General features: G+C 31.0%; 108 protein-coding genes, 2 tRNA genes and 1 pseudogene (2 of these 111 running past the window's edge). 64 read left to right on the top strand and 47 right to left on the bottom strand.

Going from position 1 to position 115,343, the window contains the following annotated elements:
- From QWY99_RS18995 to QWY99_RS18950, 10 genes are all read left to right on the top strand, one after another.
- Positions 1-767, top strand: the 3' portion of a protein-coding gene (locus QWY99_RS18995) for a hypothetical protein (protein ID WP_290267284.1). Its footprint begins 238 nt before the window's first position; 767 of the gene's 1,005 nt are visible here — the last part of the coding sequence; the start codon falls outside the window, past its left edge; the stop codon is at positions 765-767.
- Positions 727-3,081, top strand: a complete 2,355-nt coding sequence (locus QWY99_RS18990; RefSeq protein WP_290267283.1) for a hypothetical protein — start codon at positions 727-729, stop codon at positions 3,079-3,081. Before QWY99_RS18995 ends, QWY99_RS18990 begins: the two co-directional genes overlap by 41 nt.
- Before the next feature lie 22 nt (positions 3,082-3,103).
- On the top strand, positions 3,104-3,505 hold the full coding sequence (gene mce / locus QWY99_RS18985; RefSeq protein ID WP_290268260.1) for a methylmalonyl-CoA epimerase: 402 nt from the start codon (positions 3,104-3,106) through the stop codon (positions 3,503-3,505).
- Between the two features lie 144 nt (positions 3,506-3,649).
- Positions 3,650-3,723 (top strand) — tRNA-Ile (locus QWY99_RS18980).
- Positions 3,724-3,889: 166 nt separating this feature from the next.
- Positions 3,890-4,618 (top strand): hypothetical protein, encoded by a 729-nt coding sequence (locus QWY99_RS18975; RefSeq protein ID WP_290267282.1) that lies wholly within the window; start codon positions 3,890-3,892, stop codon positions 4,616-4,618.
- 92 nt (positions 4,619-4,710) lie between these two features.
- A complete protein-coding gene (locus QWY99_RS18970) occupies positions 4,711-4,998 on the top strand; it encodes a helix-turn-helix transcriptional regulator (protein WP_143376224.1) in 288 nt (95 codons plus the stop codon).
- Positions 4,999-5,086: 88 nt separating this feature from the next.
- Positions 5,087-6,295: a primase-helicase family protein gene (locus QWY99_RS18965; RefSeq protein WP_290267281.1), complete on the top strand. Its 1,209-nt coding sequence runs from the start codon at positions 5,087-5,089 to the stop codon at positions 6,293-6,295.
- Between the two features lie 204 nt (positions 6,296-6,499).
- Complete coding sequence (locus QWY99_RS18960) at positions 6,500-7,348, top strand: DUF8464 domain-containing protein (RefSeq protein WP_290267280.1); 849 nt, start codon at positions 6,500-6,502, stop codon at positions 7,346-7,348.
- 209 nt (positions 7,349-7,557) lie between these two features.
- The gene (locus tag QWY99_RS18955; RefSeq protein ID WP_229989620.1) at positions 7,558-8,076 is read left to right on the top strand and encodes a BfmA/BtgA family mobilization protein; all 519 of its coding nucleotides are present in this window, start codon (positions 7,558-7,560) and stop codon (positions 8,074-8,076) included.
- The gene (locus tag QWY99_RS18950; RefSeq protein WP_290267279.1) at positions 8,076-9,332 is read left to right on the top strand and encodes a DUF5712 family protein; all 1,257 of its coding nucleotides are present in this window, start codon (positions 8,076-8,078) and stop codon (positions 9,330-9,332) included. The genes QWY99_RS18955 and QWY99_RS18950 overlap by 1 nt, the downstream gene beginning before the upstream one ends.
- A gap of 56 nt (positions 9,333-9,388) precedes the next feature.
- Here QWY99_RS18950 and QWY99_RS18945 read toward each other — a convergent pair whose 3' ends face one another.
- Entirely contained in the window at positions 9,389-9,793 is a 405-nt protein-coding gene (locus QWY99_RS18945) for a helix-turn-helix domain-containing protein (protein ID WP_290267278.1), read from the bottom strand.
- A 179-nt stretch (positions 9,794-9,972) separates the two neighbouring features.
- Here QWY99_RS18945 and QWY99_RS18940 point away from each other — a divergent pair, with 179 nt between their 5' ends.
- The 9 genes from QWY99_RS18940 (at position 9,973) to QWY99_RS18900 (ending at position 23,512) form a co-directional block, all read left to right on the top strand.
- On the top strand, positions 9,973-10,533 hold the full coding sequence (locus QWY99_RS18940; protein ID WP_290267277.1) for a hypothetical protein: 561 nt from the start codon (positions 9,973-9,975) through the stop codon (positions 10,531-10,533).
- A 35-nt stretch (positions 10,534-10,568) separates the two neighbouring features.
- A complete protein-coding gene (locus tag QWY99_RS18935) occupies positions 10,569-12,182 on the top strand; it encodes a hypothetical protein (RefSeq protein ID WP_290267276.1) in 1,614 nt (537 codons plus the stop codon).
- Positions 12,183-12,213: 31 nt separating this feature from the next.
- Positions 12,214-12,567, top strand: a complete 354-nt coding sequence (locus QWY99_RS18930) for a hypothetical protein (protein WP_290267275.1) — start codon at positions 12,214-12,216, stop codon at positions 12,565-12,567.
- Positions 12,568-13,455: 888 nt separating this feature from the next.
- A complete protein-coding gene (locus QWY99_RS18925; protein WP_290267274.1) occupies positions 13,456-14,277 on the top strand; it encodes a type IV toxin-antitoxin system AbiEi family antitoxin domain-containing protein in 822 nt (273 codons plus the stop codon).
- The gene (locus QWY99_RS18920; RefSeq protein ID WP_290267273.1) at positions 14,274-15,077 is read left to right on the top strand and encodes a nucleotidyl transferase AbiEii/AbiGii toxin family protein; all 804 of its coding nucleotides are present in this window, start codon (positions 14,274-14,276) and stop codon (positions 15,075-15,077) included. The genes QWY99_RS18925 and QWY99_RS18920 overlap by 4 nt, the downstream gene beginning before the upstream one ends.
- Before the next feature lie 65 nt (positions 15,078-15,142).
- Positions 15,143-17,227 carry an HsdM family class I SAM-dependent methyltransferase gene (locus QWY99_RS18915; protein WP_290267272.1) on the top strand — a complete coding sequence of 695 codons (2,085 nt, stop codon included), beginning with the start codon at positions 15,143-15,145 and terminating at the stop codon, positions 17,225-17,227.
- Positions 17,224-18,486, top strand: a complete 1,263-nt coding sequence (locus QWY99_RS18910; RefSeq protein ID WP_290267271.1) for a restriction endonuclease subunit S — start codon at positions 17,224-17,226, stop codon at positions 18,484-18,486. Before QWY99_RS18915 ends, QWY99_RS18910 begins: the two co-directional genes overlap by 4 nt.
- Positions 18,487-18,488: 2 nt before the next feature.
- A complete protein-coding gene (locus QWY99_RS18905; protein WP_290267270.1) occupies positions 18,489-20,189 on the top strand; it encodes a GmrSD restriction endonuclease domain-containing protein in 1,701 nt (566 codons plus the stop codon).
- 47 nt (positions 20,190-20,236) lie between these two features.
- The gene (locus tag QWY99_RS18900) at positions 20,237-23,512 is read left to right on the top strand and encodes a DEAD/DEAH box helicase family protein (RefSeq protein ID WP_290267269.1); all 3,276 of its coding nucleotides are present in this window, start codon (positions 20,237-20,239) and stop codon (positions 23,510-23,512) included.
- Positions 23,513-23,575: 63 nt separating this feature from the next.
- Here the strand turns inward: QWY99_RS18900 and QWY99_RS18895 are convergent, their stop codons facing one another.
- The 3 genes from QWY99_RS18895 to QWY99_RS18885 are packed head-to-tail and all read right to left on the bottom strand — an operon-like array spanning position 23,576 to position 25,758.
- The gene (locus QWY99_RS18895) at positions 23,576-23,929 is read right to left on the bottom strand and encodes a ubiquitination-like system serine protease family protein (protein WP_290267268.1); all 354 of its coding nucleotides are present in this window, start codon (positions 23,927-23,929) and stop codon (positions 23,576-23,578) included.
- On the bottom strand, positions 23,913-25,088 hold the full coding sequence (locus QWY99_RS18890; protein ID WP_290267267.1) for a ThiF family adenylyltransferase: 1,176 nt from the start codon (positions 25,086-25,088) through the stop codon (positions 23,913-23,915). Before QWY99_RS18890 ends, QWY99_RS18895 begins: the two co-directional genes overlap by 17 nt.
- The gene (locus QWY99_RS18885; protein ID WP_290267266.1) at positions 25,063-25,758 is read right to left on the bottom strand and encodes a multiubiquitin domain-containing protein; all 696 of its coding nucleotides are present in this window, start codon (positions 25,756-25,758) and stop codon (positions 25,063-25,065) included. The genes QWY99_RS18890 and QWY99_RS18885 overlap by 26 nt, the downstream gene beginning before the upstream one ends.
- A gap of 393 nt (positions 25,759-26,151) precedes the next feature.
- Between QWY99_RS18885 and QWY99_RS18880 the strand changes: the two genes are divergently transcribed.
- Together QWY99_RS18880 and QWY99_RS18875 are read left to right on the top strand one after the other, a co-directional pair.
- Positions 26,152-26,517: a helix-turn-helix domain-containing protein gene (locus QWY99_RS18880; RefSeq protein ID WP_290267265.1), complete on the top strand. Its 366-nt coding sequence runs from the start codon at positions 26,152-26,154 to the stop codon at positions 26,515-26,517.
- Positions 26,501-27,382: an ImmA/IrrE family metallo-endopeptidase gene (locus QWY99_RS18875; protein WP_290267264.1), complete on the top strand. Its 882-nt coding sequence runs from the start codon at positions 26,501-26,503 to the stop codon at positions 27,380-27,382. Before QWY99_RS18880 ends, QWY99_RS18875 begins: the two co-directional genes overlap by 17 nt.
- Positions 27,383-28,258: 876 nt before the next feature.
- Here the strand turns inward: QWY99_RS18875 and QWY99_RS18870 are convergent.
- On the bottom strand, positions 28,259-29,485 hold the full coding sequence (locus QWY99_RS18870) for a site-specific integrase (protein ID WP_290267263.1): 1,227 nt from the start codon (positions 29,483-29,485) through the stop codon (positions 28,259-28,261).
- A gap of 365 nt (positions 29,486-29,850) precedes the next feature.
- On the bottom strand, positions 29,851-30,000 hold the full coding sequence (locus QWY99_RS18865) for a transposase (RefSeq protein WP_290267262.1): 150 nt from the start codon (positions 29,998-30,000) through the stop codon (positions 29,851-29,853).
- 912 nt (positions 30,001-30,912) lie between these two features.
- On the opposite strand from QWY99_RS18865, the gene QWY99_RS18860 reads away from it, so the two are divergent.
- Together QWY99_RS18860 and QWY99_RS18855 are read left to right on the top strand one after the other, a co-directional pair.
- Positions 30,913-32,007 (top strand): Ppx/GppA phosphatase family protein, encoded by a 1,095-nt coding sequence (locus QWY99_RS18860; protein ID WP_290267261.1) that lies wholly within the window; start codon positions 30,913-30,915, stop codon positions 32,005-32,007.
- A 110-nt stretch (positions 32,008-32,117) separates the two neighbouring features.
- On the top strand, positions 32,118-32,492 hold the full coding sequence (locus QWY99_RS18855; RefSeq protein ID WP_290267260.1) for a hypothetical protein: 375 nt from the start codon (positions 32,118-32,120) through the stop codon (positions 32,490-32,492).
- A gap of 914 nt (positions 32,493-33,406) precedes the next feature.
- On the opposite strand, the gene QWY99_RS18850 is transcribed toward QWY99_RS18855, so the two are convergent.
- Together QWY99_RS18850 and QWY99_RS18845 are read right to left on the bottom strand one after the other, a co-directional pair.
- Positions 33,407-34,666 carry an MFS transporter gene (locus tag QWY99_RS18850; RefSeq protein WP_290267259.1) on the bottom strand — a complete coding sequence of 420 codons (1,260 nt, stop codon included), beginning with the start codon at positions 34,664-34,666 and terminating at the stop codon, positions 33,407-33,409.
- A gap of 71 nt (positions 34,667-34,737) precedes the next feature.
- Positions 34,738-35,208 (bottom strand): GNAT family N-acetyltransferase, encoded by a 471-nt coding sequence (locus tag QWY99_RS18845; RefSeq protein WP_290267258.1) that lies wholly within the window; start codon positions 35,206-35,208, stop codon positions 34,738-34,740.
- 608 nt (positions 35,209-35,816) lie between these two features.
- Between QWY99_RS18845 and QWY99_RS18840 the strand changes: the two genes are divergently transcribed.
- From QWY99_RS18840 to QWY99_RS18800, 9 genes and pseudogenes are all read left to right on the top strand, one after another.
- Positions 35,817-36,194 (top strand): hypothetical protein, encoded by a 378-nt coding sequence (locus tag QWY99_RS18840; RefSeq protein ID WP_290267257.1) that lies wholly within the window; start codon positions 35,817-35,819, stop codon positions 36,192-36,194.
- A 204-nt stretch (positions 36,195-36,398) separates the two neighbouring features.
- Positions 36,399-36,821 (top strand): annotated as a pseudogene (locus QWY99_RS18835) (transposase family protein); the annotation flags it as partial.
- 414 nt (positions 36,822-37,235) lie between these two features.
- Positions 37,236-37,754 carry a hypothetical protein gene (locus QWY99_RS18830; protein WP_290267256.1) on the top strand — a complete coding sequence of 173 codons (519 nt, stop codon included), beginning with the start codon at positions 37,236-37,238 and terminating at the stop codon, positions 37,752-37,754.
- A 178-nt stretch (positions 37,755-37,932) separates the two neighbouring features.
- Positions 37,933-38,268 carry a helix-turn-helix domain-containing protein gene (locus QWY99_RS18825; protein ID WP_290267255.1) on the top strand — a complete coding sequence of 112 codons (336 nt, stop codon included), beginning with the start codon at positions 37,933-37,935 and terminating at the stop codon, positions 38,266-38,268.
- 93 nt (positions 38,269-38,361) lie between these two features.
- Entirely contained in the window at positions 38,362-39,594 is a 1,233-nt protein-coding gene (locus tag QWY99_RS18820) for a DUF5906 domain-containing protein (protein ID WP_290267254.1), read from the top strand.
- Positions 39,595-39,862: 268 nt separating this feature from the next.
- Positions 39,863-40,795, top strand: a complete 933-nt coding sequence (locus QWY99_RS18815; RefSeq protein ID WP_290267253.1) for a DUF8464 domain-containing protein — start codon at positions 39,863-39,865, stop codon at positions 40,793-40,795.
- Between the two features lie 123 nt (positions 40,796-40,918).
- Positions 40,919-41,296, top strand: a complete 378-nt coding sequence (locus tag QWY99_RS18810; protein ID WP_290267252.1) for a plasmid mobilization protein — start codon at positions 40,919-40,921, stop codon at positions 41,294-41,296.
- Complete coding sequence (locus tag QWY99_RS18805) at positions 41,293-42,312, top strand: relaxase/mobilization nuclease domain-containing protein (protein ID WP_290267251.1); 1,020 nt, start codon at positions 41,293-41,295, stop codon at positions 42,310-42,312. Before QWY99_RS18810 ends, QWY99_RS18805 begins: the two co-directional genes overlap by 4 nt.
- Before the next feature lie 18 nt (positions 42,313-42,330).
- A complete protein-coding gene (locus tag QWY99_RS18800; RefSeq protein WP_290267250.1) occupies positions 42,331-42,891 on the top strand; it encodes a hypothetical protein in 561 nt (186 codons plus the stop codon).
- A 395-nt stretch (positions 42,892-43,286) separates the two neighbouring features.
- On the opposite strand, the gene QWY99_RS18795 is transcribed toward QWY99_RS18800, so the two are convergent.
- From QWY99_RS18795 to QWY99_RS18775, 5 genes are all read right to left on the bottom strand, one after another.
- Positions 43,287-44,498: a site-specific integrase gene (locus QWY99_RS18795; protein WP_290267249.1), complete on the bottom strand. Its 1,212-nt coding sequence runs from the start codon at positions 44,496-44,498 to the stop codon at positions 43,287-43,289.
- Between the two features lie 530 nt (positions 44,499-45,028).
- Positions 45,029-46,165, bottom strand: coding sequence for a reverse transcriptase family protein (locus QWY99_RS18790; protein WP_290267248.1), 1,137 nt, complete (start codon positions 46,163-46,165; stop codon positions 45,029-45,031).
- A gap of 235 nt (positions 46,166-46,400) precedes the next feature.
- A complete protein-coding gene (locus QWY99_RS18785; RefSeq protein WP_290267247.1) occupies positions 46,401-47,654 on the bottom strand; it encodes a phosphoribosyltransferase-like protein in 1,254 nt (417 codons plus the stop codon).
- Between the two features lie 3 nt (positions 47,655-47,657).
- Positions 47,658-49,760: a UvrD-helicase domain-containing protein gene (locus tag QWY99_RS18780; protein WP_290267246.1), complete on the bottom strand. Its 2,103-nt coding sequence runs from the start codon at positions 49,758-49,760 to the stop codon at positions 47,658-47,660.
- Entirely contained in the window at positions 49,738-51,546 is a 1,809-nt protein-coding gene (locus QWY99_RS18775) for an ATP-dependent nuclease (protein ID WP_290267245.1), read from the bottom strand. The genes QWY99_RS18780 and QWY99_RS18775 overlap by 23 nt, the downstream gene beginning before the upstream one ends.
- Positions 51,547-52,037: 491 nt before the next feature.
- Here QWY99_RS18775 and QWY99_RS18770 point away from each other — a divergent pair, with 491 nt between their 5' ends.
- From QWY99_RS18770 to QWY99_RS18760, 3 genes are all read left to right on the top strand, one after another.
- Positions 52,038-52,442 (top strand): helix-turn-helix domain-containing protein, encoded by a 405-nt coding sequence (locus tag QWY99_RS18770; RefSeq protein WP_290267244.1) that lies wholly within the window; start codon positions 52,038-52,040, stop codon positions 52,440-52,442.
- Between the two features lie 142 nt (positions 52,443-52,584).
- A complete protein-coding gene (locus tag QWY99_RS18765) occupies positions 52,585-53,127 on the top strand; it encodes a hypothetical protein (RefSeq protein WP_290267243.1) in 543 nt (180 codons plus the stop codon).
- Positions 53,128-53,313: 186 nt separating this feature from the next.
- A complete protein-coding gene (locus QWY99_RS18760; protein ID WP_290267242.1) occupies positions 53,314-54,552 on the top strand; it encodes a DNA cytosine methyltransferase in 1,239 nt (412 codons plus the stop codon).
- 369 nt (positions 54,553-54,921) lie between these two features.
- On the opposite strand, the gene QWY99_RS18755 is transcribed toward QWY99_RS18760, so the two are convergent.
- The 3 genes from QWY99_RS18755 to QWY99_RS18745 form a co-directional block, all read right to left on the bottom strand.
- Positions 54,922-56,130, bottom strand: coding sequence for a restriction endonuclease (locus tag QWY99_RS18755; protein ID WP_290267241.1), 1,209 nt, complete (start codon positions 56,128-56,130; stop codon positions 54,922-54,924).
- Between the two features lie 348 nt (positions 56,131-56,478).
- The gene (locus tag QWY99_RS18750; RefSeq protein ID WP_290267240.1) at positions 56,479-56,643 is read right to left on the bottom strand and encodes a hypothetical protein; all 165 of its coding nucleotides are present in this window, start codon (positions 56,641-56,643) and stop codon (positions 56,479-56,481) included.
- Between the two features lie 125 nt (positions 56,644-56,768).
- The gene (locus QWY99_RS18745; RefSeq protein WP_290267239.1) at positions 56,769-57,356 is read right to left on the bottom strand and encodes a riboflavin synthase; all 588 of its coding nucleotides are present in this window, start codon (positions 57,354-57,356) and stop codon (positions 56,769-56,771) included.
- 58 nt (positions 57,357-57,414) lie between these two features.
- Between QWY99_RS18745 and pdxA the strand changes: the two genes are divergently transcribed.
- The 12 genes from pdxA (at position 57,415) to QWY99_RS18685 (ending at position 65,836) form a co-directional block, all read left to right on the top strand.
- The gene (pdxA, locus tag QWY99_RS18740) at positions 57,415-58,464 is read left to right on the top strand and encodes a 4-hydroxythreonine-4-phosphate dehydrogenase PdxA (protein WP_290267238.1); all 1,050 of its coding nucleotides are present in this window, start codon (positions 57,415-57,417) and stop codon (positions 58,462-58,464) included.
- Between the two features lie 107 nt (positions 58,465-58,571).
- On the top strand, positions 58,572-59,114 hold the full coding sequence (locus QWY99_RS18735; protein ID WP_290267237.1) for a YceD family protein: 543 nt from the start codon (positions 58,572-58,574) through the stop codon (positions 59,112-59,114).
- A 9-nt stretch (positions 59,115-59,123) separates the two neighbouring features.
- A complete protein-coding gene (rpmF, locus tag QWY99_RS18730) occupies positions 59,124-59,318 on the top strand; it encodes a 50S ribosomal protein L32 (RefSeq protein ID WP_007137315.1) in 195 nt (64 codons plus the stop codon).
- 172 nt (positions 59,319-59,490) lie between these two features.
- Entirely contained in the window at positions 59,491-60,489 is a 999-nt protein-coding gene (locus QWY99_RS18725; RefSeq protein WP_290267236.1) for a beta-ketoacyl-ACP synthase III, read from the top strand.
- 22 nt (positions 60,490-60,511) lie between these two features.
- Positions 60,512-60,991: an acetyl-CoA carboxylase biotin carboxyl carrier protein gene (gene accB / locus QWY99_RS18720; RefSeq protein ID WP_290267235.1), complete on the top strand. Its 480-nt coding sequence runs from the start codon at positions 60,512-60,514 to the stop codon at positions 60,989-60,991.
- 91 nt (positions 60,992-61,082) lie between these two features.
- Positions 61,083-62,429: an acetyl-CoA carboxylase biotin carboxylase subunit gene (gene accC / locus QWY99_RS18715; RefSeq protein ID WP_290267234.1), complete on the top strand. Its 1,347-nt coding sequence runs from the start codon at positions 61,083-61,085 to the stop codon at positions 62,427-62,429.
- A 264-nt stretch (positions 62,430-62,693) separates the two neighbouring features.
- Positions 62,694-62,990 (top strand): hypothetical protein, encoded by a 297-nt coding sequence (locus QWY99_RS18710; RefSeq protein ID WP_290267233.1) that lies wholly within the window; start codon positions 62,694-62,696, stop codon positions 62,988-62,990.
- A gap of 59 nt (positions 62,991-63,049) precedes the next feature.
- Positions 63,050-63,346: a hypothetical protein gene (locus tag QWY99_RS18705; protein WP_290267232.1), complete on the top strand. Its 297-nt coding sequence runs from the start codon at positions 63,050-63,052 to the stop codon at positions 63,344-63,346.
- 59 nt (positions 63,347-63,405) lie between these two features.
- Positions 63,406-63,702: a hypothetical protein gene (locus tag QWY99_RS18700; protein ID WP_290267231.1), complete on the top strand. Its 297-nt coding sequence runs from the start codon at positions 63,406-63,408 to the stop codon at positions 63,700-63,702.
- 44 nt (positions 63,703-63,746) lie between these two features.
- A complete protein-coding gene (locus QWY99_RS18695; RefSeq protein ID WP_290267230.1) occupies positions 63,747-64,043 on the top strand; it encodes a hypothetical protein in 297 nt (98 codons plus the stop codon).
- Positions 64,044-64,083: 40 nt separating this feature from the next.
- Positions 64,084-64,380, top strand: a complete 297-nt coding sequence (locus QWY99_RS18690; protein ID WP_290267229.1) for a hypothetical protein — start codon at positions 64,084-64,086, stop codon at positions 64,378-64,380.
- A gap of 124 nt (positions 64,381-64,504) precedes the next feature.
- A complete protein-coding gene (locus tag QWY99_RS18685) occupies positions 64,505-65,836 on the top strand; it encodes a sigma-54-dependent transcriptional regulator (protein ID WP_290267228.1) in 1,332 nt (443 codons plus the stop codon).
- A 95-nt stretch (positions 65,837-65,931) separates the two neighbouring features.
- On the opposite strand, the gene QWY99_RS18680 is transcribed toward QWY99_RS18685, so the two are convergent.
- Together QWY99_RS18680 and QWY99_RS18675 are read right to left on the bottom strand one after the other, a co-directional pair.
- Positions 65,932-68,382 carry a hybrid sensor histidine kinase/response regulator gene (locus QWY99_RS18680; RefSeq protein ID WP_290267227.1) on the bottom strand — a complete coding sequence of 817 codons (2,451 nt, stop codon included), beginning with the start codon at positions 68,380-68,382 and terminating at the stop codon, positions 65,932-65,934.
- Between the two features lie 193 nt (positions 68,383-68,575).
- Positions 68,576-70,477 (bottom strand): S9 family peptidase, encoded by a 1,902-nt coding sequence (locus QWY99_RS18675; RefSeq protein WP_290267226.1) that lies wholly within the window; start codon positions 70,475-70,477, stop codon positions 68,576-68,578.
- Positions 70,478-70,755: 278 nt separating this feature from the next.
- Here QWY99_RS18675 and QWY99_RS18670 point away from each other — a divergent pair, with 278 nt between their 5' ends.
- Genes QWY99_RS18670 through QWY99_RS18660 form a run of 3 tightly spaced genes read left to right on the top strand, consistent with a single transcriptional unit; the run spans position 70,756 to position 73,570 of the window.
- On the top strand, positions 70,756-71,868 hold the full coding sequence (locus tag QWY99_RS18670; RefSeq protein WP_290267225.1) for an NAD(P)/FAD-dependent oxidoreductase: 1,113 nt from the start codon (positions 70,756-70,758) through the stop codon (positions 71,866-71,868).
- Complete coding sequence (mtgA, locus tag QWY99_RS18665) at positions 71,868-72,626, top strand: monofunctional biosynthetic peptidoglycan transglycosylase (protein WP_290267224.1); 759 nt, start codon at positions 71,868-71,870, stop codon at positions 72,624-72,626. The genes QWY99_RS18670 and mtgA overlap by 1 nt, the downstream gene beginning before the upstream one ends.
- The gene (locus QWY99_RS18660; protein WP_290267223.1) at positions 72,626-73,570 is read left to right on the top strand and encodes a lipid A deacylase LpxR family protein; all 945 of its coding nucleotides are present in this window, start codon (positions 72,626-72,628) and stop codon (positions 73,568-73,570) included. The genes mtgA and QWY99_RS18660 overlap by 1 nt, the downstream gene beginning before the upstream one ends.
- A 205-nt stretch (positions 73,571-73,775) precedes the next feature.
- Here the strand turns inward: QWY99_RS18660 and QWY99_RS18655 are convergent, their stop codons facing one another.
- From QWY99_RS18655 to QWY99_RS18610, 10 genes are all read right to left on the bottom strand, one after another.
- On the bottom strand, positions 73,776-74,180 hold the full coding sequence (locus tag QWY99_RS18655) for a hypothetical protein (RefSeq protein WP_290267222.1): 405 nt from the start codon (positions 74,178-74,180) through the stop codon (positions 73,776-73,778).
- Positions 74,181-74,592: 412 nt separating this feature from the next.
- On the bottom strand, positions 74,593-74,946 hold the full coding sequence (locus QWY99_RS18650; RefSeq protein WP_039117922.1) for a hypothetical protein: 354 nt from the start codon (positions 74,944-74,946) through the stop codon (positions 74,593-74,595).
- A gap of 12 nt (positions 74,947-74,958) precedes the next feature.
- Positions 74,959-75,828, bottom strand: a complete 870-nt coding sequence (locus QWY99_RS18645) for a hypothetical protein (RefSeq protein WP_290267221.1) — start codon at positions 75,826-75,828, stop codon at positions 74,959-74,961.
- Positions 75,829-75,868: 40 nt separating this feature from the next.
- On the bottom strand, positions 75,869-76,069 hold the full coding sequence (locus QWY99_RS18640; protein WP_290267220.1) for a hypothetical protein: 201 nt from the start codon (positions 76,067-76,069) through the stop codon (positions 75,869-75,871).
- Positions 76,066-76,455 (bottom strand): hypothetical protein, encoded by a 390-nt coding sequence (locus QWY99_RS18635; protein WP_290267219.1) that lies wholly within the window; start codon positions 76,453-76,455, stop codon positions 76,066-76,068. The genes QWY99_RS18640 and QWY99_RS18635 overlap by 4 nt, the downstream gene beginning before the upstream one ends.
- A 727-nt stretch (positions 76,456-77,182) precedes the next feature.
- Positions 77,183-77,587, bottom strand: a complete 405-nt coding sequence (locus QWY99_RS18630) for a hypothetical protein (protein ID WP_290267218.1) — start codon at positions 77,585-77,587, stop codon at positions 77,183-77,185.
- 63 nt (positions 77,588-77,650) lie between these two features.
- Positions 77,651-78,454, bottom strand: a complete 804-nt coding sequence (locus QWY99_RS18625; protein ID WP_290267217.1) for a hypothetical protein — start codon at positions 78,452-78,454, stop codon at positions 77,651-77,653.
- 76 nt (positions 78,455-78,530) lie between these two features.
- Positions 78,531-79,670 (bottom strand): hypothetical protein, encoded by a 1,140-nt coding sequence (locus QWY99_RS18620; protein WP_290267216.1) that lies wholly within the window; start codon positions 79,668-79,670, stop codon positions 78,531-78,533.
- A 442-nt stretch (positions 79,671-80,112) separates the two neighbouring features.
- Positions 80,113-80,586 (bottom strand): hypothetical protein, encoded by a 474-nt coding sequence (locus QWY99_RS18615; protein WP_290267215.1) that lies wholly within the window; start codon positions 80,584-80,586, stop codon positions 80,113-80,115.
- A gap of 2 nt (positions 80,587-80,588) precedes the next feature.
- Positions 80,589-82,028 carry a hypothetical protein gene (locus QWY99_RS18610; RefSeq protein ID WP_290267214.1) on the bottom strand — a complete coding sequence of 480 codons (1,440 nt, stop codon included), beginning with the start codon at positions 82,026-82,028 and terminating at the stop codon, positions 80,589-80,591.
- Between the two features lie 342 nt (positions 82,029-82,370).
- On the opposite strand from QWY99_RS18610, the gene QWY99_RS18605 reads away from it, so the two are divergent.
- On the top strand, positions 82,371-82,658 hold the full coding sequence (locus tag QWY99_RS18605; RefSeq protein ID WP_290267213.1) for a hypothetical protein: 288 nt from the start codon (positions 82,371-82,373) through the stop codon (positions 82,656-82,658).
- 567 nt (positions 82,659-83,225) lie between these two features.
- Here QWY99_RS18605 and QWY99_RS18600 read toward each other — a convergent pair.
- From QWY99_RS18600 to QWY99_RS18590, 3 genes are all read right to left on the bottom strand, one after another.
- The gene (locus QWY99_RS18600; protein ID WP_290267212.1) at positions 83,226-84,734 is read right to left on the bottom strand and encodes a flotillin family protein; all 1,509 of its coding nucleotides are present in this window, start codon (positions 84,732-84,734) and stop codon (positions 83,226-83,228) included.
- Positions 84,735-84,744: 10 nt separating this feature from the next.
- Positions 84,745-85,296, bottom strand: coding sequence for an NfeD family protein (locus QWY99_RS18595; protein ID WP_290267211.1), 552 nt, complete (start codon positions 85,294-85,296; stop codon positions 84,745-84,747).
- Between the two features lie 281 nt (positions 85,297-85,577).
- Positions 85,578-85,651 (bottom strand) — tRNA-Ala (locus QWY99_RS18590).
- A 106-nt stretch (positions 85,652-85,757) separates the two neighbouring features.
- On the opposite strand from QWY99_RS18590, the gene QWY99_RS18585 reads away from it, so the two are divergent.
- From QWY99_RS18585 to QWY99_RS18570, 4 genes are read left to right on the top strand one after another with little or no spacing between them, the layout of a single operon-like run.
- Complete coding sequence (locus tag QWY99_RS18585) at positions 85,758-86,525, top strand: enoyl-CoA hydratase/isomerase family protein (protein ID WP_290267210.1); 768 nt, start codon at positions 85,758-85,760, stop codon at positions 86,523-86,525.
- Positions 86,526-86,530: 5 nt separating this feature from the next.
- Positions 86,531-86,707, top strand: a complete 177-nt coding sequence (locus QWY99_RS18580; RefSeq protein WP_290267208.1) for a hypothetical protein — start codon at positions 86,531-86,533, stop codon at positions 86,705-86,707.
- 32 nt (positions 86,708-86,739) lie between these two features.
- Complete coding sequence (locus QWY99_RS18575; protein WP_290267207.1) at positions 86,740-87,192, top strand: 6-pyruvoyl trahydropterin synthase family protein; 453 nt, start codon at positions 86,740-86,742, stop codon at positions 87,190-87,192.
- A gap of 15 nt (positions 87,193-87,207) precedes the next feature.
- Positions 87,208-87,966 (top strand): UDP-2,3-diacylglucosamine diphosphatase, encoded by a 759-nt coding sequence (locus QWY99_RS18570; protein ID WP_290267206.1) that lies wholly within the window; start codon positions 87,208-87,210, stop codon positions 87,964-87,966.
- An 89-nt stretch (positions 87,967-88,055) separates the two neighbouring features.
- Here QWY99_RS18570 and QWY99_RS18565 read toward each other — a convergent pair whose 3' ends face one another.
- The 7 genes from QWY99_RS18565 to QWY99_RS18535 form a co-directional block, all read right to left on the bottom strand.
- Complete coding sequence (locus QWY99_RS18565; protein WP_290267205.1) at positions 88,056-88,412, bottom strand: PH domain-containing protein; 357 nt, start codon at positions 88,410-88,412, stop codon at positions 88,056-88,058.
- 175 nt (positions 88,413-88,587) lie between these two features.
- Positions 88,588-89,514 carry an alpha/beta hydrolase gene (locus tag QWY99_RS18560; RefSeq protein ID WP_290267204.1) on the bottom strand — a complete coding sequence of 309 codons (927 nt, stop codon included), beginning with the start codon at positions 89,512-89,514 and terminating at the stop codon, positions 88,588-88,590.
- Between the two features lie 3 nt (positions 89,515-89,517).
- Positions 89,518-90,798, bottom strand: a complete 1,281-nt coding sequence (locus QWY99_RS18555) for an MFS transporter (protein ID WP_290267203.1) — start codon at positions 90,796-90,798, stop codon at positions 89,518-89,520.
- 1 nt (position 90,799) lies between these two features.
- Positions 90,800-92,488 carry a single-stranded-DNA-specific exonuclease RecJ gene (gene recJ, locus QWY99_RS18550; protein ID WP_290268258.1) on the bottom strand — a complete coding sequence of 563 codons (1,689 nt, stop codon included), beginning with the start codon at positions 92,486-92,488 and terminating at the stop codon, positions 90,800-90,802.
- Positions 92,489-92,747: 259 nt separating this feature from the next.
- Complete coding sequence (locus QWY99_RS18545) at positions 92,748-93,092, bottom strand: HopJ type III effector protein (protein ID WP_290267202.1); 345 nt, start codon at positions 93,090-93,092, stop codon at positions 92,748-92,750.
- Positions 93,093-93,202: 110 nt separating this feature from the next.
- Positions 93,203-93,940: a 16S rRNA (cytidine(1402)-2'-O)-methyltransferase gene (rsmI, locus tag QWY99_RS18540; protein ID WP_290267201.1), complete on the bottom strand. Its 738-nt coding sequence runs from the start codon at positions 93,938-93,940 to the stop codon at positions 93,203-93,205.
- Between the two features lie 43 nt (positions 93,941-93,983).
- The gene (locus tag QWY99_RS18535; protein WP_290267200.1) at positions 93,984-95,126 is read right to left on the bottom strand and encodes a DUF8457 domain-containing protein; all 1,143 of its coding nucleotides are present in this window, start codon (positions 95,124-95,126) and stop codon (positions 93,984-93,986) included.
- A 244-nt stretch (positions 95,127-95,370) separates the two neighbouring features.
- Between QWY99_RS18535 and QWY99_RS18530 the strand changes: the two genes are divergently transcribed.
- Positions 95,371-95,961 carry a thymidine kinase gene (locus tag QWY99_RS18530; RefSeq protein WP_290268256.1) on the top strand — a complete coding sequence of 197 codons (591 nt, stop codon included), beginning with the start codon at positions 95,371-95,373 and terminating at the stop codon, positions 95,959-95,961.
- A 51-nt stretch (positions 95,962-96,012) separates the two neighbouring features.
- Complete coding sequence (locus QWY99_RS18525; protein ID WP_290267199.1) at positions 96,013-96,450, top strand: DUF8479 domain-containing protein; 438 nt, start codon at positions 96,013-96,015, stop codon at positions 96,448-96,450.
- 285 nt (positions 96,451-96,735) lie between these two features.
- Here the strand turns inward: QWY99_RS18525 and rpoN are convergent, their stop codons facing one another.
- From rpoN to QWY99_RS18490, 7 genes are all read right to left on the bottom strand, one after another.
- The gene (gene rpoN / locus QWY99_RS18520) at positions 96,736-98,199 is read right to left on the bottom strand and encodes an RNA polymerase factor sigma-54 (protein WP_290267198.1); all 1,464 of its coding nucleotides are present in this window, start codon (positions 98,197-98,199) and stop codon (positions 96,736-96,738) included.
- Positions 98,200-98,338: 139 nt separating this feature from the next.
- Complete coding sequence (asnS, locus tag QWY99_RS18515) at positions 98,339-99,775, bottom strand: asparagine--tRNA ligase (RefSeq protein WP_290267195.1); 1,437 nt, start codon at positions 99,773-99,775, stop codon at positions 98,339-98,341.
- A gap of 338 nt (positions 99,776-100,113) precedes the next feature.
- Positions 100,114-100,800: a zinc metallopeptidase gene (locus QWY99_RS18510; protein WP_290267194.1), complete on the bottom strand. Its 687-nt coding sequence runs from the start codon at positions 100,798-100,800 to the stop codon at positions 100,114-100,116.
- 118 nt (positions 100,801-100,918) lie between these two features.
- The gene (locus tag QWY99_RS18505; protein WP_290267193.1) at positions 100,919-101,515 is read right to left on the bottom strand and encodes a hypothetical protein; all 597 of its coding nucleotides are present in this window, start codon (positions 101,513-101,515) and stop codon (positions 100,919-100,921) included.
- Positions 101,505-101,975: an RNA polymerase sigma factor gene (locus QWY99_RS18500; protein ID WP_290267192.1), complete on the bottom strand. Its 471-nt coding sequence runs from the start codon at positions 101,973-101,975 to the stop codon at positions 101,505-101,507. Before QWY99_RS18500 ends, QWY99_RS18505 begins: the two co-directional genes overlap by 11 nt.
- Complete coding sequence (locus QWY99_RS18495) at positions 101,975-102,826, bottom strand: alpha/beta fold hydrolase (protein ID WP_290267191.1); 852 nt, start codon at positions 102,824-102,826, stop codon at positions 101,975-101,977. Before QWY99_RS18495 ends, QWY99_RS18500 begins: the two co-directional genes overlap by 1 nt.
- Positions 102,827-103,027: 201 nt before the next feature.
- The gene (locus tag QWY99_RS18490; protein ID WP_290267190.1) at positions 103,028-106,303 is read right to left on the bottom strand and encodes a leucine--tRNA ligase; all 3,276 of its coding nucleotides are present in this window, start codon (positions 106,301-106,303) and stop codon (positions 103,028-103,030) included.
- A 164-nt stretch (positions 106,304-106,467) separates the two neighbouring features.
- Between QWY99_RS18490 and QWY99_RS18485 the strand changes: the two genes are divergently transcribed.
- From QWY99_RS18485 to truB, 4 genes are read left to right on the top strand one after another with little or no spacing between them, the layout of a single operon-like run.
- The gene (locus tag QWY99_RS18485; protein ID WP_290267189.1) at positions 106,468-107,343 is read left to right on the top strand and encodes a cell division protein FtsX; all 876 of its coding nucleotides are present in this window, start codon (positions 106,468-106,470) and stop codon (positions 107,341-107,343) included.
- Between the two features lie 47 nt (positions 107,344-107,390).
- Positions 107,391-107,639, top strand: coding sequence for a DUF3098 domain-containing protein (locus QWY99_RS18480; protein ID WP_290267188.1), 249 nt, complete (start codon positions 107,391-107,393; stop codon positions 107,637-107,639).
- On the top strand, positions 107,640-108,437 hold the full coding sequence (locus tag QWY99_RS18475; RefSeq protein WP_290267187.1) for an undecaprenyl-diphosphate phosphatase: 798 nt from the start codon (positions 107,640-107,642) through the stop codon (positions 108,435-108,437). It begins immediately after the preceding gene.
- A 2-nt stretch (positions 108,438-108,439) separates the two neighbouring features.
- A complete protein-coding gene (truB, locus tag QWY99_RS18470; RefSeq protein WP_290268254.1) occupies positions 108,440-109,126 on the top strand; it encodes a tRNA pseudouridine(55) synthase TruB in 687 nt (228 codons plus the stop codon).
- A 404-nt stretch (positions 109,127-109,530) separates the two neighbouring features.
- Here the strand turns inward: truB and QWY99_RS18465 are convergent, their stop codons facing one another.
- Positions 109,531-110,133 (bottom strand): thioredoxin family protein, encoded by a 603-nt coding sequence (locus QWY99_RS18465; RefSeq protein WP_290267186.1) that lies wholly within the window; start codon positions 110,131-110,133, stop codon positions 109,531-109,533.
- A 197-nt stretch (positions 110,134-110,330) separates the two neighbouring features.
- On the opposite strand from QWY99_RS18465, the gene pyrH reads away from it, so the two are divergent.
- The 3 genes from pyrH (at position 110,331) to QWY99_RS18450 (ending at position 114,279) form a co-directional block, all read left to right on the top strand.
- Complete coding sequence (gene pyrH, locus QWY99_RS18460; RefSeq protein ID WP_086896117.1) at positions 110,331-111,038, top strand: UMP kinase; 708 nt, start codon at positions 110,331-110,333, stop codon at positions 111,036-111,038.
- 72 nt (positions 111,039-111,110) lie between these two features.
- The gene (gene frr, locus QWY99_RS18455) at positions 111,111-111,674 is read left to right on the top strand and encodes a ribosome recycling factor (RefSeq protein ID WP_290267185.1); all 564 of its coding nucleotides are present in this window, start codon (positions 111,111-111,113) and stop codon (positions 111,672-111,674) included.
- A gap of 106 nt (positions 111,675-111,780) precedes the next feature.
- On the top strand, positions 111,781-114,279 hold the full coding sequence (locus QWY99_RS18450) for a DUF5686 family protein (protein ID WP_290267184.1): 2,499 nt from the start codon (positions 111,781-111,783) through the stop codon (positions 114,277-114,279).
- A 43-nt stretch (positions 114,280-114,322) separates the two neighbouring features.
- Here the strand turns inward: QWY99_RS18450 and QWY99_RS18445 are convergent, their stop codons facing one another.
- On the bottom strand, positions 114,323-115,343 hold the 3' end of the coding sequence (locus QWY99_RS18445) for a cation:proton antiporter (protein ID WP_290267183.1). It continues 1,250 nt past the right edge of the window; only the last 1,021 of its 2,271 coding nucleotides appear in the window; its start codon lies off the right edge, out of view — the gene reads right to left on this strand; the stop codon is at positions 114,323-114,325.

Raw genomic sequence — 115,343 nt, 5'->3', positions numbered from 1 at the left:
CAGAAAACTTAGAGGTCGTTCCTGTTGTTTACATCAAAAATAAAGTGATGTTGAAAAAAGGAATAGATGTTGAAGGTTTGGCGAAAAAAACATTTGATTTTATAGAATTAGTAAATAGTAAAAATGGAATTTCTTGTCAGGAAATCCAAATCGATTGCGATTGGACTTTGGCAAGTAAATCGAATTATCTAAAATTCATTGAATCCTTTAAGAAGATATGGAAAAAGAAACTTTCGGCTACGATACGATTGCATCAGGTTAAGTATTTTGAAAAAACCAAAATCCCTAATGTTGATTCAGGGGTATTGATGTATTATAATATGGGGTCAATTGCTCCCGATTCGCTAAATTCTATTTATGATAGAAGAATCGCGCAACGATACATAAAAAGTTTAAAAAAATATCCGTTACCACTTGATTTTGCATTGCCTATTTATTCATGGGCAATTCATATCCGAGATAATAAAGTAATAGGATTGAAAAGTAAAATTGATGTAAGAGAGCTGAAAAACGATGCTAATTTTGTACAAAAGCAAAAGAATTATTTTGCTGTAAAGCATTCAAATTATAAAAAAGGATCTTATTATAAACAAAATGATATTTTAAAAGTAGAAGCAATTTCTAAGGATGATTTGCTTGAGATGGCTTCCGATTTAGAGGAGAATACAGCTCAATATCCTAAAGAGATTATTTTTTACGACTTAGACGAATTCAATTTAATAAATTATGAAAAAAATATTTTTAAACAAGTTCTTTCTTGTTTCTAGTGGTGTTTTATTATTTGCTTACGGTGTAATTTATGCTTGCGGTGGAGGCGATGATTGGGGCATGGGATACAGTTCTAACTTTACTCCCGAAACCTTTGTCGAGAAATCGTATAGACCTTTATTTTTATCAGGAGATGTTTTTTATGGGATTGGTTTTGATACCGAGCATAATTCTAGATTCAATAATGATATTAAATCAGATTGGAGTACGTATCTAAAAACTAAAGTTGATACTGCAACAGTAAACTATTTTTTAATAGGTGATGTGACAAGAAGTTATTCTTATGATAGTGAGAAGGCTTCAAAATACAAAGATGAAATCACACAACTTCATGTGTTTTTTAAGACCAAAAAGAACAATCCAACCTCTTTAAAATGGGGTAAGAAAATGAATTTGAAAGACGATAAAACAAAAGCTTTTATTGAGTTTTTATATCTGGCACAAAAAATAGAAACAGTTTCGGTTGGAGACAATTATTGGAGCTACGAACCTGTGGTTGCTAAAACTTTTGGCGACATGAAATTCATTCAGTCTATCGAAAATGTATATAATACAATCTCGGATCCGTTCTTGAAAAACAGATATTGGTTTCTTACCATGAAAGGGTATTTTTATAGTAGTAATCAACAAAAAGCAATTGCATTTTTTAATAAAACAGAAGCTTCAGTTCCTAAAAACGTGCTCTATTATCGAGCACTTGCATATGTAGCAGGAATAAATTACAAACAAGGGAAGTATTCGGTATCTAATTATTTATATGCACAGGTATTTGATAAATGTCCTGAAATGAGAGTTGTTACGGCGTATAGTTTTCGTCCAGAAAATGAAACCGATTGGAATAAATCTTTGGCTATGGCCAAAAATAATAAAGAAAAAGCAGCGCTTTGGGCTATTCATGGATACTACAAAGATGAGGTGCAGGCTATTGGTAAGATTTATGATTTAGAACCTAAAAGCGAGCATTTAAATTATTTGTTGACAAGGTTGGTTAATCAGCAAGAGCAAGGAATAAATAATTCGTTTGAAGTAAGTCTTGATGATAAACAACCATCAAAAAAACAAACGGTAGCAGAAAATAAAGAAACAAATAAAAGTAAAATTGATACTAAAGCATTCGATTTAGTGACAAAAATTGCTGGAGCAGGAAATACAGAAAAGCCTTATTTGTGGGATATTGCTTTGGGGTATTTACAAACATTAAAAAGTGATTTTGCTAAAGCAGATGCGAATTTTGCTAAAGCAGAAAAAACAATGCCAAAAACGGAATTAGCGGACCAGCAGCTTAGGTTACTTCGATTTGTTAATACCATGAGTAAGATAGATAAGTTAAATTCAAATAACGAAAAAACTATTCTTAAGGATTTGAATTGGTTGTACAAAGAACTTCCGAAGCAACATGTGGGCGATTTTCGTTATGATAATGCTTCTAGCTGGAGCAAAATGTATTTAGCAACGCTTTATAGAGAACAGAAAAATTATGTAATGGCGGAGGTGTTTACTAGTAATTCTGCTTATGGTTATTGGGGAGAAGGGAATTCTTTTTATGATGATGAAAAGAACTTGTTAGGAATGAAAGCATTTTTATCAAAGCAAGATAAAACAGAAATAGAAAAAATAGGAGCTAGTATTTATAATCTGAATTTAAATAACATTAATAATTTCCAAGCAGTAAAGGCGACCTATCAGAATAAAATACCCGAAGCAATTGTTTTTATGAAGCAAACCGACACCTTGCAAAATGCAGTATTTTACGGAAATCCATTTAATGGAAGTATTAAAGATTGTCATGATTGCGATCACGCTATGCCTCAGAAAAAGAAGTATTCTCAAATAGAATTCTTGACTACAATAAATGCAATGCAGGACAAACTGGCTAAAAACGAAGAGGTGTATACAAACAGTTTGTTGTTAGGAAATGCATTCTATAATATTACTCATTTTGGAAATGGAAGAAGTTTTTATGAAATTTCAATTGTTGGTTATGGCTCAAGTCCATATTCATTTAGAAACGCAATGAAAAAGATGATTACAGATTGTTCTCTTCCTAAAATGTATTACCAAAAAGCTTTTGAGGTAGCAACAACAAAAGAGCAAAAAGCGAAATGTGTTTATATGTTGGCAAAATGTGAGCGAAATGAATATTATAATAAGAAGTATGATTCGGTAACAAATTGGTGGACTGCTTCTGATGATAAGATAAATTTTTTAGCATGGAATAATTTCAAGGTTTTAAAGAAAGAGTATTCAGATACAAGATATTATCAGGATGTAATTGCCGAATGTGGTTATTTTAATACGTATATAAATCAGTAAGTTTAAAAATCAAATTAAGATGATGAATAAAATTGAACATATAGGAATTGCGGTAAAAGATATAGAGGTTTCGAATCTTTTGTTTGAAAAGCTTTTTGGAGTTCCTGCTTACAAATCTGAAGCGGTAGAAAGCGAAGGGGTTATTACTTCTTTTTTTCAAACAGGACCTAATAAAATAGAGCTTCTTGCGGCAACCAGCCCAGATAGCCCTATTGCTAAGTTTCTTGAAAAAAAAGGAGAAGGGATTCATCATATCGCATTTGATGTTTTAGACATCGTTGCTGAGGTGGAACGCTTAAAAAGTGAAGGTTTTGTGGTTTTAAACGAAATTCCGAAAAAAGGAGCCGATAATAAACTCGTTGTTTTCTTGCATCCCAAAAGCACAAATGGTGTTTTGATCGAGTTATGTCAAGAAATTAAATAATTCGGAGTATTTATGAGCAGAATTAGAAGCTTAAAAATCAGTTAGTTTCAAATTTATTGAAAATAATATTGAAAATAACGTAAAAATCATGCCCAAATATTTGCTACAACTGGAAAATAGTGGTAATATTGCAAACTCTAAACCGGTCCTATAGCTCAGCTGGTTAGAGCACCTGACTCATAATCAGGTGGTCCCTGGTTCGAGCCCAGGTGGGACCACTAATAAAATCAAGCCTTTACAGCAATGTAGGGGCTTTTTTGTTTTCATCAGTACAATATATGTACAACAAATTGCTGACCTCGTAAAGATAGTAAACTTTTCATTCTGTTTCATTTAGCTGTGTTTTTTAGTATTTTTACTTTTCAATTAAAAATAATTAGTGTTATGGCAAGAATAATTGAAAAAATATTTTTCTTTCTCCATCAACAAGTACAAAAGGTAAATGCTAAAATAGCCTCCAAAAAGGTTTCACTTATTTTAGCCCCGGTATTACCTATTTCGGTAGTTATTCTAAGTACTTTTCAGTTATACAATGGTAATTTTATTTTATTCCATTTAATACTTCTAATTTTAGGAGTAGTTTTTTCATTTTTACTTACGGTATCATCTATGTATTTTTTAAAAGGTGATAATATTTTTAATCGATATAATAGAGAAAAGTCTAATAGTAATTTATCTCAGTTTCAAAATACATCAAAGTCTTCAAACAATATATCTGAAAAAAAAGTAGCTGATTTAATTGAGGCTAATAAAGAGGCAATAAATTACTATTATATTGAATTTAAAAAGATTGAACTATTTAACGATGACACTTTATTAATTGACTTTCAAAGTTTGATTGCTAATTGCTTAAAAAAATCTACGAACAATTATTTTTTTAAATTAGAAATTAGTGCTCAGGAAACACACGCTTTTATCAATGAATTTATGATTCCTTTCTTGATAAAATTAGATTCAAACCGTGTAATACCTAAAAAAAGTATAGCTTCTCTGTTACAATATAAAAAAGCCGGTAAATATATTCCTGTAAATGAAAAATCATTATCAGATAAAAATCGAATAACCGTCACCCTTTGTCAAAAGAAGGTATACGAAAGTGTTCAAAAAATGTAAATTCCCCGAATTATTACGTGACCAAGTCGCAATTCCACGTTTCATCTAGTTTCATTCCAATAGTTTAGCCTCATAATTCTAAAACAAAAATTATGAACCCACAAAAAATTATTGAACAGTTAAATGAAATTAAAATGATGATTACAAAAGGTAATCAGTTCCAAAAAGAGATTTTCACTATTAAAGATCTCATGAACTATACAGGCTTTTCAGATAGTACGATTCACAAATTATCTGCTAAAAAATTAATCCCTCATAACAAGCCTACCAACGGAGCTTTATTCTTCGATCGAGTTGAAATAGTTGAATGGATTAGAAAGCACAAAGTCTATTCAGATGAGGAAGTTTTGTCTAAATTTTCCAAGCAGTTAAAAAAATAAAAGTGTTCAATTCCGCTAAATTGTAACGCTTTATTTTAACTCTAATTATGTTGTATTCTCCAAAATACAATAAAAAACATTGTACAAAATGAAAGAGAAATATTTACGAATAGGAACTTCCTATTTTAAGAAATCCCTGTACCCTTTATCTTCGGGTGATTTCGTAGAAATTTTGGTTATATGGTCTCCAGAATTGATTAGGCAAGATCATGGTAAAAATGCTCTTTCAGAAATTGAAAGATATGATGGTTTCATTTGTATTCCTGAGAACCGCCCTGAATTATTTTTAAAAAGAATTCAGGATTATTATAATACTTATCATCAAATAAGTAAATCGCCTTGCGAAGGAGAAATAGAAAATACCCTTAGTTTTTTATCCCATATTTTTGGAGAGCAATTAGAATTAGGCATTGATTATCTACAAATGATATATTTAAAACCAACTCAAATTCTTCCAATTTTATGTTTAGTTAGTAAGGAACGCAATACTGGTAAGTCTACTTTCTTAAAGTGGCTTAAAGAAATATTTGAATACAACCTCACTTTTCTGACCAATAGTGATTTCACTTCAAATTTTAACGCTGATTGGAGTTCTAAACTTTTAATTTGTATTGATGAAGTACTTTTTAAGACTGATGAACTAACCGAGCGAATAAAATACTTATCTACAACTAACACACATAAAACAGAAGCAAAAGGAAAAGATAAAAAGGAAGCATCATTTTTTGGGAAATTTATTTTGTGTTCAAACAACGAAACCTCATTTATTAAAATTGATGCGGACGAAATCCGTTTTTGGGTAATAAAGGTTAATAAATTTCAAAAAGAGGATGTTGATATTTTACAAAAACTAACCGATGAAATTCCAGCATTTTTACATTTTTTAATCAATAGAAAACTATCTACTGAAAATCAATCACGAATGTGGTTTACTCCAGATCAAATTAAAACAAAAGCTTTGTTAAAATTAGTAAGGCATAATTCAAATCAAATTGAAAGGGAATTGGTTAATGTTTTATTGAATACAATGGAAAGTTTGGATATCGAAAATTTAGATTTTAGTTTCTCGGACTTATTGAATATTTTAAACAAGTTTAAGATTAAATATGACGCTGTTGAAATAAAAAATATTATACGTAAAAATTGGAAGTTAGAGCAAGCAAAAAATTCAAACCAGTATCAAAAAGTAAGCATCACAAACGACCTTGATTTTTATCAAAACTCAACAAAAGGTCGTTATTATTCGATCACTAAAGATTTTTTATCTGATTATAATGATGAATTGATGACAATGTAGGTTTAAGTCAACAACAGTAAGGCTTTTTTTGTCATCATTTTGTCATCAAAATATAAAGTGATGATAAAAAATGATGACTGAAATTTAAAAGTGATGACATGATGACAAGATGATGACGGGTTAACCATTGTTATTATTGGGATGAATGTACTTTGTCATCAATTCATCATTTATTTTAATTTTTAAACCGTCAAAAATACTGCAATGAATACAACACAAGCAAGGGAAATACCAATAGAAAAAGTTCTTCAAAATTTAGGGTGTGAACCCACTAAATGTAATGAAACTGAAAGTTGGTACCTCTCTCCATTTAGGATTGAAAAAACAGCTTCATTTAAACTCAATAGAAAAATTAATAGATGGTTTGACCATGGGGAACAAGTTGGAGGAAACGTAATAGATTTTGTAATTCAAAAGTTTGGATTTAATGTTACAGAGGCTTTGAGTTACTTAGAAAAGTTTAACACTCTTTTTTCTTTTCAAAAGCAAATTTCTGAAATGCCAATTAAAGAAAATAATACTAATCAAATTGAAAAAATAATCCCAATTCAACATTTCGCTTTATTACAATATCTGGAGAGTAGACATATAAAATTTTATAAAAATATTGAACAGCTAAAAGAAGTACACTACATCATCAATGATAAAAAATACTTCGGGATTGGATTCCAAAATAATAGTCAAGGATGGGAAATAAGAACCAAGTATGCGAAAATTTGTTTGAAAAAGAAGGATATAACTTTGATTAACAATAATTCACAAATACTAAGGATTTATGAAGGTTTTTTTGACTATTTGTCGTTCCAGCAAATTTGGAATAATCTACCAATGGAAGAATCAGATTCTTTGATTTTAAACTCTGTAGCACTACTTGAAAAGAATACTCCTATTTTAGAAAACTATAAAATAATTGAATTGTTTCTTGATAATGATGAAGCCGGAGACAAATACACTAAATTGATTTCAGCTCAATTTCCAGGAGCCAAAGATGGTAGAGTAGCTTATTCAGAATGCAAAGATTTAAATGAATTTTTATGTAAAAGATACGTCTAAAATATTAGAAATCTATACAATAGCGCAATCTAAATGTCTCTGAAAGAGTAGCAAGTAGGACAGGGGCGGAAAAACCCCTATCCTACTTGCTCTGCGAGGCTAGAGCCTTGAAAATAAGGCTTTCTTTAAGAATGAAGTTTATAAGATTTTATAATTTAAATATAATTAGAGGTTTAACTCATTGATTAACAGTATTAAAAATTATAATTATGACTAAAAAAAGTATTATTATAGATGAAAAAGCTCATACAGAACTTGGAAAATTATCTGAAAGTCTGCGAATGAACTTAGGGGCTCTTATACAAGAAATGATTTATTATTTCAAGAAAACTGGTATCGACCCTAAAGATGCTGTAAACAAAGATCCATCTTTAATGGTTGCTGCTTTAGATAAAAGAATAGTCTCTTTTTTAAAAGTTCAAGAAAGAGATATTTTGAAACCATTAAGACAAGATATTTTTAATTATCAAAATGCTCAAAAGGAAGAAATATCAAAATTAATTATTTCAATCAATAAACTCTTAGAACAACATTCAGAACGAACTACTGAAATAAAAAAAGCTCATTTTGAGAATCTGAATAAAATAAATAGCAATGATGTAGAAAGAGTTAAAATGGTAGTTGCTGAATTACAAAAAAACCGACAAGCCATTTTACTTCTTTGTCAACTATTAGACGATAAAAATAAATCTGGCACTTTGAGTAAAATTAAATCTCTTTTTTCATAATGCCAATATCTAAACCACATAGTACACTTGGAGCTGACAACAAAGGAAGTTGTTCCAATTTGGCAATTTACTTAGAAAAGGAAAATGAAGAATTAGATAAACTCATCAAAAAGTCTTCCTTAATGAATGAAATATTTAAGCTAGAAAACATGAAGCAAGGTTTCTTTACAGCTTCAGAGATTAATATCAGCACGATAGATGTTATTAGTTCTATCGATAATAATAAAAGAAAATTAGGAGCAAATGATGCTAAATATTTTGCTCCTACAATTAGCTTCAGCGAGAATGAGTTGAGTCATATTGCTTTTCTAGCCACTGGTAAAAGAGAAGTAACAAGTGTTTTAGAATTAAATTCATCCGAATTAGAGCAGTTTAATAACCTTATTAGAGAGTATGGTCGCAAAGCAATGGATAACTATGCTTTGAATTTTAATCGTCAAGACAAAGGAATAAAAACGGGAGCTGATTTAGTTTATTTTGGTAAAATTGAACATTTTAGGAAATTTAAGGGTACAGATAAAGAGGTTGTTGACGGAAAGGAAATTTCTGGACAGTATAAAAAAGGATTGCAATCTCATATTCACATAATTGTTTCCAGAAAAGACAAAACTCAACAATTAAAATTAAGTCCTACTTGTAATGAAAAACATACCAATAGAAAAATTGGTAATAACGAATATCAAGTAGGATTTGATAGAGTTAAATGGATTAATTCGAACGAAAAAATTTTTGACGAACATTTTAATTATAAAAGAAAAGAACTGGAAAAATTTCAAAATCAAAATATTTTAAAAAATGGAAGCCCTCAGGACAAGCATGAAATCAATAAAAAAATAGAACTAGAATCGATTAATATTGGTGATATAAAAAAACAAATTATGAATGCTCATTTCAATGTTTTGGTGATAAAACCAAAGAATTTAAAAGAGTATCAAGAGCGAATGATGAAATTTGCTATTCAAGTTTTACCAATAATAAATAAAGGAGGTTTTATCCAGGAGAATCACTTCTTTCATGAACAATCAGGTATAGATTTCAAAGAGGGTGAAGTTGATCAAAACTTAAAACTCCATGAATTATTTAGTGCTGATAATAAAATAGAAAATCAAATGGAACAAACTGAGCAGTCATTGGCAGATTGGCAGATTAACACCGAAAAATTAGCATCTATTTTATTATCTCCTTCCTTTGAAATCGATCCACGTGTTGATGATGAATTGCTAAAAAGAAAAAGAAAAAGAGCCATAAAAAGATGATTTAATATAAAATACAACAATATAAGAAATCAAAAATATGGGAATTATCTCAATTATTATTTATTGATTAATTTTTCAAGCCTTGCCATCATGTCATCCTTCTCCTTCAACATCCTCTCATACAGACCAATCTTTTCTTCATGAAGCTTTAAAATTTCTTGTACTGGATTAACATTATAAGTGCCACCAGAATTACCGATGAATGCTTCATCGTGAAAAGTATTTGAAATGATATTAATAGCCTGCTCTTCATCAAAATTCTGAAAAGCTTCAACTGGAATTTTTAATATAGCTGAGATTTGATTAAGTAAATTATCTTCAATTTCATCTTTTTGCTCGAGCATGGAAATTTTCTTTTGATTCCAATCATCTCCCAGATCAAAAGCCAATGCCTCCTGTTTGATTCCAAGCATTTCTCTAAAACGTTTTACGTTTCTTCCCTGATGTATTTTCTGTTCCATTATGAGTTTCAATTTTCAACAGGCTCAAAGATAAAGCCATTTGGATTAAAAATTCTGAGTTTCAAAGATAAAAAAATATCCGGTACAATATCCCATTTGTCAGATATTATATCCGCTTTTTGACTAGATTATCCTTTTGAACGGGTGGAACTTCGCTTTGAATTTTAAATCTTCCCACTATGAAAAAGAATAAAATATCCTTCGAAACAAGGTTCTGGGCAGGGTTTGTGGCAGGAAATCCATTTGAGGCATTTGACGCCATTTTTGACTTTGCACATCTTGATTATTATAAACAGAATTTAAGTGAAGCGGTGCTTTACTGTTATAAGAGAAAAGTTTTCAAACAGGAAGCTCCCTGCAATGTTTTTGTCTTTTATACTGCTATTTGCTCTTTTCTCAAAGTCTGTTACTGCCTGAAGGGGAAAGACAAGAAATGGAAAGTGAAAGAGTCTTCCCGATCTGAAACGGTATTTCATCTTTCTTCCCTGACAAAGGAAGAATTCGACAATCCTTTTTTGGTGCTTCAAAATGCATTTGAAGCGAGAACACTGCAACAGTTCGAATTTTTCTTATGTGAAATGGCAGAGCTTTCATTGTCTCCATACCATGTAGATCCTGACTCTAACCTTATGACACCTTATATTCATTTAATCAAAATGCTCGATGCGGCGGAAATAATGAAAGAAAGAGGTATAGAGAGAATTAAGAAAAATGAACAGGTTCAACCTTCACCGGAATAAAATACCCTTTATCTAATCTTCAAAAACACAATATTATGAAAACTCTAGAAAAACTTTCATTTCCAAAACTCGAAAACGAGTATTTGGAAAACATACTTAGACAATTAATCCACAAATATAATATTATTCAAATGTTTTTTACCAGACACAAGTCTTTTGCATTTTCCTATCTTATTATCCATATTGAAAGCAATATAGATGCTCAGGACCTTCAGCAGAGTAACTGGGTAAGAAAGGTTAGGGAACGCTTTCAAATTAATATATCTTTTATCTTCTCCTCAAAACTTCATCATCATTATTCGTTAGGTTCTCCCTTCATAGCGTCTTACTGCCGTGAGTCTGCTGTTATCTACCAGAATAATGAGCTGGAAAATTCTGTTTTCACAATAGAGAAATGGAAAAAATACAAGAAGAGATTTAATGAGTATGAAAACAATTTTTACCACGATCACGATCTTCATATGTGGCAGATTAAAAACCTGATATCAGAAGGTTCTTCAAACAGTGTTTTTACATCTTATGCAAGACTCGTTGAATATGATATTGAGTGTTTAGAAGAACTGTACTTGGGAAATAAATCTGCTTTGCTAAGTTTAGATGAAAGGATTAATAGCCTTATCCAATACATACCTGATATTCAAAAATACTTCGTGAGAAACAACCGCAACAAATTTTATCTTACTGATTTATTTACAAAAGCAAAAGAAGCTTCTGCCGATGATGATCTGATTTATAAAGAAGAAATGTATGATGCAGTTGGAATTGCACAGAGTAGTCTCTATTGTCTTGTAGAAAAAAGGCTTGCCGAACTAAAGAAGTTGATAAAGAAAGGACTGCATGAAAGTAATCAAGCTGTATGTCAAACTAGTGACAAGCCGAAGGATATAATCCTTGACACTGCGATAGAAACTATATTAGAAATTTCAGAAGTTGAAGAAATCTACTTATATCATCAAATTACCTATGGTGAGAAAACGACTTATTATCTGATGCTTATAGCCGTGGGGACTGGTAATGAAAAATTAAAATTAATCAGTCAATCTCTAAAATGCAAAATAGGAGAAAAACATGACTTTGTTTTGTTAAGCCACAGCCGTTACTGGATACAAGCTAATCTGTATCAAAATCAAAGTTTCTTTTCCGGAATTATTCAAAACGAATATCTGATATATTCATCAAGTAAATATCTTCCTGAATTTCACTGGGAGATTCCTCATAATACTTATCATGCTGATCTGCTTTTTTATTATAAGCCGACCAAAGATATCGCTATGCAATTTTTTACAATAGCCAGTAATACTAAAGAGAACTATCAAGGTTTAGAATACTTTTTCGCATTATTTTTTATGTCATTTTGCAGAACATACATTTTTGTAAAAACTTTTTACCTGCCTAATTATCTTTCCAATCAAACATTATGGCAGTTATGTATCTATGCAGATTCTGATATAAGAAAGTATAATTATCTCATAGAGCAGTTCTGGACTAATTTTTTTCCTTATCAGGATAGAAATATGACCCTTCATCATCAATTGTCAAAGCTAAACAAAGATGAGGTTTCTCATATGAATATTATAGTGGAGAAGTTGATGGATGAACTGCACAATTTGGTTATTGAAGACGGGTTATTAAGCCTTGGGAATGACTGATACATGAATTAATCAATTTAAAATAAAGATCATGGAAATAGATGAAATTGAAAAGCTGGAAACTATTAAAAGATTAACGTCAAGTTGTCTGAATACTTTGAGACCAGTTGATAATAAAAAGAGGATTCATATTGTTGAAATAAAAGTATATGATTATTACGAACTTGCCTCAGTTATAAGAAACCTGATGAAATTATGTATCGTGGCTTTGGATCATGATGGCGCAGAACTTCCTGATACAATAGAAAACCAGTCTATAGACGTTGGGCTTATTCTGGGAATTGCATTGCAGTTATTTCCAGTTGATGAATTTGAACTGCTAAATGAAATAAGTATATTATTTCCTTCTGATTCTAGAAAAGAACATGAAAATATTATCCAATAAGTAACAACCCAAAATTGTTTTCATTAAGGAGAGAGCCCTGCAATTGTGGGGCTATTTTTATTAATAAATTGTCTCAACTGTGTAAATAGATGTTTTGCTAGAGTGTTATAAGCCAATTTCTTACTGTAAAAAAAAATGAATTCAACTTTACTTAAAAAGTCAACCCCTGTTATTTTAAACTTACAAACTTTTTAGGACAGTGTTATAAAATAGTAAAACACAAAAGTGCGCTAGATAGTGTTTTCATAATCTAACGTATAATTCTAATGGTGATCCAGATTTTTGACGATGTAAGTAAATTGGATAAAAATTATAATTATCTTACGTTTCCCATATAATTACAGATTACCCTCTAAATTAATTGTCAATTCTTATTAATACCACCATTTTTCCATTACCATGAAAGACCATTTTATAATTTTCTAACGGCAACAAATCAAGCACTTTGGGAATGATTGCAACGTAATGGCCGAAATACTCATCAGTCGCTACGAACAGTTTGTCGAAAACAATTCAGTGACTCACATTACCATAAATTTATCGGTATCCAAATTGGAAAACGCTTATGGGAATCTGGTTCGTTCACGTTTAAAGCAAATGTTCATCCTCGTCGCTTTCGATAAAACCGCAAAAAACAAGCGATGAGGATGAGCATTCATGAACTCCGAATAAACAATATAAAATAGTGATTAAATGTTTAATTTGATTGCTTTTGATAGAGAAACAAAAGATAAGAGATAAACGGGTTAGTATAATTATATTTCGTATCCATATTGTCAGGTTAAACCTGATAATATAACTATGGTATGTAAATTTTGCTAAATAAATAATTATTGGCATTATTATATTTTGTATCATTGTAGTCAGGTTAAACCTGATATGTTGACTATGAGGCATAAATATATATCTACACAATCTAATGAGATTCTTTCCTATTTTAATAGTAAGGATTTGCTATGTTTTGATTCTAAGGCAGCACTACAAGCTTTGCCCGAATCAAAAGAAAGTGCTGTAAGGGAATTGCTTAGCGACATGACGAAAAGAGGTCTTTTAATGAGGCTAAAAGAAGGTGTCTATTATATAATTCCTTATGAAGAGAATCCGGAAACTTTTATGCCCGATTGGCATTTAATTGCACAGTATCTCGTAAAGGATGCGAAGCATTATATTGGCTACTATTCTGCATTGCAAATCCACAATCTCATTACTCAGCCTTCGCTTAAAGAACAAATTGTGGTGTCTAAACAAATGAGGCCATCGGAAATTAAAATCAAAGACATCACATTTCAATTTATCTATCACAACGAAAATCATTTCTTCGGCGAAAAAAAAATATGGATTGATGATTTCAATAAAGTACAGTGCTCAGATTTAGAAAAAACCATAGTGGATTGTCTCTTTAAGCCCGATTATGCGGGAGGTATTGTCGAAATTGCCAAAGCCATACATGAAACGAGAGACAAAATTAACTTTAAAAAACTCTTAGATTACACCAAAAAATTCAAATCTCAAGCAGTTGTAAAACGATTGGGATTTCTCTTGGAAATCTTGGAAATAGACAATGAAATTGTCCAAGAGCTATTGAATATGAAAACAGCCTCTTACATACAACTTGATACAGAATTGCCAAAATCCGGCAAAATGATAAGTCGTTGGAGTATTCAACAAAATTTAGAAACAGAAACAATTAAGTCAGCTATTTACACATGATAAAACCGGGTGAAATACAAAAAAAAGCACGTGAAGTCCAAGTACGTGATCAACAAATCGAAAAAGATTACATTCTTTCCTGGATTCTTAACGGTGTGTCTCAACACGAACAACTTTCAAAATTGATCGTTTTCAAAGGTGGAACCGTTCTCAAAAAGGTCTATTTCGCAGACTATCGTTTTTCGGAAGATTTAGATTTCACATTGCTAAACAACGACATCAGAAACGAACAAATCTTCGAATGGTTCAACGAAATTTTTGAGTATGTGAAAGAAGAAGCAAACATTCCTTTAGAGATAATTGACAACAATGAACACGAGGATGGGGGAATCAATTTTTACATCAGTTATGTTGGACCACTTGGAGGTTCTGGAAATAATAAAAAAGTGAAAGTTGATATTTCAAGAAGCGAAAAATTAGAATTTGAACCAATAGTAAAACAAGCCATTTTCGAATATACAGATTTAGAGAAGTACAATCTCTTATGCTATCCCCTGGAAGAAGTGCTGGTGGAAAAACTCCGATGCGTGATGCAACGAATGCAACCAAGAGATTATTATGATATTTGGTATCTGCTCGAAGTACATGGAATGGATATAGATTATTTTACACCCGAATTTATCAACAAATGCGTAAGCAAGGAATTGAGTCCAGGAGATTTTCACAAGAAAATGGAGCAAAAACTACCACAATACAAAGCTAGATGGCAAAAATCTATGAGTGATCAAATTAAAGACCTGCCTGATTTTGACCAAGTACAAAGAGAAGTGCAAAGGCAAATCAAAAATTGGAAGATTTAAAAAACAATGGAAGCTTTTACTATTGCTATGAAAGTTTTAGTAGTAAATAAAAATAAAAAATAAAAATGAGCATAAACATACTAAAATACGAGAGTGATATTTGGAAAACAGCAAATTTATTAATTGCATCAGGCATAAAACAAAGTGATTTTCCGAAATTTATGATGCCTTTTTTTGCTCTTTTAATGGTAGAAAGTAGATTAGTAAGAGAAGCTAAAAGACTGAAAGAAGAAATTGGCGATATTGATATTGAGGATTTCATAGAAATGTTTCAATTAGAAGGTTTAGGATATAATGATTTTGTAATCAGAAAAAATAAAACACTAAAAGACATTTGTAAAAATGATAAAGCTTTTGATGTTGATTTTCACGCTTACTTAAAAGCATTTGACCCAGAAACAAAATATTTATTGGGAGTTGATAAAGGAACTGAAGAAGAAAAGTTCTTGGATATTTCTGGCATTAGCGGACAGCTAAAAAAGAAACGTATTTTATTTGAAACGGTTCAAACTTGGAGTGAAATTGATTTAACGCCTTTTAATAATTCTGAAATTACAACTTTAGAGGAACACATTAAAAGGAAATGGGCAGATATTTCTGCCGAAACAGCTGGAGAACAATACACACCAGATGATATTATTTGGCTTATTACAGAAATTATTCTCTCAAAAATTGAGGACAATGATAGCTTCTTAACGATTTATGATCCAACGTGTGGTGGAGGAAATCTACTTTTTGGGGTTGAAGATAAAATTAAAGAAAAATACAAAAGACCAACTAAAACATTTGGCGAAGATTGGAGCGATAGCTTATTTGCTTTAGCTAAAATTGAAAGTCGTTTTAGAAACGATAGTGATATTCGTTATGGTAATACATTAACAAATATTTCATTTATAGAAAAACGTTTTGACATCATAGTTGCAAATCCACCACACGGCATTCCGTGGGATGGTTATAAAAAAGATATTTATAATGACACAACCGAACGTTTTGTAGCATTACCTGCAATATCAGATGGGCAACTTTTATTTGCTCAACACAACCTTTTTCAATTATCAGATACAGGTTTAGGAGTTGTAGTGCATAATGGTTCTGCTTTATTTAGTGGCGATGCGAAAAGTGGAGAGAGCAACATCAGAAAGTATATTTTTGATAATGATTGGGTTGAGGCTATAATACAAATGCCAACGGATGAATTTTTCAATACGGGTATTTATACTTATTTATGGATTTTCAATAAAAACAAAGTAGCCGAAAGAAAAGATAAAGTAATGCTTATCAATGCAGCTGATTTGTTTGTGCCGTTAAAGAAAAGTAAAGGTAAAAAACGTAAAGAAATGAGCGTTGAAAATAGATTAGACATTGTAAAAGCTTTAACTGAATTCAAACCAAACGAGTTTAGTAAAGTATTCGATAAATGGCATTTTTATTACAACAAACAAAGCATTATGCTTACTAATGTTGATGAGTTTCGTAATGCTATTGAAATGCCAAACAAAGTCACTAAAGATGGTGAAGTAAAAGAAGAAAAAAGCATTAAGATTGAAGTAAAAAGTATTTTAGTTGTAGATAGTTTCAAAGAAAATGGAATGAAAGCTATCAACCAAACCGAAATAACAGAGTTTGACAAAAATTCCTATTCAAGTTTATCAGATTATTTTGAAAATTATTATAAAGTTTTTGTAAATAGTATTGATTATAAAGATGATGCTTTTATATTATTTGATAATCAAGGTAATTCATTTACCTATGATAATAACAAAGAAAGTATTGTAGTAAAAGACAAAAAGCAAAAAGAAAGTTTTTTAGGTAATGGTAAAATAGTTATCAAATCTTCCTATAAAAAAGCGACTAAAACCAAAGCAGAACATATTTTAGTAACTGCTGAACTCACAAAAGACTTTCAAAAAGATTATGAGGTTATCCCATACAGTCCAATTGAAGAAACAAACCAAAAATACATTGCCGATTTTATGGCAAAATATGTAACCAAACCTTTTGAATATTTAGAAAATAGTATTGGTGTTGAAATTAATTTCAATAAAGTCTTCTATAAGCCAGAAGCATTAAGAGATATTATTGAAATAACTGCCGATTTAACGGAGTTAGAAAATGAGTTAGCTAACCTTGAAAAAGAATTAGCAATATGATTAAGTACGATAAATACAAATCATCTGAAATTGATTGGTTAGGTGATATACCAAATGATTGGGACATTAAAAGAGTGAAAGATTTGGCTAAAACAAAATCAGGAACAACTCCTCACAGTCAAACAAAAAAATATTATTCGGAAGGAATTCATAATTGGGTTCGGACTACAGATTTAAATGATGGCGAATTATATGAAGTTGAATATAAAATTACAGATATTGCTTTAGAAGAATGCAATATGACTTTTTTACCAATAGACACTATTTTAGTCGCTATGTATGGTGGTTTTGGAACAATTGGAAAAAACAGTATATTAAAAAAAGTTTCGACTATTAATCAGTCTGTATGTGCAATTTTACCGAGTAATAAATTGAATTCGGAATACTTTTTTTATTTCTTAAAGTTCTTCAGAAGTAGTTGGAAAATTTTCGCAGATGGAACTCGAAAAGATCCAAATATAAATCAAGAAGCTATTAAAAATTTATTTATTTACTTTCCAAAAGTTGAAGAACAAAAAGAAATAGTAACTTTTTTAAACAACAAAACCCAAGCCATAGACAAAAAAATAAACCTATTAACCCAAAAAGCCAACTACTACAAAGAATATAGAAAAAGCTTGATAAATAAAACGGTTTGTAAAGGATTAGATAAAAATGTAAAATTTAAAGACAGCAATATAAATTACATTAATGATATTCCAGAACATTGGAAGATAGAGAGAATTAAAGATTTATTTTATATTGGGAGAGGTCGTGTAATTGGTCAAGAGTTATTGGTAGAACAGGGTAAATATCCAGTATATTCCTCTCAAACTGAAAATAATGGTTGTCTAGGTTTCATTGAAACTTATGACTTTGATAATGATTTATTGACTTGGACGACAGATGGAGCAAATGCGGGAACTGTTTTTAGAAGAAGTGGGAAGTTCAATTGTACAAATGTTTGTGGTACTTTAATTCCAAAAAGAAGAAATTTAGATTTAGATTATGTGGTATATGCATTACAGGAAAGTGCAACACACAACAAAAGAATTGATACTAACGGTGCAAAAATTATGAATAATGAAATGGCAGTTATAAATATTGCATTTCCACCTTTAAAAGAACAAACAAAAATTGCCAATTATTTAGACAATAAAACACAAACAATTGATAAAATTGTTTCAAACATCAATACACAAATGCAAACGCTGAAAGAATTACGAAAAACATTAATAAATGATGCCGTAACGGGTAAAATAAATGTAACTAAAGATTAAGTATGGCAGCAACATTAGAAAACATTCCTGTTAAATATGCAGATTTAATTAGTGAGATAGAAACAGGTCAAGTTAAAATACCTCAATTTCAAAGAAAATTTGTTTGGGGTATTAAGGCATCCGCTAAATTATTAGATAGTATAATGAAAGGGTATCCGATTGGAACTTTTATTTATTGGAGAACTAATGAGCGTTTGCGGTCGGTTAGAAATTTAGGAAACATTACTTTACCAGAACCTAATCACGGCGAATATGTAAATTATGTTTTAGATGGCCAACAAAGATTAACATCATTATATGCTGCATTAAAAGGCGTTACTATCAAAGAAGATGATGGAAAACCTTGTGATTATTCAGAAATCTATATTGATTTATTAGCCAATCCAGATGAAGATATTGTAACTACTGAAATTGAAGGTAAAAAAGCTACCGACATTATCAAGATAACTGAATTGATGAAAGGCAGTTTAATGAAATTAGCGGCTTACCCAGAAGAGCATCATTCAAAACTAGAACATTATAAAGAAGTATTAACCGGATATACATTTTCGGTTATTAATCTTAAAAATGCACCTATCGATGTTGCAACAGAAGTTTTTACACGTTTAAATGTTGGTGGAAAAGCATTAACACTTTTTGAAATTATGGTTGCAAAAACATACCATATTTTTCCAGCTGATAAAAATATTGCAAATTCACAGGATGTAACTTTTGATCTTTCCGAAAAATATGAGGAATTAAGTGCTGAATTAAGTGCAAGTCATTATGATACAATTCCATCTTCAACAATACTTCAAGTTATTTCAATTTTATTAGAAAAAGATTGCACTAGAAAAACAATTTTGAAATTAGATAAAATGCAGTTTATTGCTATTTGGAGTGATGCAGTAGAATGTATAAAAAGTAGTATCGATTTCTTTAGAAGTTACGGTATTGCAGTTGGAAGGATTTTACCATACAATGCTTTACTTGTTCCTTTTAGCTACTTCTTTTACAAACACAAACACAATCCAACAGGAGATATGAAAAAACGTTTAGAAGATTTCTTTTGGAGAACTTCATTAGGTTTTAGATACTCTTCTGGTGTTGAAGGTAAGTTAGTTCAAGATATAGCAAAAATTGATAAAATCATTGCAGGAGAATTACCTAAATACGAATGGGCAGTTAATGTGAATAAAGAATTTGTAGAAACTAATGGTTGGTTCAGTACAGGAAAATCATTTATTAAAGCTATTCTTTGTTTGTATGCAAAACAGAAACCAAAATCTTTTGATAATAATTTGGATGTAATTATTGATAACAGTTGGTTAAAAATTGCATCAAGTAAAAATTATCATCATTTCTTCCCAAAATCTTGGTTACAAAAGAACGCTAAAAATTGGGATGGATTTTTTGTAAATCATATTGTAAATATTACAATTGTTGATGGTTTCCTGAATAAAAATGTAATTCGAGCTAAAAGTCCATCTAACTATATGAAAGATTTTCATAAAAAGAATGATGAACTAAATGAAACAATGAAAACACATTTCATTGATGTTGAAAAAGACGGCATTTGGGATAATAATTATGAGGCTTTTTATCACAACAGATTAGATAGAATAACTAAAGCTTTGAGTAAATTCATTATTCAACAAGAAAATAACTTTGATGTATTAGAAGTTTACGAAGATACAGAGGAATTGGAAGAACAAGAAAGCTAAATACAATATAGTTTTCTAATGCTTTTCAAATAAATAATTCAATCAAAATGAACGAACTCGATTTACAAGACAAATATTTAGTACACTTTTTTTGTGAGCGTCCAGACGGTTTGCAATACAAAGAAGCTAAAGCCAATACAGTTTCGGCTCAATTCTTTATTAATGAAAATTTAAAGCAATTTATTTCTGAAACATCATTAAACAAAGACAATTATAAAAAACTATTACGCAAGTTTTCTAATAACGAAAAAGAGTTAATGAATGCTTTTACTTTGTTTCTTGACGAAAAAGTAAAGTCGTCAATGAATATGGCTTTGTTTATTAACACCAATAAATCCGTTACTTTCGAGGGTATAAAGTTGCATCTATTTTATCCAAGCGGAAGCGAAACCCACGAAGATAAATTGTTTGAAGAGAATGTATTTTCTATAGTTCAAGAGTTGCCTTATACTTTTAAATACGATGGTAAACCTCGATTTTCTTTTCGTCCTGATTTATCCTTTTTCTTGAATGGTATTTTTCTGGGATATAGTGAGTTAAAAAGCAATTGGAACAATCAAAATGCTAAAACAAACGGCAGAAAAAAAGTAGCTAAAGATTATCTTTCGGCAGTTCAGGAATATTTACAAATTGCAGATGGAAATGACCTATCGCAAAGCATCAAAAAAGATTTCCTAAAAATATTTGAAAAGGCAATTCACATAACTTCAACAGATATTAATGAAACCTATGTAATTAGAAACATTTCCAATCAATTTGAAGAAATAAAAGCTACGGTTGCTACTGGCGATTATGATTTTGAAAACTACAATAAAAAGGTTTTAAAAGATTTTAAACCATATCCACTTTTAAACAAAGAAGCCGATAAACTAAATAAGTTTGAAGAGGTTTTCAAGGCATTGTACGATAAAAAAATGATTGAGAAAGAAATTCTCTATTACAATTTTATAGAGCGTGAATTAGTTAAAAAAGAAGGAAGTAAAACCAAAGAATACAAGCACAATGATGGGCGTTTAATAAGTCCAAGACCAAAACAAAAATTTGGTACAGATAAAATAATTAATAAAATCAATGAGTTTTTGGAACACGAAAACGAACCTGATTATTTTATCACAAAACTCGAAAACGAACTAAAATTAAAAGGATTAGGTGACAATCAAATAAAAGATTTAATTACCAAAAGGCAAAAATATCAAAACAATAAAAATGTCTATTCATTACTATTGCAATATGCAGCAGGATTTGGAAAAAGTAATATTATTGGTTGGACAGCTTTACAATTAAAAGATTATCGCAAAGAGGGAAACTATGTTTACGATAAAGTAATGTTAGTTGTTGATAGATTACAGCTTCGTGACCAATTAGATACCATGCTTCACAATATGAACATTCAAAAAGGAATGTTCCTTGAAGCTTCAGACAAAAAAAGTTTTATGACTGCTTTGAGTAGCGATAAAAGAGTAATTGTTGTCAATGTTCAAAAGTTTGCTACAGTAAAAGATATTTTAGATGATGAAGTTACTACAAAGCTTTCAAAATTAAGAATAGCTTTTTTAATTGATGAAATACACAGAAGCAATAGCGGAGCACAACACGAAGAAATGATTAGTGTTTTTGATGAATTACAAAGTAGTTTTGATACTAACAAACAATACCAGGCAACAACCAATAAAAAGAATTTGATAATTGGTTTTACAGCAACACCAAGCGATCATACATTAGCTCGTTTTGGAGAATATAATAAATATGCCGAAGCCGAGAAAATATGGATACCATTTGATAGCTATACAATGAAAGAAGCCATTGAAGATGGTTTCATTTTAAATCCAATAAAAGGTATTGTGCCGGTATCTGCCAAAATGTATTTTGAAATTCCAGATAATGAATTAGAAGGATTTGAAATGTCAATGGGTTATGAAGAAATTCCAGATGGTACAGATACAGGAATAGATGAAGAAGGTAAAAAATATGCCATCCGTAAAAAGAAAATCTATTCCAATCCGCAAAGAATAGAAGCTATTGCAAAATTCATTTCAGAAAGATTAGTTACAACGGTGTATCACAATATTAGAGGAACTGGTAAAGCAATGTTGGCTGTATCATCAATTCCAAACGCTATCAAGTATAAAAGGTTAATCGATAAGCAATATAAAGCATTAGTTGAACAAAAGAAATATGAAAGGTTTAAAGATGCACCAATTTATATTGTGTATTCTGACAGTCAAGACCAACCAAGTAGTAATAGTGTAAATGATGGTTTAAGCGAAAAACAAGTACTACAAAATTTCAAATTAGCCAAAAATGGTTTAATAATCGTTGTTGATAAATTACAAACTGGTTTTGATGAACCTAAATTACATACACTATTTTTAGACAAAGAAATTAGAGGTATTAATGCTATTCAAACTATTTCAAGAGTAAACAGAACCACCAAGTATAAAAACGATTGCAAGATTATTGATTTGTCGTATAAGAATGTCAATGTAAAAAACATCAAATTGGCTTTTGAGCATTTTAGTAATGTAGTAGTATCAGATTTTGACCCATTAGGAGACGAAGAGAAATTAGAAATATATTTAAAGGAATTAAAAGAGAATGATTTATTTAAAAAACATTTTAAATCCTTCCAAGAATATAATACTACAAATGCTGATATAAACATTATTTTGGAAATTGATAATGATTTTACAAGATTTATAACTAATGAAAAGAAAGAAGCAAAAAAACTTAAAAAAATAGTTAGTGCTTATTTCAAAATTTTAAACCTAATAGAGTTTGTAATTGAATTAGACAAAAAGTATAGTGAGGAATTATTTCTACAATTCTGGCGTAAATTCAATATTATTTACAGTCAAATCAATAAAGACAATGAAGTTATTGATGATGTAGAAATATATTTTGATAACAAAATAGGAATTGTTGCTCCTCAAGATTATGTGGTTAAGGATATAAAACCAAAGGTACTTGGTGAACCTAATGGTGAATACGGCGAAAACAAATTCAAATACAATATTTTAAAAGTAATTGAAAAACGCAATCAAGAAGAAGAAGCTGTAGCAGAATTGATTGTAGACTTTGAAAGTAAGATTGACACTTTTTTTGATTTCATCAGAGCAGATGAAATGGGTAAACGGTTAATAGCAAAAATTAAAGATGGTGGTTCGGCATTCTCACAAGAAGAAATCTATATCGATTTTAATAAATTATACCGCAAATACACGATTATGAATAAAGATTTAGGAGATTTTTTCAAAAGGGAAACAAAGGATATTCTAAATCAAATGTGTGACGATTTTGAGAGAAGTTTAATTGATTACAAATAATATTTATCTGTCCTAATAAAAAAAACAGGCTTTTTATAGCCTGTTTTTTCTTTGCCAAAAGAATCATTTTTTCTTTTTTTTCCAGCTGAAAAAGTATTTTTTTTTCAATTTTTTATCCTTTTCTCTGCCTTCTTTAATTTCTTCATCAGTCCACAATCTGGCAAAAACAATTTTATTTTTCCTGATCCAGTAATGAGACTTGCAATCAAAATTCCAGTTGCCAATAGAAGGGCTTAGTGAAACATTTTTTCCATCAAAAGTAAGTTGCCAGTCAGTAGGAGATAGCGGCGTTACCACTTGGTTCCCACAACCGCAAACACATTTGTGTATCGCCGAACAATACTCGACAGAGATATAAAGGACTCCATCCTCTAAAACGTCTGGTACAAATTCAATAAACTTATGTTGTATAATCATCGTTTAATAATTGTCCGGTATTTACAGTGTAAGTACTATGATGCTCTTCTTTTAAATCCTTATAAAAACCATTGAGTTTTTTCCACTTTAAAACAGCCAGTAATGCATTCATAGCGTTAAGATCGGCAATTTGAATATTGGTGGAATATTCATTGTCGTCCGTATCAACGGTTCCAATCCTATCGAATATATGATCATGTTTTGATGGAGTGCCAAGTGTTGTTCTTAAAATGGCAGCAAGACTATCCTCAACAATTTCAACGCCAAGACCAACATCTATAAATGGAATCTGAAATTTTTTAAGATGCGAAATTATCATACCTCTTGCACTGTTGCTATCAATACAAATAAACACAAATGATAATCTTTTAAGTAGTTCAATGTTTTGTTCGGTTATCTTTTCTGCGTATGGGATAATTCCTCTGCGCATATTAGAATAAATAGAAGCAAAATAATCTACTTTCATTTGTTGCTCATTCAATATTTTAATAGTTGGTGCGCCGGGTGCTCTAAAAGCATTGTGTAGCAAAAATTCATCATTGTCAAACAGGAGTATTTCATCTACAGGAGTTTTGGCTACTTGATCTAAAATATAAGATCCGGTACCACCCAATCCAATAATCCCTATTCGTTGGCCTTTAAATTTTTCATTTATAAAATTAATATTCGCCCTGCTGGAATTCGTATCTAAATATCGAAACACCGATTCTTCTTCACTGCATTCCATGACTCTAAACGTAGTTGCAGTAACCTTGGGATCAATCGATTTTGCAGGAGCAATTATCAATTCAACATAACGTGTTACTTTGTCATAATAATTATCATAACCGTTTGGTGGTCTATTTGAAAAAGAGTGATTCAAAATTATATCATTAAACAATTGTTGATTAACAGCAACGTGTTGAATAGAAGTTATAATACTACCATCGTTGTTACATGGGTGTTCTCCCATAAAATTGATAACATGATTATCTGGTTTCAAGGTAACTTCATTGCTCATCAAAAGGGTAGAAATAAGCTTGCCTATTTTTACCTCTCGGTTACTATTAATATAAGGTATGTGGTGGACAATTAAATGTCCACCTCTTACCTCAATTTCATAACCTTCATCTCGAAGACGTTTTAAGTCTGTACTACGATTTATCAGTTTGTTTGACATTGAATATCATTTTATGTTTAACAAATACTGATTGTCCTTTTACCATCGTTCCTTCTGGATTTTGATGAGGCCCTCTGTCGTAAGTAACCGTGTAACCTTTCCCCGGATTTGGATCATAATTGCCATAAGCTAATGCAATGACTTGCTCAAAACTAATAGTCTTTTCTGTCCAAGGTTTTGGCTTAAGATTGACAACAAGTTCTACTGAAAATGGCTTTTCTTTTGAATAAAATTTCTCTTTACCTGGTCTGGCCAAGTCAACGATTTCATCATCTTCAATTAAATCATCCTGCCATGGCTGTTTATTATCCAAAAAGATTTGATAATCATCAGGAATATTGCCTTGTCTCCTAATTTGAGAACCTTTAATATACTGCTTATCAGTTTCAAAGTTTTTCCCATCAATAGAGTACTTTAATTTCTGCTTGACATAAAATTGCTCAATTCCAGATCTTGCTAAGTCAACAACTTCATCATTCAATATAGCATCATCTTTCCAAGGTTCAATAATATCTAAAAATAATTCACAATCAAGAGGAAGCCCTCTCAATTCTTTTAATTGTTTGCCAGTAATATACTGTTCAAACCACTGAAACTTTTTCCCTTCAATAATCAATTCTAACGAAGGTCTTTTACTATGGTCATCCTGACCGTCTATTTTTGTATTCATAATACAGTGTTTTTTTAATTTTTAAAAAAATTTAACACTCCTAATCCTTTAAAAACTCTTGGAGTTATGAGTTTCAAGCGGTTTTTGTTGCTAAAAATTTGTTTTTATTAAAAAACGTATTAGATTTACACAACAAAACAGAGGGATACTGAGGTGATAAGCCTAAGTATTTGAAAGTCGTCGAAAAACTTATTCCCTATAACCCAATCATGACCGCCAAGTTTGATTGGGTTTTTTTATTTATCTATTTAGTCTTTTTTATTTATCTATTTTTACATTACAAATGTATAAAATCTAAATTTACTTAGCAAGCTTTTTGATATAATTTCTAAAAATAATTAGCAAAGGTTTTGATATAATTAATTTTTAAGTAACTTTGTAAAAAATTTAATCATGGAAACTTTAGGTAAAACCTTGAAGAATACAAGAGAAAACGTCTCTTTAACTCTTCGAGACGTAGAACTTGCTACCGGTATATCTAATGCTTACTTAAGTCAGTTAGAGAATGATAAAATTAAAAAACCTTCAGCTAGTATACTTTATAAATTAGCGAATGTTTATAAAATTGATTTAAATGTTTTATTGTATGCTTCGGGTATTATTGAGAAAAGCGAAAATTCTGAAACAAAACCAAAACAATCTTTACTAGAAAGAGAAATTGCTTTTTACAAAGACAAGCTATCAGAAGAAGAAGAAAAAGAAGTGGTAGATTTTATTAAATTCTTAAAATATAAGAAAGATAATGACACTACACTCTAAAAAAGATATTGAAAATATTTCTTTAGACATCCTAAAATCTTCTAAAGCACTTGATGTATTTCCAACTCCTGTTGATAAAATTGTTCAATATTCGGAACTTTATATTGCGGGAGGTATTGATTTAAAATCATTAGAAAAGAAATATAAAACTTCTCTTTTTTCTGACGTACTTAAATCTGGTTTGTCAAAAATTAGAGGGTTTTTAGATCGCAAAGAAAAAGTGATTTATCTCGATATGAATCAAATTATCTCCAGACAAAATTTTGTTACTTTACATGAGACGGGTCACAATGTTCTCCCTTGGCAAAATAAAATCTTAGAATTCCTTGATGATGATGAGACATTAGATCCAGACACTCAAGAAGAATTTGAGAATGAAGCAAATTATTTTGCTTCTGTAACTCTTTTTCAGTGCGACCGTTTTGATAATGAAATTAAGAAATTTGAATTAGGAATGCCTTCTGTAATGCAATTGTCTAATTATTTTGGAGCTTCTGTTCATGCAACTTTTAGACGTTATGTAGAGAATTCTAAATTTAGATGTGGCTTACTAGTTCTTAAAAATTTATCAGAGAAAGGTAGAGTCGCAAATGGTGATTTTAGAAATGCATTTCACTCAGAATCATTCTTAAACAATTTTGGCTCAATTGAATGGCCAGAAAATTTTGGTTACAAATGGGAATTTATTAGAGACCATCTTTTTTTAAAAAAGAAGTGGAAAACAAATGGTACCATTAATCTAAAAACCCTTAATGGAGACGTTGACTTTACATATCACTATTTTGACAATACATACAATGCTTTTGTTTTAATATTTCCTAAAGGAGAAAACAAAACAACCAAAACTAAAATTATATTACAATAAAGAATAAAAAGGCCTAACGAAATAACGGGCAATAAAGCGGTCTCTCTCCGGTCGTTCGCTTTGTTCCGTTCGGCTGCTCCAGTCGGTCGTCGGCAGAAAAAACCTCCTTCCTCCATTCTGCAGTCCACTCGTTAGTATAGCGTTGGCCAGCTCTGAAAATGGGCAAGCCACCACTACGCTTCCTCGTCCTCATCTTCACACGGTCACTTCCTGCGTTCGGCGGGGCTATTACATCCACAATACAGCTTCATTTCATTTCTCTCCGGAGGCTCTGCTCCATTACATTCAGAAGTATTATATCTGTCGCCCTAGTTTTTTCAGCGATTGCTCCGTTATCACTTTGCATTTGAATAAAGAACGTCCCGCAGAAAAAGCGAGGCTGATTATATAGTTACCCCGCCGTTTCACGCTTATATCCGCTTCGTTTTGCTTTGTACCTCCGCATCTATGGTGGGGTTCGATTGTCGCAAGAAAAAGTTCCTTGCCTCGAAAAAGGGAGTGTCGCTTTCTTTTGCTCCTTGCGGTGCTTGGGGATGTTTGATTGCTATTTTCATAAGAGCTTTTCCGAAAAAGTAAATCAAGAACATCGTGCTAAAAAAAAATAAAAAAAGAAAGTAAAGCTAAGTTCTGGTTTCGAAAAGTAAAGTTCAAGCCCTGCGGGTTTTCGAAAAAATCTCCACCTGCATATTTTCATGACTACTCTTCAGAATACAATCACACTTTCTATTCTTGAAAACTATTGAGGTAGTATTTTTTCGAAAAAACTTGACTTATTTTGAAACCTCCACTAATGTGAGGACTTTCTTTTTTTTTTCTTTTTTTTTCTTTGTGAAAATTATAAAGGAAAAAACCGTGGATTATAAAGTTTCAATAATTTTAGATTAAGTTCTCAAAGGCAAAATCTAGCTCTGTTGTATTGAAATCTTCTAGATAAGTTTCGGTAGTTTTAATGGATTGATGTCCTAGGGCTTGTTTAATCATGACGGTATTGATACCTTTTTTTAAAGATAAGGTTGCAAAAGTATGTCTGGCAGTATAAAAAGTTACTTTGTTTTTGATTCCACATTGAAGTGCAATAGTGTTGAGAAGTTTTCCATAATAATTTAAAACACTTTTTTTTCTATCTCTCAATTCTTCTTTTGTGTATAGCTTTTCATCTTTGTCTAAAATTGGGAAAATATAATCGGTATCAAATGGGCGATAAATTTTAAAGTAGTTTAGAATGTTTCTCATGTAATTATTGTCAGGAATTTTTACATTTAATTTTATTCCGGTTTTATTTCTAACATAAGAAAAGTTGCTTAAATCAACTTCTTCCCATTTTAATTCGGCCAAATCAGTGAAATTCATGCCTCGACAGTAAAAACTAAATAGATAAGCATACAATGCTTTTGCACCCTCTTTATTTTCAGATATGTCATAGTCTAATAATAATTGTAAATCCTCTTTATTTAAAGCTTTCTTTACTTTGCTTGATTTCAATTTAGAAATTACATAATCTTTAAAAGGATAAAACTCGTTAGAAACAATTTTAGATTTTATTGCTGAGTTATAAATCGCTCTAATATTTCGCATATATACACCAATTCCACCATCGTTACAGCCATGAGCTCGCAAGTAGGATTCAAAAGCTATTAGAAAATCGTAATTGATTTTTGTGAAATCATAAGTTGTAGTTGTTGGTTTAAATCTCGTAAGAGCAGAGATAGTGTCACGATAGGAACTGCTGGAACTTATTTTTCCAGATTCTTTTAATTGAAGCTTTCTTTCTTCGAAATAAGCAATAAAGTTTAATTTTTTAACTTCCTCAGGTCTAAAAAGTGAGTCAAACGATTCTAGGGAAAAGTTATGTCCTTCCTCAATCATTATATCTAATATTTTCGAAGCATCTTGTTTTATTGAATTTAATATTCGATTGCATTGTAAATAATTTGGGAATTTAGATGTAAATTCGCCTGCTTTGTCATTCCAAAATTTTGGTAAAGTATTGTAAGGTGTTTTGTAGAATTTCGATTTTCTATCAATGGTTATTCTTAAATTGACAGGTAAAGTGCCGTCGTTAAGCATTGTCTTTTTTAGGATGATTTTCACACTAGCTTTCATTTTTAATATTTTTAAAAGTTCAACATACGTACAACAAATGAGTGCAGATTGTGAAACTGGATGAAGCAAAAATATTTTTTAAAAATGATAAACAGCTGTAAAACAATAGCTTTGAAGCTATATGCAATTGAATGCAAAAGTTAATAGTCTATCTCATAATCAGGTGGTCCCTGGTTCGAGCCCAGGTGGGACCACTAATAAAATCAAGCCTTTACAGTGATGTGAAGGCTTTTTTGTTTTCTTATGACGAGCATTTGACGAACATGGGTCAAGTGCAAAAGTTGGGGATTAGGCAAAAAGATTAGATAATCTGAATAAAAAGAAATCTATATTTCTCACTCCTCTAAATTGAGATCTAAACGCTTTTATTTTGCATTGAAAGATTCCGCAGAAGCATTGGTGCTTCTATTATCAAAATAGTTTAAGATTGACTGGTAGTTAAAAGTTATTGTATTGAGTAGGATATTAAAGTTTTTAAACCCTGATTCCTCTACTTTTCTGTGCCAATGTGCCAATTTTGGTCATGGCAATATGTTTATCATATTGGTACTGTCAACTCCCTGAAGTTGTTGGTTTAAATTGTAAGCTGTTTTTCATGGATTAGTTGAGAAAGTTGGAGAATTAGGCAATAATCTTCTTTTTTAAAAATCTGTGATATTTGATCAGCTTAGAAAATAGTAAAGAACATGATGTAATTAATGATATGTCGAACGCTGGTACATCAACTGCTTTTTTATAATCTTGAAGAAAGTGGTTTGAGGAATTTAAAAATAAAAACAGATTAGGAATCTATTATTTCCAAAAGAAAAACTTGCTAAAAACTAATTTTTTGACATACTATAATTCATAATAAAATGTTTTGTTAAAATAGTTTATTTGTAAAAAAGTCAATGTCTAAGGGCCTAAAATTATGCTTTTATCGACAAAACGGCATTTCGTCGTTTTTTTGAGTAGTTTGTCGAATAATATAGTAGATATCTAAATGTTTGTCTAATTTTGCACTTTTTAATCCTACTTAACCAACGTTAGACTCAATTTGGATCTTAACATTATTTAATTATTTATGCGCCCAAAATTATTTCTTTTACGCAAGAATCTTGACTTTTTTTTAAAACCATTCTTGAAAGCTACCTCTGTTATTTCGTCTTAGTCTATTTTACATGTAAAACTTGTATTGCTAAAACTGCCGTTGTTTAAATTTATCATTCTTCCAGGGATTGAAATTCTTAAGACGATTAAATTTTATTTTTTAATCCTTTTGCAACAATACAACGATTATGCTTCAAATAACATCTCTTTAGGTTAATAAGCTTATTGCTATTTTACCTTGTTTTCCCAATCAATATATACTATTTTTTAGATCATTTGTATTTATATGATTCTAAAGAAACAATAAACTGTAATAAAAAAATTAATAACAGAATATCATGCAGAATAAAAACATCATCAAGATTGCTCTTTTTACTATTGTGAATTTATTTTTCACTATTGATTCATTCTCTCAAAAGAATCTCTATGCTGGAATTGAAATAGGAAGTAAAGGAATCAAAATTTCGGTAATAGACGTTAATAATATCAAAAAAGGTGATTACGATATCGTATCGTTTTGGACAGAGAATATTGGTATTGCAAAAGGTATTTCTATTGATGGCAATCTAGAAGAATCAGATATTAACAAAGCGGGATCTGTTGTTTTTGAAAATCTGACAAAAATAAAAAACAAATATAATGTCGATAATGAAAATATTTTTATTGTAGGCTCTTCTGGAGTTGCATTAGCAAAAAACACACAATTGTTAATAGATAAAGTAAAATTTTTAACGGGTAAAGATCTTGATTTTATTACTGCCGAAACAGAAGGAAAAATGCTTTTAAAAGGTTCTATTCCTCCAAGTGAGTATCAGGATGCTATTATTCTTGACATTGGAGGAGGCAATACAAAAGGAGGTTATGTGGATGTACTTAATGATAATAAGTTTGAGTTTTTTCCTTTAAAACTAGATTATGGCACAATAACTCTTACTGAAGCAATAAATAAAACAATTGTAAATCAAAGGCAGATAAGTGATATGGGGATATACAAAGAAAAGTCTTTTGAATATGCTCCTCTTTTAAGAGATAAGATAAAAGAAATGTTAGATACGAAACCACAGTCACTTCAGAAAAAGAAAATATATCTATCAGGAGGGGCTCTTTGGGCTTTTACGACTTTGTATTATAATAATAGTAATGACGATCATTTTGTACCTATGAAAATGGAGGATATTGTAAATTATGATGCTATTTTAAAAAACAACTTTGTTAAATATGAAAACTTGGCTAAAACTAATAAAAATGCTGACAAAGTAATTAGCACCTATAGTCAGAGATATCTAATTTCTGGAAATAATATTTTAATAGCCTGCTTGGAAAGTATCCCCGATTTAAAATCGAAGAAAATTTATTTTGCAAGAGAAGGTCAAATTGCATGGTTGGTATCTTATATTGTTGATCGATCCAAAAAAATCAAGAATAATTTTTGATATTCTCTAAAAGCAATGCAATAATTTTAAAACTAATTTAATCTCTGTTTAATTATTAAAAAACATTAGACACAGTTGAATATATAAACAATAATTTAAAACAATTTAAAATGTCAGATTTTTTAAAACAATTTGGGGATGAAATCAAAAAAAACATTCCTGGTTATATTGCAGTTGCTGTAACCGAAATTAAAAGCGGTATTTCTTATTTTAGTGATTCATCAATTGATAGTTTTGATCCAGAATTAGCTTCAGCTTTCAATCTTGAGGTAGTAAAAGCAAAATTAAATGCAATTAGCGCATTAGGATTATCTCAAAGTATTGATGATATTATGATTACGCTTACAAATCAAATACACATTATTGATATCTCTGAAAATAATGAGTATTTTATTTATTTAGCTGTAGATTCAAACAAAGCTAATCTAGGAATGACAAAAGCCCTTTTGAACAAATATAAAAAAGAGATTGCAGGTAAATTATAATAATTAATTTAACTTATATCCTTTTTTGCATCAAATCGCTATTATCAAACTTTATTGCAAATTATAATAGAAAAGCTTATTGATATTTCAATGAGCTTTTTTTTGTTGTGTACCCAGCATGGGCGATAACTCTAGGGTGTAAGTCCCGAGCACGCCTTTACACTGAGAAGTGTTGGCTGAATGCAAGGGTGTCCATTGTGAGGTGGAATCTGAAGGAAGCAGTAGGCAAACTCTCGGCCTGACGAACAGAAACTAAATATAAGGCCAGAAATGTTGGATAAGGTTGCAACACAAGCTGAAGTCCCAAACTGTACGGAAGCATTATGGTAAATATAGCAGACATATGAGAGGAAAGTTATCGTTCTTACCTGGGGAGGTCTTATGAGTATAGTTTTTTTACAGAACTATGGATAACAATTGCTATAAGAAGTCAGCAGAGGTCATAGTAGGTGCTGGAAATGAGTACTGAAGGACTGAACTTAATTAAGTGAGCAGTAAATGAATGTTGCTTATGAAGGAACGAATGTAGAAAATATCGAGTAATTTTGATAACTGCCTTGGGAAGGATAGGATGGAATCCGAGAGCTACCAAGGAGTGCAGAGCTTTATTGGGATAACTGAAAACAACCTAACGGAAGTACATTTGAAAATGTATCGAAAATTAAGAACCACCTTGGTACGGATCCGTATGCCGGTTGGTGTGGAAGGCCGCCTAGGGGATTAATCCCTAGGCTCTTATCCAATTGATGAAAGAGATTATAGATGAATTTAAAAAACAAATCTTTCCGCTTTTACTAGACGAATAAATCTCAAACGTATCCGATAAAATCAAAAGAAAATAAAGTCATATTGCTATTCATAGTAGCAAGGAAACCAAGAAATGTTATGTATTAAAAATCAGACACTTTATTTAACTATTTTCCAACTGAAAAAAGTGATTGGACGATTTTATTTTTAATTATTTCCTTTTCTTTCTTAACAATAAAAACTAAACGGTAAGCTAAAAGAAACCCTAAAAAGCCCAGAGAACTTAAAAAAATCCAATTTGCTTTGTAGCCAAAATCTGCTATAATCGCCATGCCGGATTTGGTACTTAAAATATGAGCAACACTATAACTCATAGTGAATACAGCCATAAATTTACCTTCTTGTTTCTTTAATGATCTCTTTTTGACAAAGGAATTTGCAAAAGGAAAGGTAAACATAATTCCGATGGTCATAAAAATCATCATTGCAATTAATGCTATGATGCTATGTTCAATTAATAAAAACAGATAACTTAAGGCCATTGCTAAAACGCCATAAGAAACTACTAAAAGTTTGTTTATCTTTTTCGCTTCAACATAGCTCACAATGGAGAGCTCAAAAAGTAAAATTAATACTCCATTAAGTGCTAGAAACAAGCCGCTTTCTATGCTGGTAAAGTTAAAAGCCTCTTTGTAATAAAGTGATAAAGTTGTAAACATCTGAAAAAAAAGTATTCCTGTTATTAAAGTAACCACGAGGTGAATTAAAAAAGGCTTGTCTTCAAAAACAGAATTCTCCTCTTTTAGGTGTTTAAAAGCGTTTAACTTAAATGGTAATTTTTTCTCTTTTACATAAATAGCAAACAGAAAAATACTTAAAATACAAGTCAGTCCATCTATGTAAAATAAGAAGGTGTAGTCTAAAAGCGTAATAATAATACCACCAATTAAAGGACCAAACATGAATCCTAAATTTACAGAAGAACGAACTAATGATAATGCTTTGGTACGCTCACTTTTCCTCGCATAAGTATCTAGCGAAACCAACATCGCCGGCCTATACATATCTGAAACTGTTGTCAATAATAAAACCCCAAAGCAAAAACTATAAAAAGTGGTTAAGAACTGCAACAAAATAAAAATAAGGCCACTAGTAAATAAACTAAAAACCATTACTTTATAAAACCCTATTTTGTCAGATAATTTCCCGCTAATCCAAGTTCCTATAAAAGAGCCTATTCCAAAAAACACCATTACCCAACCGATCTGGCTGTAACTAAAATGAAGTTCTTCTAACATGTATTTAGAAAGAAACGGAACCACCATTGCTCCCAGTCTATTAATAAAAGTAGTAATAGCTAAAACTTTAACCTCTACAGAAAACTGACTGAAGTTCTTTAAATAATTTTTAAGTAACGTTGTAATCATATATAATTTTTTAATGAAAAATGTAAAACTCTGATCGTATCTTTTTGTTTATGCTTCAAATCGAAGTACCTTTATTTTATTATTTTCATTTCATAATAATAATAGTTTGATATAAAATTTGTTTGTACAAAACCAAAGTTTTCGTAAAGTTGATGTGCAGCAAAATTATCAGTACTGGTGTTTAATGAAATATGATCAACTTTGGTTTTTTTTGCATAATCGATACATTTCATCATAATTTCTTTTCCAATGTATTTTCTTCTAAAATCTGGTTTGACATATAAATATGAAATGTGCCAATTGTATTTTATTTTTGAAACTGTACTTACTTTGTAATATAGAACTATAAAAGCAACAGGAGTATCCTTATGTTTTGTGGCAAAAATTTTAGCTTTATTTCGGCTCAGTTTATCTTTGATAAACAGCACTGCATTTTCTAAAGTAAGAAGTTTTTCATCTATTAATTTAGACTCGTAAATTATGTCCTTTACAGAATCAAAATCTTTATGACTTATTTCTGAAATTTGATATGAATTCTCCATGTTGAAAGTTTAAAAAAAAGGACGACAGATACTTATTTACAGGCCTTTCTCGATATTTTTTTTCTGTTTTTTAAAGGCACAAAAGTAACTCATTTAAGTGGTATAACTATCTAATTTGTATCTAAATTTTAAAGACTTTTTTTTAATTTAGATGCGTTTTTTTAACACAAAAAAATCTGAAATTTAGGATCTTTTTCTCCTTTAAAAGAGCATTAGTGCTAAATAAATAAACTAAAAAATACATGAGTTTTATTTGCAAAAGAACGGATTTCAAAGAAAAAGTGATGTTGAGAAACTCTAAACTAAAGTTTTAAATATTCAAGAATAGATTTTTTGATGGGATATAGTTTATTAGATTGATACTCTAAATATTGAAAGAATTTTTAAGTCCTTATAAAAATAATTAAGCAGATCACTACTTTTTTAATTGTAATCAAAGTATTATTACGATTACTGGAGTTCTAGATAATAAACTGAATAAAATTCATGAAAAATTGAGTTTTAATAGAGAAAAATAGATTAGGTACTTATAGTGGATAATTAAATAAGATTGTATCTGTATTTTTGTTGCAAATCATTATTAACAAATTAAATCTAAATTCATAACTATGTCTGATTTTTTAAAACAATTCGGAGATGATCTCAAAAAAAATGTGCCTGGCTTTATGGCAGTTGCTGTAGCAGAAATTAAAAGCGGAATTTCCTATCATACGCAATCTGTAATTGCAGATTTTGATCCGGAATTAGCATCAGCATTTAATCTAGAAGTAGTTAAGGCGAAAATAAATGCTATCAAAGCTCTTGGTTTAGAAGGTCAATCAGTAGATAATATTATGATTACACTGTCATCTCAAATTCACATAATTGATGTTTCTGAGAACGGAGAATATTTTATTTATCTGGCAGTAGATTCTACAAGAGCAAATTTAGGAATGACAAAATCTATCTTAAATAAGTACAAAAAAGAAATAGCGCTAAAGCTTTAACTCTCTAAAAGCATTATAATAAAGAATGGGGTATTCGAATAGAATATCCCATTTTATTTATCTCTTTTGTCCAAAATAATTAGATTTAATAAAACTTTTAGCGGACGAAATTACAATTAAAAGCAGATCCATTTTTTAGACCATTAGTTTGTTTTACTGTTCAAAGGTTAATCTATATTTGTAATTAAATTATGCCACCTTAAAATGGAACTACGCGAATTTTTCGAAAAATATCCCAACGAAGCGACATGTATCGAGGAGTTCAAAAAGAAACGTCTTGAAAATGGTATAGTTTGCAAAAAGTGTCTCTATACTGAGCATTCTTTTAGGAAAATAGACCTTAAGTTTCAATGCAAAAAATGTGGCAGTCGAATTAGTCTTCGATCAGGAACAGTTATGGAAAACTCAAATTTGCCTTTTAGATACTGGATGATATGTATTGAATTACTGACTTTGTCACAAAGAAAAATGTCAATATTAAAAATACAATATTTGTTGGGGCATAAACGCTACGAACCTATCTGGACGATGGTAAAAAAAATAAATTTAGTCATGCAAAAAAGAGATGAAAAATATTGTCTTAAGGCATACTCAGAGTTTGATGTTGAGTTCTTGAAAGAAATAGAAATAATAAGTTTACGGAAAAAATAAAGCTTTACTTATTAATGAGTTGCACAAAAACTGCAGATTGATAATCAATTAGTTTTGTTTAACTTTATAAAACTAAAGGATTACAATATGGCCATTTATGTATACATCTTGTCATTTATTCTTATTTTTACGAAAATTGTTGTTCCTGTATATCTGCTTGTTAGATTATTTTTCATAGTTAAACCTCTATTTGTTAATTTATATTGTGAAGAGAAATTTAAATATTACGCAGGAACAAACAAAAGCAGGTTATTGATTTTATTTCTGCTTTGTTTTTTATCATTTTTTATAGGAGCCTTCCTAGGTAAAGAGGTTTTAAGTACTTTTGATACTTACAAAATCATATTGCATCTCTTTTTACTAGTTCTTACCCAATTTGTGTTGTTTTATATGTTTGAAATAAAAACACCTAGGACTATTTTTAAAATAGTAAAAGATTGTTTTGAAAACCCTAATAAAATATTTAAACAAAGAGAAGTTGTTTTTGAAGAAAGTAATGTAATTGGATCAATAAATCAGAATGGGGTAAATTTTAAAGATGCCGTAAATCTAACCAATGGAGATATCATTAAACAGATTCATCGAAGAGAATTTGATCTGATCATAGAGAAGTATATTAATATCTTTCGAGATAGTTCTTCAATTGAAAATCTTTATAAGTTATGCAATGGAATGGAAATAAAAGATAGATCAATTTCAATAAACGTAGATAATAAAAGAAATTCGAAACAGAACATAATTGAAATATTGACATCACTTTTCAATATTCAAAAAAATTGGAATTCTCAGATTAAAGATAAAACAAACACCAAAATCATTGATTTTTTGAATAAGTATATTACAATAAATGATGGAGATAAAATTTTACACATTAACGATTTTACAAGATTTTTTGAAAAATTGCCTTGATCGCTATGTAAAATTTGATTACTCAAATATGTTTTTTAAAGTAAAAATAAACTAAAGTGATTTGTTCTGTTTGAGAATTTATTATTATTAGTTATTTTAAATATGTAAATTGTTTTTACACGATTTTTTACATAACCAAACCTCCGTAAACTTGTTTCATAATTTAAAAATTAGAAACATGGATGCAAGTAATTTTACTTCCAAAATTGATCGATTGGAATTGATCGTAATGGAACTAGCAAAGAAACAAGATGCGTTTATTAAAAAGGCATTAATGAAACTATCTTTAAATAGTAAAGATGTTTATTCCTCTGAAGAAGCTGCCGAGTTTTTATCTATAGAGGTCAAATACATTTATCAGCTTACCCACCAACGAAAGATTAGGTATTCCAAGAAAAAAGGTCAAAAGAAAATCTATTTTAGAAAAGTGGATCTTCTTGATTATTTAAACGGAGAGATCATTAGTACTACTGAAGATCTTGAGAACACAAATGCTACTTTGTGGGAAAAATAAGGCGTTCAACTTCCGTAAAATGAACGCATAAAAATCCTTTATTTTTTAATCAAATTCTTATTACAAGATTGTAAGAATTATAATTTGAATCTTATGGACTTAGATATTCCTTATATCAGAGTAGGAACTTCCTATTTCAAAATTATTGATAAACCTTTAATATCTGGTGACAAAGTAAAAGTGATGGTTCGGTGGAATCGTGAAACAATCATTTCAGATCACGGAAAATCGTTTTTAAACGATATATCCAAACTAGATGGTTTTTGCTGTATTCCTAATCATTTTGGTTATGAGCAAATTGTAGATGATTTCTATAATACCTATCATGAACTGCCTAACCAACCGATCGTTAAGGATTTTTCAATTCATGAACTTGAAAAATTGATTCCGAATTCATTGCAATTTATTCAACATATTTTTGGAGACCAAACACAATTAGGTTTAGACTACATAAAACTTTTATATGAAAAACCTACTCAAACATTGCCAATTCTTTGTTTAGTAAGTAAAGAACGATCGACAGGAAAAAGCTCTTTTATAAAGTGGTTGAAAGCAATTTTTGGAATGAATATGACTTACATAAAAGGCGATTCATTTGGTTCGCAGTTTAATTCCGATTGGGCGAGTATGTTGCTCGTCGCGATTGATGAAGTCTTTTTTGATAAAAAGGAGATTACAGAACGATTAAAGTATCTTTCTACCACTGACAAAGATAAAATAGAAGCAAAAGGAAAGGATCGACAAGAAATTGAATTCTTTGCAAAATTTATTCTTTGTTCTAATAATGAAGATAATTTTATTCAAATAGATGAAGAAGAAATCCGTTTTTGGATTCGTAAAATTCGTACTATAAATACAGAAGATGTATTCTTTCTTAAAAAACTGAACAAAGAAATTCCGTATTTCTTAAAGTACCTGCAAATGAGAAATTATTTTTCTCAACAAAAAACGAGAATGTGGTTTAAACCCGAACAGATTATGACCGCTTCTCTGTTAAAGCTTGTAAATCGAAATAAAGAAGAAATCCTTATGCTTGAATTGATTCATGAATGTTTTGAGAAAATGGATGAGAATGAGTTGAAATTAGCTCCTAATGATATTTTCATTCTACTGAGGAAGCAAAATAACAGAATAAATATTTCTGCTAATGAAATAAGAAATATTCTGAAGCGATGGGGTTTTATACCCGAAGATAATACGAAGTCTTATTGTGGAATTGAATTATTGTCGCATGGTGAATATGTGAAAGTAGATCGAAGAGGACGTTTTTATACCATCAAAAAGATTTTGTTTTATAAAATATTTGATGCTATGATGCAAAATTAGTATAAAGTCTTGTAATTGAACTAAAGGGATCTGCATCAAACCTTGCATCAAATTAAAAAACAATCTTTTTTGATGCAAAACCGATGCAGGACAAAAATAAAGTGATGCACTGATGCGGCTATTGATGCAGTGTAATCCTAATATAATCGATATATTAGAACGTATTTGCATCAAAAAATAAAAAAAAGAAAAAATTTCTGTTCTTTTTTTCATTAGCAAAAAAGGACTTGAATCAAATCAATAGAAGATTTATTTGAAAAAAATAATTATGGAAAAGTTCAATTGTAAAATTGCAAATCAAATTGATTTAGTCCATTATCTTGAAACATTAGGGCATGAGCCATCAAAAATAAAAAATCAGGATTATTGGTATCTATCCCCACTGCGAAATGAAAACACACCCTCTTTTAAAGTGAATCAAAAATTAAATTTATGGTATGACCACGGAACAGGCAAGGGAGGAAATGTAGTTGATTTTGGGATTGAATATTTTAGATGCACAGTTTCGGAATTTTTACAGCTTTTAAACGGTAATAGTATTTCCTTCGGTATAAGTTTATCACTTAAGAATGAGAATCAACAGTCTTCAAACAAAAGAATTGCAAATGAAAAGAAAGATAATCCCCTTGATAAAATTGTCATTGTTGATGTACGCACATTGGAAAATAAGTTGTTGATGGCTTATTTAGATAACCGAAGCATTTCACAAGAGATCGCAAGACAACATTGTAAAGAGGTTGATTTTTGTTTAAATAATCGAAAGTATACTGCAATTGGATTTGAGAATATTTCAGGAGGATATGAATTACGCAGTGAAAATTTTAAAGGTAGCAGCTCACCAAAAGATATCACTTTCATAGATGCCCAAGCAAAATCAGTAGTTGTTTTTGAAGGCTTTTTTGATTACCTCTCTTATAAAATGATGAATCAAAAATCAGTTAATCAACAAACAAATTTCCTGATACTTAATTCACTATCCTTTTTTAACAAGTCATTACAATTGATGGAAAAACATGAGAGAGTTGCTCTCTATTTAGATAGAGATACAGCAGGTATTAAATTTACTAATGGAGCCCTACAAAGAGATTCAACAAAATATACCGACCAAAGTTTTTTATACCAAAAAAAGAAAGATTTAAACGAATGGTTAAACCAGGAACAGCAAGTTAAACTAGGTCATAGTTTTAGGAGGTCTATATGACGTCCGAGTGGTAGCCAGCTATGTTTTGGTAAAACCAAAACGCTGGCTCCCCTCATGCTGCCGCATTCGTTGAGAGTGATTTTTTTCATGCATCCGCATTCAAAAAATAAATGATAAGAGACTATGGAAGAGAAAGAAATAAAAAAGAACAGAGGAGGAAGACCCAAAAAGGCTGTAAAAAGAGATCAGCTTATGGCAATTAAATGTACACTCTACGAGCGTAAAATAATTGAAGCCAAAGCCAAAAAAGCCAGTATAACCGTTTCCGAATATCTTCGTGAAATTGGATTAACGGCAAAGATTGATTACAGAAATAAAGCCCTTCCGAAAGAAATTCTAAGCTTTACCGGAGTACTCAACCACATGGCAGCCAACCTGAATCAAATTGCTAAAAAGAGAAATAGCAATGATGAATTAAGCCCGCTTGAACGGGCAGAATTAAAAGTGCAGTCAGGTCAGGTTAAAGATCTTGCTGTCCAAATTAAAAACTTTATGTCATGATAGGTCATGTAAGCATAGGTAGCTCTTTTTACCATTGCATTAGCTACTGTCTGGAAGATAAAAGAGAATTGTCCGAAGAGAAAAAGCTTGCACTTGCAATGCAAGATCATTTGCAACATAAAGGTCGTGCAGAAGTATTGGAATACAATAAATGCTTCGGTAACAAATATGAGCTTACACAGCAGTTTAAGGATGTTAGGAAATTAAGCAGGCGTGTTGAAAAACCAATGTTGCATCTCACCTTACGTCTAGCTCCAGAAGATATATTGACCAAAGAACAATTAAGAGAGATTGGGAGAGAATGCGCTAATGAGTTCGGTATAGCAGACAACCAATACATTTGTGTGCTACATAAGGATACCAAAGAGCAACATATTCATATTGCATCCAATCGAGTTGGCTTTGATGGTAAGGTTGCCAATGATAGTAATAGCTATAAACGGATGGCTGAACTTTGTCGACGGCTTGAAAAGAAATACGGTCTTCAAGAAGTATTAAGTCCAAGAGCATTCCTTTCTCCTAAAGACAGGTTACTGCCTCGCCATGACAGTAGAAAAGAAAAACTTAAAGAAGATATTCAAAAGACATTAAAGTATGCCAGTTCCTATTTAGCATTTGAAAGACATATGCGGGAGTTGGGTTATAAAGTTCTTAAGGGCAGGGGGATTTCTTTTATAGATGATAAAAAAGTAAAAATAAAAGGAAGCGAAGTTGGTTTTTCATTGATGAAAATTGAAAAGATATTACATCAGAAACAACAGTATGCCAGGAAAAATGTTGGTGAAGAAAAAAATCATGACAGAGATAGTCAGTCAATATCTAATTCTTTCAATACTGGAAAGCAAAACGAAGAAAAGCAAAACTATAACTTAGGTAGGACAGGAGAGGAAGTTGTTAAAGAGATTTTAGGGTTTACAGGTCAGCTAATGAATTCTGAATATGAGCCGGATTATATCGATCCTGAATTACAAAGAATTCCTCAAAAGAAAAAGAAGAAATCAGCATTAAGGAGATGATATTGAAAAATAAAAAATATGGAAACAAATTCAAATACAGACGAAAAAGATTATATAGAAAGAGAGACATTGCAATTAGTACTGGAGGAATTTACACTGGAACAGAAAGCAAACAATCAGGATATTGAGGCGCTTATTACTGCAGTTAAAAACTTAGAGAATAAAATCGATGTGTCTAAAAACGAACATAAAATAGAAAAAGATGTTTCAGAACAATTGGATATTAAGCAAATTGAGGCTATTCTTCAAAAAGGTTTTCTAGACATAAAATATATGATTGGCAGGCAACCAAAAAGTATCGTTAGGAAATTTGAGATTTTGTTATTTCCGGAACAGGATGCGAAATTATTTTATAAAATTGTTTTTGGCAGATGGTTTTTATGGCTTGCTATAATGGTAGCTCTAAGTAATCTTTACAACTGGGGAATACATTATAACGATAATAACAAAGAAATTGAAATGCAACAAATTCAAAATGATAGGATAAGAAAAGCTTGGGAGTATATGTATGTTAATAATAATAAAGAAACTAAAAAATTAATGAAAAAAGCGTATACAAACTCGGTAGGAAATAAATGACGGTGAAAAATGTGCAGTAAAATAATTTCTTTCTGTATAATCCCTAACTGGAAAATAGCAGAATAAAACATTATAAAAAACTACAAATAAATGAGTTAAAGTGTTTGTGAATAATATTTTAACTTGTTTGTTAATTCCTTTTTATCTTGGATAGTATATGATGTTTTGCTTAAATTTATACCCCCGTTGTACCTCGTCATTTTAAGGTGCAAAATATTTTTTTGTATCAAATGATGACACACATAGTCACAGTGGGACACTTTAAGTTATATTTCTATGAGTACAAATATGAAAATAGCCCTTAAGATATAGTAGTTAAATAGTAATGAGCTTTGTGAATTTTAAAAAAAAAATGGAAACGATAAGAGAAAGCAAATAAATCCAGTTTGTCTTATTTAAAAAATAATATCATCAATCATTTTATCTAAAGTGTTGCTTGGAAGTGTGTTTAAGTAAGACATAGTGGATTTGATATCTTTATGTCCTAAAGCTTCCTTGATAATATCTATTGATATATTATTAAATTTCAGGATTGTAGCAAATGTGTGTCTTGCGCAATAGTAAGTGATATTCTTTTGGATGCCCAAATCATTAATAATTTTTTTAATAGGTTTGTTTATATAAAGTTTTAGAAATTTTTCCTTTCTGTTATTTATATAGGTTTCGGACTCTTGATTATTGTGAATGATATTGAATATATACAAAGAGTCAACAGGAGAGGCATATTCGCTAATTTTTTGCTTCCAGAATTCGTTTAATTTAAAATTTACAATTACTCCTGTTTTACTTCTTTTATATGTGATAGTCTCTTTATACAAGTCTCTTTTCTTTAATTGCATAAGATCAATGAAATTGATGCCTCTTCCATAATAGCTTAGTAAAAACATATCTCTTGCAATAATATCATTGTTTTCAGATAAATTTGCTTTTTTCAGGAAATCGAGTTCTTCTTCAGACAAGTATTCTTTTTTACCACTTTCCTTAATCTTGGATACTTTAAATTTAGTGAAAGGATACATAGAAGCAGGAATGATTTCTCTCCTAATTGCTTTATTAAAAACAGATCTTAAAGTTCGAATTCTTATACCAATGGTGCTCTGGCTATTTTTATTGGCATTTAAAAAGGATTGATATTTATAGATTGCATCGACGGACAAATCTCTAAAAGTGATTTCAGTTTTACCCAAAAAACGTTGTATTGATCTTAGTGTTTCCTTTTCAATACTACTCGTTGACAGTTTTCCTGCGTTTTTAATTTCTTCAATCAAAGTTTCGTGAAAATCCGTATAACTCAAGGCCTTCTGTTTGCCAGATTTTTTTTTGAATTTAGTTATAATATCTTGTATTGTAAATGGAGTTTCATCTGATTCAAAATCATGAATTATTTCATTAATTCTATTCGAGTATTTTTCGATTAGTTCATTAATTTGTTTATACTCTTTGTGCGATTTTTTTAGCCGTTGGGTGTCAAACGACCAATCTTCATGTTTACATGTTTTATTGATTGATAAACTACTGTTTATTCGATCTTTTATAAAGACAAGGATAATAGAATAATCCCCTTGTGCATTTGAAGTGCTTTTTAATGTAAATTTGTAGGAAATCATTTTCTTTGGATGTTTAATTTGTAAATTTGACGAACATTTTCTACATAATCGTAGAAAAACAGGCAAAAACAGGCAAAAATTTGACGAACATTTGACGAACAAATCTACAAATATTATCATTTATAATGATGTATTTTGTTTTTTTAATTTTGTAAATAATTGATTTTCAGTTATAATAAGTAAAAGTAAGTCATTGTAAAATAAATAAAATATGACTCATAATCAGGTGGTCCCTGGTTCGAGCCCAGGTGGGACCACAGTTTAAAGCAAGCCTTACAGAAATGTAAGGCTTTTTTTGTGCTTTATTTTCAGTAAAAAAAGAATTTTAAAAAGTGTAATCGATACGAAAACCTGTGGAGTAGCAAGAATTTAGTAAAAATTTTAAATCAGCCTCAGAAGCGTTAAGGAAAACAGGAATATCCAAAACTTGTATTTCCAGATGTTGTTGAAACGAACGTGAAAATTCTGGAGGTTTTAATTGGGAATACTCTTAAAAACTAAGACGGTGCAACAACCGTCTTTTTTTATTACTAAACAAACCAATTGATCTTATTAAAATCTTCTAGAAGTCTACTATTTGCTTTCGAATTTATCGATTTAATAAAACATAAATGACCATAAAGCCAATCGTGAAATTTCAAACTATTATAATCTGGAAAATCTATCGCATTTACCTCCAAATGATTGTTAACTCCATGTTTTCTGCAATAATAAATATGACTTGATATAGCTTTACGATATTTTTTTGAGACATTAACACCATTAGTTGTTGTAAGGCCAGTAACATATTGGCTACAACCTTTTTTCATGTATTTTAATTTTTCATTATTGACATAAAAGCCTTCATCAGTTATTATTTCTCTAATTAGTTTTAAACTAGGTAATTTACCTCCTGTTTGGATTGAGAACGTTAAATCATCAGCATATCTACTATAGTTAAAATTCATTTTTGCGCCTAAACTTTGAAATCTTATATCCATTTTTGTAGCTACTATGTTAGCCAGCATAGGGCTTGAAGGTGCTCCTTGAGGTAAAATACTTGGTTTTAAAACTATTAAATCAGATAAAATCTCTTTGGAGATACTATCAAAAGATTCCCAATAACTATCCCTATGCTTAGCAGTAGTAATCTTTGCTAGTGAATAAGATAGATTTTCAATATATCCCATATTTTTGAATACTCCATAAATTCTTTTTTCAGTAATAGTATCATAAAACTTAAGCAAGTCAATCTTTAATATTACTTCTGATTTTTCATGAACTTTTGCATTATCAAAAATTGAAATATTTTTCCGAAAGCCTTTGCAACTATCTTGTAAAGGATAACAACTCAAAATATTAAATAAAATCCACTTTTGAATATATTTTAGATCTCTAGAAGGAGACATGATTTCCCTAAATGTTCCATTCCTCTTTTTTAATTTAAAATAAGAATATCGCTGGTATTTATAGGCCTCTTGCGAGTATTTATCAAAACTTTCACCAATTAATGCCCTTAAAAAATAGGATTGTATATTTATTTCTTTGGCAAGATGTTCAATTGAAAAAAAGACAGGATATCCTTTTTCAGATAAGGAATTAATATATTGAATACACACTGCAATGTATTCATCAGACTTGTTTTGCTTTTTTGCTTGATCAATAAAATCTTCTAAAGGAAACGACATAATGAAAAATTACTCTTTACATGGATGTTAAAAACTTGTAGTTAAGATAGGGTTAATGAAATTTCTAATTTGATAATAACTTATTCTTCCCCTTTGTTCATTATTCACAATTGTTATCAAATTCGAAATTTTATTAACAATGTCTAAAGTTACTTGTTGTCAAGTAGCTTTAATTACTCTCGATGAAATACACCGACAGTCCCAATAATAGGGAAAATGCTAATCTTTAACTATGTCAATATCCTTTAAAATTTTGAGGTAAATATAATGTATTTTTTGATTTTAAATTCTCATATGTTTCTTTTCTAAATTTTTCCTTTCTAGTTTTATTATATAATTCCTTGATGAACAAATCTGCAGAAATACTCAAATTATTTGTTGTATCAATTAAGGATAATTTACGACCTTCCATATAAATATCTTCAAGTTCTGTCATAGTTAATCCTAAAATGTGACAAATAACAATATCATCAAATTTTTCTTGTTTTAATCTTATTAAAGCTACTATCGAATGATGGATTTTTGAGTTATATTTAATATCTCTTATTTTGCGTCCCTTATGAAGTATTACAATATTCTCATCTTTATACAAATCAATACCTAATCTATTGCAAATACCAATCATAAATGCAATATCTTTTTTGAACTTCCTCGCATTACTCATACGAATATCTGGATTTCTGGGAAATAGGGGGACCCAATTCTCATTCTTTTTCCAAATAATTGGGAGTGTATTGTTAGGAGTGCAATGAAAAAAAGAGATCAAGGATTGACTATTATCATAGCCGTATGGAAACCCAAAGACATCAATTTTAGAACCGTAGCGATATGCCATAGTTTTAAGTGTTAAAATATTTTTTAAAACCTTTAAAGGAGAGTTTATTGGATCAAAAAGTTTATTTCTCACTTCTGCATGTATTTGGATATTTGGATATTTCTTTAAAATAAAATCTTTGCCATCTTTCATTATAATTGACGACAAAATATAGGTGTTTTTGATACTATTTTTAGTAATCCATGACTCAATATCTTTTATAATCTTATATTCTTTATGAAAAGTACCTCCAGAACCAATGAAATCATCTATAAAAATTATATGATTATACAATGAAGGATTATCAATTTTTTCAAAATCATGTGTCAAGATAATACTCCTTGCTCTCTTTATAAATGCCTTAGTATGCATTAAAGGATAAGTTATTAATGAACCACTTTTTCCAACTTTTCCATAGGGCAAAATAATGATTTGATCACCTATTGGTATTTGTTTTAGTATCTTTTCTAATAAATCATTAAATCGATATAGTATTTCATCAAAAGTTATGTACTCAAATAACTGTAGTAAATCAATAGCATTATCAACATCTTTTTTTTCAAAATTTTCTAACCAATTAATAATCTTAGTAGGAGAAATAGAATGTTTTAACCTCGGAAGGAGATTGTCTATTTTTTGTAACGATTGCCTATTTAAATCAAAATCATGTCCCATAAATTAATTTTTATTAATTAAATCATCAATCACTTCCCATTCATCATTTTTAAAATTATGAAGATTATCTTTAATATTTTTTTCAAAAACAACAAAGCATAATAAATGTGTTGGTCGAGAAAAACCAACATACAACATTTTTAAAGCTTCCTTACCTCTTACATCTTTTTCGCCTGCAACTTTACCTTTTGCAACTTTGTTTTTTTCTCCAATTTTGAAAGTGTGATCGATTCCTAATAAACTATTTAAAATTTGAGCTTTTTTTGTTTCGTAATTGTAATAAGATGTTTCAATATACATTGAAGCACAATGTGTTTGTCCTTTAACGGCATGTACAGATGAAAGTTTAATATTAATCTCTGTATTTTGAGTTTTTCCTTCTTTAGAATCTTGTTGAATTATCTCATAATTAAATCCTTCATTTATAAATTCGCTAGATTTAATAATTGATTGAGGTGTATGATTTTTTTCTTTATACCAATTTAATCCAATAAATTCAGTGCTTTCGATAAACTTCTTTAATTTTAGATATACCTCTTCATAGTTTTTCTTTGTTATTATATCAAAACACCAAGAAAATAATCTAGAATTGAAGTTGTTATAATATTCATTTTCTTGAGTCTTGAAGATCTCAATTAAATTACTTTTTCTATAAAGATGTTTAGTAATTTTATCTTTATAAATCCCTTCAATTCTTAAAATATTAATTAAAGCATTTAGTATTGATTTTCTAATTGCTTCAAATGTTTGCTTCTCCCTATCAAATAAAAAAAGATGTTTTCTTAAACTATTATAGTCTTCTTTTTTTTGATTTAGTTCTTTATTGTAATCTCCAAAAAAATCCTTTAAACGATATTTTTTTATTCCATCTTTATCTATACTTTTTTCGTCGTCATCCCATTCAGTGCTCCATCCAATAATATGAAATCCATTTTTTTTATTTGAATCATCGGTATGTAAATTATTTTCAACTATAATTTTGTTAAATCTTTCTTTTATTTGCTCTCCTGTTGTTTTTTCATTAATCAATATTAAGTGTGGTAAAATGTTTTTTTGTATTTTATTACATCCTACTACTTCAAGCCTATCTCCTTGTTGGTCAAACTGGGATTCTAAAACAAACTTGTTAACCACGTTGGCTACTGAACTGGTAAGTCTTAATGAATTCTTTAAAAAATGTTTATTTCTTGGTTTCCAATCGCATTCAATTTTGACTTTTTTCCCAGAATTAAATATTGATTGGTTTACATCACCTATCCTTTGAATTATCGTTTTAGAATTATTCTTATAAAATATATCATCAATAATTTTAATTTGAAAATCTTCTAAATCTTGCATTTCATCTACAAAAACATATTTAAAGCGTTCTTGAAGAATGACTTCTAAACTAGAGTGCTCTAATATGTTTTTTTTAGCATAAAAATAACAATCACTGTAGTTTAAATATCCTTTTGAAAATAATTTGATTTTAGTTTCTTTAATAAAATTAATTACTTCAGTAATTTTATTCTCTGCAGTTTTTTCTTTATACCATAAATCAGGACAATTAAGAATAATTTCTTCATCTTTATTTTCTGAACAAACAAAAATTTCTCCATTACCATTAATGTTGAGATTTGCTGAATAAAAAATAGAAGGATTACTGTTTTTAAAATATGCAACCGCTCCTTTTGAATATTTTAGATAATAATTAAACTCTTTTTTATACTCTTCATATTCAATTATTTTAAATTTAGTATTATTTTTTTGTGTGTAAAAAGGGATTGCTAAAAAGCGATTTATAAAGCTTTGTACTGTACCAACGAAATTTGGGTAGTCAAAAAGTTGTGGACAATGTGCTTTTAATTTTTTTTCTATTTCATCAACAGCGTGGTTTGTATGTGCTAAAACCAAAATCCCAGAGCCACTTTCAAAGGGCATGTTTTGGGCTAAGCAATATAATTTCGCCAGTAATGCAGTAGTTTTTCCACTTCCAGGGACAGCAAGTAAATCACATATTTCTAAGTTTGTGATAAAATCTATTCTTTCAGTGTCAAAAGTATTTCCATTAATAAATATCTCCTCCGCTTGATTAATATACTTCTCAAATTCCATGATTACAAGCATGTTTAATTGAAAGAATAATGTATTTTAGATACTCATCTTTTTCAAGATCAACTTTTGTTATTTTTTTATCTCTTTTGATTTTATCGGCAAGATTTGCAGCTAGCTTGACTTTGTTTAAATTCGTAGGCTTTTCCTTTTTTAACATTGGTATAAAATCATCAAAATTTTGTTTGAAAATTGTTGGGTGTGTGTTTTTTAAAGATTCTTTAAAAAGTTCAGATAATGTTGGAGAGTTAAAGAGACACCATTCCAATGTCCATTCTTTTGCTAGCTCTAAACTAATATCTGTTTTTGTATAATCAGTTTTAAGTTTTTCTAAATTATCATATTTAGTTTTAATGCTCTTATCAAGATCATTATCTAATTCTTCATATTTTTTGAATTTCCCTTCTTCATTTGGCCTATTATCTAAATCTGTAATAATTGCTACTGGAACTTTCATTTTTTTGTCATCATTTCTTAAGAAGACATTTGCGAAATGTAAATAGGCAACAGAAGCTACGTTAATTATAGAAACTTCTCTTTGAGTCAAATCATTTCCTATTTTTTTTGCTATCTCAGGAATCAAAATTTCCTCTGACCAACCCTCAACTATAACTATGCCCTTTGCAAAAAACAAATTAGATTTAGTAACATCTAAAAAACGTTCTAAATAAATATAATCATCTTTGTTTAATTTAGTGTTTTCTTCACCCATTGGAAACGCATCATTATTTTTGCAAATGATTAAGGATTTCAAATCAACTTTAGAAGCAATATTTGGACTATGAGTTGTTAATATAAATTGTACTCCTTTGTCGGATTCTTCAATTAACGCTTCAATAATTTTCATTTGAGCTTGCGGATGAAGATGTGCTTCTAATTCTTCAATCATGCAAAGTCTTAATCCACTCCAATTTTTTCTCTCTAAGTGAAGTAGCTCAGCTGCCATAAAAAGACGATTCATCGTCCCTAAGCCTAAATTATCTTTACCTTCAATACCTAAAGAAATTTTTTCTAAAATATTTTTTATATCAGGAGTATTTAAATCAAACTTTGATTGGAAGTCGGAATTAACAAATTTTTGTAAAAAGCTGTTAATAGGATTAGAAATGAGTTCTTTATTACTACCTCTACCTTCAACTTTCTCATCATTATTAAAATATTTTTTTACTGTTTCATTGGTTTTGTTAAAAACATCTTCAAGATAATGAGGCGGTATTTTCTTTTTCTTTTTAAATAAATCGTGTTGTTGAAGTATTTGAGATAATCTAGAATTTTTTTTTGCCGTTAATTCACTATCTGCATCTCTTAAAGCCTTTAAATATGTACATTTTAAATACTCTCTAGCTTCTGCATTCAATAAATGGCCAACCCCATCCATTCCAGCTTTAACATCTGAAGGAATGATTCGATTGTCTCGTATTTCTGCTTGATAAATTAAAATGAGTTTTGGTCTCATTTTACCATCTCCTTTCACTTCTTCAGCCCAACCACACCATTCTATAAAATTTTTAGCTTCATCATTTGAAATATCTGAAAAATGAATTTCAATTCTAAGCTTTTCAGATTTATGATTATTACTATCAACATAAAAATCAGAATCATCAACTTTAATCCATTCATAAGCATGTGTTTTTAATACTAATTTAATAGCATCTAAAATGGCACTTTTACCAGAATCATTTTCTCCAATTAAAAGATTTAATCCTTTTATAAAAGGCATAACTAAATCGGGTTTGTTAAGATCAAAAGTTTCTGAGCCATATTTTCTAAAATTCCAAAGTTTTAATTCTGACAAATACATATACTCGATTGTTTATTTAAGATGACTTTAAATCTAAGATAAATATTGTTATATTGTTAAAAATTCATGAGTAAATGAATATTGAATATGTTAAAATACAAGTAAAAAAAGTGATAATTTAATAAAAAAAGGTCTGCATTTACTACTCCTCTTCTAAAAAAAATCAACCAAATAGGCATTCAATTCGGGTGCCTAAAAAATAAAAAAAAAACACTTAATAGATTGAAAATCAATTGTATGTTGCGTAACGGGACGGCCCAGGTGGGCCGCAGTTTAAAGCACGCCTTACAGAAATGTGAGGCTTTTTTGTGCTTTGTTTTTAGTAAATAAGGAATTTTAAAAAGTGTAAAGTGTTTGTGTAGGTCTATTCACAAAGTGGACATGATATCTGACAAGAAGGATGTTTTACGGGATATTTTTTTATCTTTGAAGTTCAGACTTTTTAAACCAAATGGATTTATCTTTGAGTCTTTAGAAAACTGCTATTTATTATGGAACAAAAAATACATCAGGGAAGAAACATAAAACGTTTCAGAGAAATGCTTAATATAAAGCAAGAGGCGTTAGCTTATGATTTGGGAGAAGACTGGAATCAGAAGAAAATTTCTATGCTTGAGCAGAAAGATGTAATTGAAGATAATCTGCTTAAACAGATCTCAGCAGTATTAAAAATTCCAGTTGAAGCTTTTCGGAACTTTGACGAAGAGCATGCAATAAATATTATTTCTAATACTTTTGGAGATAATAGTATTGGATATCAGAAAAATGATAATCCTAATTTTAATCCCATAGAGCAAGTATTAAAGATGCATGAAGAAAAAATTGTTTTGTACGAGCGTATGTTGAAAGAGAAAGATGAAATGATGGCAAGGCTTGAAAAATTAATCAATAAATAGTTTTAGATTCTATTTGGAGAATTTAGCAAAAGCCTAATAAATCATTGAAAAAGATATATTAATTAAAAGGAGATCAGAAATGGTTTCCTTTTTTTCTGCCTATTTGAAGCTGAAATTATAACAGACAAAAAAAAACAAGTAAGTGAATTTTACTAGAAAAGACAAAATTGAAATATTTGAAAATGCTATAAGTTGGATTGTAGCATTTGCAATGTTAGTTTATGGAGGGGCGAAAATTATTCAATTTGATGATGCATCACATATTGATAAAATTGTTTCCGAAATGACTGGAATGGAATTAATGTGGGCATTTTATGGATATTCTAAATCTTACGCAATTATATTAGGTTTGATGGAAATAATTGGTGGGATTATGATTTTGATGAAAAGGACGAGAATAATTGCTTGTCTGTTTTTATCAACGATATTGGTTAATGTGATATTACAAGATATTTTCTTTGAAATAAGTTTCGGTGCTTTGAAGGCGGCTTTATTGTATCAGATTTTAATTTTAATTATTCTGTGGATAAATAAAGAGCAATTAATTCAAGCTATAAAAGAATTGATGACTACAAAAAAGCTTGAAAAATCGAAAAACATTTTTTTAAAATTAATAATCACTTTTGGTTTGTTTGTAATATTTAGATTGCTGGAATATTTTATAACAATTAAATGGTTCTGGTAATTTAAAGTCTATGTCAAAATTTATTGACTTGTGAGTATTAGGTATAATTAAACGTTGTTTTATTACGGTTTTTACCTCAAAGTTTTATTGATATTGAAACACGAAACCAGAATATCTATTTTATTTATTTAATTCTTTATCACAAATTATTGTCATAAATTGCAGCATTAATTTTAGAGTGGAAAAATGGAGGTAATTGAAAGAATAAGTATTGATGAATTTGATGAAAAAAAATATCTATCAAAACTTGTTGGACCATTCGATAAGGCTGTATTAACCCATTACTTGCATAATTACGGAGACGACGATGTTTCAAAGCATTATGAAAAAGATGCTATGAAAGTTCTAAATAATTTTGTTCAATACAAACAAAAGGAAGAGCAAGTTGAGGTGGTTGCGGAAGATGTTTTGGATCAATTACTTTCTGAAGTCCGAAACGCATCATTTCCAACTCCAGAAAAAAGTACATTTAAATTCATTGATCTTTTTGCAGGAATTGGAGGTTTTAGACTTGCTATGCAAAATGTAGGAGGTAAATGTGTTTTTACAAGCGAGTGGGAGCTAGGTGCTCAAAAAACATATAGAAAGAATTTCGGCGAAGCTCCGTTTGGTGATATTACAAATGAGCAAGTAAAAAATTATATTCCACAGGAATTTGATGTTTTGTGTGCGGGTTTTCCTTGTCAAGCATTTTCTATTGCCGGAAATCAAAAAGGATTTGCTGATACACGAGGGACATTGTTTTTTGATATCGAACAAATAGTTCTTAAGCACAGACCTAAAGTTGTTTTTTTGGAGAATGTGAAGAATTTAGTTTCTCATGATAAAGGGAATACATTTAAAACTATTCTTGATATTCTAGAGAAAAAATTGGGTTACAAGGTTTATACAAAAATTTTGAATTCAATGACGCATGCCAATGTACCACAAAACCGTGAGAGAATTTTTATAGTTGCATTTGATCCAAATCAAGTAAAGCATTTTTCGGATTTTAAGTTCCCATCGGAGATTGAATTGACAAAAACGATTCACGATATTTTAGAAAAAGGAAAGCAAGCAGATAATTTGTATTACAGTAAGGATCATGCTTATTTTCCAGAGCTTGAAAAAGCAATGACTTCAAGAGATACCGTTTATCAATGGCGTAGGGTTTATGCAAGAGAAAATAAAAGTAATGTTTGTCCAACATTAACGGCAAATATGGGTACAGGAGGACATAATGTTCCGCTTATTAGGGATGAATTCGGAATCAGGAAATTAACGCCAAAGGAGTGTTTTTTATTCCAAGGTTATCCAGAAAATTATGTTTTACCAAGTTTGGCAAACAGTAAGCTTTATATGCAGGCAGGGAATTCTGTAACTACAACTTTGATAGAGCGAATTAGTAGCGAAATCACGAATGTTTTGAATCGTTCGGAGCAATAAAAATAAAGTAAAACAGAAGTCTGTAGTTTAATATGCTTCTGTTTTATTTAAAAAAAAACAGTTGGAAGCAATTTGTGAAAGTGGCTTTCAACACATAGAAACATAGTTCTGATGGCTATCGGAATAGAATTTAGAACCAAAGGTAGTTCAAGAAAAATATATTTTTTTCGCATAGCCTTATATGATTTGTGTTTAAGTGAAGCGTCTTTTTTAGGCTTTGTTAAACTATGTCTCTATGTGTTAAGATAATTATGTGCAACAGATTAAAATAATATATATAAAGTAATAGCGCTTTCTTTGTTTTTAAGAAAGCGCTATTTTTTTGTCTGAATTCTAAATAATAATCTGAGTTGTTCTAAATGGTCTTTTTTAAGCTAAATCCTCTTTGCTTTTTTCAATGAATTTTTCATATTCATCCAAAGGAGTAAAATCTATGAAGTACTCATCATTACTTGATTTGGTGATTTTCACGCTGTCGTATCCAATTTCCTTAAGCTTGTCATAGGTTAGAATTTCGCCTTCGGCTAAAGCTAGAATTTCTCTTAAAATCCAATCGGCCATGGCGTTGTTTGGGTTCGTCATTAAAGCTTTGCTATCCTGCTGGCAAACTTTTGCAGAAAAAACATTTCCGTTTGGAATTTTTAAGTTGAAAATAGTGTCTTTGCTTGGGAAAAAATCAGGAGCATTATTTCTAGTCTCTGCTGGTATGGAGATATATACTTCTCCAAAATCCCTCGCTCTTCCTCCGGCATTCCATTGGTTCAGCTGGCTTTTTAACGGAACAATAGGTTCTTTTGCAAGTTTTTTTGCATTGGGAGAGTATAGTGGTAATATTACATAGTCTTTAAATGGTATAAGTTCGTCCTGCGTAAGTTGACCGATAGAGCTAATTATTTCATTCTTGTTGATGAATTTCGTGCTTAATTGTGAGTCAGGCTTAACTAAGTCTAGTAATACGCTAATTGGATCTTTAAGTATTTCAACATCAATTTTAATGTGCTCTTTAGGGACGAAAAAGCGCTTCATTAAAACACTTTTGGATATATTAAAATTGTATTCGTTTAGTGAATCTTTGAATTTTAAAGAAGTTTTGTTCTCTGCAATTATTTCTATAGATGCTTTGTCTATTAGGTCATAAGGGATTTCGAAAATTTTTAATTCAAGTTTGTCTCTGCCTATTATGTGGTAAATTCTATTGGTTGTTTTGTAGGATCTGTCAGCAAATTTGATTCTTTCATTTCTACAGTCGGCTAGTTTGTTTGCTAAATCAATTCCTTTTAAAAGTCTTAATTCGGCGCTACGAGAATTAAATTCGGCAACTTTTTCTATTTTAGAACTCCCAGATAAGATGAAAGTTTTAATACCGATTCCGCATCCATTTATAATTGCGTCATAGGCAACATCAGCTCTAGCTAAATTCTCGGCTGTAAAAGCTTCACAAAATGCGTTTTCAGCGACTCTATATTGAATAAATGGTTTTTCGGACGAGCTAAATAAATTTGAAAATGCACCAATAGCTTTTAATGAGTTGGTGTATTTTTCAATATTTTGTTCAGATTGTGTTTTTAAAAAAATCATTTATTTAGTTTTGAAAGTAAAAAATCTCTTTGAGTTTTCTGAGAGTTAGAGATGAGTAATTGTTGGATTCAATAGCGTTTTTTTTTTTTTTTTTTTCAGGTTATTAGACGCTAAGAATTCAGAACAATATACATCTTTTTTTATAGAGAGGCGAAAATAAAAGCCTAGTTTCTAAGTATGAATTATTGATAAAGGTTAGCGTATGGAAAGCGATTTAGGCTTGATTTTTAGTTGTTTGAATATTTTTTTATTTGTTTTTTGTAGGCTTTTTTTTATCAGAGTTATTGTTGTTTTATTTAAAAAGTTATATTTGTTATAGATAAATTTTCGTTTTATAGTCCCCAGTATTTAATAGTTGAAATTTATTATGAAGAGCAACCTACAAAAGTTTTTGATAGCTGTACTGGTTTTGTTGGGTCCAATTTGTGGTCTTGCGAGTACGACTCCTCCATCTCCACGAAGGCCACCTCCACCTCCGCCAGGTGATCGCGTACCAATTGATGAAAATCTCATGGTATTGCTTATAGTGGCACTATTATTTGGAATTTATATAATATACAAACATAGATTAAAGCAAAAAACTCCAGCGTAAAATAGTACTAAACTGGAGTTTTTTTTGTTTTAAGGCTGTTTCGTATTTAGTTGTTTTGGTATAATCTTGATACATATTTACCAATTACATCGAACTCTAAATTTATTTTGGTTCCAATGTTGAAATCTTTAAAATTAGTATTCTCAAATGTGTATGGGATTATAGATACGCCAAACTGATTTTTTTTAGAATTCACCACTGTCAAGCTAACTCCGTTTACGGTAATTGATCCTTTTTCGATAGTAATATTGTTCAATTTTTCGTCATATTCGAAGGTGTAGTTCCAACTACCATTGGCTTCTTCTATGGCAATACAGTTTCCTGTTTGGTCTACGTGACCTTGCACAATATGGCCGTCAAGACGGTCACCTAGTTTCATGCCTCTTTCAAGGTTGATGATGTCTCCAACTTTCCAATCACCAATATTTGTTTTTTGCACGGTTTCGGCGATGGCTGTAACGGTATAAAGTGAGTCTTGTATATTTACAACCGTTAAGCAAATGCCATTATGGGAGACACTTTGGTCGATTTTAAGTTCATTTGTAATAGAAGAGTCTACAGTTATGTGTAGATTATCTCTGTCTTTTCTTATTTCGACTACATTGCCAAGGGTTTCTATGATTCCTGTAAACATTTCTTATTTTATTTTACTAAATTTGCACATCAAAATTAGTAATAAATAACCTGTGGTCATGATAAAAAATGCAGAAAATATAATCGTCGGAATTTCAATAGGAGATTTAAACGGTATTGGAAGCGAAGTTGTTCTTAAAACATTCGAAGATTCTCGAATGCTAGAACTATGTACCCCAGTTATTTTTGCAAATGTAAAAATACTGTCGTTTATAAAAAAGAATTTCACATCAACAGCAATGTTGCATGGAATTGATAAACTAGATCAGATTTTACCCGGGAAAATCAATGTTTATAATCTTTGGAAAGAAGGTATTGATATAAATCTGGGAACTAATAATGATAAAGTAGGGGAATATGCGATAAAATCTTTTGTAGCTGCAACAAAGGCCTTAAAAGAAGGAATTGTAGATGTTTTAGTAACAGCACCTATTAATAAATATAATATTCAATCGGAAACATTTAAATTTCCGGGTCACACAGATTATTTGGATCAAGAATTAGAAGGTAATGCTTTAATGATGATGGTTCAAGATAATTTAAGAGTTGGTTTGTTAACAGATCATATTCCGTTAAGCGAGGTAGCGTCACATCTTACAGAAGAATTGATTGAGCGAAAAATTCAAACAATTAAGGAGTCGTTAATTCGTGATTTCAGTATCAATAAACCCAAAATTGCAGTTTTAGGACTGAATCCGCATTGTGGAGATGGAGGCGTAATTGGTAAAGAGGATGATGAGATTTTGAAACCAACGTTAAAGAAAATGTTTGATAAAGGAACATTGGTTTTCGGACCATTTCCTGCAGATGGTTTTTTTGGAAGCAGTCAGTATGAAAAATATGATGCTATTGTGGCAACGTATCACGATCAAGGATTGATACCTTTTAAAACATTGTCATTTGGTAAAGGGGTTAATTATACAGCAGGTTTAAATAAGGTTAGAACCTCGCCAGATCACGGTACAGCGTATGATATAGCAGGAAAAGATATTGCAGATTACAATTCATTTAAGGAGGCTGTTTATTTAGCAATAGACATATTTCGCTCACGTAATCAATATGAGGAGATTAGTAAAAAACCTCTTAAAATAAAAGAAAAACAGTTATAAACAAAAAAAGGTGAATAAGATTATTAGTTTTACAATAATTTTATATCTTTGCACCCCGATTCAGAGTTCTATTAGTTAGAATATGGATTAGGAAAAATGATGTTGAAATGAGCAAGACAAAAGAATATTTAATTCCATTCGTAGGATTAAAGTTAGGTAAACACCATTTTGAGTATCAAATAAGTAATGTGTTCTTTGAAGGCTTTGATTATGAGGAATTTCAAAATTCAGATATCAAAGTAAATTTAGTTTTAGAGAAGAAAAGCAATATGTTGGAGTTGGCTTTCAAGCATGTAGGGACAGTAAATGTGCCTTGTGACTTAACAAGCGAAGATTTTGATTTGCCATTAAAAGGTAAAATGAAATTGTTAGTTCGTTTTGGAGAAGCTTTTAACAATGAAAATGAAGAATTGCTTATTCTACCTTTTGGTGAGTTTGAAATAGATGTAGCACAATATATCTATGAAATGATTGCACTTTCGGTGCCTCTAAAAAGAATTCATCCAGGAATTAAAGATGGAAGTTTAAAGACAGAAGCTTTGGATAAACTGAATGAGTTGACTATAAAAGAACAAAAAGAAGAGAGTACAAAAGAAGAAGATATTGACCCTCGTTGGGACAAATTAAAGAAACTATTAACGGATAAATAATATAGTAAAATGGCACATCCTAAGAGAAAAATCTCGAAAACAAGAAGAGATAAGAGAAGAACACATTATAAAGCTACTGTAGCTCAAATCGCTACATGTCCTATTACTGGAGAAGCGCATTTATACCACAGAGCTTACTGGCATGAAGGGAAAATGTATTACAGAGGGCAAGTTGTTATAGATAAATCTGTAGCTGTTGCTTAATACATTTTTGTAAATGATATTAGAACTCTCACAATGTGAGAGTTTTTTTTGTTTGTTATACTTTTCTTTATCTAAGAAAAGTACGACAATACGTTTAGAATTTTTTTTGTAATTTTCAAGTCTTTTAAAAATTTTCCAGTTACTTGTATTTGGAAAGAAATAATTGAATATAATGAATACAATCACAGCCGCAATAACCGCTGTTGGAGCTTATGTTCCAGACTTTGTACTTTCAAACAAAGTCTTAGAAACTATGGTAGATACCAATGATGAATGGATAACTACCCGCACCGGAATAAAAGAAAGAAGAATTCTTAAAGATGCTGATAAAGGAACTTCATTTCTTGCTATAAAAGCAGCACAAGATTTAATAGCCAAAGCTAATATTGATCCATTGGAGATTGATATGGTGATAATGGCAACAGCTACAGCAGATATGCCAGTAGCTTCTACAGGAGTTTATGTTGCAACAGAAATTGGAGCAACAAATGCCTTTGCATATGATTTACAAGCTGCTTGTTCGAGTTTTCTTTACGGAATGTCTACAGCTGCCGCATATATCCAGTCAGGAAGATATAAAAAAGTATTACTAATAGGAGCAGATAAAATGTCTTCGATAGTAGATTATACGGATAGATCTACTTGTATCATATTTGGAGATGGAGCAGGAGCAGTATTGTTCGAACCAAATTATGAAGGTTTGGGATTGCAAGATGAATACTTGAGAAGTGACGGTGTTGGTCGTGATTTCTTAAAAATACCAGCTGGAGGATCATTAATTCCTACTACTTTAGAAACAGTTCAAAATAACAGACATAATATTATACAAGATGGGAAAACCGTTTTTAAATATGCTGTTACAAATATGGCTGATGCTAGCGAATTAATTCTTAAGAGAAATAATTTAACAAATCAAGATGTAAGTTGGTTAGTGCCGCATCAGGCAAACAAACGTATTATTGATGCTACTGCAAGCAGAATGAATTTAGATGACTCAAAAGTATTAATGAATATCGAAAGATATGGTAATACAACATCAGCTACATTGCCATTGGTACTTAGCGATTTTGAGCATTTGTTGAAAAAAGGAGATAACGTTATTTTTGCCGCTTTTGGAGGTGGATTCACTTGGGGATCTATTTACCTAAAATGGGCTTACGATAAAAAATAAATTTAAACTAAAAACGAATATTATGGATTTAAAAGAAATTCAAAACCTAATCAAATTTGTAGCAAATTCGGGAGTTGCTGAAGTAAAGTTGGAGATGGACGATGTTAAAATCACTATTAGAACAACTTTAGAAGGTAATGTAACAGAAACCACGTATGTTCAACAATTACCAGTTCAAGCAACGTTACCGCAAACTGTAGTACCTCAAGCTGCTCCAGTAGCAACAACTACAGAAGCTCCGGCTGCAGCAGAAAACTCAAACTTGATCACTATAAAATCACCAATTATTGGAACGTTTTATAGAAAACCTTCACCAGACAAACCTGCATTTGCAGAGGTAGGTACAACAATTGCAAAAGGAGATGTTCTTTGTGTTATTGAAGCAATGAAATTATTCAATGAAATTGAATCTGAAGTTTCTGGTAAAATTGTTAAGATTTTAGTAGATGATATGTCTCCAGTTGAGTTTGATCAACCATTGTTTTTAGTAGATCCATCATAAAAAATTAGATTTAGATTTTAGTTTTTAGAAGTTTTCTAAGAGTTATTAATCCATACGATCTAATTAATCTAATTATCTAATTTTTAAAAAGATGTTTAAAAAAATATTAATTGCGAATAGAGGGGAAATTGCACTTCGTGTAATTCGTACATGTAAGGAAATGGGGATTAAGACTGTTGCAGTTTACTCTACAGCAGATGCTGAAAGCCTTCATGTTAAATTTGCAGATGAAGCCGTTTGTATAGGTCCTCCTCCGAGTAACTTATCGTATTTGAAAATGTCAAATATTATTGCTGCTGCTGAAATTACTAATGCAGATGCGATACATCCGGGATACGGATTTCTTTCAGAGAATTCAAAGTTTTCTAAAATATGTCAGGAACATGGAATCAAATTTATTGGTGCTGCTCCTGAAATGATTGATAGAATGGGTGATAAAGCTTCTGCCAAAGCTACAATGAAAGAAGCAGGAGTTCCTTGTGTACCAGGTTCAGATGGATTGTTAGAGTCATTCGAACAAACACAAAAATTAGCCGAAGAATTTGGCTACCCAGTAATGCTTAAAGCAACTGCTGGTGGTGGTGGAAAAGGAATGAGAGCTGTTTGGAAAGCTGAAGATCTTCAGAAAGCTTGGGATAGTGCACGTCAGGAATCATTAGCTGCTTTTGGTAATGACGGAATGTATCTAGAGAAATTAATTGAAGAGCCTCGTCATATCGAAATCCAAGTTGTTGGAGATTCATATGGTAAAGCATGTCACCTTTCAGAAAGAGATTGCTCAGTTCAACGTCGTCACCAAAAATTAACTGAAGAAACTCCTTCGCCATTCATGACTGATGAATTGCGTACTAAAATGGGTGAAGCTGCTGTTAAAGCTGCTGAGTTTATTAAGTATGAAGGAGCTGGAACAGTAGAGTTTCTTGTTGATAAACACAGAAATTTCTATTTCATGGAAATGAACACGCGTATTCAAGTTGAGCACCCTATTACAGAACAAGTTATTGATTATGACTTGATCCGTGAGCAAATTATGGTAGCAGCTGGAATTCCAATTTCTGGAAAAAATTATTTACCAGAATTACACGCTATAGAATGTCGTATTAATGCAGAAGATCCATATAATGATTTTCGTCCTTCACCAGGAAAAATTACTACGCTTCACATGCCAGGAGGTCACGGTGTACGTTTAGATACGCACGTGTATTCTGGGTATAGCATTCCTCCAAATTATGATTCGATGATTGCTAAATTAATTACTACTGCACAATCTCGTGAAGAAGCAATTAGCAAAATGAGAAGAGCTTTGGATGAATTTGTAATCGAAGGTGTGAAAACAACAATTCCTTTTCACAGACAGTTAATGGATGATCCACGTTATATTGCAGGTGATTATACAACTGCTTTTATGGATACGTTTAAAATGAAAGAGCTAGAATAGATTAGTACCTATTATATCGAAAAGCCTCACAGCAATGTGAGGCTTTTTTTTGTTTCTATAATTTTTAAAATTAATTTATTGAGTATTTTTTACACACTTTTCATCTCATTTACACACTTTGTAATAACTAGTTATTTTGCGTTAATCACTTAATTGGTTAGTAATCAATAGTTTAGTTTGATTTATTGCTTTCTGATTTTTACGGCATAATAATTTCTTTATCTGAAGTGTAAAAACAATACAAATAATTTAAAATCTATTATTATGAAAAAGTTAATCTTATCAGCCGCTATCGTATTAGGAAGTTTATCTTCATTTGCAACAACTTTACCAACTTCAGTTATAGATGTTAAATCCACATCAGTTCAAGAAGAATACACTGAAATCAAAATCGAAGAATTGCCAGCTGCAATTCCAGAAGCACTAAAAAAAGCGTATCCAGATGCAGTTCTTAATAAAGCATATGTAAATGCTAATAAAGAATACAAGCTAGATGTTACCGTAGGTGACAAAGTAGGAAATCTTTTTGCAGATGCTACAGGAAATTGGATTAAAAAATAATTCAATTTAGAAAATAATTACAAAAATAAAATAGTCAAAAACATATAAAATATATCATTATGAAAAAGTTAATCTTATCAGCCGCTATCGTATTAGGAAGTTTATCTTCATTTGCAACAACTTTACCAACTTCAGTTATAGATGTTAAAACTACATCAGTTCAAGAAGAATATACTGAAATCAAAATCGAAGAATTGCCAGCCGCTATTCCAGAAGCATTAAAAAAAGCGTATCCAGACGCAGTACTTAACAAAGCATATGTAAATGCTAATAAAGAGTACAAACTAGATGTTACCGTAGGTGATAAAGTGGGGAATCTTTTTGCAGATGCTACAGGTAATTGGATTAAAAAATAATTCAATTTAGAAAATAATTTAGAAAACAAAATAGTCAAAAACATATAAAACATATCATTATGAAAAAGTTAATCTTATCAGCAGCAATCGTATTAGGAAGTTTATCTTCATTCGCAACAACTTTACCAACTTCGGTTGCAGATGTTATAACTACATCAGTTCAAGAAGAATATACAGAAATTAAAATTGAAGAGTTGCCAGCAGCAATTCCTGAAGCTTTGAAAAAAGCATATCCAGACGCAGTTCTTAATAAAGCATATGTGAATGCAAATAAAGAGTACAAGCTAGATGTTACCGTAGGTGATAAAGTAGGAAATCTTTTTGCAGATGCAACAGGAAACTGGATTAAAAAATAATTCGAAATTCGATTTAGAAGTTTATAATCATTAAATTTAGTATCATGAAAAAGATAATCTTATCAGCAGCAATTATATTAGGAGGATTCTCGGCTAATGCCACAACTGTAGCTATTACAGCATCAACTGTAAAAGTAGTTAGTATTCAGGAAGAGTACGTGGAGATCAGTGCAGATGCACTTCCTGCGGAAGTAAAATCTACTCTTGAGAAATCTTTTCCAGATGCAAAACTTGAAAAGGCCTATAAAAATGAAAAAGACGTATATAAATTAGAAATCGTTCATGGCGATAAAAAATATACAATTTTCTCAGATGCATTAGGGAATCTGATCAAGAAATAAGTGAGCACAAACCCAATAAGTAAAATTTAAACATTTCATTATGAAAAAAGTAATCTTATCCGTAGCAATTGTTTTAGGAAGTCTGTCGATTTATGCAGCAACTACAGCAGTTACAGAGCCCGTAAATAAAGTTGTAATAGTGCAAGACGGCTACACAGAAGTTAATGCAGATGCTGTGCCAGTAGCTGTAAAGACAGCTTTGCAGAAGGCTTATCCGGATGTGAAACTTGATAAAGCATATGTAAATGAAAAGAAAGAATACAAATTAGAAATTTCAGTTGGTGACCAAAAGGCTACTGTGTATTCAGATGTCAATGGCAATTGGATTAAAATATAATTTAGGTAGATTAGTTTAGGTTTTTTTTAAAAAGAGATTGCATCTGCAATCTCTTTTTTTTTGCAAAATTTTATGAGAATACAATTATTTTAGTCTTATTTTAGCATGAAAAGTTCAAACACTAATGCCAAAGATTTTATTAATAGAAGATGATATTTCGTTTTGTAAGTTATTAGATAAATTTCTAACTAAAAAAGCATACACTGTTGTGACTGCTTTTTCTGCAACCGAAGCACGGAATATAATTAAGAATGAATCTTTTGATCTTATTATCACCGATTTGAGGCTTCCTGATTCAGACGGAATTGGATTAATGACTGAATTTAAAAAGATATATCCTGATATTCCTGTTATCTTAATGACAGGCTATTCAGATGTAAATACTGCTGTTAAAGCTATAAAAAATGGGGCGTCAGATTATATTTCGAAACCATTTAATCCAGAAGAGGTTTTATTAGTAATCTCTAATGCACTACAAAATTCGGAGGTAGTTCCAGAAAAAGAACAGAAAGTTAAGACACCGAAAAAATCAAATGAATTTGAGTTTGTAAAAGGAATTTCTAAAGCTTCAAAGAAATTAGCAGAACATATTAAGTTGGTTAGCCCTACTAATATGTCGGTTTTAATAATCGGAGAAAGCGGAACAGGAAAAGAAATAATTGCCAAAAGCATCCACGAACAAAGTCCTAGAAAAGGAAACAATTTCATTGCAGTAGATTGTGGTGCAATACCTAAAGAATTAGCAGCAAGTGAGTTTTTCGGACATTTAAAAGGTTCTTTTACAGGAGCAATTACCGATAAAATTGGTTATTTTGAAGCTGCTAATGGAGGAACTATATTTTTAGATGAAATTGGAAATCTTTCTTATGAAAATCAAATTCAGCTTCTAAGAGCGTTACAAGAGCGAAAGATAAAACCTGTTGGTAGTAACAAAGAAATTGATGTTGATATTCGTATTGTAACCGCAACTAATGAAGATTTGCGAGAAGCAGTACAAAAAGGAGATTTTCGTGAAGATCTATACCATAGAATCAATGAGTTTTCTATTCATTCTCCTTCATTGATTGAAAGAGAAGAAGATTTAATGATTTTTGCAGATTACTTTCTTGAAAAAGCCAATGAGCAATTAAATAAAAATGTTATTGGTTTTTCTGATGAAGTAATTGCCGTTTTTCAAAAATACAGATGGCCAGGTAATTTAAGAGAACTTCAAAATTGTGTTAAGCGAGCAACCTTGCTAACGCAAGGTGATTTTATAGAAAGTAGTGTGTTGCCAGTAGAGTTCTTCCAGGTTCAAAAGCAGGTGCCAAATGATTTCTCATTGTCTGAAAATGAAAAAGAAGCTATTATTCATGCTTTAGCAAAAGCTAAAAATAATAAATCGGAAGCTGCGAAAATGTTGAAAATTACCCGAAAAACATTATACAATAAGCTAAAACAATATGATATAGATTAACTGTATCTATATTTTTTGCCACTGACCAAAGGATTTAAAAAGAATTAAGAAACCGTAAAATGCTATATTTAGCAATTGCACATAATGCGTATAGATTAAGTTATTTCATCTTCTAGTATCAGAAGTAATGAATTTATTTTAGTTTTTAATTCGCTAAATAGTGTTTCTAAGTCTGTATCAGAATATTTTTTTTGCTCTAAATTACTTAAAATTTTACTGACTTCAATTGCATTGATTTGCTTGAACATTGGAGCTATTCGGTGTGCAATAGCACTTATAGTAGTACGATCTTTATTAGTCACACTTTCTTCTAAAGCGACTAAGCTTTCTTTTGTTGTTGTTACAAACGTTTTAAGTACTTCTTGAAGAGCTTCTTCGTCATTGGTTAAAAATGATTTTAGGGAATCAAGTGAAAAGCCTTTTTCTAAATTTGAATTACTGATTTCTTTGTCTTCAGGTTCAATTTTATAAGAACTATCAAATAGAGAAAATATCGTTTTGAGTAACATTTTTGGCGAATACGGTTTTTTTACAACAGTTGTAAATCCTGCATCTAAATAAACTTTCAAGTGTAAATCCTCTCTCCCTGTTAGAGCTATTATTGGTTGGTCTTGATATTGAGAATTGGTAGTTTGCTTTAATTTTTCTAAAAATTGGAATCCATCAATTTCTGGCATTTGAATATCGGTTATGATAAAGTCAAAAGGAGTATTCTGGATTGTTTTTAAGGCATCATTCGCATTATTAAAAGCCAAAACGGTATAGTTGTTCTGTTTTAAAACTTCGGAGGTTAAACCTAGTAAATTAGTGTCGTCATCTATTACAATTGCTGTCTTAGACGAGGTTAAAGGAGTAATGTATTCTTCTGTGGTTGGTTCTTCTAATTGTGATTCAGAATTGGTGTCGAAAATTAGTGGAAGTTGAATTTCGAAAGTACTTCCTTTGCCAAAAACACTTTTTAAGTTTAAATCACCACCTAGTAGAGTTGCTATTTTTTTGGATATGGCAAGCCCTAAACCAGTTCCACCATATTTTTTTTCGATGTTTTCATTGGCTTGAGCAAATTCTTCGAATATTAGATTTTGATTCTTTTTTTCAATTCCAATACCAGAATCTTCAACTTTAATAATAACAAAATCTCCTTTGTCATTAATTGAAGCGTTGATTTTTATAAAACCTTTTTCGGTAAATTTATAAGCATTACCAATTATGTTGCTTAAAATTTGTTTGAGTCGAAATGAATCTCCAATTACTCTTTGGTTTAATTTTTCGTCAGTATCAATGATAAGTTCGATGTCTTTCTGAATATAAACAGATTGAATACTTTTAGCAACTTCAGTAATGATTTCAGGAAGTAAGAAGGGTTTCTTCTCGATTGTGATTTTCCCCGCTTCAATTTGAGAAAAATCAAGTAAATCCTGAACCAATTGCGAAATGTACTGGGATGAATTTCTGATATTCTTAATAAAATACGATTGTTTTGTATTCACGTCAGAATTGTCCAATAGTTCCGTATAACCTACAATTGTGCTCAATGGGGTTTTTAAATCATGACTTACGGTAGAAATAAGCTGTTCACGGCTTTTTAAGAGATTCCGGGTTTTAAAATTGGCTATTTCTAATTGTTTTTTATAAAGTTGCGTTTTAGAGAAATCACTCGCAATTAGAATAGAGAAAAAGATGGTAAGCAGTAAGCCTACAATTGCCGCACCCGTTACAATTTCGTTTATTTTTTTTAATGATTTTTCTTTTTCAGTATTGTATTTTATAGAGTTTATTATAATTTCTCGTTCAATCATGCGCAATACTTTTCGGAGTTGCTCAGAAATTAAAATTTCATTTTTAAGTAGCTTGTTTTCTTGGTAATTCAGAGATTCTTTCTTCTTCTCAGTTTCTCTTTTAACTGAGCTCAATAGTTTTTTAGATGTAGATAAAATAGAGTCAGAAGCTTTCTTACTTAGTGTATTTGTACTATCGTCCGGAATATTCTGATTAAGATAGTCAACATATTTTTGCAGGACATTACGTTGGTACGAGCCTAATTTTTCAGGGTTTTTAGTAAAATCTTCAAGTTGTAATTTGCGTAAAGAGAATTCTAGTTTTGTTAATTCATCAATAGCATTATTTACAGTAACTTCATCACTTGCTTTATTTTTGATGGACTTTAATTGTTGAATGTTTTTGGTTTTTTCAGCCAATAAATAATTGACACTATCCAATAAAACAATTTGTGATTGTGTTGTAACTATTTTTTTTAATGAATCAATTTTAACTCGTAAAGAATCTGATTCTTTGATATAGAGTTTGTAATCAGATTCAGAATTAGATTGTATTGTTTTTCGAGCTAGGCTTTCTGTTTTGTATACATTTGAAAATAACTGACTTACTTTGAAAATTTTAGTTTTTTCATAAGCGATTTTACTTTCTATATTTGAATAAATAACATTCTCAGAATATAAAACCCAACCCACACTAATTACAAGCGAAGCTAATGCGATGTAACTTATAAATACTTTAAGCGGAATGTAACTGTTTTTACTCTCCATATATTGTTGTAGGGATTTTGATTTTTATATTATCGCAATTTATTTAAAATTTTCTGATTAAAGCTTATAAAACCGTGCCAATATCTTATATGATTATAATTAGAAAATGAAAAAAGCCTCAGATATTTATTTAATATCTGAGGCTTTTATATAAACCGATTTAACCGTTTTTAGTTTTGTTTAGCTAGTTTGATTAAAGTGTTTCGTTTAACCATTTAAAAAATTCACCTTGCCAAACTTGTGCATTTTGTGGTTTTAATACCCAGTGATTTTCTTCAGGGAAATACAATAATCTACTTTTAATTCCGCGTAATTGAGCAGCTTGAAAAGCTTCTTGAGATTGTCCTATTGGTACACGGAAATCTTTTCCACCTTGAATAATCAAGATTGGTTTGTTCCATTTATCAACGTAGTTTATTGGGTTAAATGTAGTGTATGCTTTTTGAGCAATTGCATTATCTTTCTCCCAGTATGGTCCGCCAAAATCCCAATTGTTAAAGAAAACTTCTTCTGTCGTTCCGAACATACTTTGTGTGTTGAAAACACCGTCATGAGCAATAAAAGTTTTAAAACGGTTGTTGTGAATTCCTGCTAAAAAGAAAGCCGAATAACCACCATAACTAGCACCTACGCAACCTAAACGAGTTTTGTCAACATAGCTTTCTTTTGCAACATCATCAATAGCAGATAAGTAATCATCCATAACCTGTCCGCCCCAATCTTTACTAATTTGCTCATTCCATTTTACTCCGTGCCCTGGCATTCCACGACGGTTAGGAGCTACAACTACATAGCCTTTAGCAGCCATTAATGAGAAGTTCCAACGGAAAGAATACGATTGTGTTAAAGCAGATTGTGGTCCACCTTGACAGAATAAAAGAGTTGGGTATTTTTTTGAAGCATCAAAATTTGGAGGTAAGATTACCCAAACTAACATTTTTTTACCATCTGTTGTAGTAACGTAACGTCTCTCTGTTTTACTTAAAGTAAGTTTCTCATAAGTTTCAGTATTTACATTAGATAATTGTTTCCAAGTATTCTTCTTTAAATTAAAAGAGAAAATTTCATTGGCATGATTCATATCTGATCTAGTAACAATGATGTGGTCATCAGCAAAACCAACTAAATCATTTACATCATAATTGCCATTTGTAAGTTGAATTACTTTTATTGCAATTTTAGTTAATCCAGGGAAATTTACTTCAAAAAGTTGTTTTGTACCATCTATAGGTGCTACAAAAAACACTTTTTTTCCATCTTTACTCCACATAAAACTATTTACTGTTCCGTCCCAATTAGCAGTAAGGTTGATTTTTAAGCCTTTAAAATCAACAATAATGTCGTTTTTATCAGCTTCATAACCATCACGTTTCATTTGCAACCAAGTTAAATTTCCTGTTGGCGAAAATTTTGGAGCCATATCGTAACCTAAATTCTCTACAGTTCTGTTTATAGTTTTACCAGTTTCAAGATTGTACTCGTAAATATCAGTATTGGTAGAAATTGCATATTGCGTTCCCGCTTTTTTCTTGCTTACATATAAAATGCTTTTACCATCAGGAGACCAAATATAATCTTCGTCACCACCAAATGGTTTTTGTGGACTATCAAAGTTCTCTCCTTTTAGAATATCAATTCCAACAGCACCATCTTTGTTTTCTTTGTAAAAAACATGATTAAATTTACCTTCGTTCCAAGTATCCCAATGGCGATAGTCTAGGCCATCGTAAATTTGTGCGTCTGATTTTTCTAAATTTGGATAAAAATCTTTGCCTAAAACTTTATCTATTTTTACTTCGTCATTATACACTAAAAATTTTCCGTCTGGCGATATGTTTTTATCCGTTAAAACTGTTTTTATGTCCGAAACTTCCGTTGCAGTTCCCCCATTTACAGGTAGCGAATAATATTTTGATTTCGAATTATTCTCGGCAACAGATGGCGTTGTAACCTTATAAACAATGTTTTTTCCATCTTTCGAGAGTCCAAGTGGAGTAACTCTCCCTAATTTCCATAATAGTTCCGGTGACATTACATTCTGTGCCATGGTGCTTAAGCTCATCATTACTAAGGTTGTAAGTATTACTTTTTTCATAATTTAAACTAAATTTTTTAAGATTTTAAAAGTACAAAATTATTTCCAGCATCTTTATGATATGGCCGTAGGGATTCTGTTAAATAGGAGATGTTGCGTAATTGATAATTCAAAAAAAATAGACGTATTGTTTTACTCTGGTTTTATCCTAAGCTTTATTCAGCTTGTTTTATTGTATAAATTTAGGTTTGTTAAATGTTTGGGTAATAAGCTTAATCTGTAAATATCTTCTTATTGTAAATACTCAAAAAATCACTATTTTTATAAAAAATATCAATATGGAATTGAGTTATTGGGAGCTTAAAAATTGGTTTACAAATGTAGATTTCACTATTGTTGGTAGTGGAATAGTGGGCTTGCACGCAGGATTACGCTTACGCGAAAGGTTTCCAAAAGCTAAAATTTTGATACTCGAAAAAGGAATGTTACCTCAAGGAGCAAGTACAAAAAATGCTGGATTTGCTTGTTTTGGCAGTCTATCTGAAATTATTGATGACTTAAAATCTCACTCAGAAGAAGAGGTAATCAAACTTATTGAAAAACGTTGGAAAGGATTGCAATTATTACGTAAGCGGTTGGGAGATCATGCTATCGATTTTAAACCTTATGGTGGATATGAGATATTTTTAAAAGATGATGAAGTGGGATATAACGAATGTTTAAGTAAATTACCTTTTGTAAATGAAATTCTAAAACCTTTTTTTAAGACCGATGTTTTCGCGAAAGAAATAGATAGTTTTTCGTTTAAAGGGATTCATGAATATTTGGTTTTTAATCCTTTTGAAGGACAATTAGATACGGGTAATATGATGCAGGCATTGCTTAAAGAAGCAATTGAAGCTGATATTTTAATTCTGAATCAACAAACGGTTACTTCCTACTTTGATAAGGGGAATGCTGTAGAGGTAGTGTTAGGAGATTTTGTTTTTACTACAACTAAAATTCTTTTTGCTACTAATGGGTTCGCAAATAAGCTCACTGATGGAGGAGTAAAGCCTGCAAGAGCGCAAGTTCTAATTACAGAACCTATTCATGATCTAGAAATTAAAGGTACTTTTCACTTAGATAAAGGATACTATTATTTTAGAAATGTGGGAGATAGAATTTTATTAGGAGGTGGTAGAAATCTTGATTTTGATACAGAAACCACTACTGAATTTGGACGTACAGAAATAATCCAAAATAAATTGGAAGATTTGTTGAAAAATGTAATTTTACCAAATCAAAAAATTGATATTGCCCACCGATGGAGTGGGATAATGGGAGTGGGAAGTAGTAAAAATCCAATTGTGACTCAATTGTCTGAAAACGTATATTGTGGCGTTAGATTAGGAGGGATGGGAGTAGCAATTGGTAGTTTAATAGGAACAGAATTAGCAGATTTAATATAATGGCGACTAAAAAAGCAGCACCAAAAAAAACAACAACAAGTAAATCAAAACCAACTTCTAAGAAGAATAATCGGTCGTTTGGTAGTAAAATAATCCGTTTCTTTTGCAAATTACTTTTGTGGTTCTTTGGTATATCAATATTTTTTGTTGTCTTTTTTAAATACGTTCCAGTACCTTTTACACCTTTAATGGTAATTCGAGGTATCGAAAATAAAATAGCAGGTAAAGAGAATTATTTTAGTCACGATTGGGAACCAATCGAAAATATATCCATGAATTTGCAAAAAGCAGTTATTGCGAGTGAAGATGGAACTTTCTTGAAGCATAATGGTTTTGATTTTAAAGCACTACAAAAAGCATATAAGAGTAATGAGCGTGGTAGGAAAATACGAGGAGGAAGTACTATATCGCAACAAACAGCCAAAAATGTTTTTTTATGGCAAGGTAAAAGTTATTTCCGTAAAGGACTCGAAGCCTATTTTACAGTTCTAATCGAACTGGTGTGGGGAAAAGAGCGTATCATGGAAGTGTATCTTAATAGTATCGAAATGGGAGATGGTGTTTATGGAGCAGAGGCAGCCGCGCAACATTGGTACCGTAAAAGCGCAAAGAGTCTTACTCCTATTCAGGCTGCAGGAATAGCCGCTATTCTGCCTAATCCACGAAAATTTAAAGCAACAGGTTCCTCAAGCTATATTAATAGAAGAAAAAATAAAATTGTTAAAGTAATGCGTAGCGTTGGTAAAATTGAATATTAATGATACCAAAAAAAGTATTAAGTATTATCTTGATTTTCATAGTGTCTTTTGCTTTTGCACAAAGTAGAACACAAGAGATCGGTTTTGTCACAGATAATGACTTATATACTTCGTCTAAAAATGACAAGTATTATACCAATGGATTAGAGTTTTTTTATAGATTCTTATCTAAGAATAATACTGAAAAAGTAAATAAAAAAATCACTGAGTTTAGAATAGGTCAGTATATTTATAATCCACATACTATAAATGCTGAAGACATTGCTTTAAACGATAGGCCTTTTGCAGGTTATCTTTTTGCGGGAGTTGGTCGAAATGTTTTTTATCAAAATGAATCCGTATTAAAAGCGGATTTTCAGTTGGGTTTTGTTGGGAAAAATTCATTTGGAGAAGAGATGCAACAACAGTTTCATAACTTTTTTCAATATAGAGCTGTTCATGGTTGGCAACATCAGATTCAAAACGCTTTAGCAATTCAAACACATTTGTTGTATTCTATGAAGTTGTTTCCAAATAAGGATTACAATTATATTGATTTCAATTTTCAATCAGAAGCTAATTTAGGGACAATTTTCACAGGAGTAAAAACCGGTTTTATGACCAGAATTGGTTTTAAAAACTTAGTTCCCATTTATGATTCCAATCTACATGGCGCTTCGATGAGTAAAAACGTAGTGCAACAAAGTGAGTTCTATTTTTATGCAATTCCAAGTATCAATTGTCAAATTTACGACGCTACCATCCAAGGAAGTCTGTTTAATGATAATAGTCCAGTAACATACAATTTAAGACCACTTCGTTTCAATGCGGAAGCAGGTCTGAAATACAGAAAGAATAGTCTTAACCTATCCTATGCATTTATTTATAGAAGTAAAGAAATAAAAAATGATGTTAATACAGGTTATTTCTATGGCTCAATCCAAGTTTCTTACCTGTTAAAATAGTATTCCATACAAAGTATTTTTGTTTTGTTATTTTATTCTATTGGGTGCAATTGCATTTTAAAATTCATATTTAGAATCTAAGAAACCATTATAAATTTGCATTAATTTTTTGAGTAACCTTTAACGAGTTAATTGTACTAAAAACACCCTTAAATAGTGTCTAACTTTTTGGGGGCAGTTCAATATTGAAATACTGCTTTTGTTTTTATTCAATCTCATAAGCTGAACCTACTTGAATGAATTCTATTTTTTGATGATTTTTTTTAACCAAAATCACCACATAACTATTAAAATATTCCCAAAGCTTATAATCATTTAATTTAGGATTTTTGTTTTTGTCATAAAACGCTGAGGATTGTACAAAATCTTTAAGACAAAGAGCTGTTTTTTTATTTGTTTTTTGATTATCTAAATTTTTAACTTTTTGAAAGTAGAAACTACCATAATTGGAACCACTACCATCTTGAAGATAAAAATGATTTGGTATTTCAGCATGAGTTCTAATATACTTATTATCGTAATTAAAAAACAGGGTGTCTTTTGTTTTTTCTTGAGCCTTTAAAATGACAGAAGAAAATAGAGATATTAAAATAAGGGCAACTTTTTTCATTTTTCAAATTTTTCAAGAATAGTCTTCCTAAGAACCTTTCCATCCTCAGTATCGAAATCAGTTATGATTTGATTTAATCCCTTATACTCCTCACTAATGAAATACTTATCTTTTTCAGTATAAGCACATATATTTCGTGGATAGAGTAAATACACTAAATTCATTAAAACCTTATCAATCATAGTTATAGTATTAATATTATCTACAATCTCCCGCTGTGAAATAATTAGTTTTATAATTAGTAGCAGGTAAAATTTGCGCTTGGCAAGAAAATGAAATTGCGATAAAGAATGTTAGAATCAGTATTTTTTTCATAAGTTGAGTTTTATAATTATTAATCAACTTCAGTAATTATCGATATATAATAGAGGTTCATATTGGTATCTTTTGAGATTAAAATATATTACCTCAATTAATTGATTTGTTTTCTGACTAGATAATCAACAGAATAATATTTTTTTCCTTTATAAAAAAGGAAAAAAGTATGTTGTTTGTTAATATTATCATTCTTTAAAACCATCTCTAATTCTTTTCTACTAGTATTTGTTGTTAATTTTTTATTTCCTAAATAAGGACTAGAACTAAAAAAAACTTTCTTTTTATTTATTAATATTTTAAAACCTGATATTTCTTCTTTTCCTTTATGTACTCTGTAGATAACTTCATCTGTCGTAGTATCAAAACCAAAGACAATAATATCTTTTTTCTCCTGAGAAAAGGCACTCATGAAAAATAAAACGTTTAAGATTATGTATAATGTTTTCATTTTGTATGTGAATTAATTACAAGCTTTTCCTGCTTTAGAAAGCCATTGTTTATAAACGTCTGCTATTTTTTGCTTTTGAGTTTGACTTAATGCATTCCATGTAGTCGTTTCTTTTAATCCTTCCCATGCAATAGATTCGTATTCTTCTTGTGTTAAACTACTGTCGTATGCTTTTAAGTAAGAAACAATCGTCTCTCTGTAATGTGATGCCATTTGCTCATGTTGCATACCATTTACTCCAAATCTACTATAATAATCGTATAAACCAGGGTAATTATGTTCTGTTAACATTTGGTTTAGTTTAGTAACATCTATTTCTCCATTACTGGCTGATAAACTTAGCAATTTTCTAAACATTTCTGCATGAATCATCTCATGAATAAATGTTCTAGCCACATCTAATGATGGTCTCCCTAGATTGTTTGAATTAAAAGTTATGGAAATCATATAATTTTTAGGAGGACTTGTTTCAGCATTTATTTTGCTAGGTAAGGTTGAACTTGCCTCTAATTTTAAATTAGCTACAGAAAAGGTCCCATCAAATTTTTTCAGATAATTTTGAAAAACTACTGAACCTCCAAGCTTTGTATATACAGCCTTTAGACAGGGATTTTTATCAAAACTAGGATCTACAGTTACGGTTACTGGTGGATTTGAATCACTAGAACCACCACCACCACCACGAGGAGGATTTGTATATTCAGACGGATTAGTCACACCTCCATATGAGGGGCCACGCGGGATATAGGTCATAGGGGGAAACGATGGTGGTGATGATGGAGATTTAATTATAACTTCTCTAAGCGGTGTGCCAGGAAAACCACCACTACCACCAGTTGGTTCTTCTTCATCAGGACAATAATAACAAGGGTCGGCTATCATTTTTCCTTGTTCATTATTTATGGAAGAGAGTATTGATATATCATCTAACTAGTTTATATAAACGACTAGCTATATAAAAGATTAAAGAAAACAATAAAACAAATGTTGTTATTGGTGTATAAGTAAATGCGTAATAGGTATCTTTAATATTGATATCCAAACAATATTCAGTTGGATAGATGTAGCCATAAATCAATAATCCTATTCCTAAAATTAAAAGTGCGTAAATAAAGTATTTCATAATCTAGTATAGTATTCATCCAAAAAGAATGCGTTAAAAAAAGTAAACTCGCCAAACGGAATAAATCCTTTGCTAATTTGTGGGAGCTTGTAAGTTAGTAATTCTGATGGAAATTTTGTAATTCTAAGCTTTTTTTCAACTAATTTAATGATTTTATTAATTTCTGTGGCGTACAGAATTTCTAACTCTTCATTTTTATAAGGTCTTCCAATCCATTTTACTTGTTCTAAATCAACTAATGTATCAAGAACATAATATGTGAAATATGGACACAAAATGCTAATGTTTAAACAAATAGAATGAAGATGGCTTCCGTTCATTTTAGTTAGTTGAAAATTAAACGCTCTATCACCAGAGTTAAACAGAGTTACATCATGAAAATGCATCGTTAAATTTTTGTATTAAAATTTTACTCAAACAAAAAACCGTCCCAATAATAAAAGCTGCAACCACGAAAAAGAAATAACTTATTAGGTAGTAAGTATCATACAAATTAATGGTATAGAAATATTGGTAAAAGTAAAAATAGATAAACAACAAAATGCAGAGTGTAACAAAAATTAAATAATTTCTATTTAGTGTTTTCATATATTTTCATTATTAAAAAAAGCATTATACATTTTGAAATGTCCTAAATATATTCCTTGAAAACTAATATTATCTATGACAGAATGGATTAGTTCTTGTGGGAATTTTTGATATAGGAGTTTCTTTTCTACAATCGATTCTACATCTAAGCTTAAATCTTTCAATTTTCTAGTGTCCGTATTTGCCAGTTCAAGTTCATTTATTTTTAATTAAAAAAAAACAATAAATTTTTATGAAATACAAAAAAACCTGTCCAAATAAATGAACAAGTTTAAAAGATAACTTTGCCAAAACCTTAAGATTTTGGCAAAGTTATTTGTTTCTGTTTTTTCTCTTTATAAATTCTATAGAATAAAAAAATGTACCAAATAGATAAAACTAGTATGGCTGGGTAAAAGTAACTTACAATATAAAATGCATTAGAAATACAAAAATTGAAATTGTATTCTATAAAGTAGAAAAAAATCCACAATAAAGCCCCAATTGTAAGGAATATCAAAAAAATAACTTTCATGTTAAATATTATCATTCTATCTCAAAGCCTGATTCGACTTGAATATATTCTACTTTTTTATCAATATTTTTAACCAAAAACACAACGTAATTACTAAAAAAAACAGCAATCTTTTCATTATTCAATTTTTTCTTTTTATCATAAAAATCTGAAGAGCGTATAAACTTTTTAAGTGACAAAATCTTTTTAGGACTTAGATCACTTTTCACTTCTCCTTTTTTAAAGAAAAAAGACCCATTACTACCTCCACTACTATCATCTAAATAAAAATGACCTGGGATTTCAGTATACAAATTTATATACTTATTATCATACTTATTATCATACTTAAAATAGAGTGTATCTTTTGTTTTCTCTTGAGCATTTAAAATGACAGAAGAAAATAAAGCTATTAAAATAAAGACAACTATTTTCATTTTTTAAATTTTATGCATCACAAAATGCGTTGACACTCCTATATGTCTTATCATAATTAGCAATTATTCAATAGCATACATTGGTTCTACTTCAACATATTTCTTTTGCCCAAAAGCTTCCTCAACCAGGACTAAAACATAATTATTAAAATATCCATAAAGTTCATAATCATTTAATTTTACTTTTTTGTTATCATCATAAAACTTTGACGAACGTACAAATTTTTCTAGACTAAATATTTCTTTGGGTTTTAAACCATTTAATATTCTAATTGTTTCAAAATAAATCCCCCCATTAGTTGTATCATGCCCATCTTTAAGTAAAAAAGTTTTTGATTCATCTTTTGGTCGATACACGTAACTATTATCTAATTTAAAATAAAGAGTATCCTTTATTTTATTGTTAACAGCATTTTCTCCTTTACCAATTGGATAATAAGAATAATATTCTAAATATCTAGGTTGGATAAATTCATTCCCATTTACAAAGTATATTATGTACTTCTCAGTCAACGAATCTTTCAGCTTCCATTTGTCTACCATTTCGTTATGTTTTCCATCAAAATAGAACTTCCGATTTTCAATATACTTCTTTATTGATAGGATTTTTTTCGGCTTTAAATCTTTTGTTAAGAAACCATCCCCAACAAAAAATATATAACCATTTGTTTTAGTATGCTTCATCTGTTCCTTTTCAAATTCTATCCTTTCAGCGTAAATTTGCTTTGAAAGATTTGGAGTTATTGTGGGTGATATGGTATAATATTTATCTATATTAAAAAAAAGAGTGTCTTTTTTTCTTTCCTGTGCTTTTAGGCCAGAAATAGAAAAAAGTATTAATATAAAAAGTGAAATATATTTTTTCATAGTTGAGTGATTTTATAAGGCAATAACTTAAATTAGATTGAGATTCCAATACATTTTCCTAAATTCACAACCTTCTTTAATTGTTTTGTTGTGGACAAGGAACTAATTTACTTAAAAGTGGAACTCTACTGGCAAGCTTCTCTATTGCTGCTTTCTTATCAGCTGATAAATCTGTCCAAGCTTTTACGTTGTTATCTCTTAAACCTCCCCAAGCCAACGCCTCATAAAAAGCATCACTTGGTACCTCTCCATAATAATTAATGTATTTATTATAGTCATCAGTAAGCACATTTTTATGAAATTCTTTTAAAGCTTCTCTCATGCTATTTAGATACATTGAAGCAATAGTATTGTGTTGATTTCCATAAGCTTCGTATGTTGTTTTAAAATCCAACTTTTCTTGATTAGTCCCTGTTGTAGTGTTTAATTTTCTAAAAATATCTGCATGTATATATTCGTGCAAAATTGTTCTAGCAGCATCAAGTGCAGAATTTTCGTTTGTCTTGGCTATACTTATTTCTATAGTTATTGTTTTATTAATTGGAGGAAGTGTTCTACCATTAAGTTCTTTAGTTTTTGTTTCATCTGAAAACACTTTATCTTTAGAAACAATTTTAATATCGAATTCAGATTTACCAACAAAATTAGATAATATTTTTTGCACAAAAGAATTTCCGTTTTTATTTAATAAAGCATTCAGACACTTTGCTTTTTCCGTAAGTGCATCAATAATTTGCACAGGCGCTGTAACGCCTCCACCACTACTACCTCCGCCGCCACGAGGAGGATTTGTATATTCAGACGGATTAGTCACACCTCCATATGAGGGGCCACGCGGGATATAGGTCATAGGGGGAAACGATGGTGGTGATGATGGAGACGTAATTACAACATCTCTAAGTGGTGTACCAGGAAAACCACCACTACCACCTGTTGGTTCTTCTTCATCAGGGCAATAATAACAGGGGTCAGCTATCATTTTGCTTTGTTCATTGTTATTGGCTGATGATAACATTGCTATTAACCCTTCTTGAACAATTTTATTGTTCTCAAATTGAGCCGCTTTTATAAAACCATTTTTCAAATCCCAAGAGCTAATGTATCCATTAAAATCGCCACCATCTATTGATTGACTACTATTTTTTGAGTTTTTATCGGGAAATATCTCAAAGATTAATGCTTCATAATTATTTTCACTTGTCTTATAAAGATACAAATTTTGTTTCCAAATTTCTGATGAATTTCTTTTGCGTTCAACGATAGGAACAATAATGGTTTCAGTCCCATCTTCTGAGGTTGTTATTTTGGCTTGATTCCAATTGTATTCTAAATTTTGAAATAGATTAAAATTTGGGCTTTCAGCTTCGTACTTTTCAAACCAAGTTTGAACATCTAAGGTTTGATTTGATGCAGTTTCTTCAGTGCTACAGGAGCAAATAAAAATAAAAAGAACAAGAAAAGACCAGCTATATTTAAAAATCTAGAAATATTTTTTTTATGTTTATGATTTTGTGTTTGAAATATAAGATTTTTTTTATTTAATTAAATATAAATTTTATGTAAACAAGGGGTGTTATAAAAAGGTGTTTTTACATAATCGTAAGCAAGAGGGAACGACGTATTTGCGTTGTTTTATTTTTATTCCTTATTAATGGTTTTTAAAAATCTGAATATTCCCAATCCACCTCATATTTTATTAATTTCATATCCGTTTTTTCTAAAAGATAAATTTTAAAATATGGATGAACTTTAGTAATTGGAAAAGGATATGAGAATCCAGATTTTTTATAAATTTCAGTTTTTTTAATTTCATTTTTATAAAAAACAACCTCATTATCTCTAAGCTTAGTAGTCTTTTCTAATTTTATATTATTTAAAAATCTAACAGAAGATGTATCAACTTTATGTTTGTCTTTATCAAAGACAAATCTCTCTGATCCTATCTTAAAAATTTTTTTTCTACCTTCTTCTGTTTTTACATTACCCTCTTTTGGGATAAATAATACATACTTTAAAGGTTTTAAATATTTACCTCCTCCTTTATAGAAAGTAAAATAATCACTTTCTTTCTTTTGAGCATTTATTATGAAATTAATCGCTAATAGTATTATTAGACAAATCTTCTTTTTCATGATTATTTACAGTTTGAAGGCCCTTTATAAAAGTGCTCGTTAATTAATTTAGTAACTGATTCTTTTTCGATAGCTGATAAGTTATCCCAAGCAATAGACGTAACATTTTTCTCTAATTTCCCTAAGCCTACCCAGGCAATCTTTTCGTACGTTAAACGTGGCAATCTATTATTATCAAATTGTTGAATGATATCTGCAATGGCTCCTCTATAATGATTAGCCATCATTTCGTGATTCCAAGTAGCTTTGAATCTTTTGTAATAATAATCGTATAAACCAGGAAAATTGTCTTTTAAAGAATTCACATAGGCAATTTGTTGCTGAGTATTCATCGTCTGATCATCCAAGTTTCCATGTTGAGCAGCAGAAAGCATTTTTCTGTATATCTCGGCATGAATAATTTCGTGCGCAAACACTATTGCGTTTCCTAAATCGGATAAAGTTTCTAGTTTAGTGTTATCTAGCTGAATTTCTGTAACATAATTAACAGGTGGAATTGTAATCCCATAAACATTTGCATCTAGTTTATTATTAATTGTTAATTTTAAATCATTTAATGTAAATTCTCCATCAAATTTTTTAATTGCATTTTCAAACCCAGTACTAGAGCTTTTTAATTTTTCATAAATACATTTTGCTTTTCCTGTCAGTGCATCGATGATTTGTACAGGTGTTGGTGCTGTAACGCCTCCACCACTACTACCTCCGCCGCCACGAGGAGGATTTGTATATTCAGACGGATTAGTGACACCTCCATATGAGGGGCCACGCGGGATATAGGTCATAGGGGGAAACGATGGTGGTGATGATGGAGACGTAATTACAACATCTCTAAGCGGTATAGCAGGAGAACTACTACTTCCTCCTCCTCCTTTGGGCTCTTCTTCATCAAGACAAAGAGAACAAGGGTTGGCTACCATTTTGCTTTGTTCATTGTAACTGGCAGATGATACCATTGCTACTATTCCTTCTTGAACAACTTTATTGTTCTCAAATTGAGCCGCTTTTATAAAACCATTTTTCAAATCCCAAGAGCTAATGTATCCATTAAAATCGCCACCATCTATTGATTGACTACTATTTTTTGAGTTTTTATCGGGAAATATCTCAAAGATTAATGCTTCATAATTATTTTCACTTATCTTATAAAGATACAAATTTTGTTTCCAAATTTCTGATGAATTTCTTTTGCGTTCAACGATAGGAACAATAATGGTTTCAGTCCCATCTTCTGAGGTTGTTATTTTGGCTTGATTCCAATTGTATTCTAAATTTTGAAATAGATTAAAATTTGGGCTTTCAGCTTCATACTTTTTAAACCAAGTTTGAACATCTAAGGTTTGATTTAATGCAGTTTCTTCAGTGCTACAGGAGCAAATAAAAATAAAAAGAACAAGAAAAGACCAGCTATAATTTAAAAATCTAGAAATATTTTTTTTCATGTTTATGATTTCATGTTTGCAGTATAAGATTTTTTTTACTTAATTAAACATGAATTTTATGTAAACAAGGGGTATCATAAAAAAGTGTTTTACATAATCGTAAGCAAGAGGGAACGACACATTTGCGTCGTTTGATTTTTAAGTGCTGAAATTTAAGGTTTTGTATTTTTTTGGTTCTTGCTAGTAACATGCATAATTATTCTTAAAAAGGATAATTTATTAGCGCTAGGAGTTACTACTTTTTTCTTTGGTTTTAGGGTTTGGTTTTCTTTCAGTTGCATTTATTTATACATCACTATTTTAATGTTCTTATTTTTTTTCGACTATTTTATTTTACATTTAATGGAGAGCCCTCTTTTAGTTAACGAAAAAGCTAATTTATTTACAGATAAATATTATAAAACTAATGATTTATCAGATGCTGTTTTTAATTCTAAAACCTTTTCCATTATGCATTTTATTGCTTTTACATTAACCATAATGAGTCTTAATTATTTTTTTTCTTCGGTTTTATACAACAAAAATAAGTTGAATGAGGAAAGTATTTCAGGGATTAATATTATTGTAAAAATTATAAGTGGGATTTTAGTTTACTGGATTCTTTACGGATTAATTAAGATATTTTTATAATTCAAAATAAAGATCGTTTAAATGGACTGTCTGTACTAAAATAAAAACCGTAATCGCTTATTCAAAATTGATTACGGTTTAGCATTTGCTTTTTTTATCAAGAACATCTTTAATGTTTGTAATCTCTACTTACTAATTCAGAAATATTTAAAAATGAAAATTTTAGGTAAAAAACAAATGTTTAATTGTCTTTAATTTTATTGCTGTTTGCAAAATTTTTTAGCATTAACTAAATTGCTGTTGCAAATATACAGTGTTTTTTCTTACGTATAAAAATATTTAACATTTAATTGTAAGTTTATGTTTATTATTTTAAAATATAATGTCTTTTGTAGTTTTAAATGATTGTTAACTAGAATGTAATATTTGTAGATTAGTGGAACTATTTTAGGGTGATTTTTTTATTGATAGGAATGTTCTTTAGAAAGAGTTCTTGAAAAATAATAACATCAAGATTTTATTAAGAATTAGAAATTTATGGATTGTAAGGTTACTGAAGTGCTTATAATGAAATAGGGTTCAGCTTTTACTAAAGCTGAACCCTATTTTTAAGTATTTAAATGTTTTTTACTCTTCCTGCTGTTTGATAATCTGTTCATCAGGGCTATCAGTTCCTTTTAAATAGGTTGGAAGGTTTAATCCAGCCATATTAAATAAATCATTAAGAGGAGGAACGGTTTTCATCATTCCTGAAACGAAGTTTGCAGTAGATGAATTCCCATTCTCATTTTGTCCGCTACCAGAATCCCAAACAGTAATTTTGTCGATTTTAATGTTTTTAACAGCTTCAACCTGTATGCTTACTAATTCCGGAAGTTTCTCTAATAAAAGTAATTGGAATGCCTTACTTGGATCTCCACCAGCCGCAGCAACTACTTCTTTATATCCTTCAGCTTGTTTAGTTAAAATTTCAAAAAGCCCTTTTGCTTCGGCTTCCATTTTTGCAAAAATAGCATCTGCTTCTCCTTTTGCATTTTCTCTTATTGTTTCTGCAGCAGCTTGTGCTTCAATAATTGCTCTTTGCTTAGCTATTTCAGCTGGAACTACAATATTTGCAATTTGTGTAGAGCGTTCTCTTTCTGAACGTGCTAATTCGGCTATTTGTTCTGCTACGTATGATTCTTCTAGCGCTTTTGCTTGTTGTACCTTTTCTGCAGTAATTGCGATACGCAATGATTCTGCTTCTTTTTCTCTACGAAGTGCTTCAGAATTTGCAATAGCAATTCTTGCTTGATTTTCTCCCTCAATAGCAATTGCGTTTGCTTCGGATGTTTTTACTCTTGTATCTCTTTCGGCTTCTGCTTTACCAATTGTTTCGTCTTTTGCAGCAGTAGCAATACTGATTTCTCTATCTTTTTGTGTAATTGCAATTTTAACATCTCTATCTCTATGGGTTTCTGCAATTTGAGTGTCTTTTTCTCTGTCTGCAAGCGCCTTTCCTGTTTCTCCTATTTTTTCTTGTTCAGCAACACTAATTTTAGCTTCGTTAATTGCTTTTGCGGCAGCTTCTTTTCCTAATGCTTCAATATAACCTGATTCATCTTTAATGTCAGTAACGTTTACGTTGATTAATTTTAAACCAATCTTCTTTAATTCACTATCAACATTTTTCGAAATATTGTCAAGAAACTTATCACGATCAGAGTTGATCTCTTCGATTGTCATTGTAGCAATTACTAAACGTAATTGACCAAATAGAATATCTTTTGCTAATTCTTGAATTTGTTCAGATGATAATCCTAAAAGTCTTTCTGCCGCCGTATTCATGCTATCCGCTTCGGTAGAAATAGCAATTGTAAAACGACATGGAACATCAACTCTTATGTTCTGGCGACTTAATGCATTAGTTAAGTTCGCCTCGATTGATAAAGGCTTTAAATCTAAGAATGCATAATCTTGAATTACTGGCCAGATAAAAGCACCACCACCATGGATACATTTAGCAGATGTACCACCAGTTCTTCCGTAAATGACTAAAATTTTGTCAGATGGGCAACGTTTGTATCTTGATATTAAGGCGGAGATAGTTGCAAACAAAACTACGGCTGCAACGGCAATGATAATTATAGGCGTCATATTAATTGGGTTAAATTATTTCTACTATTAGAATGTTATCGTTTTCTATTCTTACTACTTTTACTGTCGAACCTGATGGTATTGTATTGTTTTCAGTCATTGCTTCTAATTCATGAAAAGAACCATTTACACTAATCATAATTTTACCTTTTCCTTTTTTGTTTTCTGGAATTGTTAGGTAAACTTCGGCAGTTTTGTTTAATGTATTTGTAATTTTAAAAGTATTGTCTTCCGTTAATTTTTGAAGCTGTTTAATAATAAGGAAAAACAAAACAACAAATATAATTCCAACTGCTAATGCTAGCACCACAAGTAAAATTCGATTGGAGATAGTTGAATAAAAAGAAATTCCTGTCCAGCTAAAACCTAGAAGAAAATTAATTAAGTTTCTTAAAGAAAATGGATGAAATGAGTTGTGGGAGTCAAATTCAAAATCCACTCCATCAAATGAGTCAATACCGATAAACGTCAAAATGGTCTGAATGGTAAAAATTAAACTTGTAGGTATGGCGATAAACCAAAATGCTCGGAGCAACGGGTCTAAATTTTCTAATATTTCCATAGATGTAAGTGCTTTTGGTTTTTATTAAATAGATAATAATTAGTATTTGCTATTTTTGGGGAAAGTAAAAAAAGTTTTACTAAATAGCAACCAAAATAAGATTTTAATATAGAAAGTTGTGTGTATATAGTATGATTACGATTACTAAAAAAGGAAGCTAAGGAGGGAGAATTGCTAATGGAATGGGGTAGCGTTTTTTGATGCTTGTTCCTTTATGAAAAGTATAATATTCATTTAATAAAAAAAGCACCTATATTTCTATAAGTGCTTGATTTTAAACGTGGAGAATATCGGATTCGAACCGATCACCTCTTGCCTGCCAGGCAAGCACTCTAGCCAAATGAGCTAATCCCCCGATTTGATAGCAAATAAAGTCATTTAATTACCAAAAAGCAAATTTCAAAAGGCATCACCTTAAAATAGTTACCAAAATTGTAACTTTACAATCAAATCTATTTTTTATGAGTTCAGAAAATCAATACGGTTCCCTTCATACCATAATACAAAATAATATAGCAACAGTTGCTTTTTATCATCCTGCGAGTAATTCTTTTCCTAGAATTTTGCTAAATAAACTAACTGCTGAAATTGACAGTTTGAGTAAAAATTCGGCTGTTACAGTAATCATTTTAAAAAGTGAGGGCAATGGTGCTTTTTGTGCTGGTGCTTCTTTTGATGAACTTCTGGCAGTTGAAAATGAAGAGCAAGGAGCAGCGTTCTTTTCTGGGTTTGCACATGTTATCAATGCCATGAGAAATTGTTCAAAATTAATTATTGGACGTATTCATGGTAAATCAGTTGGGGGAGGAGTTGGTATTGCCGCTGCTTGTGATTATGCTTTTGCTACACAAGAGAGTGCTGTGAAACTCTCCGAATTAGCGATCGGAATTGGACCTTTTGTTATTGAACCTGCTGTTTCTAAAAAGATTGGGAAAACGGCAATGGTAGAGCTGACACTTGCTGCTCACGAATGGAAATCGGCAACTTGGGCAAACCATAAAGGGCTTTTTGCAAAAGTATTGGAAAACGAAGTGGAATTGGACAAAGAATTGTCTCATTTTGCATTGAAATTGGCAAGTTACAATCCAGAAGCATTATTAGAAATGAAAAAAATTATCTGGCAAGGAACTGAAAATTGGGGCTCGTTACTTTTGGAACGCGCTCAGATTTCAGGTAAATTAGTTTTGTCAGATTTTACAAAATCTGCTTTATTACAATTTAAAAAATAATTAATATGAATGTTGTTTTATTCCTTCAGCAAGTAGATGTTGCAGAGAAAATGAAGACTGCTCCCGATGGTGCTTATCAAATTGGAGTAGTGATTGGTTCGTTTATTCCATTCGTTATTTTGGTTGGAGTAGCCTACTGGATGTATAACAGAGCTAAAAAAAGAGACAAAAACGGTTTTTAATTTAGTAAATTTGCAACCTAAAATACAACTCGATGAGTAATATCAGAATAACAAAACAATTTAGTTTCGAAACAGGGCACGCACTTTATGGTTATGATGGAAAATGTAAAAATGTTCACGGACATAGTTATAAGCTTTCTGTAACAGTTATTGGTTCGCCAATTACTGATCGTAATAACGTAAAGTACGGAATGGTAATTGATTTTTCGGATCTAAAGAAAATTATAAAAGAAGAAATCGTAGATCAGTTTGATCATGCTACGGTTTTTAATGAAACAACACCGCATATTGAATTAGCAAATGAACTAAAAAACCGTGGTCACCATGTTATTTTAGTTGATTATCAGCCTACAAGTGAGAATATGGTTGTTGATTTTTCTGCAAGAATTGTCAAAAGATTGCCAACAAATATTTCTCTTTTCTCTTTAAAACTTCAAGAAACAGAATCATCATTTGCAGAATGGTACGCAAGCGATAATTTGTAATCGAAATATATTTTCATGCAATTACCCAATAATAAAAAAGTTTATTTTGCTTCCGATCAACATTTTGGAGCACCTACACCTGAATTAAGTTTTCCTAGAGAACAAAAATTTGTTGCGTGGCTAGATGAGGTAAAAAAAGATGCTGAGGCTATTTTTTTATTAGGCGATCTATTCGATTTTTGGTTCGAATACAAAACGGTTGTTCCTAAGGGATTTATCCGAGTTTTAGGTAAACTAGCTGAAATTCGTGATAGCGGTATTCCTGTATATTTCTTTGTAGGGAATCATGATTTATGGATGAATGATTACTTTCAAACAGAACTTAATATTCCTGTTTATCATGATAATATGGAATTTACTTTTGGAGAAAAAACATTTCTTATAGGACATGGTGATGGAAAAGGTCCTGGTGATAAAGGGTATAAAAGAATGAAAAAAGTCTTTACAAATCCATTCTCAAAATGGATTTTTAGATGGCTTCATCCTGATATTGGTGTGAAATTAGCACAATATTTATCTGTAAAAAATAAGTTGATTTCTGGTGATGAAGATGTCAAATTTTTAGGTGAAGAAAATGAATGGTTGGTATTGTATGCCAAACGTAAATTGGAAACGAAACATTATAATTACTTCGTTTTTGGACACCGTCATTTGCCTATGATTCTTCCTGTAGGTCAAGATTCTAATTATGTAAATCTTGGCGATTGGATTGGATATTTCACTTACGGAGTTTTTGATGGAGAAACATTTGAACTCAAGAAATTCGAAAAATAAACACTTTTCATGATGTAAATATATTTTGGAACTACTCCAGATATATTTACATCATAGTAAGGTTTCTGCTAAAACGAAACGAGCTAGTTTTAGTTTAAACCAACCCCGTAAACATATTCTTCTAGTTGAATTTTAAATAAAGAACCCTTTACTAAATCTTCAATTGCCTTTAATTCTTCCATAGAAACAGCCAAATCTATCTGAGAACAAGGCGTTTTCAGTAAAAACTTATTGCATTTATTCTTTAAGGCACATTCATCACAACAGGCATTTGCCATTAAGCTATCCTCAATCAAATCATCAAAATCTTTTAATTCGGAAACAGAAAAGTAAAATCCAGTTTCTTTAAAAATCAATTGAATTTTGTCAAAAAGAGTTTCGTTATGGCTCTTCCAATAAAATGAAATTCCAAAGTCGTTATGATATATTTGTTCTATTTCTCTCATGGTCATCTATTATAGAAACAAATATAAATATTATTTATATCAATTCTAAATAAAAAAATCATAAAAAAGCTTAAATTTTGTTAACGAAATAAGTAAGCTAAATTTAGATAGTTAATCGATGTTCCTCTTTAACATGAACTTATACCGCTCATGTGATTTGAATAAAGTGGAAGCATTAGGTTTTAAGCCAGTTTTCTAGACTTTTAAGGAATTTTTTCTGTTGATCTACGAATAGATAATGAGAGCAGTTTTCTATAGCTACAAAATTTTGTTTCCCTACAATATTTTTTAAAGCATCAATTTCTGAAACAGAGAAAATGCCATCTTGATTTCCATATATAGCATAAATAGATAATCCTTTGGCTTTTAATTTTTTTAAAATAGACTTTGTGTCGATATTATTTTGCTTTTCGTTCTTATAAAATAAGAGCGGTGCGTTTTTATTTCTGATATTAGTTTTGTAAAAATCACTTATTTCATACTGATGGTATAATGCAATGGATTCTGTTGTTGGATTAGGTATTTTAAAGAAATTGTTTTTTCCAGCCAGTTCAAAACATTCTTTTCTATATTCGGTAGTACTTTTATCAAGTTTTTCTACCTGAGCAACCTTATCAAGCATAACCAAATCATTATTTTGAATGTAGATTTTTTTAACAGAATCTAAAATGTGATTGTATGTTTTTTGTTGAGAAAACAGTGCACCTGCAAGAATAAGCGCATTTATTTTTTCAGGATATTTTTCAGAATAAAGCGTAGCAACTAAGCCACCAAAGCTGTGTGCAAGTAACGTTGCTTTTTTTAAGTTGTATGTTTTATAAATAGTGTTTATATCCTTGAAGGCTTCATTATAAGTAAATGTTGCATTAGAATCTACAGATCTCCCTTCGCCACGACGGTCATAAACAATTACATAAAACCCTTTTTTAGAGAGTTCTTTGGCAGTGTTACTACCTTCAAAAAGAGTTGCGTTACCACTTGGTCCGCCATGAATAAATATAATTGGAGTGTCCTTCTTGTTTCCGTATGTTTTTATATAAAGCGTTTGACTACTTGCTAAAAATGTAAAAAATAGTAAACAGAATAAGAAAATATTTTTCATTTGTTAATTCATGTTTTGGTGGTCTTCCATATCTTTTTGCAAATCAAGATTTCTAAAAGTAGGAGATTTTATTCCGAAACCTAAAACGGTTAAAAGGGTCATACTTCCGCCAAAAACAACCGAGGTAACAGTTCCCATTAGTCTAGCAGTTAGGCCACTTTCAAAAGCTCCCAATTCATTAGAAGAACCTACAAACATTGAGTTAACAGCGGCTACACGACCACGCATATGATCTGGAGTTTTTAGTTGTAAAATAGTTTGTCGTATAACAACCGAAATACCATCGGCAACACCACTTAAAAATAAAGCTACAACCGAAAGCCAAAAAATGGTTGATACACCGAATACGATAATACAAAGTCCGAAAACAAAAATGGCAGTCAAAAGTTTCATTCCAGCTTTTCTATACAAAGGGACATAAGCTGAAATTAGCATTGTGATAAAAGCGCCTACAGCAGGAGCGGCTCGTAATATACCGAAACCTTCGGGGCCAACTTTTAAAATGTCTTGGGCAAATATGGGCAATAAGGCAACAGCTCCACCAAAAAGAACGGCAACCATATCCAGTGATAATACACCTAAGATGGTTTTGTTGTTAAATACAAATCGGATACCTTCTTTTAAACTTTCCATAACTGGCTCACCAATTTTAGGATTTAAAATAGGTTTTTTACTAATTTGAGATAATGCAATTAAAGCAAATAGAGAACAGGCAAAAACAGAACACATAGACCAATGAACTCCAATGTAGTTTATTGAGAATCCTGCAATAGCGGGGCCTAAAACGGAACCTACTTGCCAAACCGAGCTACTCCAAGTAGCAGCATTTGGATATAGTTTTTTAGGAACAATTAATGATAAAAAAGAGAATATTGTAGGGCCTAGAAAAGCTCTTACCAATCCGCCTAAGAAAACTAAAAAGTAAATAGAGTACAAAATGGTGTCTTTAGAAAAATCACCTACTACTTTTGGCCACGTCAATAAAAATAAGCCAAAACTAATTACTGAAAAGCCTAGAATGCATTTTACTAATAGTCCCTTTTTTTCCTTCTGATCTACAATATGACCTGCAAATAAAGCCATTGAAACTGCTGGAATTACTTCCATTAAGCCAATAATTCCTAATGAAAGGGGATTTTTGGTTAAGCTATATACTTCCCACTCGATAACGATAAATTGCATTGACCATGCAAAAACCATGGCAAAACGTAATACTAAAAAAACATTAAACTCTTTGTAGCGTAACGCTGCATATGGATCGTTTTTTTTGATTTTATCTGTCATCTTACTGGATGTCTTTTAACATTAGCTGCGTAGAAATTGTACCATTCCATTCGTTTTCAGAGAAGCTATAAACAGCTTGAAATGGTTTTTGATGTGTTGTTATGTCTAATTTTTTGCCTAAGCCAAATCCAATAGCTGCGATTCCTTCGGAGTTGTTTTGCTTTACAAAAACTTTAAGGTGGTCTTCATCTGCTCCCATTGCTTTGGCGTAACCAGTATCTTTTATGTTTTTGGTCATAAAAACAGGAGTCATATTGAGCGGGCCAAAAGGTTCAAATTGTTTTAAAATTCGAATTAATTTCGGAGTAATATCCGTGAAGTTAATTTCGGCATCAATTTCAATTTCGGGAGTTAACATTTCGGGTAGAATAGTTTTTTCTACTTGTTTCTCAAAGGCCTCTTTAAACGAAGGATAATTTTCTTCTTTCAAAGTCATTCCTGCTGCATACATATGTCCTCCAAATTGCTCTAAATGTGAAGAGCAAGCATCAAGTGCATTATATACATCAAAGCCTTTTACAGAACGAGCCGAAGCAGCATATTTATCACCACTTTTTGTAAAAACAAGAGTCGGACGATAATAGGTTTCGATTAATCTAGAAGCCACAATACCAATAACTCCTTTGTGCCAATCTTCTTGAAAAACGACAGTTGAAAATCGGTTTTGTTCTTGATTTTTTTCAATTTGTTGAAAAGCCTCTTTGGTAATTTGTTTATCCAGATCTTTTCGATCGGCATTGTATTTTTCTATTTCTGATGCAAATTGTTGCGCTTGTTCAAAGTTGAATTCGGTTAACAATTCTACAGCATGATTACCATGTTTAATGCGCCCCGCTGCATTAATTCTTGGCGCTATGATAAAAACAACATCAGTAATATCAAGTGTTTTTTTCTTTACTTGGTGAACCAACGCTTTGATTCCAGGTCTTGGATTGCTATTGATAACTTGTAAGCCATAATAAGCCAAAACTCTGTTTTCGCCAGTCATAGGTACAATATCCGCAGCAATTGCAGTTGCAACCAGATCTAAGTATGGAGTTAAATCTTCAATAGTTTCATTGCGATTTGTTCCCAGTGCCTGAATTAATTTAAAACCTACACCGCAACCGCATAACTCATCATAAGGATAAAAACAATCCTCTCTTTTTGGGTCTAAAACGGCAACTGCATCAGGAAGAGTGTCACCAGGGCGGTGGTGATCACAAATAATAAAATCGATATTTCGTTCTTTTGCGTAAGCGACATGATCAATAGATTTTATACCACAATCTAGTGCAATAATGAGCGAGAATCCATTATCATCGGCAAAATCAATTCCCATAAATGAAACTCCGTATCCTTCGGCATAACGATCTGGAATGTAAGTTGCGACATTTGGATAATGTGATTTTAAGTACGAAGAAACTAATGAAACAGCAGTTGTACCATCGACATCATAATCACCAAATACAAGAATATTTTCTTGATTAGCAATTGCTTGTTCGATTCGGGAAACAGCCTTGTCCATATCTTTCATCAGATAGGGATCGTGTAAATGCTCTAATGAAGGGCGAAAGAAATTCTTGGCATCTTCAAAAGTTTCAATGCCACGTTGGATTAAAAGTGTTGCTACAAAGTCTTCAACATTTAAGGCTTGTGCCAAATGGTTGATTTTTTCTTCAGAAGGTTTTGATTTTAATGTCCAACGCATTTTAATCTTATATTTTAGAATGGTGATTATAGATTTCTGAAAATCAAAAATCATATTTTGTCAAATCGAGCGGAGTCGAGATTCCTACTTTTTTGAAAAGACTTTTTTAATTTTTAATGCCGCAGATTAAATAATTTTTTAAACTGTAAAATCTGTGACACAAATATTTGGTTTTAACTTTGTCAAGCTGAAGGTTCCGAAGCCTCGGGAGAGATTCTTTTCGGGGTTTCGACTCCGCTCAACCTGACAGTAAAATAATTTATTTCTGTTCCAAAGCTTCACCTTCAAACTTAATTCCATCCCAACCAGTGTTAATGAAATTACGAATGTTTTGGTGGTTTGTTCCATTTGGATCTCCTAAAACTTCTTCGAAGTAATAAGCACCGAAACAAGCTAAAGTTTCTTCTTGAGTAAGGTTTTGTGCTTTCGCGAAAGCAAATAATTTACAAGAACCTGAGTTTTCACCTGCTGCATTATGTTGGGTTCCGTTTTGGAAGGCAGTTGGAGTAAACGTGTAATTTTCTTCGATTACTGCAATAGTTTCAGGAAAAGCTATTGATTTTGGATTCTGTTTTAGTTTTTCTAAAAAGGCTTGTGTTGACATAGTTTAAGCTTTATTGACACCTGCTTTGCAGATGATTTTTTTTGCCACAGATTAAATGATTTTTTGAAAATGTAAATTATTCACTTTTTAATCTGTGATAGCAATAAATATTAGTTCTCTTCTTCTTCTTCTTCTTTTTCATCCTTAGAAAATTTACTTTTCTTAGGTTCTTTAATTATTGTTTTTCCGGCAACGACTACGACAATTTCTCCGCGAGGTGCTGTTTTTTCAAAATGGGCTAATACTTCTTGAGCAGTTCCTCGAACGTTTTCTTCGTGTAATTTTGATAACTCTCTGCATACACAAACTTGTCTGTCTTCACCAAAATAAGTGATGAATTCAGCCAATGTTTTTACTAATTTATGCGGAGATACATATAGAATCATTGTTCTGGTTTCTTCTGCAAGAGCCAAATAACGCGTTTGTCTTCCTTTCTTATCAGGTAAGAAACCTTCAAAAACAAATTTGTCATTTGGTAATCCACTATTGACTAAAGCGGGAACGAAAGCTGTTGCACCAGGTAAACATTCTACCTCAATTTTATTTTCAACACAAGCACGTGTAAGTAAAAAACCGGGATCTGATATTGCAGGAGTTCCCGCATCCGAAATCAAAGCAATGGTTTCTCCCGCTTTTAATCTTGAGATTAAATTCTCGGTAGTCTTGTGCTCGTTATGCATATGATGGCTGTACATATGTGTACCAATCTCAAAATGTTTTAAGAGTTTGCCACTTGTACGAGTGTCTTCGGCCAAAATTAAATCTACTTCTTTAAGAATACGAATGGCTCGAAAAGTCATGTCTTCTAGGTTGCCAATAGGCGTGGGAACAATATATAATTTAGACATACGTAATCGGTATTCGGTTGTGATAAAATTTTTAAACTATAATTTATGAGAATTTCTTCTCGATAATATCTGTAAAACGTTGTGCATATTCGTCTTTTCCATCCCAGTTGTTATAATCTGGTTTCACCATGCTTTCAAGAAAATCATTGGCTTCATCAAAGCTATCAAATGTGATTAATTGGTTTAAAACACGATTGTAATCTTCTGGACTGTTTCCAAAAAGATGTTTTGTAAATGCAATACGGTCGTTAAGATCAATATGAAATCCTTTAGAAAGTTTTTCGTTTAAAGAAACAGGCTTAGATTCTTCTAGAACAGCTGTTGTTGCTGTAACTACTTCTTTCTTCTTTTCTTTAAATTCTGTAGGAGCAGGAGGAGTTGGAGCAGAAGGTACTGCTTCAAAACTATCTACTTTTACAAACTGTGCGTTGCTATAATCAATACCCATTAAATCTTCAAACGAAATATGAACAACATCCGATTTCTCTGGAGTTTCCTCTTTTGTATCTGGAGTAAAATCGAATGAAGGAGTGAAGTTAACAATTGGAGCTTCAGCAACAACTTCTGCCACTTTTTCTTCTCTAATTGGTTCGTCAAAAATATTTTTTTCAGAAGTTTCTTCAACTATTTCTTCAATTATTTCCTCAGGTTTGTTTTCAATTTCTTCATTTACAATTGGCTCAGAGATCTCTTGAATAGTTTCGTGAGTTTCTTCAGCTATTTCTGAAATAATTTCTTCCGTTTTACTTTCGATTACCTCATTTTCAATTGGCTCAAGAGTCTCTTGTATAGGTTCTGGAATTTCTAGAACTGTTGCTGCAATTATTTCTCCAGTCTTGCTTTCGATTACTTCAGTTACAATTGGTTCAGGAGTTTCTTCGATAGGAGTTTCAGGAACTTCGTTTACAATTACTTCCTCTTCTGCAATTGGTTCTTCAATTACAATAGCTTTTTCGGGTTGAATTACTTCTTCCTTTTCAAATGCAGTTTCAATTGTAGCATCTATTTGGCCACGACCAATAGTTGGTTTAGTTTCTTCAAAATTTTCATCAATAAACTTTAAAACCGCTAATTTTTCATATAATTTCTGCGTTTCAAGATATAATTGATTGATATCGGACTTGTTTTTAATTTTTAAGATTCGATGTGCAATGCTGATTAAATCGGCTTCCAATTTTTTTTTCATAACGTTTGAAAATTACAATGTGTTAGGCATATTTATTAATGTGTATTCTTTTGGGTAAAATCAAAAAATGAAAGAAACATTGTGCAATATTCTTTTTATTTATTTAAATAAGTGCTCTTGAATCTTCGATTTGATAAAAATTTTCTACTTTTGAAAAACGTAAAAAGTATTGAGTTTTTATGTTGATTTATTACTTGCACAAAGTAATGAAAACTATTCATTTTTAAAGGTAGAAAAATACAAAATGTTTCTCGAAAATACAGTAAATCACAAAGAACAGTTTGGTTGGATTGAAGTTATTTGTGGGTCAATGTTTTCGGGTAAAACCGAAGAGTTAATCCGCAGATTAAAACGCGCTCAATTTGCTAAGCAAAAAATCGAAATTTTTAAACCGTCTATTGATACGCGCTATCATGAAGAAATGGTTGTGTCGCATGATTCTAACGAAATCCGTTCGACACCAGTTCCTGCAGCGGCCAATATCGCTATCCTTGCACAAGGTTGCGACGTTATTGGTATAGACGAAGCTCAATTTTTTGATGACGAAATTATTACGGTATGTAATGATCTTGCCAATCAGGGAATTCGTGTAATTGTTGCAGGATTAGATATGGATTTTAAAGGAAATCCGTTTGGACCAATGCCAGGACTTATGGCAACGGCAGAATATGTAACCAAAGTACATGCGGTTTGTACAAGAACAGGAAATCTAGCTAATTATAGTTTCCGTAAGACAGATAATGATAAATTGGTTATGCTTGGTGAAACCGAAGAATATGAGCCGTTAAGTCGTGCGGCATATTACAATGCAATGAAAAAAAATCAGGAAAAATAGATTGTTTTCTTCTGATAATTCTGAGATAATATTTAAAACCATAAAGAAGCAATGCAGGAAAAAGAAAGTAAAAGGAAACAGAATATTTGGTTACTAGTTACAATTGGTGTTGCACTTGTTTTGGTGGGATTATTTCAGTTTTATTTTTATGAAAGTGCCGACGAAGTAAAAACGGAGGTGACTGAATTGGTTGGTAAGTATAATAAAAATTGCCCGTTAACAATTCAAGAAGGAATTCGATTAGACAGTGTAAGTTTGCATGAAGATAAAGTTGTTCAGTATAATTTAACATTGTTAAATGTTGAAAAACAAACGGCTGATGTTCCGGTTATACACGAAGAAATCGAAAAAAGTTTGTTGAGTACTGCTAAAGAAAATCCTGGTCTTCAAGTTTTTAGAGAAAATGATTTCACTTTGGTTTACAGCTATAATGACAAAAAGAAAGTATTCTTATTTAAAGTTACAGTACTTCCGAGTCAGTATAAATAAGAGTTTCTTAACGTGTGGATACAATTCGTAAAAATGGCATTTAATTAACACATAGAGAGATAGTTCCGATAGCTATCGGAATAGGATTAATAATCAAAGTTGATTTTAGAAAAATATTTTTTTCGCATAGCTATGTGATTTATTTTAAGTGAAACGTCTTTTTTAGGTTTTGTTAAGCTATGTTTCTATGTGTTAAAATATTTATACAACGGATATTTTTTATAAAAACAAACCCGGCAGGTTCAAGAACTTGTCGGGTTTTATTATGTTTTAAAATGTTAAGAATTACATTTTTTTACGCATTCTTGCTACAGGAATATCAAGTTGTTCTCTATATTTTGCAATAGTTCTTCGGGCAATAGGATATCCTTTTTCCTTTAGAATTTCGGCAAGTTGATCGTCTGGAAGTGGTTTTCTTTTGTCTTCTTCTTCAATTGTATTTTGTAAAATCTTCTTGATTTCTAAAGTCGAAACATCTTCACCTTGATCATTTTTCATCGCTTCTGAGAAAAATTCTTTGATCAGTTTTGTTCCATAAGGAGTTTCTACGTATTTGCTATTAGCTACACGAGAAATAGTCGAAATATCTAAACCAACCATATCAGCGATGTCTTTAAGGATCATCGGTTTTAGCTTGGTTTCATCACCATCAAGGAAATACTCTTGTTGATAATGCATAATCGCATTCATGGTTACGTATAATGTTTCCTGACGCTGACGAATAGCATCTATGAACCATTTAGCCGAATCTAGCTTTTGTTTTATAAATTGTACCGCATCTTTTTGTGCTGTCGATTTATCTCTAGAATCTTTGTACGTCTGCATCATTTCCTGATAATCTTTGGAAACGTGAAGGGATGGAGCGTTTCTACCATTTAAGGTTAATTCAAGCTCTCCATCAACAATGCGTATTGCAAAATCGGGAACTACATTCTCGGTAACTTTATTGTTTCCTGTAAATGCGCCTCCTGGCTTTGGATTCAATCGTTCTATTTCGTGAACAGCTTTTTTAAGTTGCTCATTCGAAACATTGTATTTCTGTAACAGTTTATCGTAGTGCTTTTTGGTAAAAGCGTCAAATTGATTTTCGATAATATCGATAGCCAATTCTACATCTTCTGTTGGAGTTCTGTGTTTTAATTGTAGTAATAAACATTCTTGTAGGTCACGTGCTCCAACTCCCGAAGGTTCTAGTTCATGAATTACGTGTAGCATTTTTTCTACCATTGCTTCATCGGTATAAATACCTTGCGTAAACGCCATATCATCTACAATGTCTGGAATACTTCTTCGTATGTATCCCATATCATCGATGCTTCCAACAAGGAATTCGGCTATTTCGCGTTCTTCATCGGTTAAGATAAAAGTATTTAATTGATTGATTAAATCTTGATGAAAACTAACAGGTGATGCAAATGGAGTTTCACGCTCTTGATCGTCATCACTATAATTATTAGCTTGTGTTTTGTAATCTGGAGTATCGTCGTCGCTTAAATATTCGTCAATGTTAATATCGTCAGCTTCGATTCTGTCTGATTCGGCATCGTCATAATCATCGTATTCTTCATTCGAAAATTCATCTGCTTCGTACTCCTCTTCTTTTCCGGCTTCGAGAGCTGGATTTTCGTTCATTTCTTCTAATAAACGTTGTTCAAATGCTTGCGTAGGCAATTGAATTAACTTCATCAGCTGAATTTGCTGTGGAGATAATTTTTGAGATAATTTTAAATTTAAAAATTGCTTTAGCATAAAAAAAAGTAACTAAGATACTCAGGCGATAAGGCACTGAGTATCTTTATATTTTACGAATTAAATTCGAATTAAAAATCTTTTGTTTTTAGTTTTAAAAACTTAGCACCTTTGTGTCTCAGGGGCTTAGTGGCTTCGACTAAAATTCTGCATTTCCAGGAGTTCTTGGGAAAGGAATTACGTCACGTATGTTTGTCATTCCAGTTACGAATAATACCAAACGCTCAAATCCTAAACCGAATCCTGAGTGCGTTGCCGAACCAAATCGTCTAGTATCTAAATACCATGATAATTCTTCTTCGTCAATTTCTAATGCTTTCATTTTTTCAATTAAAACATCATAACGCTCTTCTCTTTCAGAACCACCAACAATTTCTCCAATTCCAGGGAAAAGGATATCCATTGCGCGAACAGTTTTTCCATCTTCATTTAAACGCATGTAAAACGCTTTAATGTTTGCTGGGTAATCAAACAAGATTACTGGACATTTAAAATGTTTTTCAACCAAGTAACGCTCGTGTTCTGATTGTAAATCAGCTCCCCATTCGTTAATGATATAGTTGAATTTTTTCTTTTTATTTGGAGTTGATTCTCTTAAAATATCAATTGCTTCCGTATAAGAAACACGCTTAAAGTTGTTCTCTAATACGAAGTTTAATTTATCCAATAAAGCCATTTCGCTTCTTTCAGCTTGTGGTTTTGATTTCTCTTCGTCTAGTAATCTAGTTTCTAAGAATTTCAAATCATCCTGACATTTGTCTAACGCATATTTAATTACGTACTGAATAAAATCTTCAGCCAAATCCATATTGTCATTCAAGTCATTAAAAGCAACTTCTGGCTCAATCATCCAAAATTCAGCCAAATGGCGAGAAGTATTTGAATTTTCAGCTCTAAAAGTTGGTCCAAAAGTATAAATCTGACCCAATGCCATTGCATAAGTCTCTCCTTCTAATTGTCCAGAAACGGTTAAGTTTGTTTCTTTTTCAAAGAAGTCTTCTTTATAATTTACTTTTCCATCTTCAGTTCTTGGCGTGTTGTCAAAAGGCAAAGCAGTAACTTTAAACATTTCTCCAGCACCTTCAGCATCAGAACCCGTTATGATTGGTGTATTTACATATACAAAACCTTTTTCTTGAAAATAGCTATGTACAGCATATGATAATACCGAACGCACACGCATAATTGCTCCAAACATATTTGTACGTACACGTAAATGTGCGTTTTCACGTAAGAAGTCTAAGCTAGGTTTGTTTTTTGGTTGTATCGGGAATTTTTCAGCATCCGAATCTCCTAATATTTCTAGTTTTGTAACTTGAATTTCAACATTCTGACCAGCACCTTTACTTTCAATTAAAGTTCCAGTTACCGAAACTGCAGCACCAGTAGTAACTCTTTTTAAAGTTTCATCTGGTGTATTCTCAAAATCAACAACACATTGTATATTATTAATGGTAGACCCGTCATTAAGCGCAATAAATTGATTGTTTCTAAATGTTCTCACCCAACCTTTTGCATTTACTTCCTGAAGTGTCTTTGTACCGCTTAGTAAGTCTTTAACTTTAGTATGTTTCATTTTAAGTATAAAATTGATATTAAAAATTGTCTTTCAATCGAATTGCAAATATAATCGAAATGTTTGTAAATGCCATAAAGAGTTGTTAAGTAAGGAGCTATTTACCTTATGAATTCTTTCAACTCCTGTCCTGCTATTCGCTGTATCTTTCTGTTTTTAAAGAAAAAACAGAAAGGATGTCGCTGCTATCAGGGCTAAGCGAGATCAATTTGAATAAAATCCATAAGTTATTAAGTTAAATATAGGGATGGTTAGAAAAAACAGGAATTAAAAAACCCTCGACAGATTTAAAGATCTGTCGAGGGTCATGAAATTATATAATAGATTTAATTATTTTATTAATTTCTTCTTCCTCCCATATATATTGAGACATAATATAGTAAAGTAGCAATTGATCCAATCGCAGCTACTACATAAGTTCTTGCAGCCCATTTTAAAGCATCTTTTGCACCAGCTTGTTCTTGTTGCGTAAGCATTCTTTTGCTTTCTAGCCATGCAAGAGCACGATTACTAGCATCGTATTCTACAGGCAAAGTCACTATCGAAAATATAGTTGTAGCAGCAAAAATGATAATCCCAATTAATAATAATTGCGGAAAAGTTTTAAGCATTAAAATACCTGCAAGTAAAATCCATTGCATATAATTTGAAGCAATACTTACGATTGGTACTAATCTAGAACGCATCGTTAGCCATTCGTAACCTACTGCATGTTGTACAGCGTGTCCGCATTCATGTGCGGCAACAGCAGCGGCCGCAGCATTACGTTGGTTGTAAACAGCTTCACTTAGGTTTACTGTTTTATCTGCTGGATTATAGTGATCTGTTAACTGACCTGGTGTCGAAATAACTCTCACATCGCGAATACCATTATCAGCAAGCATTTTTTCGGCAATCTCAGCACCCGTCATTCCGTTTTGTAATTGCAATTTTGAATATAGTTCGAATTTGCTTTTCAGTCTTGAACTAACTAACCAGCTAAATAACATAATCGCACCAGCAAGAATTAAATAACTCATTCCCATATCTTTTGTTTTTAGTTTATTGTTTAAAGTTATGAGATAAATAGCAATTTCTGAACCAAATTTTTAAAATGTCATTTTGTCATTTTAAACTTTTTTTAGTTTAGAGGTTACTTTTTAGTTACAAATCCGATTTTAATTGGTCGTTTATAGCTTCAAATTTTGCAATAAGGCTATTGATTTTATGTTGTTGTTTCTTGATTTCTTTGGGTCTTAAATAAAACCAAGTAAAGCAGATCCATGTTAGCATTGCTACGTATGCAAAAATCCCCCAAAAAAGTGTCATTTTCAATGCATACTCATACATATATAAGCATATTCCCGATCCAAGTAGGATGAAATACAAACTCAATATAGATGATTGTAAAAAATGTTGTTTTGTTTTAATGGTGACCAATTTTTGAAGGTATTCATTATTACTTTGTGTGTTGTCAATGTTTTGATAAAAGAGAATTAATTTATTGTACACGAATAAATAAATGACCATTGCAAGAATAGTTAAAATAATTCCGATTTTAGTTGTTATGTATTGAGGTTGAAAGTAATACCATATAAAAGCAATAAATAAACAGGTTAGGATAAGTAATATGTTTGTGATGATTAATATTCGCAAACTAGTTTTTTTAAAATGTTTGAGTCTAGAGCGTAATTCCTCTATATTAGGTTGACTTACAGCTTGTTTTTTCCATAAGTCTTTAAAGTCGATATTATTGTCCATTTTCTTTGAATTTCTGAGTTAGTTTTTCTTTTATTCTATGAATTTTCACTCTTATATTGGCTTCTGAAAGTCCAACAATATTGGCTATTTCGGCTTGTTTTACGTCTTCGAGTTCTAGCGAAATAATGATACGGTCAGTTTCTGGTAATTCGGCAATACATTTATATAAAAATTGGATTTGAGGTTCTAGTGTTTCTTGTTTTTCATCGGTAAGATAGGTGGGTAATTCTGATTTTAAGAAACGCTTATCCTTTTCTATTTGACGTAAGCAATTGTTAGATGCAATTCTGAAAATCCAAGTTCCTATGTTTGCTTCATTACGAAAAGTATCGAGTTTTTTCCAAACAATAATAAAGGTTTCCTGAGCTAAATCCTGAGCTACATCATAGTCATTTACATACCCCATGCATAATCGAAATATCTTTTGCCAGTATATTTTGTATAGTTCTTTAAACTCCATTATTTAGCTTTTATAAAGTTTTTCAACTGTGAGAAATAAAAGTCTTTGTCGTCATACATGATGAAATGTAGCCCTTTATTTGCATATTGTAAATTTGCTTGTTTTAAGTTTTTATATTGAGCTTCGATAGCAGGTTTTAAATTTACGAAGTAAGATTCGAGTAATATTAAAGAGGGGCATTTTATAGTTGCTATTTTATCTCTTAAATCAGTATTTGAAAAATCACAAAACATTTCTCCAAAAGTTTTTCTATCAGATTTCATGCTCCAACTAAGCAGTAAGTCGTGTTTTGAGGTGTTTTGGGAAAGTTTTGGAAGATAGTTTTTTTGATTCTCATAAAATTGTTTTTCACTCATATTTGTCATTTGGTTAACAATCTCGGTACAATCATTATTTTCTTTTGATTTAAAAGAAGGATCCATCAAGGCGCCCATGCAAGGTAAAGCATCAACAACTACAATTTTATCAATCAAATCAGGATAGTCTGCTGCGATTGCTAGTGCTAATCCGCCTCCCATGCTATGTCCAATTATGATTGGTTTTTCTATTTTATGGTCTTTTATATAACTGGCAATTGCATCTTCCCAATTTTTGAATGAAGCGTTTGGTTGTGGTTTAACTCCTGCGAAGCCTGCCATTGTAAATGTGTAACAAGTGAAATCATTTTCAAAGTAAGCCTTTGTATCATCCCAAACTTCTCCAGAAGAAGCAAAGCCAGGAATAAATAAAATAGTTTGTTTTCCTTTTCCTGATTTAATAACCTCAAACGGATATGATTTTGTTTGAGCAAATGCATTTAAGCATACTGCCGAAAATAATAATGCGATAACCAAGATGATATGCTTTTTCATTTTAATAGGTTTAAATTGTTAATTAATCAAATTCGTCTTTTGGATACAGGAACAATTAAAATGTTACAAAAGTTAAAGTGTTTTTTTAAATGAATTGATTAAAAACGCATTGAGGCTTTGAAATGCAATAGTTTTAAACAAAAAAAATCCAAATCCCAACATACATTGGAATTTGGATTTTAGATATTAAAAGAAAAATTCTTATCCTACAAGGTTGATAATTTTTCCAGGAACAATAATTACTTTGTTAGGTGTTTTACCATCCAATTGTTTTAATGTTCTTTCGTCTTTCATAATGATTTCTTCGATTTCTTCTTTAGTTAAATCCAAAGGCAATTCGATTGTGAAACGCATTTTTCCGTTAAATGAAACAGGGTATTCTTTACTGCTTTCTACTAGGTGTTTAGGTTCAAAAGTAGGGAAAGCAACCGCTGCTATAGATGTTGTGTGACCTAATATTGACCATAATTCTTCGGCAATATGTGGAGCATAAGGCGAAATTACAATTGCCAAAGGCTCTAATATAGCGCGTGAATGACAGTTTTGAGCTGATAATTCATTCACACAAATCATAAACTGAGAAACAGAAGTATTGAAAGAGAAATTCTCGATATCTTCTACCACTTTTTTAATGGTTTTGTGTAATGATTTTAAGTTGTCTTTTGTAGGTTCGTCGTTGGTAATAATTAAACCATTATCATCAAAATACAAACGGCATAATTTTTTAAGAAAACCAAATACTCCCGAAATACCTGCAGTATTCCAAGGTTTAGCTTGTTCTAATGGACCTAAGAACATTTCGTATAAACGTAATGTATCTGCACCGTATTCATTACAAATATCATCTGGTGTAACTACATTGTAGTATGATTTTGACATTTTTTCAACCTCGCGACCTACTACATATTTACCATTTTCATCATTAATAAATGCAGCATTTTGGAAATCATCTCTCCAAGCTTTGAATCTTTCAATGTCTAATTCATCAGATGAATTTACCATTGAAACATCTACGCGGATTGGTTGAACGCTCTTGTCTTCAATTTTATTTTTAGATACAAATGTATTTGTCCCTTCAAGTCTATAAACAAAAGCAGTTGTTCCTAAAATCATCCCCTGATTAATCAGTTTTTTGAATGGTTCTTCGGTTGGAGCAAGACCTTTATCTTTTAAGAATTTATTCCAAAAACGAGAGTATAATAAATGTCCCGTTGCATGTTCGCTTCCACCAATATATAAGTCCACACTTTCCCAATAAGTTAAAGCTTCTTTAGAGGCGAATTCGGTTTCGTTGTGTGCATCCATATAACGCATCCAATACCAAGAACTTCCCGCCCAACCTGGCATAGTGTTTAATTCTAATGGGAAAATTGTTGCATGATCTACCAAATCAGTATTTACAACTGTATTTGTTTTTGTGTCCCAAGCCCAAACAGCTGCATTTCCTAAAGGAGGCAATCCATCTTCGGTTGGTAAATATTTCTCAACTTCAGGTAAGATAATTGGTAAATGTTGTGATGCAATCATTTGTGGCAATCCATTTACATAATATACAGGGAAAGGCTCTCCCCAATAGCGCTGACGTGAAAATACTGCATCACGCAAACGGTAATTGGTTTTACCCATTCCTTGATTTATTTCTTCTAATGCTGCAATTGCTTTTTGAGTTCCTTCTTTGTAGCCTAATCCGTTTAAGAAATCAGAATCAACTAATTTGAATCCTTCTTTTGATCCAAAAGCAGCTTCAGAAATATCCTTATCAAAAATATTTTTGATTGCTGGCATTCCGTTTTGACCTTTAAAGAAATTTGCAAAAGCATAATCTCTTTCGTCTCCACAAGGAACCGCCATAACGGCACCAGTTCCGTAACCTGCTAAAACATAATCACCAATCCAAACCGGAATAGGTTCTTTTGTAAAAGGATGTTCTGCATAAGCTCCAGTAAATACACCCGAAATGGTTTTTACATCAGCCATACGCTCACGTTCAGAACGTTTTGCAGTTTTCTCTATATACGCTTCAATAGCTGTTTTTTGTTCTGGAGTAGTAATTTCAGCGACCAAAGGGTGTTCTGGTGCTAAGGTCATAAAGCTAACTCCAAAAATAGTATCAGGACGAGTTGTGAAAACAGAAATCCCCCTAGCCCCCGAAGGGGGAACTACAGCGTGAAGTAATTCATGTTTAATAATGTTTAAGACACTATCAATATTATTTAATACTTCTTTATTGTTGAATCGGATTACTTTAAATCCTTTTTCATTAAGAATTTTAGTTCTTTCAGCATCAGCTTCAACTTGGCTATTGTGAATTTCACCATCAACTTCGATTATTAATTTTTTAGATAGACAGACAAAGTCTACTATAAAATCATCAATTAAATGTTGTTGTCTAAACTTGTAGTCTAGTGCTTTTGATTTTAAATTAAGCCATAAAACTTTTTCTGCTTCAGTAGGATTATTTCTCATTTCTTTAGCTTTTTCAAGCAATAAATGTGAATTGTTTCCGCCTGTCATATAACCCAAAGTTTGTATAGAGTCTGGGTTCTCTTCCCCTTCGGGGAAGGATAGGATGGGGAAAGTTACTAACGCGCCAACTGATTTTCCAATCCAGTTACGCTGACTTTCTTTGATGCTTTCGCTCCAATCGATATCGTTAAGACCTTGTAACAAACGTTCTGCATAAGCAGAAATACGCATGCTCCATTGTGTCATTTTTTTACGGATTACAGGGTAACCACCACGCTCAGAAACACCGTTTATAATTTCGTCATTTGCTAAAACTGTTCCTAAACCGGGACACCAGTTTACTTCAGTTTCTGCTAAGTACGTTAATCTGTATTGTAATAATATTTTTTGTTGTTCATCAGATGAAAAAGATTTCCATTCGCTTGACGTAAATGGAGCTATTTTGTCATCAGAAACAGCATTAACAGTTGCATTTCCTTCATTTTCAAAAATTGCAATCAAAGTCGAAACATCTTCGGCTTTGTCAGAATCTTTATTATACCAAGAATTGAACAATTGAATGAAAATCCATTGTGTGTGTTTATAGTAATCTGGATTAGAAGTACGAACTTCTCTATCCCAATCAAATGAAAAACCTATTTTATCTAATTGTTTTCTGTATCCAGCAATTTGTTTTCCTTCTTTATCTACACCACCATCAATGTTTACACGAGTTGTATCCTCAGGACGTTGTCCTGTTTGTATAGCATATTGTTCAGCAGGCAAACCAAAGCTGTCGTAGCCCATTGGGTGCAAAACATTAAAACCTTGGTGTCTCTTAAAACGAGAATATACATCAGAAGCAATATAACCTAGCGGGTGCCCTACGTGAAGTCCTGCTCCAGATGGATAAGGAAACATATCGAGTACATAATGTTTTGGTTTTTCGGAGTTGTTCTCGGCTGCAAAAGTTTTATTGTCTGCCCAATATTTTTGCCATTTGGCGTCTATTTCAATCGGATTGTATTTCATGTCTAAGGTTCAAAGTTGCAAGGTGACAAAGTTTCTAAGGTTTTTTCACAATGAATTATAAGTTGGCAAATTTACATTTATTGTACGAAAGTTAAAACTTTGGGCGTTATTAACTTCAAATAATGAAATTCTTTATTATTTTTACCACATAATTTAAGCAAACTATGAGTTCTAACTTTGATAAATTTCAAAAACGCAGGTTAATTTCCTCTTATTTTTCGGTTGTATTGAGCGTATTTCTGGTTTTATTCCTTTTGGGAGTACTAGGATTATTCATTATTAATTCTAAAAAACTAGCAGATGACTTTAAAGAAAAAATCGCGATGACGGTTTTCTTTAAAAATGAAGCTAATGATAGCATTATAAAAGCATTCAATGCAGAATTAAAAAGAGCACCTTTCGCTAGATCATTTGTTTATGTTACTAAAGAAGAGGCTGCAAAACAGCATACGGATATTATTGGAGAAGATTTCTTAACGTTTTTAGGAGAAAATCCATTATTGAATTCGTATGATATTCACTTAAAAGCCGATTATGTAGTTAAAGATAGTATTGCTAAAATAGAAAGTCGCTTACGTAAAAACACTATGATTTCTGATATTGTTTATGATAAACAATTGGTGAATCTGGTTAATGATAATATCAAAAAAGTGAGTATGTGGATTTTAATTGTAAGTGGATTTTTAACCGTAATTGCGGTGCTGCTTATCAATAGTTCATTGCGTTTGTCAATACATTCAAATCGATTTATCATTAAGACGATGCAAATGGTTGGTGCTACAAAATCATTTATTCGTAAGCCATTTGTAATGCGAAGTATTAAACTTGGATTATTAGGAGCAGGTTTAGCAATTGTTGCTTTAATCGGGCTTTTGATTTACGTAGATACTAATTTTCCAGGACTTGGAATATTAGAAGACAAAGCACTTATCGGATTGGTTTTATTGACGGTTTTAGGAATCGGAGTTTTAATAACTTGGTTAAGTACACACTTTGCAACACAACGTTTCTTAAATTTAAGAACAGACGATTTATATTAATAAAATAGGCTTGCCTGTGACTTTGTTCAGGGTAAAAAAAAATGAAAATGGAAAATAAAGGAGAACAAAATAAAAAAGAATTTCTTTTTGATAAAGTAAATTATAAAATTTTATTGATCGGAATTGGTGTAATTGCTCTAGGTTTTATGCTGATGGCGGGTGGAGGAAGTAATGATCCAAATGTTTTTAATGAAGAGATCTTTAATTTTAGACGTATTCGTTTGGCTCCAACTACTGTTTTAATAGGTTTTGGAATTACAATTTATGCAATTCTTAAAAATCCAAAAAAAGCATAAATGAATACTTTACAAGCTATTGTTTTAGCCATTATTGAGGGAATTACAGAGTTTTTACCTGTTTCTTCAACTGGCCACATGATTATTGCCTCTTCTTTTTTTGGGATTGCCCACGATGATTTTACAAAATTGTTTACAATTGTAATTCAGCTAGGAGCTATTCTTTCGGTAGTGGTTTTATATTTCAAGCGTTTCTTTCAGACACTTGATTTTTATTTTAAATTATTAGTCGCATTTATACCAGCAGTTGTTTTAGGATTACTATTAAGTGATGTTATTGATAGTTTACTAGAAAACCCTGTTACAGTTGCAGTTTCTCTTTTAATAGGAGGAGTTATTTTGCTAAAGGTAGATGAATGGTTTAATAACCCAAATACTGCCGAAACTTCGCAAGAAATCACGTATTTACAAGCTTTTAAAATTGGAATGTTCCAATGTTTGGCAATGATCCCAGGGGTTTCAAGAAGTGGAGCGAGTATAGTTGGAGGAATGTCACAAAAGTTGTCAAGAACAACAGCTGCTGAGTTTTCATTCTTTTTGGCAGTTCCTACCATGTTTGGTGCTACGGCTAAAAAATGTTATGATTACTATAAAGCAGGATTCGAATTATCACACGATCAAGTTAATTTATTGATTATTGGTAATGTAGTCGCTTTTATAGTAGCACTTTTGGCTATTAAAACTTTTATTGGATTTTTGACTAAAAACGGATTCAAAGTATTTGGTTACTACCGTATTATTGCAGGGATTGTGTTGTTATTGATACATTTCTTGTTTCATCCGCTTACAATTATATAATGATTACTCCCGAAGAATTTTTAAACGGACAAGTTTTACTGATAGATAAGCCTTTAAACTGGAGTTCTTTCCAGGCAGTGAATAAATTAAAATACGCATTAATAAATAAGGTTGGGCTTCCTAAGAAGTTCAAAATTGGCCATGCAGGAACATTAGATCCTTTGGCTACTGGATTGTTGCTTATTTGTACAGGCAAGTTTACCAAAAGAATTTCTGAGTTGCAAGGCCAGGCCAAAGAGTACACTGGTACTTTCTCTATTGGAGCAACAACACCTTCGTATGATTTAGAAACTGAAATAGATCAAACTTTTCCAACAGCACATATTGATGAGGTATTGATTCATGAAACTGTTAAGCAATTTTTGGGCGAAATAGATCAGAAGCCACCAATATATTCGGCTATAAAAAAAGATGGAGTTCGTTTGTATGAGCATGCTCGTGCTGGTGAAACTATTGAAATTGCAAGTCGAAAAACTACAATTCATGAATTTGAAATTACAAGAATTGCACTTCCAGAAATTGATTTCAGAGTGGTTTGTAGTAAGGGAACTTATATTCGTTCGTTAGCATTCGATTTTGGAAAAGCTATGAATTCAGGTTCTCATTTAACAGCTTTACGTCGTACCAAAATTGGGGATTACGATGTGAAAGACGCGACTGATGTTACTTTGTTTGAAGAAAGTCTATAGGTGTCTTTTTTGAGAAAAACATAAATAATCATTTTCATAAAATAACCTAACACATTACAATTAAGATGTAGTAATGTGCTAGGTTGTAAATTTAAAAGTAATGTTATTCATTCTGTGTTTTTAAGAGTTAATAATGAGACGTTTTTTTTCCTCCAAATAAAATGGTCGAAAAGAAATTATAAAACTTTTCAAATAACTTTTTCATAATAGATGTTTTTTAAATTGTTAGACATTAAAGTAAACACCAAATAGTAAAAGCAAATAGCAGAAATGGGATTCTTGCTACAAGGTACGTTTTTTTTTGATTAAAATAAAAGTTTTAGCTCATTAATCTCTGTTTTTCAGTTGTTTGTGTTTTTTTGTGGAGGGGAAATTACAATTTTAGCAATTAGAAAAGGTTGTGATTAACGGTTTTCCATTATTTTCATAATTTCTTCTTGAGTTGAAATTCCTTTGTCGTGTAAGTACCACAATTGTAAATTTGTTTTAATGGTTTCATCAATAACTCCAAATTCCTTTTTATAATTAGTGACTAATTCAATAGCTCCTTTTGGACGAGGTCCCCAATCGGCAATAACTTCGAGGTTCTCTTTGTCAATAATGATTAATTTCGGAATTGCTTTTCCTCCATTCGTCAAAAATAAATTCATTAAATCAGGATTCTCATCACGAAGTACAATTTTTAGCTCAATTTTGTCATTAGATGCTGTTGCCATTTTGTAAATAATGGGTAACAATTGGGCTGCATCGCCACACCAACCTTCAGAAATAACGAGCCAAATATAATTCTTGCGCAGGTTTTGTAGTTTAGAAATTGTTGAATCGGTGATTTTTATTGTTTTTTCTAACCGATTCATTCGCGTTTCATTCAAACGACTGTAATTTGTTAGGTCCTCAGATTGTTCGTCTCCTGTTGCTTTTCCTTCGGCCAGTAAATCAGTAACTAGTTTACGGTATTCGGTATATGAATAACTGTTAGACAGTGCATTGGTAATACTATTTTGCATAAGTTTATTTTTTGTGTATGAATACAAATTTACAGATTTAAAAGAGATTGAGGCTGATTTTTGTCATGTTGCATCCTAAATACATTATTTAAATTAAGGTTTTTAAGTAAAAGATAGAAGATAAATTAATTTTTTCAAAACTCTATTTTTAAAAATCAGAATATGTCTATATTTGCACAAACCAACGCAACATAGAAATGAAATACAAAAGAATTCTTCTTAAACTAAGTGGAGAAGCTTTAATGGGAGATTTACAATACGGAATCGACCCAAAAAGATTGGACGAATATGCTGAAGAAATCAAGCAAATTCATGCAAAGGGAGTAGAAATTGCAATTGTAATAGGAGGAGGAAACATTTTTAGAGGAGTTTCTGGAGTAAGTTCAGGAATGGATAGAGTACAAGGTGATTATATGGGAATGCTTGCTACCGTAATTAACGGAATGGCATTACAAGGCGCTTTGGAAAATAAAGGAATGTTGACACGTTTGCAAACAGCTCTAAAAATCGAATCAATTGCAGAACCTTATATTAAAAGAAGAGCAGTACGCCACCTTGAGAAAAATAGAATTGTAATTTTTGGTGCAGGTACTGGAAATCCTTACTTTACAACAGATACTGCTGCAGTTTTAAGAGGAATCGAAATTAATGCAGATGTTATCTTAAAAGGAACTCGCGTAGACGGTGTTTACGATTCAGACCCTGAGAAAAACGCAAGTGCTGTAAAATTTGACTTTATCTCTTTTGAAGATGTACTTAAAAAAGGATTAAATGTAATGGACACAACTGCTTTTACATTAAGTCAAGAAAATAAATTGCCAATTGTAGTTTTTGATATGAACAAAATTGGAAATTTATTGAAAATTTGCGAAGGTGAAAATATTGGTACTGTAGTAAATATATAATTCAGTTGTGGTTATAGTCGTGATTATCGACTTGAACTGATAACTGAAATTGAAAACTGAAAACTTAAAAATATGACTGAAGAAATCGAATTTATCTTAGATAGCACTAAAGAATCAATGGCAAATTCTATTGCGCATTTAGAAAAAGAATTTCTAAATATTCGTGCAGGAAAAGCATCTCCAGCTATGCTAGGGAGTGTTTTTGTCGATTATTATGGTTCAGCAACACCGCTATCACAAGTAGCAAAAATTAGTGTTCCTGACGCAAGAACAATTACTTTGCAACCTTTTGAAAAAAACATGTTGCAAACAATTGAAAAAGCAATAATGGTTGCTAATATTGGATTTAATCCAATGAATAACGGTGATATGGTTATTATCAGTGTTCCACCATTAACAGAAGAGCGTCGTAGAGATTTGGCAAAACAAGCAAAAATTGAAGCAGAAGATGCTAAAATTGGTGTAAGAAATGTTCGTAAAGACGCTAACACAGATATTAAAAAATTAGAAAAAGAGGGAACTTCAGAAGATGTGTGTAAAAGCGCTGAAGAAGAAGTACAAAACCTAACGAACAGTTATATTAAAAAAATTGATGAATTATTGGCTAATAAAGAAGCTGAGATCATGAAGGTTTAATTTTTTTTAAAGTTTAAAAATCCGTCTTGTTAATTTTATACGAGACGGATTTTTTTATGCTTACTTTTGTACTATAACAGACCTAATTTGTAACATTGTTTTCTGTATGAAGTTATTGTGTTTCTTAACATTATTTTTCACGCTTTCTCTACAAGCGCAATTCCAGATAAACGGAATTGTAACTGAAAAAGTTACAAATAAACCACTCCCTTTTGCTACAATCAATACTAATGATGGGGTGAATTTTATCACTGATGTTAATGGTAAATTTACACTGGAATCTGATTCTAGTATTGAATATTTTACGGTTTCTTATGTCGGATATACTTCGGTTATAACACATACTTCTGCTGACAAAAAGTTTTATAAAGTTGGATTAGTAGCGTCTACAGCTGTTTTAAATGAAGTTATCATCTCAAACGATAACCAAGCTTTGGCTATTATAAAGAAAGCTATTGAGAATAAGAACAAGAATAATCCGCAAAAAAAGTTAGCCAGTTTTGAGTATAAAACGTATAATAAATTAATAGTTACTGCTAATCCAGATTCTATAAGTTCAAAGTTAGATTCCATTTTTGTGCAAGAAGCTATAGGTCGACGATTTATTAAAGTTGATTCTGCTAATTATAAATTCAAAGAGATTTCTAATAAACAACATTTGTTTCAAACCGAAAAAGTTTCACAATATCAATTTGAAAATAATAGACTAAAAGAAACAATTTTAGGAACAAAAATGGCTGGTTTCAAGCAACCTATCTACGAAGTCATTGCTTTTAACTTGCAATCTATTTCTATTTACGATTCAAATTATGAACTCTTCGAAACAAAGTATAATAGTCCAATTGCCAAGGATGCTTTAAAAGATTACAATTACAAGTTACTAGACACCGTTTTAATTAATGCTAGAAAAACATACATGGTTTACTTTAAAAACCGAATGAGGAAACCTGAATTGGGTCTTCAAGGGGTTCTTTACATTGATCAGGATAGTTATGCTATTGCAAAAGCAGTAATGCGAATTAAAGGTGTACTAGATATTAGCGGAACACATGAGTTTGATTATGTCCCTGACCAGGAAATATGGTTTCCTAAGGGATCTACTTTTAAAATTGTAAAAGGTAAGAACGACGACGATATTAAAATTCTTGGAGGAACAATTCAGTTTGATGGAGATGAAGAAAAAGAAGACTCACAAAGAAAAAAAGCAGCATCAGACTATACTTATTTAGAGTCAGAAAGCAAAAATTTTGATATTCATTATAATACTCCTATAGAAATAAAAAATCCTTCTATATATATTGAGATTAAAGACGATGCTATAAAAAAGACAGAAAGTTTTTGGAATAAATATCGAAAAGATAGTTTGGATATTCGCTCTCAAAGAACATATATGTTGCTTGACAGTATTTCATTAAAGAAAAGAATTGAAAGCAAAATCTGGTTTGGTAGAAAAATAATCAATGGGTATTTACCAATAAGTGTAGTCGATCTAGATTTAAGAAAATTGTTTAGTTATAATAATTATGAGGGGTTTAGACTTGGCCTAGGCGGAGTTACTAATGAGCTTTTTTCAAAGAAATATAAAATAGGTGCTTACGGAGGCTATGGAACCAAAGATGGAGCTTTTAAGTATAATTTAGACTTATCGACTCGAGTAGAAGGGTTTTCGAATACATGGGTAGGAGCGTCTTATACTAATGATGTAAGGGAGATTGGTAGTACTGTTTTTGCAGTTGATAAAAGAGTGTTTAAACTATATGATCCTCGACCTATAAACATTAGTACATTTTATAAGTATGTTAGTTGGAATGCTTATTTGACTACGCGTATTGTTCCAAAGACAGAAAGTTTTTTTGAAATTTCACGTTCTTATGTTGAGCCTAAATTTGATTATGCTTATAATCTAAACGGAAGGTTGTATACTAATTATGTTATGACAACAGCTATGCTTTCATTGGCTTGGAATCCTTTTAGTGATTATATGCAAACACCTAATGGTAGAATCGAGATTGAGAAGAGATTTCCAAAGTTTACAATCCAATACACACAGTCGTTGCCTCAAGTAGCAGAAAATGATTTTAATTTCTCTAAGATCGATTTTAAAACGGAGTACGAAAAAAAATATCTAAACGGACAAAAAACAAGTTTGCTTTTTCAAGGAGGTTATGCAATGGGAGATGTGCCTATTACCCATCTGTATAATACCTCTCCGAATAATATTACCAAAGAAACAATGATTCAGAGGATAACATTTGCAGGAAGAAATAGTTTTGAAACCATGTTTTTTAATGAGTTTTTTTCAAGCGAATATGCAATTTTTCAAGTTAAGCACGGTTTTAACCGCTTAAAAATAATCAAAAAAGTGAGACCCTCTTTAGTATTGGTTTCGCGTATGGCTTGGGGAAACATGAAAAAACCTGAACAACATGTTGGAATCGATTATAAGACTTTAAATAAAGGGTTTATTGAATCTGGTATAGAAATTAATCAGATATTTAATGGTTTAGGATTAAGCGGATTCTATCGTTATGGCCCAAATCAGTTGCCAAGATTTGAAGACAACATAGCCGTTAAATTGAGTTTTGTACTTAATTTAGGTATCTAAATAAAAAAATCCCATCCAGATTTGAATGGGATTTTTAAAACTATTAAGGTTTTAGAATTAAAACTGATGGCGTATTATTAAGCCATGTACTTTGAGATTCAATTAGTTTTTTCCAGCTGTCTAAACTAATAATCATTAAATCTTGATGCTCTAAAAATTCTTTTTTAATTGTTCTATCGTGCATTAGCATAATATGATTGGGAGCAATTTGTTCGATAGATCGGATAGATTCTTGCATGTCGCGAGTGTTTTTCAATTCACCACTAGCATCTAAAATCGTGATTTGGGAACCATTATTATTAATTAATTTTTTAGCATATTCAATAAGGAAAGCATCTTCTTTGCTGAAAATAGGCATGAAAACCTGATTGATTTCATTCAATTCCTTATCAATAAAAATTCCAACAGGCATTTTACTCTTAGTGATAACATGTCTCGTTCTTTCGTCAAAAGGAGAGTTTTCAAATAATCCTTCCTTTCCTGTGAATTTGTCGATTAAACGGTCTGGATTTACTATTCTGGTTGTGAATCCAAGTATCTTACCCAGTAGCGTTCCTTCAAAAATAGATTGTCCTAAACTAACTAATAATAAATCATATTCGCCTTGATTTGCGGTTTCGGTTATGTCAGCATCAATATCATTTGATAATTTAAAAAGACTAACCATGTTTTGATTTAAACTTTCTGATTCAGATATAACTGGTAAAAGCATTTCTCTCTCATAATCTTTCACTTCAAACGGATGTAATTCTGAGCTTAATGATAAGTGCATTGCAGTTACAATGGTGTTGTCAGGTTGTTTTTTAGTCAAGCTATTTGCAATTCGCAATAATGTTTTTCCTTTTTCGGGAGTATCAAATGAAAATAGAATTTTGTATTTGCTTTTGTTTCCTATTTCTTCTGGAACGATAGTTTTCTTGTCTTTAAAAATAAAGTTGATAAAATCTAAAGCAGGCCCAGTCATGAAGGTTGTAACCAATGCCATAATTACCATCATAGTGAATATCTCAGTAGATAAAACACCTAAATCGTAACCTATATTTAAAACAACCAATTCCATTAAG

The sequence above is a fragment of the Flavobacterium branchiarum genome, from assembly GCF_030409845.1.
Classification (GTDB): domain Bacteria; phylum Bacteroidota; class Bacteroidia; order Flavobacteriales; family Flavobacteriaceae; genus Flavobacterium; species Flavobacterium branchiarum.
The sequence above is the reverse complement of the archived record's forward strand: the minus strand, read 5'-3'. Positions and strand labels throughout refer to the sequence as shown.

Excerpts from the sequence above, each read along its gene's own strand:
- QWY99_RS18785 (WP_290267247.1), bottom strand. The coding sequence starts at position 47,654 with ATGGGACATGATTTTGATTTAAATAGGCAATCGTTACAAAAAATAGAC.
- rpoN (WP_290267198.1), bottom strand. The coding sequence starts at position 98,199 with ATGCTAAAGCAATTTTTAAATTTAAAATTATCTCAAAAATTATCTCCA.
- QWY99_RS18760 (WP_290267242.1), top strand. The coding sequence starts at position 53,314 with ATGGAGGTAATTGAAAGAATAAGTATTGATGAATTTGATGAAAAAAAA.
- QWY99_RS18805 (WP_290267251.1), top strand. The coding sequence starts at position 41,293 with ATGATAGGTCATGTAAGCATAGGTAGCTCTTTTTACCATTGCATTAGC.
- QWY99_RS18965 (WP_290267281.1), top strand. The coding sequence starts at position 5,087 with ATGAAAGAGAAATATTTACGAATAGGAACTTCCTATTTTAAGAAATCC.
- QWY99_RS18625 (WP_290267217.1), bottom strand. The coding sequence starts at position 78,454 with ATGAAAAAATATATTTCACTTTTTATATTAATACTTTTTTCTATTTCT.
- QWY99_RS18495 (WP_290267191.1), bottom strand. The coding sequence starts at position 102,826 with ATGAAAAAGCATATCATCTTGGTTATCGCATTATTATTTTCGGCAGTA.
- QWY99_RS18655 (WP_290267222.1), bottom strand. The coding sequence starts at position 74,180 with ATGAAAAAAGTTGCCCTTATTTTAATATCTCTATTTTCTTCTGTCATT.
- QWY99_RS18825 (WP_290267255.1), top strand. The coding sequence starts at position 37,933 with ATGGATGCAAGTAATTTTACTTCCAAAATTGATCGATTGGAATTGATC.
- QWY99_RS18770 (WP_290267244.1), top strand. The coding sequence starts at position 52,038 with ATGGAACAAAAAATACATCAGGGAAGAAACATAAAACGTTTCAGAGAA.
- mce (WP_290268260.1), top strand. The coding sequence starts at position 3,104 with ATGAATAAAATTGAACATATAGGAATTGCGGTAAAAGATATAGAGGTT.
- QWY99_RS18675 (WP_290267226.1), bottom strand. The coding sequence starts at position 70,477 with ATGAAAAAAGTAATACTTACAACCTTAGTAATGATGAGCTTAAGCACC.
- QWY99_RS18915 (WP_290267272.1), top strand. The coding sequence starts at position 15,143 with ATGAGCATAAACATACTAAAATACGAGAGTGATATTTGGAAAACAGCA.
- QWY99_RS18885 (WP_290267266.1), bottom strand. The coding sequence starts at position 25,758 with ATGAATACAAAAATAGACGGTCAGGATGACCATAGTAAAAGACCTTCG.
- QWY99_RS18525 (WP_290267199.1), top strand. The coding sequence starts at position 96,013 with ATGCAGGAAAAAGAAAGTAAAAGGAAACAGAATATTTGGTTACTAGTT.
- QWY99_RS18880 (WP_290267265.1), top strand. The coding sequence starts at position 26,152 with ATGGAAACTTTAGGTAAAACCTTGAAGAATACAAGAGAAAACGTCTCT.
- QWY99_RS18925 (WP_290267274.1), top strand. The coding sequence starts at position 13,456 with ATGAGGCATAAATATATATCTACACAATCTAATGAGATTCTTTCCTAT.
- QWY99_RS18735 (WP_290267237.1), top strand. The coding sequence starts at position 58,572 with ATGAGCAAGACAAAAGAATATTTAATTCCATTCGTAGGATTAAAGTTA.
- QWY99_RS18575 (WP_290267207.1), top strand. The coding sequence starts at position 86,740 with ATGAGTAATATCAGAATAACAAAACAATTTAGTTTCGAAACAGGGCAC.
- QWY99_RS18845 (WP_290267258.1), bottom strand. The coding sequence starts at position 35,208 with ATGGAGAATTCATATCAAATTTCAGAAATAAGTCATAAAGATTTTGAT.
- QWY99_RS18900 (WP_290267269.1), top strand. The coding sequence starts at position 20,237 with ATGAACGAACTCGATTTACAAGACAAATATTTAGTACACTTTTTTTGT.
- QWY99_RS18705 (WP_290267232.1), top strand. The coding sequence starts at position 63,050 with ATGAAAAAGTTAATCTTATCAGCCGCTATCGTATTAGGAAGTTTATCT.
- QWY99_RS18680 (WP_290267227.1), bottom strand. The coding sequence starts at position 68,382 with ATGGAGAGTAAAAACAGTTACATTCCGCTTAAAGTATTTATAAGTTAC.
- QWY99_RS18935 (WP_290267276.1), top strand. The coding sequence starts at position 10,569 with ATGAAAACTCTAGAAAAACTTTCATTTCCAAAACTCGAAAACGAGTAT.
- QWY99_RS18775 (WP_290267245.1), bottom strand. The coding sequence starts at position 51,546 with ATGTATTTGTCAGAATTAAAACTTTGGAATTTTAGAAAATATGGCTCA.
- asnS (WP_290267195.1), bottom strand. The coding sequence starts at position 99,775 with ATGAAACATACTAAAGTTAAAGACTTACTAAGCGGTACAAAGACACTT.
- QWY99_RS18940 (WP_290267277.1), top strand. The coding sequence starts at position 9,973 with ATGAAAAAGAATAAAATATCCTTCGAAACAAGGTTCTGGGCAGGGTTT.
- QWY99_RS18485 (WP_290267189.1), top strand. The coding sequence starts at position 106,468 with ATGAGTTCTAACTTTGATAAATTTCAAAAACGCAGGTTAATTTCCTCT.
- QWY99_RS18545 (WP_290267202.1), bottom strand. The coding sequence starts at position 93,092 with ATGTCAACACAAGCCTTTTTAGAAAAACTAAAACAGAATCCAAAATCA.
- rpmF (WP_007137315.1), top strand. The coding sequence starts at position 59,124 with ATGGCACATCCTAAGAGAAAAATCTCGAAAACAAGAAGAGATAAGAGA.
- QWY99_RS18795 (WP_290267249.1), bottom strand. The coding sequence starts at position 44,498 with ATGATTTCCTACAAATTTACATTAAAAAGCACTTCAAATGCACAAGGG.
- pyrH (WP_086896117.1), top strand. The coding sequence starts at position 110,331 with ATGAAATACAAAAGAATTCTTCTTAAACTAAGTGGAGAAGCTTTAATG.
- QWY99_RS18960 (WP_290267280.1), top strand. The coding sequence starts at position 6,500 with ATGAATACAACACAAGCAAGGGAAATACCAATAGAAAAAGTTCTTCAA.
- QWY99_RS18970 (WP_143376224.1), top strand. The coding sequence starts at position 4,711 with ATGAACCCACAAAAAATTATTGAACAGTTAAATGAAATTAAAATGATG.
- QWY99_RS18690 (WP_290267229.1), top strand. The coding sequence starts at position 64,084 with ATGAAAAAAGTAATCTTATCCGTAGCAATTGTTTTAGGAAGTCTGTCG.
- QWY99_RS18910 (WP_290267271.1), top strand. The coding sequence starts at position 17,224 with ATGATTAAGTACGATAAATACAAATCATCTGAAATTGATTGGTTAGGT.
- QWY99_RS18695 (WP_290267230.1), top strand. The coding sequence starts at position 63,747 with ATGAAAAAGATAATCTTATCAGCAGCAATTATATTAGGAGGATTCTCG.
- QWY99_RS18860 (WP_290267261.1), top strand. The coding sequence starts at position 30,913 with ATGCAGAATAAAAACATCATCAAGATTGCTCTTTTTACTATTGTGAAT.
- QWY99_RS18500 (WP_290267192.1), bottom strand. The coding sequence starts at position 101,975 with ATGGAGTTTAAAGAACTATACAAAATATACTGGCAAAAGATATTTCGA.
- QWY99_RS18570 (WP_290267206.1), top strand. The coding sequence starts at position 87,208 with ATGCAATTACCCAATAATAAAAAAGTTTATTTTGCTTCCGATCAACAT.
- QWY99_RS18710 (WP_290267233.1), top strand. The coding sequence starts at position 62,694 with ATGAAAAAGTTAATCTTATCAGCCGCTATCGTATTAGGAAGTTTATCT.
- QWY99_RS18750 (WP_290267240.1), bottom strand. The coding sequence starts at position 56,643 with ATGAGATTTTCATCAATTGGTACGCGATCACCTGGCGGAGGTGGAGGT.
- QWY99_RS18920 (WP_290267273.1), top strand. The coding sequence starts at position 14,274 with ATGATAAAACCGGGTGAAATACAAAAAAAAGCACGTGAAGTCCAAGTA.
- QWY99_RS18475 (WP_290267187.1), top strand. The coding sequence starts at position 107,640 with ATGAATACTTTACAAGCTATTGTTTTAGCCATTATTGAGGGAATTACA.
- QWY99_RS18780 (WP_290267246.1), bottom strand. The coding sequence starts at position 49,760 with ATGCTTGTAATCATGGAATTTGAGAAGTATATTAATCAAGCGGAGGAG.
- QWY99_RS18465 (WP_290267186.1), bottom strand. The coding sequence starts at position 110,133 with ATGCAAAATAGTATTACCAATGCACTGTCTAACAGTTATTCATATACC.
- QWY99_RS18745 (WP_290267239.1), bottom strand. The coding sequence starts at position 57,356 with ATGTTTACAGGAATCATAGAAACCCTTGGCAATGTAGTCGAAATAAGA.
- QWY99_RS18840 (WP_290267257.1), top strand. The coding sequence starts at position 35,817 with ATGTCTGATTTTTTAAAACAATTCGGAGATGATCTCAAAAAAAATGTG.
- QWY99_RS18685 (WP_290267228.1), top strand. The coding sequence starts at position 64,505 with ATGCCAAAGATTTTATTAATAGAAGATGATATTTCGTTTTGTAAGTTA.
- QWY99_RS18480 (WP_290267188.1), top strand. The coding sequence starts at position 107,391 with ATGGAAAATAAAGGAGAACAAAATAAAAAAGAATTTCTTTTTGATAAA.
- QWY99_RS18650 (WP_039117922.1), bottom strand. The coding sequence starts at position 74,946 with ATGAAAACATTATACATAATCTTAAACGTTTTATTTTTCATGAGTGCC.
- QWY99_RS18510 (WP_290267194.1), bottom strand. The coding sequence starts at position 100,800 with ATGGGAATGAGTTATTTAATTCTTGCTGGTGCGATTATGTTATTTAGC.
- QWY99_RS18895 (WP_290267268.1), bottom strand. The coding sequence starts at position 23,929 with ATGATTATACAACATAAGTTTATTGAATTTGTACCAGACGTTTTAGAG.
- QWY99_RS18955 (WP_229989620.1), top strand. The coding sequence starts at position 7,558 with ATGACTAAAAAAAGTATTATTATAGATGAAAAAGCTCATACAGAACTT.
- QWY99_RS18635 (WP_290267219.1), bottom strand. The coding sequence starts at position 76,455 with ATGCATTTTCATGATGTAACTCTGTTTAACTCTGGTGATAGAGCGTTT.
- QWY99_RS18830 (WP_290267256.1), top strand. The coding sequence starts at position 37,236 with ATGTTTGAAATAAAAACACCTAGGACTATTTTTAAAATAGTAAAAGAT.
- QWY99_RS18930 (WP_290267275.1), top strand. The coding sequence starts at position 12,214 with ATGGAAATAGATGAAATTGAAAAGCTGGAAACTATTAAAAGATTAACG.
- QWY99_RS18820 (WP_290267254.1), top strand. The coding sequence starts at position 38,362 with ATGGACTTAGATATTCCTTATATCAGAGTAGGAACTTCCTATTTCAAA.
- pdxA (WP_290267238.1), top strand. The coding sequence starts at position 57,415 with ATGATAAAAAATGCAGAAAATATAATCGTCGGAATTTCAATAGGAGAT.
- QWY99_RS18640 (WP_290267220.1), bottom strand. The coding sequence starts at position 76,069 with ATGAAATACTTTATTTACGCACTTTTAATTTTAGGAATAGGATTATTG.
- QWY99_RS18595 (WP_290267211.1), bottom strand. The coding sequence starts at position 85,296 with ATGGAAATATTAGAAAATTTAGACCCGTTGCTCCGAGCATTTTGGTTT.
- QWY99_RS18530 (WP_290268256.1), top strand. The coding sequence starts at position 95,371 with ATGTTTCTCGAAAATACAGTAAATCACAAAGAACAGTTTGGTTGGATT.
- frr (WP_290267185.1), top strand. The coding sequence starts at position 111,111 with ATGACTGAAGAAATCGAATTTATCTTAGATAGCACTAAAGAATCAATG.
- mtgA (WP_290267224.1), top strand. The coding sequence starts at position 71,868 with ATGGCGACTAAAAAAGCAGCACCAAAAAAAACAACAACAAGTAAATCA.
- QWY99_RS18755 (WP_290267241.1), bottom strand. The coding sequence starts at position 56,130 with ATGATTTTTTTAAAAACACAATCTGAACAAAATATTGAAAAATACACC.
- QWY99_RS18505 (WP_290267193.1), bottom strand. The coding sequence starts at position 101,515 with ATGGACAATAATATCGACTTTAAAGACTTATGGAAAAAACAAGCTGTA.
- QWY99_RS18585 (WP_290267210.1), top strand. The coding sequence starts at position 85,758 with ATGAGTTCAGAAAATCAATACGGTTCCCTTCATACCATAATACAAAAT.
- QWY99_RS18875 (WP_290267264.1), top strand. The coding sequence starts at position 26,501 with ATGACACTACACTCTAAAAAAGATATTGAAAATATTTCTTTAGACATC.
- rsmI (WP_290267201.1), bottom strand. The coding sequence starts at position 93,940 with ATGTCTAAATTATATATTGTTCCCACGCCTATTGGCAACCTAGAAGAC.
- QWY99_RS18450 (WP_290267184.1), top strand. The coding sequence starts at position 111,781 with ATGAAGTTATTGTGTTTCTTAACATTATTTTTCACGCTTTCTCTACAA.
- QWY99_RS18975 (WP_290267282.1), top strand. The coding sequence starts at position 3,890 with ATGGCAAGAATAATTGAAAAAATATTTTTCTTTCTCCATCAACAAGTA.
- QWY99_RS18815 (WP_290267253.1), top strand. The coding sequence starts at position 39,863 with ATGGAAAAGTTCAATTGTAAAATTGCAAATCAAATTGATTTAGTCCAT.
- QWY99_RS18580 (WP_290267208.1), top strand. The coding sequence starts at position 86,531 with ATGAATGTTGTTTTATTCCTTCAGCAAGTAGATGTTGCAGAGAAAATG.
- QWY99_RS18610 (WP_290267214.1), bottom strand. The coding sequence starts at position 82,028 with ATGAAAAAAAATATTTCTAGATTTTTAAATTATAGCTGGTCTTTTCTT.
- QWY99_RS18725 (WP_290267236.1), top strand. The coding sequence starts at position 59,491 with ATGAATACAATCACAGCCGCAATAACCGCTGTTGGAGCTTATGTTCCA.
- QWY99_RS18605 (WP_290267213.1), top strand. The coding sequence starts at position 82,371 with ATGGAGAGCCCTCTTTTAGTTAACGAAAAAGCTAATTTATTTACAGAT.
- recJ (WP_290268258.1), bottom strand. The coding sequence starts at position 92,488 with ATGCGTTGGACATTAAAATCAAAACCTTCTGAAGAAAAAATCAACCAT.
- QWY99_RS18565 (WP_290267205.1), bottom strand. The coding sequence starts at position 88,412 with ATGAGAGAAATAGAACAAATATATCATAACGACTTTGGAATTTCATTT.
- QWY99_RS18490 (WP_290267190.1), bottom strand. The coding sequence starts at position 106,303 with ATGAAATACAATCCGATTGAAATAGACGCCAAATGGCAAAAATATTGG.
- QWY99_RS18645 (WP_290267221.1), bottom strand. The coding sequence starts at position 75,828 with ATGATAGCCGACCCTTGTTATTATTGTCCTGATGAAGAAGAACCAACT.
- QWY99_RS18870 (WP_290267263.1), bottom strand. The coding sequence starts at position 29,485 with ATGAAAGCTAGTGTGAAAATCATCCTAAAAAAGACAATGCTTAACGAC.
- accC (WP_290267234.1), top strand. The coding sequence starts at position 61,083 with ATGTTTAAAAAAATATTAATTGCGAATAGAGGGGAAATTGCACTTCGT.
- QWY99_RS18990 (WP_290267283.1), top strand. The coding sequence starts at position 727 with ATGAAAAAAATATTTTTAAACAAGTTCTTTCTTGTTTCTAGTGGTGTT.
- QWY99_RS18615 (WP_290267215.1), bottom strand. The coding sequence starts at position 80,586 with ATGAAAAAGAAGATTTGTCTAATAATACTATTAGCGATTAATTTCATA.
- QWY99_RS18660 (WP_290267223.1), top strand. The coding sequence starts at position 72,626 with ATGATACCAAAAAAAGTATTAAGTATTATCTTGATTTTCATAGTGTCT.
- QWY99_RS18890 (WP_290267267.1), bottom strand. The coding sequence starts at position 25,088 with ATGTCAAACAAACTGATAAATCGTAGTACAGACTTAAAACGTCTTCGA.
- QWY99_RS18950 (WP_290267279.1), top strand. The coding sequence starts at position 8,076 with ATGCCAATATCTAAACCACATAGTACACTTGGAGCTGACAACAAAGGA.
- QWY99_RS18790 (WP_290267248.1), bottom strand. The coding sequence starts at position 46,165 with ATGTCGTTTCCTTTAGAAGATTTTATTGATCAAGCAAAAAAGCAAAAC.
- QWY99_RS18700 (WP_290267231.1), top strand. The coding sequence starts at position 63,406 with ATGAAAAAGTTAATCTTATCAGCAGCAATCGTATTAGGAAGTTTATCT.
- accB (WP_290267235.1), top strand. The coding sequence starts at position 60,512 with ATGGATTTAAAAGAAATTCAAAACCTAATCAAATTTGTAGCAAATTCG.
- QWY99_RS18535 (WP_290267200.1), bottom strand. The coding sequence starts at position 95,126 with ATGAAAAAAAAATTGGAAGCCGATTTAATCAGCATTGCACATCGAATC.
- QWY99_RS18850 (WP_290267259.1), bottom strand. The coding sequence starts at position 34,666 with ATGATTACAACGTTACTTAAAAATTATTTAAAGAACTTCAGTCAGTTT.
- QWY99_RS18560 (WP_290267204.1), bottom strand. The coding sequence starts at position 89,514 with ATGAAAAATATTTTCTTATTCTGTTTACTATTTTTTACATTTTTAGCA.
- QWY99_RS18600 (WP_290267212.1), bottom strand. The coding sequence starts at position 84,734 with ATGACGCCTATAATTATCATTGCCGTTGCAGCCGTAGTTTTGTTTGCA.
- QWY99_RS18810 (WP_290267252.1), top strand. The coding sequence starts at position 40,919 with ATGGAAGAGAAAGAAATAAAAAAGAACAGAGGAGGAAGACCCAAAAAG.
- QWY99_RS18855 (WP_290267260.1), top strand. The coding sequence starts at position 32,118 with ATGTCAGATTTTTTAAAACAATTTGGGGATGAAATCAAAAAAAACATT.
- QWY99_RS18555 (WP_290267203.1), bottom strand. The coding sequence starts at position 90,798 with ATGACAGATAAAATCAAAAAAAACGATCCATATGCAGCGTTACGCTAC.
- QWY99_RS18670 (WP_290267225.1), top strand. The coding sequence starts at position 70,756 with ATGGAATTGAGTTATTGGGAGCTTAAAAATTGGTTTACAAATGTAGAT.
- QWY99_RS18630 (WP_290267218.1), bottom strand. The coding sequence starts at position 77,587 with ATGAAAATAGTTGTCTTTATTTTAATAGCTTTATTTTCTTCTGTCATT.
- QWY99_RS18905 (WP_290267270.1), top strand. The coding sequence starts at position 18,489 with ATGGCAGCAACATTAGAAAACATTCCTGTTAAATATGCAGATTTAATT.
- QWY99_RS18945 (WP_290267278.1), bottom strand. The coding sequence starts at position 9,793 with ATGGAACAGAAAATACATCAGGGAAGAAACGTAAAACGTTTTAGAGAA.
- QWY99_RS18800 (WP_290267250.1), top strand. The coding sequence starts at position 42,331 with ATGGAAACAAATTCAAATACAGACGAAAAAGATTATATAGAAAGAGAG.